We start from the raw sequence: 113,626 nt of genomic DNA, 5'->3' as shown, positions 1-113,626 counted from the left end.
CCGTGGCCACACCGGTTCAACCGGCCATCCAGGGCACGTTCAACGACAGTTGTCGGGGCCGCAGAACTATGATCTTCAGAACCGAAACCCGAGAAACGACGCCGGGGAGAGCGGCGGAAACTCCAGCGCGCTCGAGTCCACCCTCGGCTCGATCAATACGGGTTTCATCGGGATGGCGAAGAAACTGGACCTGTGCGGCATCCTTCAGACGGCCGCGGCTTTCGGAGTGCATCGCGCCGACGGCAGCCCGCTCGTGCAGACCGCGGCGGCCGTGATCGGAACGAATGAGGTGGCTCCGCTGACCATGGCCGGTGCCTTCGCGGGCATGGTCTACGCGACGCGTCGGGTGATGACCGACAACACGGCAGCTCGACGGACAATTCCGACGACTAGGAGATTCCGGAACCGGAACCGGAACCGGTGACGGTGACGGCGATGAGCGCTTCGTTGTGCCTGAGGAAGCCCGGCTTCCAGGGTGGGTCGAAGCGGGCGAAATAGGGTCGGCCTGCGAGCAGGAGACCCTCGCGGCTCACCGCGTCGACGAGGAGGGTGCCGTTCTGCGCGAACCTTTCCTCGCTCCAGCCGCCGTTGAAGCGGCGGGCGGCGACCGTGCGCTCGGGGACCTCCTTCGTGCTGACCTGCGCGTCGCGGGGCACGGGCACCTCCGCGGGCGGCATCCCGTCGGGGAGGACGAAGCTGACGGTGTGGCTCTGCGGGGTCGTGGTCTCCTGGATCACGGGCGCGGTCATCGCGAGGCGTGTCGAGGTCTGGTTGTTGCCGCTGATGTATTGGAAGAGCGGCCCGAAGCCGCGGTTGCCGGCCGCGGAGAAGTCCCCGGCCACCTCCACCTGCACCAGCACGGTGCGGGGATAGTGACGCAGTTCGAAGTCGGCGTACTGACGAAGCACGTCGTAGCGCTGTTTCTCGGTCATGGACACCAGTGTAAGCGCGGGTCAGGCGGTGCGTCGGGGCCATAGATGGTGCACATTCGTGGTCGCCATGGCCGCCAGGTCCTCGGCCAGTTCGTCGGCCAGGTCGTGGGCGCGGTCGGCGTTCCGGGCGGCCGCCTCGCCCGCGTGACGCAGCTTGACCCGGCGGGCGACATCCGTGAGATCCCACAGGTTCTCGCCCGTGACGGAGACGCCCTTCGCGCCGGACCGACGGGTGCGGCCGCGCACCAGCAGTTGGCCGGTGTGGAACACCGGGCCGCCGATGCGCTCCTGGGCGTCGTGGAAGAACACGACGTTCGAGACCGGTCCGGTGCCGTCGTCGAGGCTGACGAAGACCACCCGGCGCCCGTTTCGCATCGGCGGCGTGTTCGTGGCTCGGCGCACCCCGGCCAGGAGCACCTCGGTGCCGCCGGGCAGGTTGATCAGCTCGGAGGCCGGCGTAACGCCCAGCTCCGTGAACAGCGGGTAGAACCGGGCCATCTGGTGCCCGGACACCGCCAGGCCCAGATCCCTGAGTTCGAGGTCGGTCTGGCTGCGGCCGCGCAGCTCGAGCGAGGTCACCGCGTTGAACCGGGACCCCTCGTATTCGAGCACCGGCAGAGGCACGTCGAAGGCGAGCTGGTCGTCGTGGATGGTGACCGCTGTGCCGCGGAGAGACTGGATGTGGGCGAGCAGCTCGTGCCGACGGGTGCGGTCGTACCCGATGAAGCTGTCGAGCGCTCCCACCCGGGCGAGCGCCTCGAACGTGCTGCGCCGCGGGCGCACCCGGTCCCGGAAGTCCTGCAGCGAGGTGAACGGCTGGTGGCGCACGATGCGGGCGCGTTCGGCGGCCGTGCAGCCGGAGAGTTCCGGCAGGGCGAGACGGATGCCGCGCCGGCCGCCGTCGGACTGCTCGCCGTCGATCTGCTCCACCCGGTAGTCGAGGGCGCTGTGTTGCACGTCCAGGCCCAGTACCGGCACGCCGAGCAGCCGAGCCTCGGCCACGATCAGGTCTTTCGGCCACATACCGGGGGCGTGGGTGAGGAGTCCGGCCAGGAACACCGCGGGGTGGTGGGTCTTGAGCCAGGCGGACTGGTAGGTGGGCAGGGCGAACGCCGCCCCGTGCGCCTTGGCGAAACCGAAACTACCGAACCCGGCGAGCACCCTCCAGGCGCGGTCGATCACGGCGGGGGTGAACCCGCGCTCGAGGGCACGCATCCGCACGTACTCCTCGATCCGGGCAAGCTGCTCCGGTTTGCCAAGGTGGCGGCGGAAGACATCCGCTCGGCCGAGCCCGCAGCCGGTGAGTTCGTCGAACAGTCGCATCACCTGCTCGTGGAAGATCACCACACCCTGGGTCTCCCGGAGGAACGGCTCGAACCGAGGGTGGATGTAGTCGGGCATCACCTCCCCATGCCGGGCCTGAAGGTATTTCAGGGGCATGTTGTTCTGCATCGGCCCGGGCCGGAACAGGGAGATCTCCACGGTGAGGTCGTTGAACACCTCGGGCTGCAGCTTGCCGACCAGCTCCATCTGGCCGGGAGATTCGATCTGGAAGATGCCGAGGGTGCGAGTGGAGCGGATCAGTTCGAAGGTGTCCGGGTCGTTCAGTGGGATTCGGTCGAGGTCAATGGTCTCGCCCGACAATCGGTGATGTTCCTCGACGGCGTGGGCCATGGCCGACTGCATGCGCACACCGAGGATGTCCAGCTTGATCAGGCCCATCGGGTCCATGTCGTGCTTGTCGAACTGGGACATGGGCAGCCCCATGCCGGACGCCTGCACCGGGGTGCGGTCGAGCAGGGAGGCGTCGGAGAGGATGACGCCGCAGGGGTGCACGGAGATGTGCCGGGGAAGCCGGTCGAGTTTGGCGGTCAGGTCGACCAGCAGGTCGAGCTGCGAGGAGGCGCGCACCTCGGCGGCCAACGGCTCGAGCTCGGGCTTCTCGGCCAGGGCGCGGCGGAAGTCGTGCGCGTTGAAGCGCCACATCTGCTTGGCCACCGCGGCCACCTGCTCGTGATTCATGCCGAGGGCCAGGCCGGCGTCGCGCACGGCCCCGCGGCCGCGGTAGGCGTTCGTCATGGACATCAGCGACACCCGATCGCTGCCGAAGGTGTCGAAGAGCGTGCGATAGACGTCGTGCCTTCTGGCGGACTCGACGTCGAGGTCGATGTCGGGCAGGGTCTGCCGCTCGGGGGAGAGGAATCGCTCCCAGAGCAGCCCGTTGGAGATGGGCTCGACGGAGGAGGTGTGCAGGGCGTAGTTGAGCACCGAGCCCACCCCGGACCCGCGCGCCTGGATGCGGATGCCCATCTCCCGGATGATGTCCGCCACCCGGGCGACGGTGAGGAAGTAGCCGGCGAAACCGAGGTGCTCCACCGTCTTCAGCTCATGCACGAGACGTGCGTGCGCAGCATCCGCCAGCGACCGGCCCGCCGGCGACGTGACGGGGTAGCGGTCGTCGATGCCGGCCCGGGCCCGGGCGTGCAGCTCGGTCAGCGGGTCGCCGCTGACGCCGATGATGCGTGCCTCCGGCATGCGCGGGCGACCCAGGCCGATGTCGGAGTCCGGGTCGAGGCTGCACCGCTCGGCAAGCTGCTCGGTGTCGCGGAACAGTCGGTCGACGGCGCCGTCGTCGTGCAGCCCGGCGTCGACGACCATGCGCGCCACCTGCCTCATGGCGACTTCGGGTTTCAGCCAGGCCTGGCCGTTGGTCTGCAGCTGCTCCAGGTTCGCCAGCGCCGTCAGGGTGCGGGCCGCGTCGGCCAGGTCGGCGGTGACGGCCTCGTCGGGGGTGCCGTAGCGCACGGCGTTGGTGAGCACGGCGGGCAGCGCGGCGTGCTCGAAGAGGGCGAGCATGCGGGTGGCCGGCGTCACGCTGCCGGGAGTCCCCGGCGCCGCCAGATGGCAGACGATTTCACCCACCACCGACTGCGGCGGCAGGGCGCGCAGCCACGCGGTGAGGCAGGCGCCGGCCGCGTCGGTGTCGCGGCGCTCGACCGATTGGCCCACATCGGAGGTAGGGCCGAGCAGCACGGTGAGGCAGCGCAGTCCGGCCAGCTCGGCGAGGTGCGAGCGGGCGATGCTGGGGCGCCCCGACGCGCTGTGCGCGGCGCTGTTGTGGGCGGCGCTGACCGCGCGGCAGAGGGCCGCATAGCCACGACCGTTCATATCACCATGGGCGAGCACCACGATCCGGCCCAACGGATGCCCGTCGTCGTCGTGCACCGCGAGGTCGGCGCCCAGCCCCGGCCGGATACCCGCGGCCGCGCAGGCGCGCACGTGCTTGACCGCGCCGTAGAGACCGTCCCGGTCGGTGAGGGCCAGGAAGGAGCCGTTCTGCGCCTGCGTCTGCTCCACCAGCGCCTGGGGGAGTGTGACCCCGAAGTGCGTGGAGTAGGCGCTCGCGACGTGGAGGTGTGCGAACATGTGTGTACTCCTCTGGCGGGCAGGTCGACGGGTGATAGATAGAACGAATGTTCGATGTAGGGAGTGTACGTCACACGGCCGACACGCGCTACCGGCAGTCTGGCGAGGCAGTCTGGCTAGGCTTGGTGGCTCAGCCGTCGTTCGCCTCGTTTGGAGATCCCCATGACCACGCCCACTTCGTCCTGGACGGACTATCTCGGCCGGGCCGCCATCCGCTCCGGTCAGGCCCTGCTGGTCCTCGCCCTGCTGGTGGTGGCCATCTACGGGATCACGCAGCTCAAGCTGGTCTTCACCCCGCTCCTGATCGCCCTGATCGTGGCGTCGGCGCTGCGCCCCTTCATGCGGTTCCTGCTGGCCCGCGGGGCGAACGAATCCCTTGCTGCGGCGATCACCCTGATCTTGAGCGTCGCGGTCTTCGGTGGCGTCGTTACCCTCGTGGTGTTCGGCATCCGCGGCGAGTGGGACACCCTCTTCACCTCGGCCAGCGAGGGGCTCGACAGCCTGCAGGAACTGCTCACCAGCGGCACGCTGCCGATCGATTCCGCTCAGATCGATTCGGTGCGCGAATCGGTCATCGACTTCGCCACCAGCAGCCAGTTCGGGTCCGGGGCCCTGGTCGGGGTCTCCGTGGCCGCCGAGATCGTGGCCGGCGTGGTGCTCGGCCTCGTCGTGCTCTTCTATTTCCTGAAGGACGGCCCCCGCATTTGGAGCTTCCTCATCCAGCCGCTCGCCGGCAAGCGGCACGAGCGGGCCGTACGCGTCGGCGTGAGCAGCGTCGAGGTATTCGGCAACTACGTGCGCGGCACGGCGATCGTCGCGTTCGTCGACGCCCTGTTCATCGGGATCGGACTGTGGATCCTGCAGGTTCCGCTGGCGCTGCCGCTCGCCGTCATCGTCTTCGTCGGCGCGTTCATCCCCATCGTCGGGGCGACGGCCGCCGGCATCCTGGCCGCACTGGTGGCCCTCGTCACGAACGACCTGACCACCGCCATCATCGTGGTCACGATCGTGGTCGCAGTCAACCAGCTCGAGGGCAACTTCCTGTCCCCGGTGGTGCTCGGCAAGTCACTGCGCCTGCACGGCCTGGTGATCCTGCTGGCACTGACGGCCGGCACGATCCTGGGCGGCATCGTCGGCGCGGTCATCTCGGTGCCGATCGCCGCCGTGGGCTGGGCCGTCATCAAGGCCTGGAACGCTCCCACGCCGCCGGTTCCGGTCGCGTCGGTTCCGGTGCCGCCGGTCGCGCCGGTTGAATCGGCCCCGCCTGCCCCGCCGCTCGGGGCGGCCGGCGCGACACCCTAGCCGATGCGCGCCAGGTTCGGTGTTGAACCAATTCGACGGAGATTCTCGTTCACAACTGCCTTTTCGGAGTTTTCAGGGCCGATTCGGGCAGAATCTCCGTCGAATTCGTTCGGGCGAGCGGTGATCAGCTGAAGGCGGAGATGCCGGTCACGGCCCGGCCGACCAACAGCGCGTTGATCTCGTAGCTGCCCTCGTAGGAGTAGATCGCCTCGGCGTCGGCGAAGATCTTGGCCATCTCGTACCGGGTGCTGATGCCGTTGCCGCCGAGCAGACCGCGGCCCAGGGCCACCGTTTCGCGCATCCGGGTCGTGCAGGTCGCCTTCGCGAGGGCCGCCTGGTCCATCGTGAGCCGCCCGCTCTCCTGCAGTCGCGCCATCTGCACCATCAGCGACAGCGACAAGGTGGCGTTGCCGATCATGCGGGAGAGCTGCTCCTGCACCAGCTGGAAGGATGCGATGGGCATGCCGAACTGGCGCCGCTCCAGCGCATAGGCGCGGGCCACGTCGAAGGCGGCGAGCTGCTGGCCGACCGCCTGCCACGACACCCAGATCCGCGAGTTCCGGAGCAGCACGTTCGTGTCCTGAAAGCTCCGGCTGCCCGGCAGCCAGTTCGTGTACGGGATCCGCACCTCCGTGAGGGTGATGTCGGCGTTCTGCACGATCCGCACCGCGATCTTGTTCTCGATCGGGGTGGCCGTGAACCCGGGCCGCTCCGTCTCGACGATGAATCCCTTGATCTGCCCGTCCGCGGTGTCCCGGGCCCAGACCAGCACGTAGTCAGCCATGGCGCCGTTGCCGATCCAGCGTTTGGTGCCGTTGAGCACCCACTCGTCGCCGCTGCGGGTGGCCGTGGTCTCCATCATGCGGGAGATGTCCGAGCCGTGTTCCGGTTCCGTCAGGGCGAAGGCCCCGATCTTATCCAGGGCCAGGAGGCCCGGCAGCAGACGTTCCCGCTGCTCGGGTGAGCCGAGCTCGTCGATGGCGGCGGCGAACAGCTCGTGGTGCACGCCGTAGAACGTGGAGATCGAGGTGTCGGCCCGGGTCAGCTCCATCTGCAGCAGCCCCGTGAGCAGATGGCTGGTCGCGGCAGCACCGGTCGCGGCGAGGTTCTGCGCGGCGAGGCGGGGCAGCAGCTCGAACGGGAACGCGGCGCGGTTCCAGTAGTCCACGGCGAGAGGGCGCACCTCGGCCTGATAGAACGATCGCGCCGCGGCCAGCCGCGCGCGCTCACCCGTGGTGAGCAGATCGGTGACGAAGATCAGGTCGGCGTCGACGTAGGGCACCTCGCCCAGCCCGGGCCCCATTCCGAGCCCCAGCTCCTGCTCGCCGAGCGGCGCGAAGAACGCGGCGACGGATGCCTCCGTCACCTCGCCGAGGCCGGCCGGCGACCACCGGGGGCTGCGGTCCTTGTCGATCACCTGGGCCCGGATGCCCTCCTGCAGCTCGCTCCGCTGCAGGAAACGGAGCGTCACCCGGTACTCCTGATCGAGCGCCTCGTCGAGGCTCGGGAGCCGCCGGGCCCGGCGCAGCGAGGCCAGGGTGACCGCGAGTGCGGTCGGCGACCTCGTGAGGATGAGGGCGGCGGCGTCGCGTGCGGCTTCCACCGGGGAACGCCGCAGGGCGGCGACGATCTCGCCCACGTCATCGGACGCGTAGCACTCGTCGATCCAGTGCCGCTGGGCGAGGAGGACGGAGGGCGGGGGAGTCTCGGCCAGGGCGCGCACCGCCTCGGCCGCGTCGGTCTCGGCCAGGGTGCGGACCAGGGCAGGGAGCCGGTCGCTCGGCACGAAGTGGTCGGCCAGGCCCAGTGCGATGGCGTCGGACCCGGAGACCAGGGCGGCGGTCAGGGCGAGGTGGGTGCCGAGCTCACCGGGGGCATGGGACAACAGCCAGCTTCCGCCGACGTCGGGTACGAAGCCGATCGCGGTCTCCGGCATCCCCAGCCGCGTGCGCTCGGTCACGATCCGGGTGTTCGCATGGCCGGAGACGCCGACCCCGCCGCCGAGCACGACGCCGTCCATCACGGCCAGGTACGGTTTGGCGAACCGGTGGATCTGCGCGTTCAGATGGTACTCGTCGGCGAAGAACCGGGCGGCCTCGGCGTCAGCGTCCGCTCGATCGTCCGCGCCCGCGTCCGCACTGCGGTAGATCGCCACGATGTCGCCCCCGGCGCAGAGGCCCCGGTCGCCGCTACCGGTCAGCAGAACGGTCTCGACCTGACCGTCGACGGCCCAGTCGGTCAGCACCTCGGACATCCGTCGGATCATCGCGTGGGTCAGGGCGTTCAGGGCCGCCGGGCGGTTCAGGATGATCTGGGCGAGCCGCCCGTCGCGGCGCAGCAGAATGTCCGGCCGGTCATCCATGAGCTCGAGCATGGACCCCACGCTACCGGCACAGACTCAGATCGTTCGGAAGCGACTCCGCAGCGACTCAGAAGCGGGCGAGCTGCTCCGCCTTGTTGGCGTCGAATTCGGCGTCGGTGACGGTCCCCGTGGCGCGCCGGCCCGGGCGATGGCCATGGCGAGTTTGATCGTGAGCACGTTCGCGTTGACGTCGCGGGCGCGGCCTCGCTGGCGGCCCGGCTCGACGTGGACCTGGAACGGATGCGCAGCAACCTCGACCTCACCGACGGCCTGGTGTTCAGCGAACGGGTGACCACCCTGCTCGCAGAGGCCCTCGGCAAGGCCGCCGCGTTCGCCCTCGTGCAGCGCGCGTCGGAGAAGTGCTACCGCACCAACCGCCCGCTGCGGGTGGTGTTCTCCGCCCTGATCACCGCCGGGGGACATCCCGAGGAGCTCCGATCGCGGGCCTGGTCCGCGTTCGATGACGACCTCAGCCTCAGGCAGACGGACGCCGGAATCGACCGGGTGCTCGCCCGGTACCTCGAATCCACCGCGAGCAAGGGGACCTCACTATGACCCAGCCCATTATCCGCGGCACGGTCACGCCGGCACCGGCACCGGCCTCAGCCCCGCCGCCCGGCAACCGGTCACCGTCGCTGAGGTCGCCGACGTTGTGATCACCCTGGTCGACTTGGTCGGCGGGGGAGCCTTCCACTACGCCGGGGTGTCGTTCGGCGGCGCTGTCGGACTCGAACTGGCCCTGCACCACCCCGGAGACGGCGGATTTCCAGGACTTCATCACCCGCTATGCCTGGGGGGAGATCTGGACCAGGCCCGGCCGCGATCGGCGCACCCGCAGCTTCCTGACCCTGGCCTGCCTGGTGACCGGCGGCCACGAACATGAACTGGGCATGCACGTGCGCGCGGCCCTGACCCATGGGCTGACCCGCGCGGAGATCAGCGAGGCCATCCTGCACACCGCGATCTACGCGGGGGTGCCGGCGGCGAATTCCGCTCTGGCGGTGGCACGCGATACCTTCAAGACGATCGACATCGGCACCACGAACTGAAGCTGAAGGACCACTCCATGGACAAGACGTACTCCTCCGCCGCGGCTGCCGTCGCCGACATCCCGGATGGGGCCTCCCTCGCCGTCGGCGGCTTCGGCCTGGTCGGCGTCCCGATCCTGCTGATCCGGGCGCTCCTGGCCCAGGGCAGCACCGACCTCCGGGTCGCATCCAACAACTGCGGCGTCGACGGCTGGGGGCTCGGCGAACTGCTGCGGGAAGGGCGGATCAGCCGGGTGATCGCCTCCTACATCGGCGAGAACAAGGACTTCGCCCGCCGCTATCTCGGCGGTGACATCGAGGTGGAACTGACCCCGCAGGGCACCCTGGCCGAGCGGCTCCGGGCCGGCGGCAGCGGAATCCCCGCCTTCTACACCGCCAGCGGCGTCGGCACCATGGTCGCCGAGGGCGGGCTGCCCTGGCGCTACGGGCCGGATGGGTCGGTGACGGTGTCGTCGCCGCCCAAGGAGACCCGCACCTTCGCGTCGCTCCGCGGTGGGGAGAAGGAGTACGTGCTCGAGGAGGCCATCGTCACCGACTTCGCCCTCGTTCGCGCGGCGAAGGGCGACCGGCACGGCAACCTCGTGTTCGAGAAGTCGGCCCGCAATTTCAACCCGGTCGCCGGCATGGCCGGCCGCATCACCATCGCCGAGGTCGACGAGCTGGTCGAGCCGGGGGAGCTCGATCCGGATGCCATCCACCTCGCCGGTATCTACGTGCACCGCATCGTGGCGCTCTCCGGCGCCGAGTCCGCCGACCTGCCGATCGAGAAGACCACCACCCGGCCGCGGCCCGTCGCATCCGTCGCATCCGTCGTATCCGTCGCATCCGTCGCATCCGTCGCAAAGGACAGCTGATCATGCCGTTGACCCGCAATGAAATGGCCGCGCGCGCCGCGCAGGAGCTCACCCCCGACAGCTATGTCAACCTCGGGATCGGGCTGCCCACGCTGATCCCCAACTTCCTGCCGGAGGGGGTGGACGTCATCCTGCATTCCGAGAACGGGGTGCTCGGGGTGGGACCGTACCCGTGGGAGGGCGAGGAGGACCCGAAGCTGATCAACGCCGGCAAGGAGACCATCACGGTCAACCCCGGTGCCAGCTACTTCGACTCCGCGCAGAGCTTCGGCATGATCCGCGGCGGAATGATCGATGTGGCCGTGCTTGGCGCGATGCAGGTCTCCGCCACCGGCGACATCGCCAACTGGGCCGTGCCCGGCAAGATGATCAAGGGTATGGGCGGTGCGATGGATCTCGTGCACGGCGCCGACACCGTGATCGTCGTGATGGAGCACACTGCGAAGAACGGCGACTTCAAGATTGTGAACGAGTGCGGCCTGCCGCTGACCGGCAAGCGCGTCGTGACCCGCATCATCACCGACCTGGCCGTGATCGACGTGACGCCGGAGGGTCTTCTGCTGCGCGAGATCGCGCCGGGACTCACCGTGGCCGAGGTGCAGGCCGCCACCGAGGTGCCGCTGCTCGTGCCGGGGACGCCGACCGTCATCCACACGCTCCTCTCCGCTCCGAACACGGTGGCCGCATCGTGAGAGACGTCGTCATCTACGAACCGCTACGCACCCCGATCGGCCGGTTCGGCGGCGTCTTCAGGGCGGTCGCGCCGGCCAACCTGACGCGGCCGTGATCACGGCGCTGATCGAACGCACCGGAATCGACGGGGCCGTGGTCGACGACGTGATCCTCGGCCAGGGCTATCCCACCGTGGAGGCCGCCTCCGTGGCGCGCGTCGCCGCACTGAACGCCGGCCTGCCCGTGACGGTCGGCGGCGTGCAGGTGGACCGGCGATGCGGCTCAGGGCTACAGGCCATCCTCGACGCGGCTGTGCAGGTGCAGACCGGTGTCAGCGACGTCGTCGTCGCCGGCGGGGTCGAATCGATGAGCCAGGCTCCGTTCTACACCGTCGACTCCCGCTTCGGTGTGGGCGGCGGCGCCGGAATCCTGCTCACGGACGCGCTCAGCCGCGGCCGCGAGACCGCCGGCGGGCGCCGCTACCCGGTACCCGGCGGCGTGCTCGAAACCGCCGAGAACCTGCGCCGCGAGTACGGCATGGGCCGCACCGAACAGGACGACCTGGCTCTCCGGTCGCAGGCGCGGGCATGCGTCGCCGTGGCCGAGGGCCGGTTCGACGACGAGATTGTGCCGGTCACGGTGCCGGGCCGCACGGGCCCCGTCGTGGCCTCCGCCGACGAAACTCCGCCGACGAAACTCCGCCGACGAAACTCCGCCGACGAAACTCCGCCGACGAAACTCCGCGGGCCGACAGCAGCCTGACGGCTCTGGCCGGCCTCCGCCCGATCCTGCTGGAGACGGACGCCGACGCCACCGTCACCGCCGGAAACGCCAGCGGCCAGGGGCTCGCCGCCATCTTCGAGCGGGTGTAGGGAGTCTGTCTCGCGCACGGGTTAGGCGCCCGGGCCCCGATAGGGCAAGCTGGTGGAGAGCATTGGGGGATGCCATCACCAAGCCCACCACCCGTCGTCGTGCGCTGCTCGCACTCGGCGTCGCCGCAGCCGTCGTGCTGAGCGGCTGCACCGCGGGCCGGAACAGCGTCGACCAGAACAGCACGCCGATCGCGGCGGACATCGCCGGGCAGCTGGACGCGGCCGTGGGCGAGGCGATGGCGCTATCGGGTTCCTCCGGCGCTCTGGTCGGGGTCTGGTCCGCCGCCGGCGAATGGACCGTCGCGCACGGCACGACGGAAATCGGCGGTTCCGCCCCGATGACCGGCGGGATGCACTTCCGCATCGGCACCAACACCACGGCCATGACCTGCACGGTGCTGCTCCGGTTGGTCGACGAGGGAACCGTGACGCTCGACGACCCGGTCTCCACCTACCTGCCCCGCCTCGTCGGTGTGGCGGGCGTGACGCTCGGCCAGCTCTGCCAGGGCACTTCGGGGCTTGGGTCCTACAGTCCCGTTCTGGCCGGGGAGTTCGTGCACAACCCCCTGCGCACCTGGCCGGCGATGGAACTCGTCTCCCAGGGGCTGGCCACGCCCCGAACCGGTGCTCCGGGCAGCGTGTGGGGTCCCTCAAACACCGGAATTGTGCTGCTCGGGATGGCGCTGGAGCGGGCCACGGGCCGGCAGTGGGCGGCGCTCTACGATGAGTACATCTTCCATCCGCTCGGTCTGCACGACACCTCATATCCTCACGCCGGCGATGTGGACCTCCCCGCACCACACTCGCACGGCTACGCCGCCGCGGTGGGCGCCGACGGTCCGGTGTGCACGGCCATCACCGACAACACCCTGCTCTCCAATTCGATGAGCGGCGTGGCGGGCGGTGTCGTTTCGACGCTGGCCGACATGAGGACCTGGGCAGGCGCTCTCGCCGCGGGTGGTCTCTTGTCCGAGTCGTCGGCGAGCGCCCAGTGGGACACCGTGAACGAAGACGTGACGACGCCGTCGTGGCAGCGCTACGGCCTCGGCGCGGAGCAGGTCGGGCCCCTCCGCGGGCGCACCGGATCGATCCCCGGATTCATCTCGGCGACCCTGGCGGATCCGGACCAGACCATGACCGTGGTGGTCATGCTGAACAACTCGAGCGCGGGTGACCAGTTCGCCCTGACACTGGCCCGTCAGCTGGCCGCCATCATCGCCGAGGCGCCGGCTGGACGCGGGAACGAACCGTCGGTTGCGCTGCCCTGGACGGTTGCGCAGACCCGAACCGAACTGGCTGCCGAGGCGGCCTGCCCGACTGTGGCAGAGATCGTCGGTTAGCTGAGTGGGCCGTAACCGTTCGGTGGTGTCGCTTGCCGGGCCCGCCGGGCGCCGCAGAACGGGGATGACCCTCGGTCGAGGTCGCAAGAGCCCGTGGACAGGCAGGCCACGCAGCGTGTGCGGTGGATCAGCTCGAGACCCCTGGCAGCCACCACGAGAATACGACCCGCGAGAGGTGCCGAACGGGACTCCGAGGCTGCTCAGCGGGCCTCGGCCTCAGATTTTTTAGCCCTCGATGCTCCGGGAACAGTGGAGTACGTTTCTCGTTCCGCTTCCGCGCGTAATCTGAATGTGTGAATTCAGCAGGAACGACTGACCAAAGCGGCGTGAATGAGAACGACGCGAACCCTGGCGAGGGTGCCGTCAACCAGGTGGCCACGGCGCCGCTCGACCTGGCCGCGCACGTTGCTGCCGTGTCGACCGGATCCTGCGGGGCCGTCGTGACCTTCATCGGCCAGGTGCGCGACCACGACCCCGACGCCGCCGGGCAGGTGACCGGCCTCGATTACAGCGCGCATCCGGATGCCGGTCGCATCCTGTCCGAGATCGTCGCCCGGTACTCCCGCGAATACCCGCAGGTGAACCTCTCGGTCAGCCACCGCATCGGCCACCTCGACGTGGGTGACCTGGCCCTGGTCGCGGCCGCGGCAAGCGCCCACCGCGCCGTCGCATTCGAAGCCTGCGAACGCCTGGTGGAGACCGTCAAGCTCGAGGTGCCGATCTGGAAGAAGCAGTACGAGGTCGACGGGTCCACCGCCTGGGTGGGCCTGACCTGACCGGACCCGACGTGACCTGACGTGATCCGACCTGGTCTGATTCTGGAATAATTAACCGGACGTGTATCCTGTTTATTAGCGGCCGGCTCGGTCGTTCCACCGAGGAGGATTCATCCTATGACCGCCGAACCCATCACCCTGAGCAGCGCACACACCTGCAACTGCAACCATGACGACGCCGAGACCATTGTGCTCGACGGTCGCACCATCCCGCACGCGGTTCGCCACGCGGCCATTTTCGGCGCCCTGGAGGCCATCCAGCTCGGCTTCTCGCTGGACCTGATCGCCCCGCACGACCCGCTGCCCCTGCTGGCGCAGCTCGAGCAGGCACGCCCGGGAGCGTTCACCGTGTCGTACGTGGAGCGTGGCCCGGACGCCTGGCGCATCCGCTTCACCCGCGCCGCCTAGTCTCCCGAGATTCGACACCACCGTGCACGGCAACGGGCGACTGGCGTTTCTGCTGCTCGGCGGCCTCTCTCTGCTGGCCGGGCTCGACGGTGCGCTGCTCCTGCTGGGTTTCCCGGCGCCGGTCGTGACCGCACGCCTGGCGGATGTGCACGGACCCCTGATGGTCTTCGGGTTCGTGGGCACCGTCGTCGTGCTCGAACGGGCCGTCGCCGTGCGCCGGAACTGGGCCTACCTGTCGCCGGGGCTGCTGGGCCTCGGCGGCCTGTCACTCGTGTCGCCGCTTCCCCTGGTGGTCGGCCAGCTTGCCCTCGTGGCCGGGTCGGCCGTGTTGCTGGCCATCTACCGGGCGATCTGGCTCCGGCAGCCGTCGACGTCCGCCGCGGTGCAGGCACTCGGTGCCCTGCTCGGTCTCACGGCAACCGTGCTGTGGCTCGGCGGCGTGCCCGTGCCTGTCCTGGTGCCCGCGATGACGCTCTACCTGGTGCTCACGATCGCCGGTGAGCGGCTCGAACTCGCGCGCATCTCGCCCTCCGTCGACCACCGGGCCGAAATGCGGATGCTGGCCGCCGGCCTGTTCCTGACCCTCGGCACGGTCGTCGCTCTCGTCTGGCCCGGGGTAGGCTATCCGGTTCTCGGGCTCGGGCTGCTCGGTCTCGTCGCCTGGCTGTTCCGGCACGACGTGGCGACCCGGCTCATCCGCAGCACCGGCCTGCCCCGGTACATGGCCGCGTGCCTGCTGGCCGGCTACGGCTGGCTGCTCGTGGTGGGCGCCAGCTGGATCATCGTCGGCCCGAGCTTCTCCGGTCCCGGCTATGACGCCGTGCTGCACGCCGTCTTCCTCGGGTTCGTGATGTCGATGATCATGGCGCACGCCCCGACCATCTTGCCGGCCGTGCTGCGCCGGCCGCTGCCGTACCGGCCGGTGCTCTACCTGCCGGTGCTGCTGCTGCACGTCTCCCTGCTGGTGCGCATCCTGCTCGGTGACGCGCGCGACCTGCCGGCACTGGTGCAGTGGGGCGGCGTGGCCAACATCGTGGCCGTGCTCCTGTTCGTGCTGCTGGCCGTGATCTCGGTGGTGCGCGGCGTGCCGCGGCGCCAGCCAAACACCAAACTGAAAGTCACACCATGAACCGTCGACTGTGGCACCTCATCACCGGGCTCCTGACTCCGGCGTGGCTCCTTCTCACTCTCATCGCCGTGCTCATCCACCGCTTCATCCCTGTCGCGCCGTGGCTCATGGTGCACCTCCTGTTCCTGGGCGCCGTGAGCACCGCGATCCTGGTCTGGAGCCAGCACTTCGCCGACACCCTGCTCCGGCATCCGGCCCCCGGCGGCCGCGTCTCGCTCGGGGCGAGGCTCGGCGCGCACACCCTCGGAGCGGTGCTCGTGATCACCGGCATCGTCGGCGGCTGGTGGCCGGTCGTGCTTGCCGGCGGCATCCTGGTCGGCACGAATGCCCTCGCCCACGCCCTGCTGCTGTTCCGGCAGTCGCGGGGAGCGCTGCCGGGACGGTTCGCACCGCTCGTGCGCTACTACATTGCGGCCGGAATCGCGTTGGCCATCGGTGTGACCCTGGGCGTGCTGATGGCCCGAACCGATATCGATGGTGAGTCCGCGGAGCGGATGTACATCGCCCATATCGGGTTCAACCTGCTCGGCTGGGTCGGCCTGACCGTGATTAGCACGGTGGCCCTGCTCTGGCCGACTGTGCTGCACGCCCGGGTGCAGACGACGCGCGCCTCGGCCCGCGGAACCCTGCCTCTGTTCCTGGCCGGCCTCGCGGTGCTCGGGATCGGCCTGCTGATCGACCAGCGCCTGGTCGCCGCCGCGGGTGTTCTGCTCTACCTGGTCAGCCTCGGCCTGGTGCTGGTTGAGGCCCTGCGCCTGGCCAGGCAGTCCCCGGCCGTCACCTTCGCCGGTTGGAGCATCGGTGCCGCCCTCACCTGGTTCTTCGCCTGCGTGCTCGGGTTCGGCCTGATCGTGACGTTCGCACCGAGCTGGGTAGCCGCGACCGACCGGCTCGGGCAGCTCGTGCCCGTGTTCGCGGTCGGTTTCGCCGCGCAGATCCTGCTCGGAGCCCTCAGCTACCTGGTGCCGGTCGTGCTCGGCGGCGGACCCTCGGTCTCGAAGGCCACGGCCGCCCTGCTCGATCGTGGTGCCCTGTTCCGGGTCATCGTCGTCAACGTCGGCCTGGTCCTCTATCTGATGCCGGTGCCCAGCCTGGTGAAGGTCACGGTCTCGCTGCTCGTCGTCGGCACGCTCGCCTCCTTCCTGGTCCTGATGCCGCGGGCGCTGCGGCAGAACCGCCGGCTCCGCCAGGCGACGGATGCGACGGCCCCGCCCGCCCCGCAGATTGCCGCGGCCCCGCCGCGCCGCACAGGTGCGACCATCACGGCCGTCGGCGCCCTGCTTCTGGCCGTATCCCTGGGGATCGCCATGGACCCGGCCGCCGCCGGAATCGCGAGCGGCGGGGCATCCGCCGACAGGGTGTCGACCGGCCACACGACCACGGTCGACGTCGTCATGAAGAACACGCGCTTCAGCCCGGACACCATTGAGGTGCCCGTCGGCGACACCCTGGTGATCAACCTGACCAACGACGACGAGATGGTGCACAACCTCGTGCTCGCCACCGGCGTGGTCTCCGGTTCCGTCGCTCCCGGCACCAGCCGGCAGGTCGACGCCGGCATCGTGGGCGCCGACGTCGAGGGCTGGTGCTCCATCGCCGGCCACAAGGTCCTGGGCATGGTGCTCACGGTCGTGGCCGTCGGAGCCGAGCCTCAGTCCGGCGACGACTCCCCAACGATGGACCACGGCTCTGCGCCCGCCGGCGGCGCGTCCAGCGCGGCAGACGATCTCGATTTGATGCGTGAGCCCGACGCCGATTTCGTCGCCCGCGACCCGGCGCTGGGGGCGGCGGAGGCGGAGACCGTGCACACGTTGACCATGCGGGTAGAAGACGTGGAGACCGAGGTGTCTCCCGGCGTCACCCAGACCCTGTGGACGTTCAACGGCACAGCCCCCGGCCCGACCCTGCACGGCAAGGTCGGCGACGTCTTCGACATCACCTTCGTCAACGACGGGTCGATCGAGCACTCCATCGACTTCCACGCGGGTGCTCTCGCACCCGATCGGCCCATGCGCAGCATCAATCCGGGAGAGAGCCTGACCTATCGTTTCACCGCGACCCGCTCGGGGATCTGGCTCTACCACTGCGGCACGATGCCCATGTCGGTGCACATGGCGAACGGCATGTTCGGCGCCGTGATCATTGATCCACCCGGGCTTTCAGCGGTCGATCGGGAATACGTCCTGGTGCAGTCCGAGCTCTACCTCGGTGCGCAGGGCGGGGAGGCCGACGCCGACAAGGTGGCGGCGCAGTTCCCCGACCTGGTGGTCTTCAACGGCATCGCCAACCAGTACGGTGCCCGCCCGCTGACGGCGAAGGCTGGCGAGAAGGTGCGCATCTGGGTGCTGGACGCGGGCCCCAACGTGGGCAGCTCCTTCCACGTCGTGGGCGGCCAGTTCGACACCGTTTTCAAGGAGGGCGACTACCTGCTGCGTGATGGCGGCAGCACCGGCACGGGCGGCTCCCAGGTGCTCGACCTGGCCGTGGCCCAGGGTGGCTTCGTCGAGTTGACCTTCCCGGAGGCCGGCAGCTACCCCTTCGTCAGCCACATCATGTCTGATGCCGAGAAAGGCGCCCGCGGCGTCGTCCTGGTCAGTCCGTGATCTTTGTCCGAGTTTCCCCAAAAATGATTGTGTGCGGCGTGTCGCCGGTCAGGTGGAAGAAATGGGCGGCCCGTCGCCTCAGTCTGCTGTGTGAGGGTATTACACCGTTGGACAGGGTTTTTATTGTGGAATATCGTCACTGCGAGTTTGGTGACGTGATTAGAAATGTCACTCATACTTTTAATCCTGTGGTAGCTTTCAACCACCCCGCGTGACCTATCCGGGGGAGGAACCGTGACAGGTGGCAGCACCTGCTTCCGCGCCCTTGAATCACGCAACATGGAAAGGGGCCCACCGTGGTCCGATTGAGAGCCGGTGCAGGAAAACTGCGATCGGAGTTGATGGTTTCCAAAGGATGGTTGCAGGGCGTAGCCCTGGTAATGGTCTTCGGTTTCGCCGTGATGGGCTTCCTGGCCTTGAGGACCTATACGGACTCGATGCCCCAGCCCAAGCAGGTCGTCGACTCGCAGGGTGAGGTTGTCTTCACGACGGCCGACATCACCGCGGGCCAGCAGACCTTCGTGCGGCGCGGCCTGCAGCAGTATGGCTCGATCCTGGGTCACGGCGGCTACCTCGGACCGGACTATACGGCCGACTACCTGCGGCGCTCCTCGACCGAGGTGCTCGAGGCCCTGACCGCGTCCGGTGTGCAGGACCCACAGGGTGCCCTCGTCGAGATGATGCGGACCAACCGCTACGACAAGGCCACCGGCGACCTCGAATTCACCGATCTGCAGATCGAGGCCTTCGACACGCTCAAGCAGCACTACGCCGATTTCTTCGGTTCCCCGACCACCCAATACGGTCTGATCCCGAATGCCATCACGGACTCGGCGGACATCCACGACCTGACCGCCTTCTTCGCCTGGACGTCCTGGGCAGCCTCTGCTGAGCGGCCCGGTCACAACTACTCGTACACGAACAACTGGCCGGCCGAGCCGCTCGTGGATAACGTTCCGACCGCCGACATCATCGTGTGGAGCGGCCTCTCGCTCGTGGCCCTGATGGTCGCCCTCGGCGCCCTCTTCGGCCTCTACGGCCGGTGGAGCAAGAGGATGGGCTGGCAGCACGGGGAAGAAACCCCGGCACTGTCCTTCCGACAGCCGGGGGAGGTGGCGGTGACACCCGCCCAGACCGCCACGGCCTGGTTCTTCTTCGTGGTGGCTTTGATGTTCCTGGCCCAGGCCTTCCTGGGTGCCGCCATCGAGCACTACCGGGTCGACCTGTCGAGCTTCTTCGGGGTCGACCTGGCTCAGCTGCTGCCGTTCAACCTCGCCCGAACCTGGCATGTGCAGCTCTCGCTGTTGTGGACGGCCACTTCGTTCCTGGCCGCAGGCATCTTCCTCGCTCCGTATATCTCCGGGCGTGAACCCAAACGTCAGCACTGGTTGGCCTACGGCTTGCTCGGCGCCCTCGCCCTGGTCATCGTCGGATCGTTCGTGGGTGAAGCCTTGAGCATCTTCGGCGTCGAGGCCGCGAAGGGCTCGCCGTTCTGGGACATGCAGTGGGAGTACATCGACCTGCCCAAGGTGTGGCAGGGCATGCTCGTCGTCGGACTCTTCCTCTGGATCGCGATCATCTACCGCGGCATCCGGGCGCGTCTGAAGTCTGAGCACCGCTTCAACCTGCCGTGGCTCTTCTTCTACGCCGGTCTCGCGATCCCCGCGTTCTACGCCGTCGGAATGCTCGCCGGCACCGAGGTTCACCTGAGCGTCGCCGAGTTCTGGCGCTTCTGGGTGGTGCACCTCTGGGTTGAGGACTTCCTGGAACTGTTCACGACCGTGATGGTGGCCTACATCTTCGTCATGCTCGGGGTTGTGCACCGCAAGATCGCGATGCAGATCATCCTGCTCGACGTCATCCTGTATTCCGCCGGTGGCATCCTCGGCACCATGCACCACCTGTACTTCTCCGGAACCCCCGTCGAGCACATGGCGCTGGGAGCCTTCTTCTCCGCCCTGGAAGTCATCCCGTTGACCTTCCTGACGATCGAGGCCTGGAGCTTCCTCCAACTCGGTGCCCGGCAGGAGTCGCGCAGTTCGGCTCCGTTCCCGCACCGCTGGGCCGTGATGTTCCTTGTCGCGGTCGGCTTCTGGAACTTCCTGGGTGCCGGCGTCTTCGGATTCCTGATCAACCTGCCGATCGTCTCGTACTACGAGATCGGTACCGCGCTGACGGCCAACCACGCCCACGCGGCGATGATGGGCGTGTACGGAATGATGGGCGTCGGTCTGTCGCTCTTCGCCCTGCGCTACCTGATCCCGGCCGAGCGCTGGCCGGACAAGCTCGCCAAGATCTCGTTCTGGTGCCTCAACATCGGCCTGGCCTGGATGACGTTCGCAACGCTGCTGCCGCTCGGCGTCATTCAGCTCTGGCACTCCATCAACGACGGCTACTTCGAAGCCCGCAGCCTCAACTTCATCAACGAGCCCGGCAACGCCGTTCTCGAATGGCTGCGGATGCCCGGTGACATCATCTTCATCGTCGGAGGCGTGATGCCGTTCGTCTGGATCACCTGGCTCGGGGTTCGCTACCGCATCAAGGCAACCACCCACGACGTGCCGATGGAGGCTTTGTTCGTCGAGGCGGTCCCCGCCGGCGCGACGGTCACCGGCGGCGCGGAGCCGACATCCGGATATTCCTCGGACTACCGCTCCACCGGCACCGGAGAGCTCGGTGGGGACCGCCCGGGCGGCGGCGTGTGATGGCCTCCATCAATCCGGAGGTCTGGTTCGCGCTTGTCTACGGCGGCTTCCTGCTGGCCGTGGCACACGTGCTTGACCTCCTGGCGAGACGCACCGGGGCGAAAACCACCGCCATGAGTTCGAGCGGGTTCGAGTATCACGAAAACCACGACGCCTGGAAGTGCCAGGAGGACCAGTGGCTCTGGCCGATCTCCTTCGATCCGGATAACCGGGTGACGCGATACCAGGCCAGCCCCACGGTCTGCAACCCCTGCCCGGTCAAGGACACCTGCACCACCTCGGATGCGGGCCGGCAGCTCGCGCGAAACATCGACCCCTGGCCCAGTTCGGAGGCAGAACGGTTCCATCGCGGGATCGCCTGCTCCGTCGTCGTGCTCGGGCTCATCTGGCCGCTGGCGTCCATGTTCCAGAACCGCACGGGCGTGGAATTGCTGATCCTGGGGTCAGCCTCGGCCGTCATCGCCGCCGGCAGTTGGCCGTTGTGGTCGCACCTGCGTCGCACGCCCGCTCGCTTTCCCGAGCATCTCAAGGTCGTAGGGCTCGACGAAAGCGTCGCGGCCCGCGCCGCCACGGCGGCGGTCGAGGCGCAGCGGCGCAGCGGCTACGGCAGCATCAGAAAAACGGGCCCGCGGCCGGTTCAAATCGAACCGTACGCGAGCGCCCGGGCGTCGGAGCAAACCGACGCCGATCCGGAAACGATGAAAGGAAACACAGTGAGCGCCTCATTCTCAGCCCGTTGGGCTGAACTGGAGACGGAGGCCGACCCGGGTCGTTCCGGCCCCGCCGTGGGCTGGAGCCGGAGGGGCAACTCGTGATGGCCTGGCAGATCGCGGCCCTGATCGTGGTGGCGCTGCTGCTCGTCTGGCTGGCAGCTTCCTTCAAGGTGCTGCAGGAATACGAGCGCGGCGTGGCGTTCCGATTCGGCCGGCTGGGCCCGGTGCGGGACCCGGGTGTGCAGATGGTGTTCCCCGGACTGGACAAGATGGTGCGGGTCGACCTCCGGATCGTGACCCTCACGATCCCGCCGCAGGACGTCATCACCAAGGACAACGTTCCGGCCCGGGTCAACGCCGTCGTCCTATTCCAGGTCACCGACCCGGTCCGTTCGGTGATGGCGGTCGAGAACCACGCCATCGCCACCTCCCAGATGTCGCAAACAACGCTGCGCTCGGTCGTGGGCCGCGCCGACCTCGACACCCTGCTCGCCCACCGGGCCGACCTGAACGAAGACCTCGCCCGCAACATCAATGCGCAAACCGAACCCTGGGGCGTGCAGGTGAAGGTCGTCGAAATCAAGGATGTCGAGATTCCGCAGGCGATGCAGCGTGCCATGGCCCGTGAAGCCGAAGCCGAGCGGGATCGCCGGGCGAAGATCATCAACGCCCACGGTGAATTGCAGGCGTCGGAGGAGCTGGGCCAGGCGGCGGAAATCCTGAGCCGCAATCCCGCGTCGCTTCAGCTGCGCTACCTGCAGACCCTGCTCGAGCTGGGCGCCGACCAGAAATCGACTGTGGTCTTCCCGCTTCCGATGGACATTCTCGGTCCGTTCCTCAACGGCAAGGTCACCCAGCAGGTGGCCCAGCCGAGCGCCGCACCCCCCGGTGCGGACACGGTTCCCCTGCCGGACCCGGCGGGGGCCGCCGCGGCCTTCGCCGCCGCCGTTGCGACCGCCGTTGCGGCTGCCGCAGCACAGACAACGGAGGTTTCTTCCTAATGGCCGACATCGTTTCACGCGACCGCGCCCTCAGCATCCGTCTGATGCTGATCGGAGCCTTCGCCGGCATCTTCGCACCCATCGCCGGGTTCCTCGGCGGCACGATCGTCGGAGTCGACCAGACGGTCGGCGGCCTGGAACCGCTCTTCGTCTGGCTCTTCGTGGGCATGATCGTCGGGATGTTCGGCGTGGCCATCGGTATTCTTGGCGCCCTGCGCTGGGTCAAGGGCGGGCACCACCTGGACTGACCTGCCGCGCACCACCCGCACGCAGAAGCGCCCGGCCGAGTAATCGGCCGGGCGCTTCTGCGTGCGGTGAGCTGCTGTAAACCGATCAGCGTTCCGGGCTGCTCAGTCGGTGCTGGGCTGGTAGCCGCAGCTGGGGTCCTCGGCGAGCGGGTCCCCGGTCACCGCGTAGGCGTGCGAGCGGGAGCCGCCGCAGACCGTGCGAAATTCGCAGTGACCACACCGGCCGCCGAAGAGATCCGGGGTGCGCAGCTCCTGGAGCAGCTGCGCCTCCCGGTAGATCTCGGAGAAGGGCTGCTTGTGCACCGACCCCACGGACACGGGCAGGAACCCGCTGGGGTAAACGAGACCGACATGGTCGACGAAGGCGAACCCGCGCCCGGAATTGACGTCGAGGGGGGCCCGCGGACGCCGCCGCCTCGGCTCGTCACCGGTGAGCAACCGCTCCGTGGCCTCCCGCAGCGAGGCTCTCAGTGGGCCGACTGGGAACGCGGTGTCGAGGTCGACCCCGTCGTCCACGCCGGCCCGCTGAAGCGCGATGCGTCGGTAGTGGGGTGCCTCGGTGGTCTTGATGGCGACCAGGTCGGAGACGTCGTGCAGCCAGTGCAGTACCTCCTCCTCCTCGGCCGCGGTCAGAGCGTTCAGGAGCTTGCCGCGGCCGGTGGGCACGAGGAAGAAGACGCTCCACAGGGTGGTGCCGAGATCGAGGACGGTCTTCAGGATGCCGGGCAGCTCGTGCACGGTGTCGCGGGTGACGGTCGTGTTGATCTGCAGCCGGTAGCCGACCTCGCGCACCATTCGGGCGGCGATCATGGTGTCGTCGAAGACGCCGTCGACACCGCGGAAGGCGTCGTGGGTGGCCGCTGAGGCGCCGTCCAGCGAGAGCGAGACCGCCTTGGCCCCGGCGTCGTGGAGCTCGACCAGGACCTCACGGGTGAGGCGCGGGGTGACCGAGGGGGAGAGGGCCATGCTCAGGCCGAGGCTGGTGCCGTGGGCGACGAGCTCCGGCAGGTCGGGGCGCTCGAACGGGTCCCCGCCGGTGAGCACGACCAGCGGGCGCGGTGTGCCGAAGGCGGCGAGGTCGTCCAACAATTTGCGACCCTGGTCCGTGCTCAGCTCGAACGGATTGCGAGTGCGGATGGCGTCGGCCCGGCAGTGGGTGCAGACCAGTTGACAGGCGCGCGTCACCTCCCAGATGACGATGAAGGGCCGTTCGGCGGTGTCGTGGTGCAGCACCCGGATGGGGCGCACGTGCGTGTCGGTCATGGGGCAAGTCCTAGCTCAGCGCCGAATTTCGGCCCTCAGTTGTTTTTACCATAGATATAGGGAAAACTAGTTTGGTGCCTATCGAACCCCTTGACGCCCGCACCCACCGCGTGCTCTCCGGCATCAGTCGGGTCGCCATTCTCGAACTCCTGCGCGATGCCGACGCGGCGATGGATGTGCCGGCCATCGCCCAAGCGGTGGGGCTGCACGCGAACACGGTTCGGTCCCACCTCGACCGGCTGGTCGAGGTGGGCCTGGTTGCCGAGACCGTCGAGACGCGCGTGCGTCCCGGGCGGCCCCGGCTCTTCTTTCGCGCCACGTCACCCGCCGCCGAGGTCCCCGCCGAGTCCTACCGGCTTCTTGCCGGTCTCCTGGCCGGCGGCCTGGGCAGGGACGTTTCCTCGGGGGCAGGCGCGGCCGCGGCCGCGGAGGCCGGGCGGCGCTGGGGCAGGGAGATGGCCGAGACGGATGCCGGACTCTCCGACGCGCAGTCGCGGGCGGCCCACGGAGCATCGGTCGGGCGTATCGTTCAGATCCTTGACGAGGTCGGCTTCGAGCCGCGCCTCGGGGATGCCGGTGCTGCCGGGGATACCGGTGCTGCCGGTGCTGCCGATGACGTCGCTTTCGGCGGCGGCGCCGCCGCTCCGGTCGACGTCGTGATCGAGCTGCACCGCTGCCCGTTCCTCGATGTGGCCAAGGAGCACAGCGACGTCGTGTGCGCGGTGCACCGCGGCCTGATGGAGGGCGCCCTCGAGCGCCTGCACACACCCGGAGTCGGCGTCACCCTCGAGCCGTTCGCCCGCCCGGGCGTCTGCCTCGCCCACCTCGAGATCCCGGCGACGAAGCCGTGAGCGTGGCCCGGCGCACACCGCTGCGCAGCACCTGTGCGCGGCCGCATCCGTGCTCCTCCGCCATGCGGAACACCATTCTCGGCCAGATCCCGATCTTCCAGGACCTGTCGGCCGGCGAGCTCGCCGACCTGGCCGAACGGATGCTGTCGCTCGCCTGGGGTCCCGGAGACACGCTGTTCACCGCCGGCGAGCCGTCCGAGCACGTGTTCGTACTCGCGGCCGGCCAGGCGAAGGTGTTCCGATCGACCTCGACCGGGCAGTTCACGAGCCTCGACTTCCTCGGCCCGGGAGCGGTGCTGGGAAGCCTGACCGCGCTGGACGCGGGTCGGTACCCCGAGACGGCCGTTGCCCTCGTGACCACCTGCGCCCTGCGCCTCGAATCCGGCGCCTTCCGGCAGATGTTGCTCGCGCATCCGCCGGTGGCGCTGCGCGTGCTGGATGTCGTCGTCGACCGCCTTCATCGGGCGCGGTCGAGGGAGGCCGAGCAGGCCTCCGTTACCGTCACGACGCGGGTGGCAGCGACCCTGCTGCGCCTCGCCGACACCTTCGGCGTGCCGGGGGACGGCGCCGGTACCACCCTGATCCAGCTGCCTCTGACCCGCGCCGACCTGGCCGCCATGACCGGCACGAGCGCCGAGTCGGTGTCCCGCGCCATGAGCGGCCTGCGCCGGGACGGGCTGATCGATTCCGGACGACGGTGGACCGCCGTGCTCGACCGTTCCGGCCTGGTTGCGGCAAAGTGACGGCCGTCATGGTTGCCGTCGCCTCGGGTTCGTAACGTCGCAGTCATGACCACAATCATCCCCACCACAACATCCACTCCGACATCCACTCCGACATCCACTCCGACATCCACCCCGGCCACCGTCCACACCATCCTGCGGGCCGACGGCTTTTCCTGCCCGTCCTGCGTCGCCAAGATCGAGAAGCAGATCGGCCGCCTCGCCGGCGTCAGCGCCGTGACCGTGTTCTTCGCCACCGCCCGGATCGAGATCGACCACGACCCGGCCGTCGTCAGCACGGATGCCCTCATCGCCGCCGTCGGCAAGGCCGGCTACACCGCCCGCCTGGCCGCGTTCTGACCGGCGGACAGGGGGAGTGACATGACCATCGTGCGCCGCCACCTGATTCCCCTCATTTCCGGCGCGTTGATCGGCGCCGCCTGGCTGCTCGGCCTCCTGCCGGTGCCGCCGCTTGTCTCCGACGCGGCGATGGTGGCGGCCGCGGTCGTGGCCGGGTTCCCGATCATGCGGACCGCCGGGCGAGCGCTGCTCGCCCGGGTCGTGGGCATCGACCTGCTTGTCACGGTCGCCTCCGTCGGCGCCATCGTGCTCGGCGAATACTGGGAGGCCGCCGCCGTGACCTTCCTGTTCGCGATCGGGCATGCCCTCGAATCGGCCACCCTCAACCGCACCCGCTCCGCCCTGACCGCGCTCGTGGCCCTGGCCCCGGACGTCGCCCTCGTGCTGCGGAACGGCGAGCAGCTCGAGGTCCTGGCCGGGTCCGTGCGGACCGGGGAGACCGTCCTGGTCAAGAACGGCGCGCGGGTGCCCGTCGACGGCACCGTGCAGCAGGGCACGGGCACGATCGACGAGGCCTCCATCACGGGCGAGTCCTCCCCGGCCGAGAAGCGTGCCGGCGACCGCGTCTTCGCCGGCACGGTCTCGACCGGCGGCTTCTTGCAGGTGCTGGCCACCGAGGTCGGCGCGGCTACCACCCTGGCCCACATCGTGCACCGGGTCGAGGAGGCGCAGGAGGCCACGGCCCCGACCCAGGTCTTCATGGACCGGTTCTCGGCCTGGTACACCCCCGGCATCCTGGTGCTCGCGATCATCGTCGGCGTGGTGACCGGCGACGTATTCCTGGCGCTGACCCTGCTCGTGATCGGGTGTCCCGGCGCCCTGGTCATCTCCATCCCGGTCGCGATCGTCGCCGGGATCGGCCGCGCCGCGCAGCTCGGAATCCTGATCAAGGGCGGCGAGTTCCTCGAGACCGCCGCGAAGATCACGGTCGTCGCGGTCGACAAGACGGGCACCCTCACCCGGGGCCGTCCGGTCCTGACGGATGTCGTGGTGCTGAACCCCGCCCTGACCCGTGCCGAGGTGCTCGACTGGGCTTCACGGGCGGAGGCCGGCTCCGAGCATCCGCTGGCCGGAGCGATCGTGCAGGCCGCCGCGCGGGAGGCCGCACGCGAAACCGCGCAGGGCGCCCAGGTGACCGGCCTGCCGGAACACATCACGTCGGTGCCCGGGCAGGGCATCGTCGCCGCGGTGGCCGGCCGCACCGTGCTGATCGGCAATCCGGCCCTGCTCCGCGCCCACCGGATCGCGGGCACGGATGCCGCCACGACGCTGGCCGAGAAACTCGCCGCCCACGGGCGCACGCCGCTGATCGTCGTGCTCGACGGCGTCGTCGCCGGTGTCCTCGCCGTGGCCGACGAGGTGCGTCCCGACGCCGCCGACATGGTGGACGCGCTGCACGCGGCGGGGATTGTTCGGGTCGTCATGCTCACCGGCGACGGGCCGCTCGTGGCGCAGGCCGTGGGTGCCCACGTCGGAATCGACGAGATCCGGTCGTCGCTGCTGCCGGAGGACAAGCTCGACGTCGTCACCGGGCTCCGGCGGGACGGCCACGTCGTGGCGATGGTGGGAGACGGCGTCAACGACGCCCCGGCCCTGGCCACGGCGGACATCGGCATCGCGATGGCGGCGGCCGGTTCGGCCGTCGCGGTCGAGACCGCCGACATCGCGCTGATGGGTGACAACCTGCTGATGCTCCCCGCCGCCATCGACCTGGCCCGCCGCACGGTGCGCGTCATGCACCAGAACGTGGCCCTTGCGCTGGTCACGGTGGTGCTGTTGCTGGCCGGTGTGCTGTTCGGCGGCGTGACGATGTTCGGCGGCATGCTCGTGCATGAGGCATCCGTACTGATCGTGATTGTGAATGCGATGCGCCTGCTGCGCCGGTCCGGGCAGCGCGCGGAACGCAGAGTACGGCGTCGGATTTCGTCCGAATCGCATGTCCAGTCCCCGAAAAAGTCAGAGAATTCAGAAAATAAGGAGATGATTAGGAGGTGACGCCGTCCTCCCCCTCGTCGAGCTACCGCACGCTCGCGTCCTTCAGCAGGATTCAGCTTCTGTACTTCCTGCAGCAGCGCGGAACGATGACGGTGGGCGACCTGGCCGAGGCCACCGGTCTGCACCACAACACGGCCCGGGAGCACCTGCAGCGCCTGATCGGGGACGGTTTCGTCACCTGTCACCCGGAAAATAAAGACTCCAAGGGCCGGCCTCGGATGTTGTACAGCGCCGCCGCCGGCCCGAACCACGTCGACGGCTCCATCCGGGCCGCGAAGGCCGAAGCCGCCGATCGCCACGGTGACCAGGTGCGACGGATGCTGCGGGTCGAGGCCGTCATCCACTCGCCGCTGCAGCGGCAGCTGGACGCCCTCGACGACCACCTCGACGAGTCCGGCTTCGACGCGCGGCTCGAGATCGACGGTGCCGACGGCAACCGAGTGCACCTGCACGAATGCCCGTACAGCGAGATGGTCAAGGCGCACCCCGAGGTCTGCCGGGTGCACTTCGGGCTGCTGAAAACCCTGCTCGAAAGGACCGAGGGACCCCTGAGCGCCGACGCGCTGCACCCGCTGGTCGAACTGAACACCTGCACCCTCGACCTGCACCGGTCCGACGCCGACCCAGGTGTCGAAACAGGCGCCGCACAAACCGCCGCGGAACAGCTCAAGCCGGCAATCATTTATCACGGCGTTTCCGGCTTGTAGCGAATTTCGCCACCCCTGAGACTGGAGTCCGAGGGTGGTTGCCGACCATGGTGACCCCGGGCAGTGCAAGGGGTACGTTGTGAAAACACTCAAGAATTCGGCTTTCTCGAAGCCGGCTACGACCCGGCCGGCCAAGCCCGGCATCGACGGCCCCATCGACGACACGATCCTGAAGCTCGGGCGGTTCCTGCGTCGAGGCAAGGCCTCACCCGACCTGCGATCCGTGTTCCTTACGGGCGGCCGCGACGCCGACTCGTTCTACCGCGACCGCTGGACCCACGACAAAGAGGTGCGGTCCACCCACGGCGTGAACTGCACCGGCTCCTGCTCCTGGAAGGTGTACGTCAAGGACGGCATCATCACCTGGGAGACCCAGCAGACCGACTATCCCTCCGTCGGCCCCGACTCACCCGAATACGAGCCCCGCGGCTGCCCCCGCGGCGCCGCCTTCAGCTGGTACACCTACTCGCCGACCCGGGTCAAGTACCCCTACGTGCGCGGCGTGCTGCTCGACCTGTTCCGTGCGGCGAAGGCCCGCACCGGCGACCCGGTGCTCGCCTGGGCGGAGGTCACCGGCGACCCCGAGAGCGCCCGCGCCTACAAGAGCGCCCGCGGCAAGGGCGGCCTGGTGCGCACCAGCTGGGACGAGGCGTCCGAGATCGTCGCCGCTGCCCACGTGCACACCATCAAGAAGTACGGCCCCGACCGCATCGCCGGCTTCTCGCCGATCCCCGCCATGTCGATCGTCTCGCAGGGGGTGGGCAACCGGTTCATCTCCATGCTCGGTGGCACCATGCTCTCGTTCTACGACTGGTACGCCGACCTGCCCGTGGCGTCCCCGCAGGTGTTCGGCGACCAGACCGACGTGCCGGAATCGGCAGACTGGTGGAACTCCTCCTACCTGATCATGTGGGGCTCCAACGTGCCGGTCACCCGCACGCCCGACGCGCACTTCATGGTCGAGGCCCGCTACAAGGGCCAGAAGGTCATCACCGTCTCGCCCGACTACGCCGACAACTCCAAGTTCGCCGACGAGTGGCTGGCCGTGCACCCCGGCACCGACGGCGCGCTCGCGCTGGCCATGGGCCACGTCGTGCTCAAGGAATTCCTGGTCGACCGCCGCACGCCCCGCTTCGTCGACTACATGAAGCGTTACAGCGACTCCGCCTACCTGATCAGCCTCACCAGGCGCGGCGACGCGTACGTGCCCGGCAAGTTCGTGACCGCGGATGCCCTGCCCGGCCTGGCCCCGACGGTCGCCAGCGCCGCGTTCAAGCCGGTGCTTCTGGGCCACGACGGCGAGGTCGTCGTGCCCAACGGTTCGATCGGGCACCGTTTCTCCGAAACCGACGTCGGCAAATGGAACCTCGACCTCGAGGGTGTCGACCCGCTCCTGTCCATCGCCGACGCGCCCGACTACGACCAGGCGTCCGTCGCCATCGACATGCCCCGGTTCGACGTTGCTCCGGAGACCGACGAGATCGGAGAGCAGCACGCGGGCGGTGCGGGCATCATCCGTCGCGGCGTCCCCGTGCGGATGGTCGCCGGCCAGCTGGTCACCACCGTGTTCGACCTACTGCTCGCGCAGTACGGCGTCGGCCGGCCCGGCCTGCCCGGTGTCTGGCCGACCGGCTACGACGACGCCACCTCACCCGGTACCCCTGCCTGGCAGGAGGGCATCACCTCGGTGCCGATGCAGGCCGCCGAACGCATCGGCCGCGAGTTCGCGCAGAACGCCGAAGACTCCAATGGACGCTCGATGATCCTGATGGGTGCCGGAACCAACCACTGGTTCCATTCCGACACCATCTACCGGGCCTTCCTGGCACTGACCACCATGACCGGCTGCCAGGGCGTCAACGGTGGCGGCTGGGCTCACTACGTCGGCCAGGAGAAGGTGCGCCCACTCACCGGCTACGGCCAGTACGCGTTCGGCCTGGACTGGGTGCGCCCGCCCCGCCAGATGATCGGCACGGGCTTCTTCTACCTCGCCACCGACCAGTGGCGCTACGACGGCCTCGCCGCCGACACCCTGTCCAGCCCGCTCGGCGCAGGCACCTTCGCCGGCCGCACCACCGCGGACTGCCTGGTCGAGTCGACCAAGCGCGGCTGGATGCCCGGCTACCCCACCTTCAACCGCAACTCGCTCGACCTCGTCGACGACGCGGTCCGGGCGGGCGTCGACCCGGCCCAGTACGTGGTCGAGTCCCTCGGCGACGGCACCCTCGAGTACGCCATCGAGGACCCGGATGCGCCGGAGAACTTCCCGCGCATCCTCGACGTGTGGCGGGCCAACGTGATCGGCTCGTCGGGCAAGGGCAACGAGTACTTCCTGAAGCACCTGCTGGGCACCAAGAACGCCGTTCGCGCCCCCGAATCGCCGCCCGAGAAGCGCCCGAAGACCATGAAATGGCACGAGACCGCCCCCGAGGGCAAGCTTGACCTGATGGTCACCAGCGACTTCCGCATGACGAGCACCACCATCTTCAGCGACGTGGTGCTGCCGCCGGCCACCTGGTACGAGAAGAACGACCTGTCAACCACCGACATGCACCCCTTCATCCACTCGTTCAACCCGGCGATCGCCCCGCCGTGGCAGGCGAAGACCGATTTCGACATCTTCCACATCCTCGCGGAGAAGATCTCCGAGATGTCCGTGGAGCACCTCGGAGTGCGGAAGGACCTGGTCGCCGTTCCGCTGCTGCACGACACCCCGGATGCGATGAGCGCCCCGCACGGCATCGTCGAATACGACCAGGTGCTGGTGCCCGGCGTGACCATGCCCAAACTGGTCGTGGTCGAACGCGACTACCCGGCCTTCGCCGCGCGGCTCGGTGCCCTCGGCCCGCTGACCGAGAAGCTCGGCATGATGACCAAGGGCGTCAAGTTCAACCCCGACGTCGAGGTGGCCTACCTGGCGAAGAAGAACGGGCTCGTCGAGAGCGGCCCCGCCGCCGGACGGCCGCAACTGAAGACCGCCATCCAGGCCTGCGAAATGGTGCTCGCGCTCTCCGGCACCACCAACGGACGGCTCGGTACGCAAGGCTTCCGCAGGATGGAGGAGCGCACCGGCCAGAAGTTGGCGCACCTGGCCAGCGACAACGAGGGCCGTCGCTTCTCCTACCCGGATGTGCAGGGTGCCCCGGTCCCGGTACTCACCTCCCCGGAATGGTCCGGCAGCGAGCACGGCGGCCGACGCTACAGCGCGTTCACGATCAACGTGGAGCACCTCAAGCCCTGGCACACCCTCACCGGGAGGCAACACTTCTACCTCGACCACGACTGGATGATCGAGCTGGGGGAGACCATGCCGATCTTCCGGCCGCCGCTGGACATGCACCGCCTGTTCGATGATTCCATCGTCGGGTCGACCTCGTCCACCGGCGCGACCGGCTCGAACGGCCGGGCCGAGGTGGCCGTGCGCTACCTCACCCCGCACTCCAAGTGGTCGATCCACTCCGAGTACCAGGACAACCTGATGATGCTGTCGCTGTCCCGCGGCGGGCCCACCATCTGGATGTCACCGCAGGACGCAGACAAGATCGGCGTGCGCGACAACGAGTGGATCGAGTCCTACAACCGCAACGGCGTCGTCGTGGCCCGTGCGGTCGTCTCGCACCGGATGCCCGAGGGCACCGTGTACATGTACCACGCGAAGGACCGCACCATCAACGTGCCGATCGCCGAGACGAGCGGCATGCGCGGTGGCACGAACAACTCGCTCACCCGGATCCTGCTGAAACCGAGTCACCTGATCGGTGGCTACGCCCAGCTGTCCTTCGCTTTCAATTACCTCGGCCCGACCGGGAACCAACGCGATGAGGTCACCGTGATCCGTCGACGCAGCCAGGAGGTTGAGTACTAAATGCGCGTAATGGCTCAGATGTCGATGATCATGAATCTCGACAAGTGCATCGGGTGCCACACCTGTTCGGTCACCTGTAAGCAGGTGTGGACCAACCGCACCGGCGTCGAATACGTCTGGTTCAACAACGTGGAGACCAAGCCCGGCGTCGGCTACCCGCGCCGCTACGAAGACCAAGACAAGTGGAAGGGCGGCTGGCAGCGCAACAAGCGCGGACGCCTGAAACTGCGCTCCGGTGGCCGCATCAAGCGCCTCGCCACCATCTTCAACAACCCCGACCTCCCGGTGATCGACGACTACTACGAGCCGTGGACCTACGACTACGACATGCTGACCAAGGCTCCGCTGAGCACGGAAAGCCCCGTCGCCCGGCCCAAGTCGCTGCTCACCGGCCAGAACATGGACATCAAGTGGTCCGGCAACTGGGACGACGACCTCGGCGGCTCGCAGGAGACCGCGGCAGACGACCCCATCCTCGCCACCATGAGCGAGCACGTGAAGATGGAGTTCGAGAACACCTTCATGTTCTACCTGCCGCGCATCTGCGAGCACTGCCTGAACCCCGCCTGCGTCGCGGCCTGCCCCTCGGGCGCCATGTACAAGCGCGAGGAGGACGGTATCGTCCTCGTCGACGAAGACGGATGCCGCGGCTGGCGCATGTGCGTCTCCGCCTGCCCGTACAAGAAGGTCTACTTCAACCACAAGACGGGTAAGGCCGAGAAGTGCACGCTCTGCTACCCGTTGATCGAGCAGGGCAAGCCCACGATCTGCTCGGAGACCTGCGTCGGCCGGCTGCGCTACCTCGGCCTGATGCTCTACGACGCCGACGCGGTCCTCGCGCAGGCCTCGGTCGAGAACGAGCACGACCTGCTGGATGCCCAGCGCGCCTGCTTCCTCGACCCGTTCGACCCTGAGGTCATCGCCGCGGCGAAGGCCGAAGGCATGGAGGACGACTGGATCCTCGCGGCCCAGAACAGCCCGATCTACAAGCTCATCTCCGAGTACAAGGTGGCTCTGCCGCTGCATCCGGAGTACCGCACCATGCCGATGGTCTGGTACATCCCCCCGCTGTCCCCGGTGGTCGACGTCATCTCGACCACCAACAACGACGGTGAGGATGCCCGCACCCTGTTCGCCGCCATCGACAAGCTCCGCATCCCGGTGGAATACCTCGCCGGGCTGTTCTCGGCCGGAGACGTCGTTCCCGTCGAGTCCTCGCTGCGGAAGCTCGCCGCCATGAGGTCGTACATGCGCGACATCAACCTGGGCCGCGACCGCGACGAGTCGATCCCGGAAGCGGTCGGCATGACCGGTCCCGAGATCGAGGCCATGTACCGCCTGCTGGCCATCGCCAAATACGAGGATCGCTACGTCATCCCCAAGGCGCACGTCGAGACGGCGCGTGAGCTTGAGGAACTCGCCTGCTCGCTCGACACCGACGGCGGCCCCGGTATGGGTGGCCCCAGCGTCGCCACGGCGGCAGGCCCCTATGGCAAGACCCCCGGGATGCCGCTGAACGCGACCGTCGACAACTACAACGAGATGGTCGGCAAGGGCTCCGAACGCACGAAGCCCACCACGCCCGGCCGGGTCAACCTGCTCAACTGGACCGGCGGCGGCGTGCCGGAGGGCATGTTCCCGCCGAAGGCCTCCGGGAGTCCCGCATGAGGCTGCCGAAGCTCCCGACCCGCAAGGTCACGGCGCTGCCTCTGTCCGCGGAGGACGGCCGGATGGCGCACATGGCGGCATCCATTCTGCTGGATTACCCCAGCCAGGAGCGACGGGCCCGTTTCGGTGCTGTCGCCGCGTCGGTGGCGTTGCTGCCGGATCCGCTCCGCCACGCCTTCGAGGCGTTCCTGACGAAAGCGGATGCGATGACGCAGCAGGAGTTGGAGATCCACTTCACGGCCACTTTCGACCTCAAGCGCAAGTGCTGCCCGTACCTGAGCTACTTTGCGGCCGGGGACACCCGTCGCCGCGGCATGGCGCTCGTGCGCTTCGTCGAGGCCTACCGTGCCGCGGGCTGGGAGGTCGCCGCCGACGAACTGCCCGACTACCTGCCGATGGTGCTCGAATTCTCCGCGCGGAGCGACTCGCCGATCGCACAGGAACTGCTCGCCGCGCACCGCGACGGGATTGAGGTGCTCCGCATGGCACTCGAGGCCGTGCCGAGCCCCTACGCGCACATTGTGGAGGCGGTCTCCCTGTCTCTCCCGAAGATCGACGAGGAGACGCGTCAGCGTTACCTCAACCTGGTGAACGAGGGTCCGCCGACCGAGACGGTCGGCATGACCTTCCTGGGCAATCTCAAACCGTTCTCGCCGTCCGGCGCGAACAGCGAGGAAGTACGGGTATGAATCCGCTCGACATTCTGCTTTGGGTGGCGTTCCCCTACGCCGCCGCCGGGGTCTTCATCGTCGGCCACCTTCTGCGGTACCGGTTCGACCAGTTCGGCTGGACCTCACGGTCGAGCCAGACCTACGAGAACAAGTGGCTCCGCTGGGGCTCGCCCATGTTCCACTACGGCATCCTGATGGTCTTCGGCGGTCACATTGTCGGACTCTTCATCCCCAAACCGTGGCTCGAGTTCTTTGGCGTCACCGAGCACATCTACCACCTCGGGGCCACCTGGCTGGGCAGCGTCGCCGCGGTGCTGACCATCGCCGGCCTCGCCATCCTGCTGATCCGTCGCCGCCTGGTCGCCCGGGTCAAGCTGGTCACGACCGTGATGGACAAGGTCATGTACCTGTTCCTCGCCGGCACCATCGCCTTCGGCACGACGGCGACCGTGCTCTACCAGGTGCTCGGCGCCGGCTACGACTACCGTGGGTCGATCTCACCGTGGATCCGCAGCCTGTACGCCTTTCAGCCGGACCCGGCGCTGATGAGCGACGTGCCGTTCTTCTTCCAACTGCACGTGCTCTCCGCCACGATGCTCTTCCTGCTGTGGCCCTTCACCCGACTGGTGCATGTATTCTCGGCGCCGCTCGGCTACTTCGTGCGTCCCTACATCGTCTACCGCTCGCGGGACGGCCACCGCGGTGCGGGCTCCCAGAAGGCCCGCCGTGGCTGGGAGAAGAGCGAACTACCGAGGGACACCCGCGAAAAGGTGGGCGGCCGCCGCTAGCCGAAGATCCCAGGGACGTCGACGCCGGTGCGCGACCCGCAGCCGCCATATGCAGCCGGGGGAGCGGGTCGCGCAGGGGTAACGGATGATGCAGGCCGCCGGCACCTGGGCGGCCCGAAGGGCTAGCCAGCGCGCACGCCAGGCCGCCTGCAGGCGATCGAGGGCGTCTTGATCCCGCCGCACTCGGGCTGGTAGGCGAAGCCTGCGCTGTATGGCGGGGTTCCGCTCCGGTGCCTGGCATTGCCAGTGCGGGTCCAATTTCGTGCCTGAGGATGCCCCAGAAGGAGACACATGTTCGATGCGCTGCTCGACACCATCTTCGGTTTGCCTGTGCACCCCCTCGTGGTGCACGCGACCGCGGTCGTCGTTCCCACGGCCGCCCTCGTCGTCGTCGTCGCGGCCCTCTGGCCCCGGTTTCGCCGGTGGGCGAAGTTCCTGCCGCTGATCCTCGCATTGGCCGCACTCGTTCTCGTGCCGCTGGCGCGCGAATCCGGGGAGGCGCTGAGAGAGCGGGTCACTGAGACCGCGCTGGTCGAGACCCATTCCGAGCTGGCCGACGGGCTGCTGCCCCGGGTTGCCGCCCTGGCCGTGGTCGCTGCCGTTCTGCTCTGGTGGAACTACCGGGAGGTCGGCGGCCGGACATCCGTCGCCCGCACCCCGAAGTGGGTGGCCATCGTGCTGGCCGTGGCCGCGCTGGGCGCCGCCATGGGAACCATCGTGCAGGCCGTGCGCATCGGTCACAGCGGGGCGGCGGCCGTCTGGTCCGAGGCCGGGGGAGCACCGGCGCCCGCCGGGGGCGAAGACGACGACTGAGCCGGCCTGAACTCAGTCGGTCACGGAGCTGTCGGCGCCCACGCCGGCGGCAACCTCGCGGGTCCACTCGGCGGAGATTCTGGCTCCCCTGACTCTTCCGCGGGTTAGGCCCGGTCGCGCGAGCGTGTGTGTGTGTGTGTGTGGCCAACTCAGGACATCCGTTGCCGGCATGCACCGGCCGCCACGGATCAGTGCGGAACCAGTGTGGATGTTCGGCCCGGCCGGACGGATCTCCTGAGTTGGCCACAGCCCTCGCCGGATGGGCAGCAGCGCTGGTGCGGATCGGGCATCGACCACCCGCTCCGCCCCGTTCGGGGCTCGGAACTCCCAGTCCGACCCCTTCATCGCCCACGGCTGGCAGGATTCGGGCAGCTAGTCGGCGGTGGCGGCCCGTTCCTCGGCGAGCTCCGCGAGCCGCGCGAGGGCGCGGGGCCAATCCGCAGCGAACATGGCCGTGAATTCCTCGTCGGTGTCGACGGTCACCACGAGTGTGGTCACCCCGTCGGACTCGCTGAAGGAGTAGTCCTCGTGCGCGCCCGCGAACCGCCGCGCGTGAGCGCTCGTGGTGTCGTCGATGCCCCGGGAGACAGCACCGTGGATTTCCAGGGAGATGAACTCGTCCAGCCGGTTTTCGACGACCGTGGCCACCAGCCCGCTGTGGGAAGCATCCTCGCCGGGGGCGAGGAAGCGGATCGTGCTGCCCTCCGCCCAGCTTCCGACGTAGTGGGAACCCTCATGGAACGCCCGGGTCCAGTCCCGGTAGGTCGACGCGTCCAGCATCGTGCTCCAGACGGCGTGTACCGGAGCGTCGATCCGAATCGTGAAGTGCAGCTGTTCCATGCGGGGATCGTACTCCGCTCCGGCAGATCGATCAGCTGGGGAAGGGCGCACCCTTGCGGGCGTAGTAGAACCAGGCGAGCCAGGTGCAGAACACGCAGAACACGGCGCAGCCGGCGAAGAACGCGGTCGGGCTGATCATGGTGAGCGAGATGCCCACGACGAACGGTCCGAAGGCCGCGATGGCGGAGGTCCAGGCGATGGCTCCGCCGGCCTGACGCTTCGGGAAGATCATCGGCATCTGCTTGAACGTGCCGGCGTTGGCCAGCCCGGCGAAGAAGAAGATGATCAACATGCCGGTGAGGAAGCCCCAGAACTCGTCCACGCTGGTCGGCGTGAGGAAGAAGGCGGTGAGGGCAGTTCCCGCCACCATGCCGAGGCCACCGATGAACGTGAAGATCGCGCCGCCCCACCTGTCGCAGAACGGGCCGCTCGCCGCCCGCACCAGGGCGCCGAGGACGGGGCCGATGAATGCGAAGGCCAGCGGGTTCGGGGCATCCGGGAAGTCGCCGTAGACGTTGAGGATGATCAGGCCCATCTGGGCGGCGAGGCCACTGTAGGCGCCGAAGCTCATCAGGTAGATGGCGGTCATGATCCAGGTGTGCTTGACCTGGAAGATGTCCATCTGCTGGCGGAAGTTCGCCGTGATCGGCACCCGGCGCAGGTACATCACCGCCAGGACGATGGCAAGCAGAGCCCACGGGATGAGCACCAGCCCACCGTTGTGCAGCCAGACGAGGTCACCGTCGGCACTGCTCTGGGGGGTGAGGGCGGCGGTGCCGAGCAGACCGAATCCGACGACCCAGGGCAGGATCAGCTGCATCAGGCCGATGCCGAAGTTGCCGAGGCCTGCCTGCAGGCCCAGAGCCGTACCGGCGAGGCGTTTGGGGAAGAAGTAGCTGGTCGATGCCATGAAACCGGAGAAGGTTCCGCCGCCGATGCCGGCCGCGAACGCCAGGGAGAGCAGCACCCAGTACGGCGTCGACGTGTCCCGGGCGGCGAGGGTCCAGCCGAGCATCGGGATCATGAGCAGGGCCGACGACATGGCGACGAGGTTGCGGGTGCCCATCATCGGCGGCAGGAACATGAAGACCAGGCGCAGCAGGCCGCCGGCGAGCCCGGGGAGGGCGACGAGCCAGTACAGCTGGCTGGGTGCGAGGGAGTAGCCGATGTCGTTCAGACGCGGGGCGATCGCGCTGACGAGGTACCAGGCCGCGAAGCTCAGAGTCAGGCTGAAGGTGGTGATCCACAGGGTGCGCCAGGCGAGCCCCGGATCCCAGGTCTCGTCATTCTCCGGGTCCCAGTTGGACAGATCCGGTTTGAGTTTCGAGGCGAACTGCGGGGACGTTGCGACTGACATGGACTTCCTCGGCTGGTTGCTGCCGGGCACCAGGCCCGCGTAGCTTCCACCCTCGCGGTACAGCGGAAATGCGACAACGCGTGAACGCCGTGAAAAATGATTCGGTCGTACAGAACCGAAATCGGCGGGCGTCAGCCGCCGGCGAAGGGCGGCAGCACGTCGACGGTGTCGCTCCCGGAGAGCGGCACCGTGTCATCCGTCGCCCGCGTGCCGTTCACGAGCAGGGAGCACCGGCCGAGGATGCGCTCGAACTCGTCGCCGTAGAGGCTGGTGAGCTGGGCGCGCAAGTCGCCGATGGTGGCGGCATCGATCGCGGCCGCGTCGGCGGCGGCGGCTTCGGCTGCCGCGGCGAAGAAACGGATGGTCGCCATCAGCGTGTCACCTCCGGCTGGTCCGGCGGCCAGGTGAGGGCGAGCCGGGTGGCCAGCGCACTGGCGGCCTCGATGGCGGCGGGTGTGCCGCCGTTCCGGGCGGCGGCCAGACCGACCAGGAACGTGCTCAGCGGGGCGGCGGGCCGGGCCACGTTGTGGGCCACGTCGCGGGCCACGTCGAGCAGCGTGCCCACGGGGATGTCGGCCGGATCCAGGCCGAGTGCGGCGGCGAGGGCCACCAGCCACTCGGCGAGAGCCTCAGGGGGAAGCGGGGTCGAGGCGCTCATTGGGTATCACTCCTCATCGGATTGCTCCGCGGTCGGATTGCTCCGCGGTCGGATTGCTCCGCGGTGGGGTGCTGGTCAGCAGTGCGGAACTCCTCTCCACATCCTGCCATGTGTCTACGTCGCTCCCCTTGCCGTTCTGGTCGCGGACGCCCCGCAGCTCGAGCGGGGCCAGCAGTCCGCGCATGCTGGCGCCGTGGGCGTCGGCGCCGAGCCGGTGCGCGGCCGCCCGCAGCGGCGCCAGACGGTAGATCCCCGCGAGCCACTGCGCGCGGCCGCCCGCGTCGACCAGGTGCAGGCCGTGAACGGATGCCGGCAGCCCCGGGTCGGACGCCGCCGGCACCAGTAGGCGGGCGGCATCCGCTGCCCACGGCAGGTCGCAGGCCAGCAGGAGCACCCAGTCCGCAGGCCCGGACGCGGTCGCGTGCTCGAGCGCCGCGAGTCCCGCCACGATGCCGGCGACCGGGCCGCCGAACGGGGGATCTTCGAGCGTCCAGGTCAGCTCGGCCGTGTCGTCGTCCGGGACGGCCGCACGGGCCTCCTCCGGCCCGACCACGACAACGTTCCGGGCGAGACCGCGGGCGTCCAGCACCCGGGAGAGCAGCGTGCGCCCGGCCACCTCGACCGCGGGCTTGACCGCGCCGTCGAGGCGCCGGGCGCGCCCGCCCGCCAGCACGATCAGGTCGACGCTCATGGCTGCTCGGGTCATCGCTACTCGTTCGGGCGGTGCCAGTCGCCGGACTTCCCTCCGGTCTTCGTGATGAGGCGCACGTTCTCGATCCAAACGGACTTGTCGAGGCCTTTGACCATATCGACCACGGCGAGGGCGGCGACCGACACGGCGGTCAGCGCCTCCATCTCGACGCCGGTGCGGTCGGCCGTGCGCACGGTGGCCGTGACGCGCACCCCGGTGTTTTCGATGACGAGGTCGACGGCGGCGCCGTGCACCCCGATCACATGCGCGAGGGGGAGCAGGTCGGCGCACTTCTTGGCACCCTGGATGCCGGCGATGCGGGCCACGGCGAGCACATCGCCCTTGGGGGTGCTGCCGTCGCGAAGGGCCGCGATGACCGTCGGTCCGCAGGCCACGAAGCCGGCGGCGGTGGCGCTGCGCACGGTGGGCTGCTTCTCGGTGACGTCGACCATGCGGGCCTGGCCGGAAGAGTCGAGATGCGTGAAGGGGTGTGCGGACAGGTCGCGGATGCTCATGTCAACAGCATGACAGTGACGCGGTCGCCCTCGGCAATCCGCGTCACGTTTTCCGGCACGATGGCCAGCCCGACGGCCTGAGCAAGCCCGGCGACGAGGTGGGATCCCGACCCACCCGCGGCGGACCGGCGGACCACTCTGCGGATTCCCACGCCCTCGAGGGTCACCGGCATGTACTGGGCACGGCCGGGCGGGGAGTCCCAGCTCTCCCCGGCGGTCGCCGAGATCGTGGGGCGAAAGAGGTCGATGTGCCCGCCGAGGCGGCGCAGGGCCGGCCGCACGAACACCTCGAACGACACGAAGGCGCTGACCGGGTTGCCGGGGAGGGCGAAGATGAGCGGTCCCTCGACTGCATTGTCGTCGGCCGGCCAGCGGCCGAAACCCTGAGGCTTGCCCGGCTGCATCTTGACCGGCCCAAACCGTACGGTGCCGAGCGGGGCGAGCACGGCCTTGACGATGTCGTAGGCGCCGACGCTCACCCCGCCGGAGAGCACGATGGCGTCGACCGTGCCGGCGAGGCTGGCCAGCAGGCTGCGGAGCGTGTTCTCGTCGTCGGGAACCGCGCCGAGCCGGATCGGCACCCCACCGGCGGCGGTGACGGCCGACGCGAGGAGGTAGGAGTTGGAGTCGGGAATCTGGCCGCGCCGGGCGGGTTCGCCGGGGGTGACGAGCTCGCTCCCGGTGGAGATCACGGCCACGCGCGGAGCCGGGTGCGCCCGGAGCGACGAGGTTCCGGCGCTGGCGGCCGCGGCAACCCGGGTCGGCCAGAGCACCGAGCCGCGGGTGAGCACGGTGTCGCCGGCGTGGGCGTCTTCGCCGGCGCGACGGATGTGCGCTGCCGGCTGCGGCGCCCGCACGACGGTGACCGTGTCGATGCCCTGATCGGTGTCTTCGATCGGAACCACGGCATCCGCCCCGTCCGGGAGCGGCGCCCCCGTCATGATCCGGGCCACCTGCCCGGTCTCCAGGTGCGGGTTCTGGCTGGTTCCGGCCGCAAGGTCGGCGACCACCGGCAGCGTCACCGGGTGCTCGGCGGAGGCCTGAAGCAGGTCGGCGCGCCGGACGGCATAGCCGTCCATGGCCGAGTTGTCGAAGGGAGGTGTGTCCGTGGCGCTTCGAACATCCTCGGCCAGCATCAGGCCCAGCGCCTCGTCAAGCGAGACCAGCACGGGCGGCAGCGGGGCGACCGCGGCGAGCACGAAGGAGAGCTGGTCGGCGACGCTGCGGGCCGAGACCGGTACGGCGCAAGCGTCGGCGTCGTGCTCGTGGGCGTGCTCGTGCGTGTTCCCCGTCATGGTCAGTTCCCCGCTGTGGTCGTCGATTCGTTGGACACGGCGTCGCCGGCCCACTTGCTGCCCCGGCCGGGAGCCGTGCGTGCGGCGACGGCAACGTCCCAGGCGACGATCCCGCCGGCGAGCAGGGTGAGGCCGGTGAAGCCGGCCGCGTCCAGGGCCATCGCGGCGCGTTCGGCCCGCGGCCCCAGATGGCAGTGCAGCACCAGCGGCACGTCCCGCGGCAGGGTGGCCATTCCGGCCTCGGTGAGCAGGTCGCCGAGAGGCAGCAGGACGGCATCCGGGATGGCGCTCTCGGCGTGCTCGTCGGGCTCGCGCACGTCGACCAGCACGAACGGGTCGGTTCCCTCGGCGCGGGCAGTGAGCCGGGCCACGAGCTCCACCGGGGTGAGCGTCGACCAGGCCCCAGCGGTGGCGGCCCGAGCGGAGCCGCGGGCGGCGGCGAGGGTCGCTGCCGGGTTCGGGTCGGCGGCGGCGATGCCGGTGCCGATCAGGGGCACTTCGGTGAAACGGCCCGAGAGCGCGTCGATCACGAGCACGCGCCCGATCAGCGGAGCGCCGATACCGGCGATCAGCTTGATCGCCTCGGTGGCCATCAGCGAGCCCACCTGGCCGCAGAGCGCGCCGAGCACGCCGGCTTCGGCGCAGTTGGGCACCTCACCCTCTGTGGGCGGGGTCGGGAACAGGTCGCGCAGATGCACCCCGGTGAGGCCGCTCTCGGCCGGTGGGCTGGCCCAGAACACCGACAGCTGGGCGTCGAAACGGAGAACGGATGCCCAGACCAGTGGCAGGCCCAGGGCCGCGCAGGTGTCGTTGACCAGGAAACGGGTGGGGAAGTTGTCGGTGCCGTCGATGACCACGTCGTAACCGCCGATGATCGCGGCGGCGTTGCCGGCGTCGAGCCGTTCGGCGTGCTGCACGACCACGGCCTCCGGCGCGATCTGGGCGATCGATTCGGCGGCGCTGGCCACCTTGGGGCGTCCGACATCCGCCTGGCCGTGCACGATCTGGCGTTGCAGGTTGCTGGGTTCGACGTCGTCGCCGTCGACGATGCCGATCGTTCCCACGCCGGCCGCGGCCAGGTAGATGAGCGCGGGGGACCCCAGCCCGCCGGCGCCGAGCACGAGCACCCGGGCGTTGGCGAGGCGGCGCTGGCCGAGCTCGTTGAGCTGGGGCAGACGGCGTTGGCGGGCGGTGCGAACGGATTCGGCGCCGCTCAGGCGGGCGATCGGCTCGACAAGAGGGGGAATGGCCATGCTTCCACGGTAGGCGTTGGCAGCGCCCGGTGTGTACCCAAAACAGTCATCTGAGCACACCCCTTGAATTTCAGGCCGCAATGTAGTCCTCTAGATGTGAAACAGGCACCAACTAGAAATTTCGATGCAGTCTCGCGCGGCCCGACGGGTCTCGCTGTGAGGGAAGCAAACAGGAACTAGGAAGGTACTTCATGACTGGGAACAGAGCAGTTGCCTACAAGAGCCCGGGCGTCGTCGAGGTCATCGACATCGACTACCCGACCTTCGAGCTGAAAGACGGACCGGGTGTCAACCCGGCGAACGTGGGCCGCAAGGTGCCGCACGGGGTCATCCTCCGCACGGTCACCACCAACATCTGCGGCTCGGACCAGCACATGGTTCGCGGGCGCACGACCGCGCCGTCGGACCTCGTCCTCGGCCACGAGATCACCGGCGAGGTGGTCGAATGCGGACCCGACGTCGAGTTCATCAAGGTTGGCGACATCGTCTCGGTGCCGTTCAACATCTCTTGCGGCCGGTGCCGCAACTGTAAGGAGCGCAAAACCGGAATCTGTCTCAACGTCAACCCCGACCGCCCGGGCAGCGCCTACGGCTACGTCGACATGGGCGGTTGGGTCGGCGGCCAGGCCGAGTACGTGCTGGTGCCGTACGCGGACTGGAACCTCCTGAAGTTCCCGGACCGGGACCAGGCGCTGGAGAAGATCATGGACCTCACCATGCTCTCGGACATCTTCCCGACCGGCTTCCACGGAGCGTTCAGCGCGGGCGTCGGGGTCGGATCGACCGTATACATCGCCGGAGCGGGCCCGGTGGGTCTGGCCGCGGCGGCATCCGCTCAGCTGCTCGGGGCCGCCGTCGTCATCGTCGCCGACCTCAATGAGGAGCGGCTGGCGCAGGCCCGCAGCTTCGGCTGCGAGACCATCGACCTGCGGAAGGGCGAACCGCAGGATCAGATCGAGCAGATCCTGGGTGTGCCCGAGGTCGACTGCGGCGTGGACGCGGTCGGCTTCGAGGCCCGCGGCCACGGCAAGGATGCCGGAACGGAGCGTCCGGCCACGGTGCTGAACTCGCTGATGACGGTCACGGCCGCCGGTGGTGGCCTGGGCATCCCGGGCCTCTACGTCACGGGTGACCCGGGCGGGGTCGACGAGGCGGCGAAGGTCGGCTCGCTGTCCATCCGGCTGGGCCTCGGCTGGGCCAAGTCCCTGTCCTTCGCTACCGGTCAGACCCCGGTGATGAAGTACAACCGGTCGCTGATGATGGCGATCCTGCACGACAAGGTGCAGATCGCGAAGGCCGTCAACGCTCAGGCGATCAGCCTGGACGATGCCCCGCGCGGCTACGCCGAGTTCGACGCCGGCAAGTCGATCAAATACGTGCTGAACCCGAACCAGTACATCAAGTAAGCGCGTTCGACCGGTAACAGGACATCCGGCCCGCGGTTCGCCCGGGTCGGATGCCCTGTTCTGCTGAGGCCGGGCATTTGTCACCGTCCCGAAGGACTGTTGCCGCGGAGGGCGGCGGTTAGTGTGGAGACATGATTGATCAGTTCCAACGCCCGCTGCACGATCTGCGCATCTCGGTCACCGACCGCTGCAACTTCCGCTGCGTGTACTGCATGCCCAAAGAGGTCTTCGGCAAGGACTTTGCTTTCATGGAACGCGACGAACTGCTCTCCTTCGAAGAGATGACCCGGCTGGCGCGGATCAGCGTGGCGCACGGGGTCGAGAAGATCCGCCTCACCGGCGGTGAGCCGTTGCTGCGCAAAGGGATCGAGGAACTGGTGGCGATGCTGGCGGCGCTCCGCACCCCGGACGGCCGCCCGATCGACATCGCGATGACCACCAACGGTTCGGTGCTGGCGCTGAAGGCCCGGGCTCTGAAGGACGCCGGGCTGAAGCGCGTCACGGTGTCGTTGGATTCGCTCGACGACGCCACGTTCCGGGCCATGAACGACGTGAAGTTCCCGGTCGCCAAGGTGTTGAACAGCCTGGACGTGGCCCACTCGGTCGGGCTCGGCCCGATCAAGATCAACATGGTGCTCAAGCGCGGGCAGAACGATCAGGACATCGTTGCCATGGCGCGCCACTTCAAAGGCACCCCGTACATCCTCCGGTTCATCGAGTTCATGGACGTGGGCTCGAGCAACGGCTGGGAGATGGGTGACGTGGTGCCCTCGGCCGAGGTCGTGGCCCGCATCAACGCTGAACTGCCTCTCGAGGAGGTGGCCCCCAACAAGACCGGTGAGACCAGCCGCCGGTGGCGCTACCGCGACGGCGAGGGGGAGATCGGCGTGATCTCCAGTGTCACCCAGTCGTTCTGCCATTCCTGCTCGCGGGCGCGGGTCTCCACCGACGGCAAGCTGTTCACCTGCCTGTTCGCGACCGAGGGGCACGACTTGCGTGCCCTGATGCGCGGCGGTTGCACCGATGAGCAGCTGACCGAGGTGCTGAAGCAGATCTGGCGCGAGCGCACGGACCGCTATTCGGAGCTGCGCAGCGCCGAGACCGGCCGGCTGCGCGCATCCGGCAAGAAGAGAATCGAAATGTCGTACATCGGTGGGTGAATCCAGATGAGCAGGATCACGGCCAGGCGCAAGGTCGTGCGACTGACGGCGGGCGAGAATCCCACCAGCCGGGAAGACGTGCTGGCGGTCGAAGAGCCACTCGAGATCCGCGTGAACGGCCGCTCCCTCGCCGTCACGATGCGAACCCCCGGCAACGATTTCGACCTCGCCGCCGGGTTCCTGGTGTCGGAGGGCGTCATCACCCGGAACGAGCACTTTTCCACGGCCCGGTACTGCGCCGGCGCCACCGTCGAGGGCGTTAACACCTACAACGTGCTCGACGTGTCGCTCGCGCCCGGGGTCACACCGCCCGACCCGAGCCTGGAGCGATCGTTCCTGACGACCAGTTCCTGCGGGCTCTGCGGCAAGGCCAGCATCGACGCCGTGCGCACGAAGTCGGCGTTCCCGGTGACGGCTGACCCGCTTCAGGTCGACGCAGAGCTCCTGACGAGCTTCCCCGAGGTCTTGCGTGCCGCCCAGGACGTTTTCGAGAAGACCGGCGGCATCCATGCGGCCGCCCTCTTCGACGGGACCACCGGGCGGATGCTGGTGCTGCGCGAAGACGTCGGCCGCCACAACGCGGTCGACAAGGTCATCGGCTGGGCGCTGAAGGAAGACCTGCTTCCGCTCACCGGCACGGTGCTGATGGTGTCGAGCCGGGCGAGCTTCGAACTGGCGCAGAAGGCGCTGATGGCCGGGATTCCGGTGCTCGCCGCCGTGTCGGCGCCGTCGTCGCTGGCCGCCGAGTTCGCGGACGAGGTAGGCATGACGGTGGTCGGGTTCCTGCGCGGCGACTCCATGGTGATCTACGCCGGGGCGGAACGCATCACGAGCGGCGAGCGGACGCCGCAGAGCGTCCCCGGCTAGCCGCGCTCCGCGGGTTCGACCACCCGCCCGGTGCGCCAGGTGTCGACCGTGATCACGCAGCCCACCACTATCAGGGAGATCGAAACGGAGGCCAGGGCATCCGTGGTCCAGTGGTAGCCGAGGTACAGGCGGCTGAGGGCCGCCAGCGCGATGCCGACCACGGCGATGCTGAGACCGAGGGTGGTGGCCCGCATGCTGCAACGGCGCGAGAGCAGAAGGTAGGCGGTCACCAGCAGGAAGTCGGATGCACCCAGCACGTGGCCGGAGGGGAACGAGAACGTGAGATCCGTGCCGTACAGCATCAGGTCGATCGGCGGCCGCTCGCGGCCGACCGTGCGTCCGATGACCTGGGCCAGCACCACGCCGGTTGCCATGGCACCGGCGAGCAGCAGGGGGCGCCAGGCGTGCCGGGTGAGAAGACCCCAGCCGACGCACACGACCAGCACGATCAGGGGCAGCGCGACCGGCCCGAATACGACCGCCAGCACCACCATCACGGTCGTCAGAACGGGGGACCGGGCTTCCAGCAGCCACTCCTGCACGGGGAGGTCGATCGCGGTGACGCCGCCGCCGCTCTGCACACTCAGCAGCGTGAGCGTGAAGACGACGGCGCCGAAACCCAGGCAGGCGATCGCGGTGACTTGGAGCATGCGGCGGGACCGGGCATTGCGTTCCCACGTCTCGACGACGTACCGGTCGTGGAACGTGCGCCACGGATGCGACGCGCGGCTGCGTCGGCGTTCGCGATCGAGTGTCACGGCCAGGGGAGCCCAGACCACCACCGCGATCCCGATGCCGAGCAGTGCCGCCCCGACGGTGTCGGTCAGCCAGTGAGCGCCCAGGTAGGTGCGGCTGAGCATCATCAGCGCCGTGTACAGCGCTCCGGCCAGCCACACCCACCAGAACCGGAAGAGCAGCGCCAGGATTATCGCCAGCGTCGCCGCATTGGCGACATGGCCGGAGGGGAACGACCCGAAATCGACGCTGACCAACAGATCGTCGAGCTCGACCGGGCGGGCCCGGCCGAACAGCCACTTGAGGAGGTGCACGGCGGCACCGGAGACCACGGTTACCGCGAGGGCGAAGCCCGCGGCCCACGGGCGCTTGAAGAACAGGAGCAGGCCGATGAGCAGACCGGGCACGACGACGGAGGCGGTGAGACCGCCGCCCAGGCTGTTCATCACGAGGGCGAGGGAATCCCACACCGGTGCCCGATTGCCGGACACCGCGATCATCCACTCCGTGTCCAGGGCGAACGGCTTGCCGTTCCGGGAGATGACCAGGCCCAGACCCACCGCCAGCGCGACGGTGACCAGCCCGGAGAGCAGCGGCCACCAGTGGGTGACGCGCTGTGCCCCAGCGCCCGTGTTCACGCCTCGGCTCACGTCAGCGGTGCTGAATTCGCTGCCTCGTGGGCGATGAATCGCACGGACATGGCCTTGTAACCGGGGGTGTTCGACTCCCGGGCCACGAGCTCGCGGTGCATCAGGGCGTTCGCCTCGGGGAAATACGCGGCCGCGCAGCCCCGCGGGGTGGGGTAGACCACCAGGCGGAACTCGTTGGCGCGCCGCTCCTCGCCCCGGAAAGTGCTGATCACGTCGACCATGTCGCGGTCCGCAAAGCCCAGCTCGGTGACGTCGTCCTGGTGGATCAGGATGACCCGGCGGCCGCCGGAGATTCCGCGGTAGCGGTCATCCAGGCCGTAGAACGTGGTGTTGTACTGGTCGTGGCTGCGCATGGTCTGCAGGATCAGGTGGCCGGCCGGCGGGGTGAGGTACTCGAGCGGGCTGACCGTGAACCGGGCCCGGCCGATGTCGGTGGCGAAGCTGCGGGTGTCGCGGGGTGGGTTGGGCAGTACGAAACCGTTCTTCGTCTTGAGGCGCGCGTTGAAATCGGTGAAGCCCGGGAGAACCCGCGAGATGCGGTCACGGATGACGTCGTAGTCGTCGGCCATCGCCTTCCAGTCGATCACGTGGTCGTCGCCGAGGGTGGCGCTGGCCATCCGGGCGACGATGACGGGCTCGGCGAGCAAGTGCTCGGAGACCGGGTCCAGACGCCCCTGCGTGGTGCGCACGACCGACATGGAGTCCTCGACCGAGAGCACCTGGCGACCACCCGGGTGCTTGTCGTCCGTGTCGGTGCGCCCCAGCGTCGGCAGGATCAGCGAGGTCGTGCCGTGCATGATGTGCGACCGGTTGGGCTTGGTCGACACGTGCACGGTCAGGCCCACGCGCTGCATTGCCGCCTCGAGGGCCACTGTGTCGGAGCAGGCGAGGGCGAAGTTGCCGCCCATCGACACGAACACGTCGACGTCGTCGTTCTCGAAGGCCGCGACGGTGTCCACCGAGTCGAGGCCGTGCTTGCGAGGGGACTCGATGCCGAATTCCTTGTCCAGCGCGGCGAGCATCGATTCCTTGGGCTTCTCCCAGACGCCCATGGTGCGGTCGCCCTGCACGTTGGAGTGGCCGCGAACCGGGCAGGCGCCGGCGCCCGGCTTGCCGAAGTTGCCCTGCAGCAGGAGTAGGTTGATGATCTCCTTGAGTGTGTTGACCGAGTGCGGCTGCTGAGTGAGTCCGAGCGCCCAGCAGATGATCGTGGCCGTGGAGTCGATCATCATCTGCGCGACGGTGGAGATCTCCACCGCGGTGAGCCCGGTGGCCTTCTCCGTCTCGGCCCAGTCGATGGTCGTGCGGGCGGCGCGGTACTCGTCGAGGCCCTGGGTGTTCGCCGCGACGAACTCCGCGTCGACGACGGAGCCGGGAACGCGCTCCTCCGCTTCGAGCAGCAGGTGGCCGAGGGCCTGGAACAGGGCCAGGTCGCCGCCGACCTTGATCTGCAGGTACTCGTCGGCGAGTGCTGTGCCATCGCCGATCAGGCCGGAGACCGACTGGGGATCCTTGAAATTGAACAACCCGGCCTCGGGCAGCGGGTTGACGGCGACGACCCGGCCACCGTTGTCCTTGCATTCCTTGAGGGCCGACAGCATCCGCGGGTGGTTGGTGCCCGGGTTCTGGCCGACGACGAGGATCAGCTCGGCATGGTGGATGTCTTCGAGCGAAACGGTGCCCTTGCCGATGCCGATGGTGGCGTTCATGGCGCTTCCGGAGGACTCGTGGCACATGTTCGAGCAGTCGGGCAGGTTGTTCGTGCCGATCGAGCGGGCGAACAGCTGGTAGAGGAACGCCGCCTCGTTGGCGGTGCGTCCCGAGGTGTAGAAGACCGTACGGTCGGGAACGGTGGCTCGGATCCGCTCGCCGATGAGCTCGAAGGCTTCGTTCCAGGAGATCTGGGAGTAGTGCGTGTCGCCGGGACGGATGACCACCGGATGCGTGATGCGGCCCTGGTTGCCGAGCCAGTACTCGGTCTTCGTGGCGAGCTCCTCGATCGAGTGCTCGGCCCAGAACGCCGGCGTCACGGTGCGCAGGGTGCTCTCCTCGGCGACGGCCTTGGCGCCGTTCTCACAGAACTCCGCGGTCTTGCGGTGGCCCTGCGACTCCGGCCACGCGCAGCCCGGGCAGTCGGTGCCGTCGCGCTGGTTGAGGCGCAGCAGTGCCTTCGCCGTGCGGGGAACGCCGGCCTGCGCGAACCCGCGATCGAGCGCCACCAGAACCGCTTCCACTCCGGCCGCGGACTTCTTCGGCTTCGTGACGACCAGATTGTCTTCGTTGATGTCTTCGATCGGAGCGCGTCGTGTCATGTGACCATTTTGCTCCATTTCACAGGGCGTTCCGACATCGGCTACGTGTATGTTCGGATCGGACTGCTTGAAGCAGGAGACAGGGGGGGCACCGTGGGAACTCACACGACGCTGGACACGATGCGGCAGACCCGGTCAATCCTGGACGGCATTCGCTGCGCCGACGACCTGACCATCGCAGCGAGCCGGGACGGCGGCATCCGCGCCGTGCGCCTGCTCGCGCAGGCGGCGACCGACCCTGGCGACCAGCTGACCGCGATCGCGGCCATTCACTCGCTCGGCCAGGTGTTCGACGAGTCCGCGGATGACGTGCTCGTGTCGCTGCTCACCCACGACTCCCTCTTCATCCGCGAACACACGGCCTGGGCGTTCGGCGCCCGGCTGCCCCGGTTCGAGGCGATCTCCGGACTGCTAAGCATGGTGGTCGACGGCGGCTTCTCCGGCATGATCGCCCAGCGCACGCTGGAGCAGTGGAGCTCGTCGGTGCCGGTGCATGTGGCGCTCGCCCTCGAGGGCACCCTGATCGGCGTGCATGAGTGCGGCGCCCGCGCCCGCCTGGTCGAAACGATGGGTCTCATCGCCGGGCGCATCCCCGAACGTCTGCTGCGCCGGGTCGCAGTCGACGGCTCCGAGCCGAACGCGGTGCGTGCGGCGGCGATCGCGGCCATCGGCGACCTCGGTCCGAACGAGGCCAACATCCGTATCGTGAGCGACCTGTCGCAGGGCAGCGGCGTGCTTGCCGACGTGGCCCGGCTCGCCCTGATCGACTTGACCGTGCCGGCCTACCCGCGCCCGCCGTGGAGCCGGGGGCTGACGGTGGCCCAACTCTTCCTGCACGCCGACATCGACCGCGAACTCAGCCAGGTGGGAGCCGGCGATAACGGCGGCATCGCCACGCTGCTCGTGCGCCTGGGCGACGCGCTCGTCTCCGGCGGCAGCGGCAGCGGCGGCAGTGAGCGCGGCGGCTCCGTGGAACGGGTGCTCACCCTCTCCCGCGGCAGCTTCGCCGGCGCGCTCACCTCTCTGTCCGAGGTCGGGTCTTCCCTCGCGGAGCACGCCTTCGCGACCGTGCCCTTCCTGGGCGAACCCGTCGCCTCGGTCGATGCCTGGCCGCGGCGGATTGCGACGCAGCGCGGCATCCGTCGCATTCTGCGCGCCGCCGGCACCGTCGACGCGATCCACCTGCGAATGGCCGACATCGGCACGCTGGCTGCCTCCACCGTCGCCCGCGAGCTCGACATTCCGATCGTGTTCACGGTGGCCCCCGACCCGCACAGCGTCATCCACTCCCTCGACAGTTCCGGGGTGCTCACCCGGGCGAACTTCGGCACGGTCGACGAGACCGAGCACTTCTGGTTCCGGGCCCGGCTCGTTCAGCGGCTGGCCGCGGATGCCGCGCACACCGTTCTCTTCCCGAGGCCCGAGCTGCGGCGTGACATGCGCGACCTTGTGGGAATCGATATCCGGCAGCATCCGGAACGCCACTCCGTGATCGCGGAGGGCATCGACCTCGCCGTGATCGAGCGTGCCCTGGCGGATGCCCGACTCGCGGCCGACCCGCCCGCCGCGCACGCGACCGGGGCGACCGGCGTGACCAGCGCGGCGGGCGCGGCGGGCGCAGCGGCGCTAGCCGAACTGGACGACCTGCTCACCACCCTCCCGCCGAGCCGGCGCGGGCTTCCGCTCGCCGTCACCGTCGGACGCCTGCACCGCGTCAAGGGCATGGCTGCCCTGGTTCAGGCGTGGGCTGCGGATGCCAACCTGCGCGCCCGCTGCAACCTGCTCATCCTCGGCGGGGACCTGAATTCTCCCTCCCTCGACGAGAAAAGCCAGCTGGACCAGATGGCCGCGGTCGTCGACCTCGCCAATGCGGCCGACCAGGGCCTACTGCTCGCCGGGCACCGCACCAACGACACCGTGGCGCACTGGCTGGCCGCGGCCCGGTACGGCCGGCCCGGACTGGCGGCCCCCAATGGGGCGTATGTCTGCGCGAGCATGAAGGAAGAATTCGGCATCGCCCTGCTTGAGGCCATGGCGACCGGGCTCACCGTCGTCGCCCCGAATTCCGGCGGCCCGGCCACCTATGTGGAGCACGCAGTGACGGGTTTCCTCGTCGACACCGGCAACCAAACGGCCCTGGCGGGCGGGATCATCGCTGCACTCGAGTTGGCTGCCGGCCCCCTCGGACCGGAGTACGCGGACCGGGCCGGGGAAATGGTGTCGCGTTCCTTCACGATCCAGGCCATGGCTGAGACGCTGACCCGGGTCTACCGCGACGTCGCCGACACGAACGAGTCGGGCGCGTACCTGGTGAGCGTTTCATGACGCTGCTGATCATCAGCCCGGACTACGCCTCCCACCTGTTCCCGCTGGCCACTCTGGGCACCGCGTGGCTGGAGGCCGGCGAACGCGTCGTGGTGGCCAGCGGTTCGGCCACTGCCGACATCGTGGCCGCGTTCGGATTCGAGCGCATACCCCTGCAACTGGGCCGCGGCTCGAACCCCGGCACGATCCGCGCCGAGGAACAGCCGACGGGCGAGGACGACGCGCTCCGCGGGTTCTTCGACGCCACCCGGCTCGGAATGGTGGAAACGCTCTGTTTCCAGGCCAAGGCACGCAGCAGCGACCTGCTCTGGAACCCGGTGGAGGTGGCCCGCGCGGTACAGCTCATCGTGGCCGAGGTGCAACCCGACCACGTGATCGTCGATCACCTGGCGTTCAGTGCGCGCCTCGCTTTGGTGAGTGCGGGCATCCGTCACGCCGATGTGGTGCTCGGTCACCCGTCGGCGCTGCCCGTGGGCGCGGAGGTCTACGGTTTCCCGCCGGAGTGGCCGCTCGCCTTCGCGCCCGACAGCGACGACCTCGGCGCACTCCTGACGATCTGCGAGAGCGTGCGGGATGCGTTCACCACCCAGTGGAACGACGCCCTGCGGGTTCTCGACCCGGCCGCGCTGCCGAGCCCGGATGCGTTCATGGAGTCCGGAGACATCCTGCTGCTCAATTATCCGGCCGAGCTGCACGACACCGCACGTGGCGAGTTGCTGCCGGCGCACGCGTTCCTCGGCTCCGCCGTGCGCAACGAGGCCGCCGACGACGAGGTGAACGCCTGGCTCGCCGCCGACAGTGACCGGCCCATCGTCTATGTCAGTTTCGGCAGCTTCCTGTCGGTGCGCGGGGATGTTCTCGCCCGGGTGGCCGAGGCGCTTGCCGCACTCGACGTGCGGGTGGCCGTCGCCGCCGGTGCCACCGACCCCGCGGAACTCGGGCCGATCCCCGACTCCTGGCTCGTGCGCGCGTTCCTGCCGCAGGTCACCGTGCTGGCGCGCTCGGCTCTGGCGGTGTCGCACGGCGGCAACAACAGCGTCACCGAGGCGATGACCTCGGGGGTGCCACTGCTGCTGCTGCCCTTCTCCACCGACCAGTTCGCCGGGGCCGCCGCGGTCGAAGCGGCCGGATTCGGGCTGTCCCTCGCGCCCAACACGGCTACGGTTGAGGAGCTTCGGGCCGGAATAGCCGAACTGCTCGCGCTCGACGGGGACGCCCGGCGAAGCCTGGATCGGTTGAGTTCCTCGCTGCAGGGCGGGGCCGGGCCCAAGCGCGCGTACGCGGCGCTGCTGGCGGTGCCGGTCGAGCTGTAGGTTGCGAGTATCCGGGAGGTCAGACGTCGATCGCGTAGACCAGGGATTCCTGCACCATACCGAACCAGTCGTAGATGTCGTTCAGGAACGGTGCCGCGTCGGCGCTCCGCGCCGGCACCCCGTCGGGCCCGATCTCGAGGCGTTCGGCAAGGGTGAGGCGCAGGTCGGTGAGCGTGCGCAGCCAGGACTGCACGTCGTCGGCGTCGAGGTCGATAATCACGGGCGCCTCGGCGGATGCGGCCGCGTCGGCGGTCGCAGGTAGCTCGGCGTCGTTCGGTTCGTCGGCGATGTCGGCGGGCGGTTCCTCGCCGAGCGTCGCAAGCATGCACCGGGCGTTCCGCACCTTGCGCTCGAGCAGGTCATCGGCGGTGAACCGGCGGAATTCCGCGGCGGCCTCGGGGTCATCGGCGTAGGCATCCGGCAGCAGCCGACGCAGGGCCGGGTCACCGGATGTGCCGAGTGCGTGGGTTTCGGCGCCCTCCAGCAGGTCAATCAGCTGGCTCGCGGCCAGGCGCAACAGGCCGATCTCGACGGGTTCGAACCGGGCGGTCACGCTGCCGGCGTTCTCGCTGCCCGTCATGAACTGCATCATGCGTCGGCCTTGGCGAGGGTGGCCCACAGCCCGTAGCCGTGCATGGCTTCGACGTGGCGTTCCATTGCTTCCCGGTTGCCGGAAGCGACGACGGCCTTCCCGTCGTTGTGCACCTGCAGCATGAGGCGCTCGGACTCCAAGGCGGAGATGCCGAAGTAGCTGCGGAACACGTAGGAGACATAGGACATCAGGTTCACCGGGTCGTCCCAGACGATGGTGATCCAGGGGCGATCGAGGGACACGGCGTCTCGCAGATCGAGTCGTTCGTCAGTCTTCGGCACGGGTTAAGCCTCACACGGAGGGGGGGCAATTCCAACCCGGTGTGGCCGGTGTCCGGGGGCGTGGTGCGGTGCGGTTTCGGTGCTCAATCGCGCGTGTCGACGTCGAGCCCGGTCTCGAGGTCGGCGCAATCGACCAGCCGGGTGTTGTGAGACTGCAGGTAGGGACGTGCGCCGGTGTCGCCGGTGGCGGTGTCGATGAGCGCGCCCCAGTGTGCTCGCCCGATCACCACCGGGTGTCCCGGGCGGGCGTCGAAGCCTGCCTGCCGGAGCGTGAGCGGGCCGACGGGGTTCGCGTCGGCATCCGTGGCACCGGGCACGGTGTCACCGGGCAGGGTGTCGATGGGCAGGGTGCCGATCAGTCGTGCGACCGTGCCGGGCAGCAGACCCGGGATATCGACCGGGACGATCGCCACGGCGACCGGAGCAGGCAGGAGCTCGGTGGCCTGCAGCTCGGTGGCTTGTCGCAGGCCCGCCCGCAGGGACGCGGAGAGTCCCTCTGCCCAGTCTTCAGCCTGCGTGAGGACGACCGACGGGGTCATGCCGAATTGGTGGAGCAGTGCCCGGACTTCTGCGGTTTCGGCGCCGAGCACGACGATCACCGGTGAGCAGCCGGCATCCGTGAGCGTGCGGATCGTGCGCACCAGCCAGGGGATGCCGTCGTCGCCCTGCGCAAGTGCCTTCGGCATGCCGTAACGGGAGCCGGCGCCGGCTGCGAGCACGAGGCCGGCGATTGGTGCGGAGGAAGTGGCCATGCCTGCCATCGTAGGGCGGTGCGGGTGTGGGCACGGGTGTGAAGGTCGGTCGGGCACGGCCCGCACGATTCTCACCTTTTAGTCCATCAACCCCTGACGAATTCGACGGAGATTTCACCGATTTCGCGCCCAAATGGATGCTCGGGGCCGGTTCTAAGCAAAATCTCCGTCGAATTCGTTCGGCCAGGGCGGGATTGAGGGCGGGACTGGAAAGCGGGAGGGCGGCTCAATCGCCGGGCGGCTCAACCACCGGTCGGGGCGAGCACCCGGCGGCCGCGCACGAAGACGCCGGCGATCGCGGGCTGGCGGAGGGCCAGCAGAAGCGCGAAGAGGGTCTGGTCGGTGGCCATCTCCTCGTCGTCGGCCCGGATGCCGCGCTCGAGCACCGTGGCAAGGGGCTCCCAGCGGTCCGGCTCGATCAGGAGGAAGTCGGCGTCCTTGCCCACGTCGAAGTTGCCGAACCGGGCCTCCATGTCGAGTGCGCGCGCGCCGGCCAGGGTGCCGGTGAAGAGCAGGGCGGCCGGATCCAGCGACAGGCCCGCCTCTCCGGGCTCGGAGAGGTGCACCTTGAAACAGTCGTTGAGCACCCGGGAGATGAGCCATTCGTCGCCCGCGCCGACATCCGACCCGATCGCCACATTCACGCCGAACGACGTCGTGCGCAGCCACGGCATGGTGCCCGATCCCAGGAACTGCTGCGACGTGGGGCAGTGCGCCACGCTCGTTCCCGTCTCGGCCAGGCGAGCCAGCTCGCTGTTCTCGCAGTGCACGGCGTGGGCGAGGATGCTGCGCCGCCCCAGCAGGCTCGACCCGCCTCGCGCCGAACCCGGCAGGAACCGGCCGTCGTAGGTGTCGAGGTAGGTGTCGACCTGGTAGACCGACTTCACGGCCTCGATCTCGCCCGTGCCGGGCCGGTTGTTCTCGTTCAGGTGGCTGTGGAAGTAGACCCCCTGGCCGCGCACCGCGTCGTAGAGCTCGCCGAGCCCCGCCAGGGTCGTGGGGGTGACGGAGAGGCTGAATCGCGGCACCACCGCCACCTGAAGCAGCGCGGTGGCGGCGTCGCCGGTGTCGACCGCGTGCCAGCGGGCGATCTCATCCGTCACAAGCTCCAGGGCCCTGGCCTCGCTCGTGAGCAGCGCCTGCGAGGGCTTCGAACCGACCGTCTGGATTCCGCGTCCGCTGACCAGGCGCAGTCCGGCCCGGTGCGACTCCTCGAACAGGGCGTCCTGCGCGGGAGGGAACGCGGAGCCGAAGACCAGGGCGCTGGTCGTGCCCGCGGCGACGCGGCGACGGGTGAAGTCCCGGGCGATCTGCTCGCCGAACCCGGGGTCGGCCAGGCGAGCCTCGGCCGGGAAGACGCAGTTGTCCAGCCACTCGAGCAGCTGGCCGCCGCCATAGGAATCCGTGGAATAGGTCTGCGGGAAGTGCACGTGGGTGTCGACGAAGCCGGGCAGGATGAAACCGCCCCGGTTGTCGGTGACCGCCAGGGTTTCGTAGACGGCAGGGAGGTCGACGAATGAGCCCACCCAGGCGATCCGGCCCGTGTCGGTGGTCACCAGGACGCCGTCGGGCAGGGACACGAGGTGCCGGTGCGCGGCGGCTACGGTGGGGGAGCCGGCAATGTGGAAGATGTGGCCGCGGTAGACCCGGCTGGACGGTGTCACGTGAGAGCCCGTTCTCTGTTCGTCGTTCTCTTCCACTGGACTCGTTTCCACCGGACTCGTTCAGTGTATTGGGGGTCGTCAGGCTCGACCGCCGTGCGATCAAGTAAACGCTTGCAGCAAACGCTTGCATAAGCGGTACGCGACGGAGTAGCGTCACATCTGTTGTTCTCAGCGCCACCGGGCGCGAGACAGGGGGAGTCACTGTTGACGAAACGCACCGCTACACGCCGCCCGGCCATCCGCCGCATTGTGGCCACGATCGGAGCCGGCGCGATCGTTCTCTCCGGTCTCGCCTTCTCCGAGGTGTCCGCGGCCGCCGCCACCCCGACGGTCGCCCTGGTCGGCAGCCTGCAGAGCGAGTTGGGCTGCACGGAGGACTGGCAGCCGGCCTGCGAGTCCACCGAGCTGGCCCCGACGGGCGTCGACGGGGTCTGGTCCGCCGAGTTCACGGTGCCGGCCGGCAGCTACGACTACAAGGTCGCCCTCAACGACGCGTGGGACGAGACCTACGGGCTGGACGGTGGCGCCGACAACATCCCGCTGACCATCGCCGGTGAAAGCCGAATGAGCTTCACCTTCGACCTCGGCCGGAAGCGCGTCGGCCTCGAGGTACTCTCCCTGGCCGGTGCCTACTCCGCGGAGGACGAGGCCGTGGCGGCCGCGCCCATCCGCCAGCCCGGCAGCGACGAGCAGTTCTACTTCGTGATGACCGACCGGTTCAAGGACGCCGACCCGGCCAACAACACCGCCGGCCTCGGCGACGACCCACTGGTATCCGGCTACGACCCCGCGAACAAGGGCTTCTACAACGGCGGCGACCTCGCCGGGCTCCGTTCCCAGCTCGACTACATCGAGGGTCTCGGCACGAGCGCCCTCTGGCTCACGCCGTCCTTCAAGAACCGGGCCGTGCAGGGCGAGGGCGCGAACGCGTCCGCGGGCTACCACGGCTACTGGATCACCGACTTCACCCAGATCGACCCGCACCTCGGCACCAACGCCGAGCTCAAGGCGCTCATCGACGACGCGCACGCCCGCGGCATCAAGGTGTACTTCGACATCATCACCAACCACACCGCCGACGTCATCGACAACGAGGAGAAGCAGTACTCCTACATCGACAAGGCGACGTCGCCCTACACGACCGCGGCCGGCGAGCCCTTCGACCCGGCCGACTACGCGGGGACCGACGAATTCCCGACCCTCGACGGGACATCCTTCCCCTACACGCCGTTCGTCGCGGCCGCCGACGCCACGGCCAAGGTGCCGGCCTGGCTGAACGACCCGACGCTTTACCACAACCGGGGAGATTCGACCTTCGAGGGTGAGAGCAACCTCGACGGCGACTTCTCCGGCCTCGACGACCTGATGACCGAGAACCCGGCCGTCGTGAACGGCTTCGTCGACGTGTACACGGACTGGGTCGACCTCGGTATCGACGGCTTCCGCATCGACACGGTCAAGCACGTCAACCTGGAGTTCTGGGACACGTGGTCCACGCAGGTGCTCGACTACGCGCACGCCGCGGGCAAGCCCGACTTCTTCATGTTCGGTGAGGTCTACGACGCGGATGCCGCGAAGACGTCCCCGTACGTGCGCAAGACCGACCTCAACTCGGTGCTCGACTTCGGATTCCAGTCGCAGGCGACCAGCTTCGCCGCCGGCAACTCCGCGAAGGGGCTCAGCCAGCTGTTCGCCTCCGACGACCTCTACACGACTCCCGACTCCAACGCCTCCGCGCTGCCGACCTTCCTCGGCAACCACGACATGGGCCGGATCGGCTACTTCCTGAAGAACACCGATGACCCGCTTGCCCGCGACGTGCTCGCCCACGAGCTCATGTTCCTGACCCGCGGCCAGCCGGTGGTCTACTACGGCGACGAGCAGGGTTTCATGGGCGCGGGCGGCGACAAGGACGCCCGCCAGTCGCAGTTCGCCAGCCAGGTGCCCGAGTACGCGAACCAGCCGCTGATCACCGGCGAGACCGCCGGTTCGATCGACCGGTTCGGGACGGATGCGCCGCTCTACAGTCGGATCGCTGAGCTCTCCGCGCTGCGGAGCGACCACCCGGCCCTCGCGACGGGCGCCCAGATCGAGCGCTACGCCGACACCGGGGCCGGCGTCTACGCGTTCAGCCGGGTCGACCGCACGGAGAAGATCGAACACCTCGTCGCCGTCAACAACTCGGCCGCGGCGAAAACCGTGACGATCCCCACCCTCACCACGGGTGCGTCCTACTCGGTGCTGTTCGGCGACACCGCTTCCGCGGTATCCGGCGACACCGGGGATCTGGCCGTCACCGTGCCGGCCCGCGGCTCGGTCGTGCTCGTGGCCGACCGACCCGTCAGCGCTCCGGCCGCGGCCGCCGCGATCACGGTCGCCGCCCCGGCAGCCGGAGCCGGCGTCACCGGCGTCTCACCCGTCGGGGCCACCGTCGACGACGGGACCTGGCAGGAGACCGGCTTCGCCTGGCGGGTCGTGGGTGACACTGCGTGGACCAGCCTCGGCACCGCCGAAGACACCACTCCGCGGGTCTTCCACGACACCGCCGGCCTCGCCACGGGCACCCTGGTCGAATACCGCGCCGTCTCCACGGATGCCGCCGGCCAGCGGGCCGCCGCGTCCAGCTTCGCCTCCGTGGGCAACACGGTTTCGCTCGCCGATACCGGCACGCCCGACGCCGCGATCGACCTGGTCACGGTGGCCGGTAGTCACAACTCCGAGATGGGTTGTGCCGGGGACTGGCAGCCCGGCTGTGAGGCCGCGAAACTGACCCTCCGGGCCGACGGCATCTACGCCGGCACCTTCGACCTTCCGGCCGGCGACTACGAGTACAAGATCGCCGTCAACGGCTCCTGGGACCTCAACTACGGTTCCGGCGGGGTTCCCGGCGGCGACAACGTGAGCTACACGACCGACGGCGGCCCGGTCACGTTCTACTTCGACCCGCGCAACAACTTCTTTCAGGGCACGGCCGAGGGCGATATCGTCGTCGCGGCCGGTTCCTTCCAGGAGGAGGCCGGTTGCCCCGGAGACTGGAAATCGGACTGCCTCGCAACCTGGCTGCAGGACGTGGACGGCGACGGCATCCTCACCCTGAGTTCGAACACCCTGCCGACCGGCTCGTACGAGGCGAAGGTCGCGCACAACCTCGGCTGGGACGAGAACTATGGCGCCGACGGCGTGCCGAACGGAGCGAACCTGTCGTTCACGGCCACCGAGGGCAAGGAAACCCTGTTCAGCTACGACCTCGCCGCCCACGTGCTCACGATCACGGTGACCGACCCGCCGCTGGCCGGCACCGGAGCGCAGCGCGCGCACTGGGTGAGCGAGAAGACCCTCGCCTGGCCGCGTGACCTGCTGCCCGCGAATGCCGACCCGGCCGCGCTCGGTTACACGCTGCACTCCTCGTCGTCCGCCGACCTGGCGGTCGTCGACGGAGCGGTGACCGGCGGTGACACGGTCGCCCTCGAGTACGACCCGGCCGGTCTCTCCGACGCGGAGAAAGCGCGTTTCCCGGCCCTCGCCGGGTCCGTGGCCCTGCGCCCGGTCGGTGTGGACCGGGTGGAGCTGGAACGGCTGCTGACCACCCAGCTGGCGGTGGCCCAGTCCGGCACCGACACCGGCACCGACACCGACGACACCACAGGCATCCTCACCGCGTTCACGGGCGTGCAACTGCCCGGCGTGCTCGACGACCTCTACGCGGATGCCGCAGCGGACCGGACGCTCGGCGTCACCTGGTCCAAGAAGCGGCCCACGATCGCGGTCTGGGCTCCCACGGCGCAGAACGTCGACGCGCTCGTCTGGACGGCGGGCGACACGGCCGACCCGGAGCGCATCGCGTTGACGCGCCAGGATGACGGCACGTGGACCGCGACCGGCGCCAAGAACTGGACCGGCGCATCCTTCGTCTTCGAGGTCACGGTGTTCGCGCCGACGACGGGGAAGATCGAGGTGAACCAGGTCACCGACCCGTACTCGGTCGCCCTGACGCAGAACTCCACCCGGTCGGTGCTCATCGACCTGGCCGATAAGGCTTACCGCCCCAAGGCGTGGGAGAAAGCGAAGGCGCCGGTCATCGAGAAGGCCGTGGACCGGTCGATCTACGAACTGCACGTGCGCGACTTCTCGATCTCCGACGACACCGTGCCGGAAGAGCTCCGCGGCACCTACGGCGCGTTCGGGGTCGACAGCGCGGGAACCCGGCATCTGTCCGAGCTGGCGGCTGCCGGGCTCAACACCGTGCACCTGCTGCCGACCTTCGACATCGCCACGATCCAGGAAGACCGCGCCCTCCAGGCCGTTCCGGCCTGCGACCTGGCCTCCTTCGGACCGGCCTCGCCGGGCCAGCAGGCGTGCATCCAGGCGATCAGGGACCAGGACGGCTTCAACTGGGGCTACGACCCGTTCCACTTCTCGGCGCCGGAGGGGTCCTACGCGGTGAACGCCCACGGCGGCGCCCGGGTGGCCGAGTTCCGCGGCATGGTGGGGGCCCTGCACGAGGACGGCCTGCAGGTCGTACTCGACGAGGTGTTCAACCACACCGCGCAGAGCGGCCAGGGGGAGAAATCGGTGCTCGACCAGGTCGTGCCCGGTTACTACCACCGTCTCAACCCGCAAGGCTCCGTCGAGACCTCCACCTGCTGCCAGAACATCGCCACCGAGCACGAACTGGCCCAGAAGCTCATGGTCGACTCCGTCGTGCTCTGGGCGAAGGAGTACCGCGTGGACGGGTTCCGGTTCGACCTGATGGGCCACCACTCGAAGGCCAACCTGCTGGCCGTGCGGGATGCCCTCGACGCGCTCACCCTGAAAAAGGACGGCGTGAACGGCCAGGCGATCTACCTCTACGGTGAGGGCTGGAACTTCGGCGAGGTCGCGAACAACGCCCTGTTCGAGCAGGCGACGCAGGGCCAGCTGGGCGGAACCGGCATCGGCACGTTCAACGACCGGCTGCGCGACGCGGTGCATGGCGGCAGCCCCGTCGACGGCAGCACCGTGCAGCAGCAGGGCTTCGGCACCGGGCTCGGCACCGATCCCAACGGCGTGGCGATCAACGGCACCCCCGAGCAGGCGCTCGCCCGGCTCGGGCAGGCCAGCGACCTGGTGCGGCTCGGCCTGGCCGCGAACCTGCGCGACTTCAGCTTCGTCACCAGCGACGGCACGGTGAAGCGCGGCGACGAACTCGACTACAACGGGTCGCCGGCCGGGTATGCGGACCAGCCGGACGAGGTGATCAACTACGTCGACGCGCACGACAACGAGACGCTCTACGACCTGCTCGCCCTCAAGCTGCCGGCCGACACCGGGATGAGTGACCGGGTGCGCATGAACACCCTGTCTCTTGCCACCGCGACCCTGTCGCAGGCGCCATCGCTCTGGCACGCCGGAACCGACCTGCTGCGCTCGAAGTCGCTCGACCGCGACAGCTACAACTCGGGCGACTGGTTCAACCGCATCGACTGGACCGGCCAGACGAGCAACTTCGGCGTCGGTCTGCCGTCAGCGGCCGCCAACGAGGACAAGTGGGCCATCATGCGCCCGCTGCTCGAGGACCCGGCCCTCAAGCCGACGCCGGACGACATCAGCTTCGCGTCGGCCCAGGCCCAGGACCTGCTGCGCCTCAAGCAGTCGACCGAACTGTTCCGGCTCGGCGATGCGAAGCTGATCAACCAGAAGCTGACCTTCCCGGCCAGCGGACCGGACGCCACCCCCGGCGTCATCGCGATGAGCGTCGACGACACGGTGGGAGGCGACGTCGACAAGAAACTGGACGGCCTGCTGGTGCTCTTCAACGCCAGCCCCGAACCTCAGACGGTTCTGCTCAGCGAGTTGGCCGGGCGCGGCTACGCCCTCAGCGGCATCCAGGCCGCCGGGACGGATGCGCTCGTCAAGTCGACGACCTGGGACGCGGCGACCGGCACGGTAACGGTTCCCGCCCGCACGGTCGCGGTGCTCGTCGACGCGCAGGAGCGGACGGCGAAGAAGCGGTAACCCGCGGATCGCACCCCGTTCAGGAGCGAACGGGGTGCAGCAGCCGCCAGATCCGGTCGCGCGACATCGGCAGTTCGGTGGGACGGATGCCGATGGCGTCGCGCACCGCGTTCGCCAGGGCGGGTGCCACCGGGTTGTAGGGCGACTCGCTCATCGACTTCGCCCCGAACGGGCCGAGCACGTCGCTCGTGTCCGCGAAGTACACCTCGGTCACGGGCAGGTCGGCGAGCTGCGGGATGTGGTAATTCCGCAGCACGCTCGTGGTCACGGTGCCCGCCCCGTCGAGGATGACCTCCTCGTAGAGCGCGGTGCCGATCGCCTGCGCGACCCCACCCTCGATCTGGCCGCGGCACTGCTCCGGGTTCATCACGACCCCGGCATCCGCCGCCTGGATCGACTGCAGAATGCGCACCTCGCCGGTCTGCGTGTTCACGGCCACCCGGAACGCGTGCACGTTGAACGCCACCGAGCGGCGGGCGCCGTCTTCGGCGCCGACACCGCGGAGAGCGGAGGCCCCGGGCACGGATGCCCCGGTTACGGATGCCTGCCCGGCCAGTTCGGCCAGCGTCACGAACACCGCTCCGCTGCGCAGCCCGTCGGGTTCCAGGGTCCAGGCGGCGGCGGGGATCTCCGGGTGCCTCTCCGTGGCGGCGGACCGCAGCGTGTCGGCCAGGTCGTTCGCCGCCGCGAGCACGGCCTTGCCGGCGATGACGACGCCCGCGGAGCCGAACGCGCCGGTGTCGTAGCCGATGGCATCCGTGTCGGACTGCAGGATCTCGATCCGGTCGGGAGTCGTGTGCAGGGCCGTGGCGGCGAGCTGCGCGTGCACCGTGGTGGTGCCGTTGCCGAACTCGGCCGTGCCGACGCGGACGGTGTAGCGGGTGGGGGATTCGAGGACCGCGTTTTCGAGGGTGACCGAGGCCTGCGCGTAGTGCCCGCGCGGCGGGGTGGTCGCAATCATGGCGGTGGCCATGCCCTCGCCGGTCTTCCAGTGCTCGCCGAGCGGCACGGTGGCGCCGTTGCCGCGGGCCAGGGCCGTCTGGGCCAGGTCGAAGCACTGGTCGAGTCCGTAGCTGCCGAAGATGAGGTCCTCGCCCTCCACGTGGGTGACCACGAGCGGGTCGTTCGGGCCGACCGAGTTTCGCCGGCGCAGGTCGAACGGGTTGATGCCGACGGTGCGGGCGAGCTCGTCGAGTGCGGACTCGACGCCGAAGATCACCTGGCCGAGGCCGTAGCCGCGGAAGGCGCCCGAGGGGAGATTGTTCGTGTAGACGCTTCGGGCATCCACCCGCTTGTTGGGCACCCGATAGAGGCTGACCGACTCGGAGCTGCCGTGGAACATCACCCCGGGGCCGTGGTTGCCATAGGCGCCGGTGTCGGCGAGCACACCCAGCTTCAGTGCGGTGAGGCGGCCGGCGTCGTCGGCGCCGAGGGTGACGTCGATGCGCATGGGGTGACGGGCCGGGGAGAGGGTGAACTCGTCGGAACGGCTGAACTCGTATTGCACGGGGCGCCCGGTCTTCAGCACCGCGAGCGCGACGATGTCCTCGGTCAAAATTTCCTGCTTGCCGCCGAAGCCGCCGCCGACCCGGGCTGTGAACACGCGCAGCCGCCCCGGGTCGAGGGCGAACAGGCGGCAGATCTCGCGGTGCACCAGGAACGGCACCTGGGAACTGGTGCGCAGGATGAGCCGGTCGCCGCCTGCCGATGCGTCTGCCGTGCCGGGCTCCAGCCAGCCGATGGTGGCGTGCGTCTCCAAATGGGTATGCGCCACCCGTTGGGTCTGCCAGGTTCCGCTCACGCTGTGGGCGGCGCCGGCCAGGCCGGCCGCGATGTCGCCGTATTCGCCGTGCAGCTCGGCCACCAGGTTGCGGGTCGGGTCGGCCAGCCGGCTCGCGGTGGCGTCCTTGTCGCCGTGCACCAGGGGAGCGCCGGGCAGGAGAGCGGCGTGCGGGTCGAAGACGGCCGGGAGCGTCTCGTAGTCGATCTCGATCAGGCGGCAGGCGGCCTCGGCGATGGCGAGGGTGTCGGCGACGACGGCCGCGACGCGCTGGCCGCGGAACCGCACGACCGAATCGAGCACGAGGGTGTCGTCGGGGTCGTCGAGGCGGTCCTCGTGCCGGGCGGTGGAGAACAGGGTAGCTGGGGAGTCGGCGTGGGTAAGCACGGCGTGCACCCCGGGCAGGGCCGCGGCTGCCTCGGTTTGGATTGAACGGATGCGCGCGTGCGCCTGCGTGCTCTGCAGCACGCTGAGGTGCAGGAGGCCGGGCACCGTGACGTCGAGGGTGTACGGCTCCTGCCCGCTGACCACGCGTTCGCTGGCCGGGGCCGCCAGGGAGGTGCCGACCGTGCCGGGGCGCGGTCCGGTCTGGACGACCGGGCCCAGGCCGGTGCGTGCCGGTGCGTCGGTGCGACAGGAGCTGTCTGACCTGGCTGAGCCGTTGACGGGGGTGTGGCTGCCGCGGATGGCGTCCTCGATGGCGCGGTAGCCGGTACAGCGGCACAGGTTGCCCTTGAGCAGGCGGGGGAGGTCGTCAAGGTCGGTCTCGGTCAGGGCGGACGCGGTCACGATCATGCCGGCGGTGCAGAACCCGCATTGGAACCCGGCGGCGTCGACGAAGCGCTGCTGGATCGGGGCCAGATCACCGGGCAGGCCGAGCCCGGCCACGGTCGTGACCTCTGTGCCCTCGGCCCGGAACGCCGGGTAGATGCAGGAGTGCACCGGAGTGCCGTCGACCAGCACGGAGCAGGCGCCGCAGTCGCCGGTGTCGCAGCCCTTCTTGACTTCGAAGTGCTCCTGGTCGCGGATGAAGGAGCGCAGGCACTGCCCGGGGGCAGGGGAGGCGTCGACGGGTTCGCCGTTGATCTGGAATCTCATGAGCGGTCTCCGTTCCGGGGTGCCGCCTGGTCTCGCGCGGCCGGTTCGGGTTCTTGTCTCGGTTCGGGCTGCTGTTCCAGCTCTGCTCGGATCTCCTCGCCGAGCACGCCGCTCACGGCGCGGCGCCAGTCGGCGGCGCCGTGAGCATCCGTGAACCAGCAGTCGATGGCGGCGATGTCCTGGGCGAGTGTGCCCGCGTCGGGCAGGGAATCGTAGCGCAGTTGCACCGGACGCACAGTGCCGGCGGTGACGGTGAGCACGAAGCGGCCGGTGCCGTCGCTGGCGTCGCGGGCGGTCGTGTCGTCGCTGTCGGAGAGGTCGGCGCGGTCGAGCCGGCCGATCAGCACGGCGCCGGAGCGGCCGAGTGGGGAGAGGGCGATCTTGCGGTATGCGGTGCGGGCCGCCAGCGAAGAGGTCGGCACGTGGATGGACCGCAGCACATCGCCGGTGCGGAGCGCGTTGGTGGTGTTGCCGGTGACGAAGGACGCTGCGGGCATCCGTTCGTCGCTGCCGTCACGACGCCAGATCAGCACCTCCGCGTCGAGGGCGGCAGCCAGGCTGGTCATCGGGCCGGCCGGCAGGGAGGCGCAGAGGTTGCCGCCGACGGTGGCGACGTTCCAGATCTTGAATGAGCCGTAGAGGGCGGTGCAGCACTGGTAGATCAGCGGATGCGCGGTCCAGCCGGGTGCGGCCGCCAGCCGGGAGAGTTCGGCGATGGTGCAGGTGGCGGCGATGACGAGGCAGGGGGTGGTGCCGGTGGCGCGCTCGCCGGTGTGGGCATCCGTGCCGGTGGCGGCACCTGGGCCGGTGTCCGGGGTGCCGGCATCCGTCGTCAGGGTCAGAGCGGGCCAGCCCAGGGTCTGCAGGTCGACCAGCCCGGTGAGGTGCGTCTGCGGGTCGGCGAACAGGTCGGAGCCGCCCGCGAGCGGGGCCACCTGGGCGTCGAGGAGCGCGAGATCGCCCCGGTGACGGGCGGGGGTGATCGTGAGCACGGTGTTGAGGTCCATCGTTTCCCTCACTCGACCGCTCGGGTGCAGGTCGACACCCTGAATTATCCACTCGCCCGTGTCGCCCCGCGAGTCGACGCGCTCGCTCGCGGCATCCTCACGGCGAGCCACCCTGTTTTCGCGCAGGGCACGGGTGCGCGGAAGGGCGGGGGCGAACCAATTCGACGGAGATTTTGAGCCAAAAGCGGATTTTAGGCGTGTTTTGTGCCGATTTGACCAGAATCTCCGTCGAATTCGTTCGGGCCGGAGCCAGTGGGGCTAGTGGAGCCAGAGGGGTTAGTGGGGCTAGTGGAGCCACAGGGTTAGTGGAGCCAGAGGGGCCAGTGGGGCCAGCCCAGCTAGTGGTCCACACCGTGGAGCTGGTCGAGGATGTGGTCGAGCACGTCGGCGAGGAGACCCAGTCCATCCTTCACGCCGTTGGGGGAGCCGGGGAGGTTGATCACCAGGGTGCGCCCGCGGGCGATCCCGGCGTGACCGCGCGAGATGACGGCCAGAGGGGTGGATGCGGCGCCGCGGCGGCGGAATTCCTCCATCAGCCCGGGGAGCAGCCGGTCGAGGTGCGGGAGGGTCTGCTCGGGGGTGAGGTCGTGGGGGCTGACGCCCGTGCCGCCCGTGGTGATCACAAGGTCGATGCCAGCGTCGAGGGCCTCGATCAGTGCAGCGCCGACCGGGGCGCCGTCGGGCACGACGCGGCGCTCGCCGAGCGTGAAGCCGCGCTCTCGCAGCCAGGCATCGAGGACGGGGCCGGTGCGGTCCGGGTAGACCCCGGCTGCGGCGCGGGTGGAGGCGACAATGACCTGCGCGCGGCGCGGTGCGCGCGGTGCGCGTGGTTCGGTGGGTTCGGACGGAGTCGACGGAAGGTTCGCTGTGGCGGTCACGCGCTCCATCCTGCCCCACTGCGGCAGCCGCGTTCACGCACCTCCCGGTGTCTATTCCGCAGATGCGGTAATAAGATGCTCAATATGTCTCAGATACGGATTAAAGAAGCCGCCGGATACCTCGGGGTCAGCGACGACACCCTGCGGCGCTGGATCGACAATGGGGCGCTCGCCGCGAGCACCGACGACGCCGGACGCATGGTCGTCGACGGATCCGACCTGGCCCATCTGGCCCGGGAGACCGCGCTGGCCCGAGAGGACGCGCTGTCGCCCGCGGATCCGTCCACGACGGCGAGCTCGGCCCGCAACCGTTTCGTCGGGCTGGTCACCCGCGTGGTGAGCGATCCGGTGATGAGCCAGGTCGAGCTGCAGTGCGGCCCCCACCGGGTGGTGTCCCTGATGAGCACCGAGGCCGTGCGTGACCTCGGCCTGGTGCCGGGGTCGGTGGCCGTGGCCGTGGTCAAGGCCACCACCGTGATCGTCGAAACCCCGAAGGGCCAGTCGTGACCCTATTGTGGAGCGTGCGCGTCGCGGTCGGGCTGGCGGCGGCATCCGTCGTGCTGGCCGGCTGCGCAGGAACGGCCGGAGCCTCGTCGGGGGCGACCGGGGCGTCTACGGAGCAGGGCGAGACGCTCACCGTGTTCGCCGCGGCATCCCTCACCGAGACCTTCACCGAGCTGGCCGACCGGTTCGAGGCCGTCCATCCCGGCGTAACGGTCGCGCTCAACTTCGGGGGATCGGCCGACCTCGTTACCCAGATCCGGGAGGGCGCCCCTGCCGATGTTTTCGCGGCGGCGGACGCCAGGACCATGGCCAAGCTCAGCGGCGACGGCCTCCTCGACGGCGTCCCGGTGGTCTTCGCCACCAACACCCTCATGATCGCCGTGCCCGCCGACAACCCGGCCGGCATCGATTCCTTCGCCGACCTCGCCGCGCCGAATGTGGACGTAGTGGTCTGCGCGCCGCAGGTGCCGTGCGGCACCGCGCTGCCGGCCCTCGAGGCGGCGGCCGGCGTCCGGCTCGCGCCGGTGAGCGAAGAGAACGCCGTCACCGGCGTGCTCGGCAAGGTCACATCGGGCGACGCGGATGCCGGGCTCGTCTATGTGACCGACGTCACCTCCGCCGGCGACGCGGTTCTCGGCATCCCGGTGCCGGAGGCAGATCAGGCCGTGAATGAATACCCGATCGCCGTCGTGGCGGGCAGTGAGCAGGCGCTGCTCGGGGCAGCCTTCACCCGGTTCGTGACCGGAGCGACCGGTCAGACCGTGCTCGGGGCGGCCGGTTTTGGCGCGCCGTGAGGTGGTGGTGAGTCGCTCCGACTCCCACACCGGCCCCCACGACGGCCGGGTCACCCTCGGCGTGCCCCGCTGGACCCTCCTCGTGGCTGCCCTCGGCGTCCTGTTCATCGTGCTGCCGATCGTGGGCATGACCCTGCGCGTTGACTGGTCCCGGTTCGGTGCGCTCGTGACCTCCGAAGCGGCGGTCGCGGCGCTGCTGCTCAGCCTGCGCACCGCCATGATGAGCACCGTGCTCTGCCTGCTGTTCGGCGTGCCGATGGCTCTCGGCCTGGCCCGCAGCCGGTTTCCCGGACAACGCCTCGTGCGCGCCGTCGTTCTGCTGCCGCTCGTGCTGCCGCCCGTTGTGGGCGGTATCGCCCTGCTGTCGACCTTCGGGCGCCGCGGCCTGCTCGGCGAGACTTTCGAGGTGCTCGGCATCCAGATCGCGTTCTCGACCACCGCCGTCGTGCTCGCGCAGACCTTCGTGGCGCTGCCGTTCCTGGTGCTGAGCGTGGAGGCGACCCTGCGGGCCTCCGGCGCGCGCTTCGAGGCGGTCGCCGCCACGCTCGGCGCCACCCCCGGCACGGTCTTCCGGCGGGTGACGCTACCGCTGGTGCTGCCCGGTCTGCTCTCCGGCGCGGTGCTCGCGTTCGCGCGCGCGCTCGGTGAGTTCGGGGCGACCCTCACGTTCGCCGGCAGCCTGCAGGGGGTCACCCGCACGCTGCCGCTCGAGATCTACCTACAGCGGGAAACGGATGCGGATGCGGCCGTCGCCCTGGCTCTCCTCCTCGTGGCCGTCGCCCTGATCGTGATGGTCGCCACCCACCGGCCGCGCGGACTCTCGTGACCTTCGAACTGGCCGCCGTGATGCGCCGGCGCGGACTGGAGGTCGCCTTCACCGTGTCGCCGGGCGAGACGGTGGCGCTGCTCGGCTCCAACGGGGCCGGCAAGTCCACCATCGTCGAGCTCTGCGCGGGTCTGCTGCGGCCCGATTCGGGTCGGGCCACCCTCGACGGGCAGGTCTTCTTCGATCTGGCGGCCGGCGGTGCAGACCGTGCCGGCGGTGCAGACCGTGCCGATGGTAGGCGGCCGGGCATCTTCACACCGCCGCACGCCCGACGCACGGTGCTGCTCGCCCAGGAGCCGCTGCTCTTCCCGCACCTGAACGTGCGCGACAATGTGGCGTTCGGGCCGCGCAGCGCGGGGGAATCCCGGGCTGCGTCACGACTTCTCGCCGACGAGTGGCTCGCCGCCGCCGAGGTGTCCGACTTCGCCGACCGGCGGCCCGGGATGCTGTCCGGCGGCCAGGCCCAGCGGGTCGCGGTGGCCCGGGCTCTCGCGGCCAGTCCGCGGCTGCTGCTGCTCGACGAGCCCATGACCGCGCTGGATGTGGCGGCGGTGCCCGCCCAGCGCCAGTTGCTGCACCGGGTACTGCTCGATCGGTCCGTCATCCTGGTCACCCACGACCCGCTCGACGCCCTCGCGCTGGCCGACCGGGTGATTGTGCTGCAGGGCGGGCGCATCATCGAGGAGGGGCCGACCCGTTCGGTGTTCGCGCACCCGCAGGCCGAGTTCACCCGGGCCCTGACGTTCGGGCTCGACCTGTCTGCCTCGCCGTGATACCCCTGTCAGAGTTCGGTGTGCATTGCCCGGGGGAGGGAATACGCTGGATGATATGACGTCTTCCGCTTCACCGTCCACCCGTGCGATGGCTCGCCCGCTGACGGACGAGGAAGTCGACCGCATCCGCAACGACTTCCCGATCCTCGATCAACTGGTCAATGGGCATCCGCTCAATTACCTCGACTCGGGCGCTACCTCGCAGAACCCGCTCAGCGTCATGGAGGCCGAGCAGGAGTTCTACGAGCAGCGTAATGCAGCCGTGCACCGCGGGGCCCACACGCTCGCGTTCGGAGCCACCGAGACGTTCGAGGCAGCCCGGGCGACCGTGGCCGCGTTCATCGGGGCGAAGGCCGACGAGATCGTCTGGACGTCGAACGCGACCGAGGGCATCAACCTCGTCGCCTACGCCTTTTCCAACGCGTCGCTCGGCCTCGGCGGCCCCGCGGCGACACGATTCTCACTCGGCGCCGGCGACGAGATCGTCGTCACCGAGATGGAGCACCACGCCAACCTGATTCCGTGGCAGCAGCTCGCGTTGCGTACTGGCGCGACCCTGCGGTTCATCCCGGTTCTAGATGACGGCACGCTCGACCTGGCCGCGGCGGCGGGAGTCATCGGAGCCCGCACCCGCCTGCTCGCGCTCACGCACGCCTCCAACGTGGTGGGCACGATCAACCCGGTCGCCGAGCTCGTAGCTCTGTCCCGCTCGGTGGGCGCGCTGGTGCTGCTGGACGCCTGCCAGTCGGTGCCGCATCTTCCTGTGGATGTCGCCGCCCTCGACGTGGACTTCGCCGTCTTCTCCGGGCACAAGATGCTCGGCCCGACCGGCATCGGTGTGCTCTACGGCAAGGCCGAGCTGCTCGCGGGCATGCCGCCGTTCCTCACCGGCGGATCCATGATCACCACCGTGGACATGCACACCGCCGAGTTCCTCGCCCCGCCGCAGCGGTTCGAGGCCGGTACCCAGCGCATCTCCCAGGCGATCGCCCTGGCCGCCGCGGTGGAGTACCTGACCGAGACCGGGATGGAACGCATCGCCGCGCGCGAGGCCGAAATGGGGCAGCGCCTCGTGGCTGGGCTCGTCGGCATCCCCGGGGTGCGTCTGCTCGGGCCGCCGGCCGGAGTCGACCGCATTGGTCTGGCCAGTTTCGACCTGGCCGGGGTGCACGCCCACGATGTCGGTCAGTACCTCGACGAGGCCGGTATCGCGGTGCGCGTCGGGCACCATTGCGCCCAGCCGCTGCACCGCCGGCTCGGCGTGACCGCGTCGACGCGGGCGAGCACCTACCTGTACACGACCACCGACGAGGTGGACCGGTTCCTGGCGACCCTGGCCGAGGTTGCCCCGTTCTTCGGAGTGAAGTCATGACCCAAAGTGCCATGCAGCAGCTCTACCAGCAGATCATCCTCGACCACGCCAAGTCCCGGAACGGTGCCTCGGCGGAGGGGCTGCCACCGCTCGAGGCAGCCGGGACTGCTGCCGGTGCTTCTCTTGGCGCTGCTTCTCCTGCCGGTGCGGGTTCCGGGTCGCGCGTGACGGAGTCGCACCAGGTGAACACGACCTGCGGGGACGAGGTAACCGTGCGCATCGGCCTGCGTGCCGGTGAATCCGGCGGCTCGCCCGCGTCGGCCGGCGAGCCTGCCGACGATGTCGTGATCGAGGAGTTCGCCTGGGCCGGCGACGGATGCTCGATTTCGATGGCCTCGGCATCCGTGCTGCACGACATCGTGCGGGGCGAGAACGTCGCCACCGCGCGGGCCGTGCTGAATACCTTCCGCGAGATGCTGCGCTCGCGCGGCACGATCGAGCCCGACGAGGAGGTGCTCGGTGACGCTGCCGCCTTCGCCGGCGTCTCCCGCTACCCGGCCCGCGTCAAGTGCGCGATGCTGCCGTGGGTGGCGTTCGAGGCGGCTCTGCTCGCGGGGTAGGGCTCGTGTAGGGCTTGTGTAGGGCTTGTGTAGGTCTGCGCAGGGATCGCGCAGGCTCGGAGGCTAGGGTGGTCGGAGGCCGCGCGACGCGGCTCCGGACGACGGTTCAGTACCCGGCACGCGACAAGACTGGCCACGGGAGCTGTTGTCATGTCGTGGATCATCCTTATTGTGTCCGGGGTTCTGGAAGCCGTTTGGGCCACGGCGCTCGGTAAGTCGGACGGGTTCACCCGACTGTGGCCATCCGTCGTGTTCGCGGTGGCACTCGTGCTCAGCATGGGCGGGCTGGCCTTTGCCATGCGGGACATCTCGACCGGGACCGCGTATGCCGTCTGGGTCGGGATCGGCGCGGCGCTCACCGTGCTCTACGCCATGGTCTTCGGCGCCGAGCCGGCCTCCCTGCTGAAGATTGTGCTCATCCTCGGCCTGGTGGGGTGCGTCGTCGGGTTGAAATTCGTCGACGCCGCGCACTGAGTCGGTCGCTGAGCGCGTCCGACGCTGCGAGCATCAGGGCATCAAAACGGTGGAACATCAGAACGGTGGCGGCTCGTCCGCTTCGGGTGGCCGAGACCTCGCGTCAGATGAAGGCCTCGGCGGCGGATGCGGCCCCGGCTTCGGTCGACGCTCCGGCGCACGGATGATCGTGGCCGGCTCACTGATGAACGTGCGCCCGGTCGGCGATGTCCACTTCAGCGTGCCGTCCGACAGGTGCATGTAGGTCCACCGGGTCTCTGACTTCAGCGCATGGTCGGCCGGACACAGATGCGCCAGGTTGCCGTGCTCCGTCAGCCCGTCGAACTGCCAGTCGAGGGTGTGGTCGATGTCGCACTGTGTCGCCGCCCGGCGGCAGCCCGGCCACCGGCAGGTTTCGTCTCGCACCCGGAGGTACCGTCGCAGTTCCTTCGGCACCTTGTAGCGGGTGCGCCCGACCGAGAGCACCACTCCCGTCTCCGGGTGGATCAGGACTCGGATGAAGCCGGGTGCCCGAGCCGCGATCTCGCGTGCGGTGTCGGGGGCGATCGGTCCGTATCCCTCGAGGTGCCCGGGTTCCTCGGAGTGGCCGAGGAGCGTCATCACCGGGACGGTCACGTGCACCGAGCCCCGGATTCCCTTGCCCACCCCGGAGGCGGTGACCCCGTCGAGGATGAGGTCTTCGAAGACGTCCGCCCGCAGCTGCGTCAACGCGCGGGTCTCGTTCGGGCCCTGCAGGCTCATCCCCATCACGGTGAGGCGGTCGTACCCGGCCTTCACCTTCTCCGCCGAGTCGAACCAGTACAGCGACGCCATCCCGTCGGGCTCCGGCTCGAAGACCACTTTGCGGTCGGCCACCGATTTCTGGTGCCGGGCTGTGATCGACTCCGGGTGCTGCCGTTCCCGCATGACGCGTGCCTTGTACTTCAGGTTGGCCACGGTCAGGTGCGGAGCGGATTTCAACAGCGCCTCTTCGAACCCGGCCAGTGCCTCGGCGGGGAGTGACCAGGCCTGGTTCATGATCGCCTGCGCGTGCCGGTACGTGATCGACCCGTCCTGCAGCGCGGCCCGGGTGGCGGGCAGCTCATTCATCAGGGTCTGGCTTTCGGCGATCAGGGTCTCGGTCGAGCGCACCGGCAGCCGCAGGGTGCACGCCAGCTCGGTGACGAACTCCCGTTTGGCGACCATGGCGGCATCCCACCGGGCACGAGGCACCCCGGCCGTGACCCCGGATATGGCCGGAGGACCTTCCCGAGCCTTGTCTTTGGCTGCCTGGACCGCGTCCAGGGCCAGTACCTCGGCGAACCGGCGGGCCTGATCGACCTGCTCGGCCAGGCGGGCGTCGACCCGGGCGGACTCCGCCTGCGTCTCCCGGATCGCATCGAAGTGACGACCCAGGCGTTCTAGCTGCTCACGGTAGGAGGGCTTCATGAGTCACACGTTACGGGCGGCCACTGACATTCGTGGGGCCAGATCGGCACCCGTCAGTACCCTGTGGATAACCTGATCGCACCCGTATTGTGGAGGAGTAGAGCAATGCGCCCAGGGCCCGCTGCGGGCATCCGCTACTGGGCCGGCGGCACGCATCCGTTGTCACGTAAACGCGGAGATTTCTGGCAAAACACCGGTTGTGGTCGCCGGTTGCCCGGCGTGTCGCGAGAATCTCCGCGGTCAGCGAATTCGACCGCGACGGATGCCCCGGCGAACCTCTGGAGGTCGACGCACCGGGTCTCGACAAGCTCGACCACCGGGCCGACCACCGGGCCGACCACCGGGGCTGGCCACCGAAAACGGCTCTTCACTCGGGCGGGCCTTCGGCGTATGTTTGAGGTGGAAAAAGCGAAAAGTCAACGCCCGCCGGGGTGGTCAACCTACCCCTGCTGGGCGAGGAGTTCCGGCCACGATTCGCGCTCACCGCTTCACCGACAGTCGGCTCTCCGCCTCGGAAGCACGCCCTGATCGACATCCAGTGCGGCGCGGGATGCCCGATACGCGGCGGCTTCAACGTCTACCCCTCCACACGCGCCACGAATCACCTGCACCACCAAGGAGGCGTTTCACAATGATGAAAGAACTGCACACCGTGTTACCGGCGGCGGACCTCAAACGAGCCCAGTCGTTCTACCACGACGCGCTTGTCCTCGACCCCGACGAAACCAACGAGGGAGTCCTCGTGTATCACGTCGGGTCGGGATCGGTCTTCGAGATCTACGAGACCAGTAACGCCGGCACGGCCCAGAACGCCCAGATGGGCTGGATCACGGATGACCTCGACACCGAGATGAGCACGCTCCGCGAACGCGGAGTCGTCTTCGAGGAATTCGACATCCCCGGCATGAAGACGGTGAACGGGGTCGTCACGGCCGAAGACATAAAATCGGCCTGGTTCCGCGACACCGAAGGCAACTTCATCTGCATCTCGCAGACGATCTAGCCACCCCAGTCACCCCATTCACCGATCCCGGGCGGCGCGGAGGCGCCGCCCGGTCCCTCGCTTGGCCGTCATGCTCGGCGCGTGCTCGGCGCGTACTCAGTGCGTGCCCGGCGCATGCTCGGCGCGTGCCCGGTGCGTGCTCGGCGCGTGCTCGGCGCGTGCTCGGCGCGTGCCCGGTGCGTGCTCGGCGCGTACTCAGTGCGCGCCCAGCCGGTGTGCCAACTCGCGAAGCACCACGGCCAGGCGGTCGCCGAAACCCTGCGGGACCTGCTGCGGCAGGGCATCCGTCGGCCACCAGGCGACGTCTTCGCTCTCGTGGCTCGTCACGGGCATCGCATCGGCCCGTGCGACAGCCGCGAAACCGATGTCCCAGTGCGTGGTGCAGAGCCCGAACCGCGAACTGAGCGCGTGCCGGTGCACGTCGACCGGCAACGGGTCGCCGGTCCCGGCGACGAGTCGGCCGTCGAGAGGACTGAGTTCGGCGATGCCGCCCTCTTCGCGGGCCTCGCGCAGGGCGGCCGCGGCCACGGAGAGGTCGGATGCCTCGATGTGCCCGCCGAGTTGCACCCAGAACCGGCCCTTTTTATGGAAGCAGAGCAGCACGCGACTCAGGTCCGGAGTGAAGACGAAGCAACTCGCGGTCAGATGCTCGGCGCCGCCGTCGCGGTCGAGCGCAGAACCGCGGCCCGCCCGCACGAAGTCGATATATTCGCTTCGCAACCGGGCCTGGGCCGGGTCGACCGGCATCCAGCCGGCCAGGAGCGTCTCAACGTCGAGTGCTGCGGGGAGGTGGTGTGCGCCGGAATGCAGATCGATGCCCTGGGTCATATCCGAAGGCTATCCGCCGGGCGACACCCAGCGGTGCAGCCACTCGGTCGTCAAGCCGGCAGGGTGAGCCGTCCGCTCAGGCCGAGCGGGCGCCCAGCTCGGCGCGGAGCGGCCAGTCCTGGCCATCGAGGATGATCTGCGCCGAGCGACCGGTGGCGGCATTGACGACGATCGGCGCCATCAGGTTCACGGTCGTTCCGTCCTCGCCGGGGTTCGTCACCACAAGCAGCAGCGCGTCATCCGGCCCGGTCAGGCCGAGCGATGCCGCGTGCTCGTCGCTGATCACGGGGGAGTAGTCGGGCAAGTAGACGGATGCGTCGAGCACGAACAGACGGGTTCGCTGGTCCGCTGCGGACTGCAGCGAGAACAGGCCGTCGGCGCCGGGAATCTCGGTCAGGCTGAACTCGGTCAGCGGGTCCAGCCCGGGCGGCGGGGACACGAAGCTCAGGGCGGCGGTCACGGTGCCGGCGGTCGAAACGGCGCTCATCGGAGGAAGTCCATCAGCGTCGGCTGGAGCACCCGGGCGGTGACCGACAGGGCCGCCTGGTAGGTGACCTCCTGCAGTTTCAGGTCGAGGATGGCCTGGCCGAGGTCGACATCCTCGATTCCGGCCCGCTGGGCCTCGAGATTTCCCTTGTGCTGCACGAGTGCTTCCCCGGCTTTCTGGATCTGGGCCTGACGCACACCGACATCGGTCTGCGCCGTGAGCACGGTCTTCATTGCCAAGTCTATGGCTGTGAGGTGGGCACCCACGTTCGTGCCGGTGCGCAAGTCGTCGGCGATGGTGCCGATCAGAGCAAAAATCGAATTCGTAGCCGTGCCGAAGATGGCGGCGCCGTCGGCGTCGACCCTCACGGTGGTGTCCGCGCCGATGCGGCGGTCGACGCTCGCGGTCGCGGTGCCCGTGAAGGTGAAGTCGGGGTCGTCCCGGAAGGCGAGCCCGGCATCCGAATTTCCGGCGAAGACGCTGCGGCCCAGGTAGTCGGCGTTCGCCTGCGCGAGCAGGTTCTGGGTGAGGCCGTCGAGGCGGGCCGCGATGGCCTCCTTCGCGGCGGGGGAGAGAGCGCCGTCGTTGGCACCCTGCACGGTCAGGTCGCGCACCTGGTTCAGCAGGTTCGTGGCCTCGGCCAGTGCCATGCTGGCGGTGGTGAGCCAGCCGTCGCCGTTGTCGGCGTTGCGGGCGTACTGCGTGACCGCGCGCTGCTCGGTGCGCACGGTGAGGGAATCGGCTGCCCGAGCGGGGTCGTCGGAGGGGCGGGCGATGGCCTTGAGCGTGGTGGCCTGCTCCTGCAACTGCGCCATCCGGGCGAGGTTGGCCTGCAGATTGGTCTGCGCGGAGCGCATCTGGGTCTGGGAGGTGACGCGGGCGATCATGGGTTACCTTCCCACCAATCCGGTGCGATTGATCAGGGTGTCGAGCATTTCGTCCACGGCGGTCAGCACCCGGGCGGCGCCCTGGTACGCGTGCTGGAACATAAGCAGGTTGACGTTTTCCTCGTCGAGATCGACGGAGGAGTTCGACAGCTGAGCGCCCACCGCGGCGGTCGAGGTGAGGTCGGCGAGGGATGCCTGGCGCAGCGCGTTCTTCGTGGTCACGGCCAGCGAGGTGACAATGTTCGACCAGTCGGTGCTGGGGGACCGCACCGGGTTTCCCGCGGCGTCCACGACCGTGCCGGCGCCGAGCTGGGCGATCCTGTCGGCGATGGAGCCGTCGAGGGCGCCGTTCGCGGTGAGCCCGGTTGAGAGCTCGGCGGCGTTCGTCGGCAGGACGGACAGGCCGAGCGCGGCCGGTCCCGTGCCCGCCGAGCCGAAGAAGGGGCCGGGGCGGGTCGAGTTGTCGCCGGTGGAATAGATCGCGTTGACCTTCGCGGCCAGGCCCGTGGCGAAGGAGTTGTACGCCGCGGCGGCTTCGGCGAGGGCGCCGCCGGTGCCGGCGGCATCCGTTTTCGTGAGCAGGGAGAGCGCGCCGGCGAGCTCGCCGCCGTCGACGGGGATCGCGCCGGTGCGGTCGGCCCACTCCACGCGCACGGGCCCGGCGGTGCCGACCGGGTCGGTGAGGCCGTTCGGACCGTCGAGGGTGCGGGCACCGAGCGCAACGAGTGGGCGGGCGGTGTCGCCGGTGACCAGCGCGTTGCCGCCCACGAGCACGTCGACGGTGCCGTCGGGGCGGTTGACGACGGTGCCGCCGGTGAGGGCGGCCAGGGTCGTGGTGAGACCGCTGCGCTGGTCGATCAGCTCGTTGGCGTTTCCGCCGCCAGCAATCGACTGACGGATGCGCGCGTTCAGCTCGGCCACCTGGGCGGCCGCGCCGTTGATCTCGGCGACCATGGTGTCCACGCTTCCGCGTTCCGACGACCACTTCGCGGCGACCGCCTGGTACCCCTGCCTGATCTGGGTGGTGACGGCGCCGGCCTGGCCCAGCAGCACCCCGGCGGGCGCGGTCTCACCGGCGGCGTTGGCCACGTCGTGCCAGCCGGCCCAGAACTCCTGCAGCTGGGCGGAGAGCCCGTTCTCGCCGGGCTCCTTCAGCGAGGCCTCGACGGCGCTCAACGCGTTCGCCCGCACCGCGGAGTAGCCGGCGACCGCGGCGGTGCCGCGCACCTGGGCGTCCAGCGACGCGCTGCCGAGGCGGGCGATTCCGTCGAGGCTGACACCCTGGCCGGGGCGCACCCCGGAATTCATCAGGCCCACACGGGTCGACGCGTCTACCGCGGAGGTCGTCACCCGCTGCCGGGTGTACCCCTCCGTGTTCGCGTTGGCGATGTTCTGGCCCACGACGTCGAGACCCTGCCGGGCGGCGACCAGGCCGGTGTAGGCGGTGTTGAGTCCTCCGAAGGTGCTCATCGCGGCACCCTCACAGAATCTGGTCGAAAAGTCGGGAGCCGGTGGGGCGCGCACCGGCGGCCCCGGTGGCGTCATACGTCTGAGTGTTCGCGCGCACGTCGGCCAGGGTCTCCTGGCTGGAGCGGGCGGCGGAGCGCAGCAGCTGCTCGTTGGCGTCGCGCAGTTCCTTGATCTGGGTGGTCAGTTCACCCATCGCCTTGAGGTGCGCGGCCATGATCTCGGACCACGGGCCGGCGGGGGCGTGAGCCACGAGCTCGCGCAGGGTGGCGTCTTCGGCCGTTCCCCAATCGAGGGCGACGGCGGCAACCTCGACCGAGCGGGCGAGGCCGGCATCCCGAACGTGGCCGAGCACCTGCTCTACCTCACGGGTGCCCTGCTGCAGCCAGCGGGTCTTGCCGTTGGTCAGCAGCAGCTGTTCCTCGTCGAGTTTGAAGACGAGCAGTTCGAGGAGCTCCCGCTCGCGCCACAGCAACGCTGATAGTTCATTGGCGCCCACGTCTCCTCCAACTGCCTGTCGTCTGGTGCGGCCGGTCCGCGCAAAATCGCGCAGGTCAACGGCTTGTTACTACGACTATCGGCAGGTGACGGCCCCCGGTTAGCCACGGTGTGGATTCAGACTGCCAGCCGAGACTGAAGGTGTCCACTAAAGGGAGGACACGATTCCGGCAGACACCGGATGCCTGGCCCCCGTTGCGGGGTGATCCGCCCCGATGTGGGGGTGCCTGGCCCCGTTGTGGGGGCACCGTTGCGCATTCGGCCACCGACCGCGCCTTTACGTTTTAATCATGGCCGCGAAGTTCTGTGGCCTGGGCCCCGAACCCCTGCGTCACATCCCCGCTTTCTCGCAACGTCCCCGTGCCTACCCGGCCACTCGTTCGACCAGGCCCTTGCCTGATCGATCGGGACAATTCAGGTGTCAAGCACTCAGGGAGTTCCGTGTGAATCGTGCAGAACGCAACCAGTTGGTGATCGACAACCTCCCGCTCGTCGGCTACCTCGTTTCCGAAACCTGGGCCAAGGCCCGGCACCTCTCCCGCGACGACCTGGCCTCGGCCGGAGCTCTCGCCCTGATCACCTCGGCGGATGCCTTCAACGCCGACCTCGGCGTTCCGTTCGGAGCGTTCGCACGGCGCCGCATCATCGGCGCCTTCGCTGACGAGATGCGCTCCAATGACTGGGCCACTCGGATGGCCCGCCGCCGCATCAAGGAGACCCGTGCCGTTCAGCAGACGCTGGCCGGCGCCCTCGGCCGCGCGGCATCCGTCGACGAGGTCGCCGCCGCCCTCGGCGTCGACCGGGATACCGCGATCGCCGGCCTGTCCGACTCCGAGCGCACCGTCTCGACCCTCGATGACGCCACCGCCGAGTTCCTGGTTTCCGGAACCGAACTCCCCGGCGACTCGCTGCTCTCCGCCGAGCGCCTGGCCTACCTGCACGCCGCCATCGCGGCACTGCCGGATAAGATGCGCGTGATCGTTCAGCAGGTCTACTTCGACGACCGCTCGGTCAAGGAGATCGCGGTCGAGCTCGGAATCACCCACTCGGCGGTGTCTCAGCAGCGGGCGGAGGCCATCCGTCTGCTCCGCGACGGCCTGGGCACGCACTACTCCGACGACGCCGAGGTGGAATACGTTCCCGAGTCCCGCATTGCGCCGGCCCGCCGCAGCGCCTACCTCGCCCGCCTCGCCGACCAGGCCATGCTCGGCCTCGCCACCGCGAGCGGGGTGGCGTACGCCGCCGGGTCGACGGATGCTGCCGATCCTGCCGGTTCAGACACCCGGGAAGTTTTTTCGATCAACGGCTAACGCGGTCTCAGCAGAGGCCGATAGCTCACTGTGTCAGGCCATGGATGGCCTGGCGTTCACCACCCAATCACGGAGGATTTCATCATGGGTATGCAGATCAACACCAACCTCGCGGCCAACAACACGTACCGCAACCTGGCCGCCACGCAGAACGACATGTCCAAGTCCCTGGAGAAGCTCTCCAGCGGCCTCCGCATCAACCGCGCAGCGGATGACGCGGCCGGCCTGGCCATCTCCGAGGGCCTCAAGTCGCAGGTCGGTGGCCTCACGGTCGCCAGCCGCAACGCCCAGGACGGCATCTCGGTCATCCAGACCGCTGAGGGCTCCTTGAACGAGGTCACCTCGATCCTGCAGCGCGTTCGTGACCTCGCAGTCCAGGCCGGCAACGACTCGAACAACACCGATTCGCGTACCGCGATCACGACCGAGGTTCTTGCCCTGGGCAAGGAACTTACCCGTATCGGGGCCTCGACCAACTTCAACGGTACGGCCCTGCTCGACGGCGTCAAGGCGTCGCTGACCTTCCAGGTCGGCGCTGGCAGCGTCGCTGCAACCGACCAGATTGTTGTGAATCTCACGAACGTGTCTACTATCGGTGCCGCCATTGAGGTGCTGGGAACTGCAGCGACTGACGGTTTCAAGGACGCAGCAACGGCCCTGTCCACCATCGCCGCACTGGACCTGAACATCAAGGCCGTGTCCACGTCACGCGCCGAGCTTGGCGCGAACCAGAACCGGTTCGAGAGCGTCATCAAGAACCTGGCCGTCTCCAAGGAGAACCTCACCGCTGCCGGCTCGCGCATCCGCGACACCGACATGGCCGAGGAAATGGTCAAGTACACCCGTTCCAGCATCCTCTCGCAGGCCGGTACCGCCATGCTCGCGCAGGCCAACCAGTCCGCTCAGGGCGTGCTGTCGCTGCTCCGCTAACCCTGAGTAGCTGAACCTTTCGGGAAACCGCACGGTGAACTATGGCTGGTGGTGACCTAAGAGATGAACTGGACCTCATCCCTCGGTCGCCGCCAGCCATTCACGTTTACACCCGCACCATCCAGCTTGATCGCAGAAACGTAAGGAGGGGAAGACATGACGAACGCCATCGACGGACTCGTCTCCGGGCTCGACACCACCTCCCTGATCAACTCCCTGATGCAGGTCGAAGCCGTTCCGCAGACGCTGCTGAAGGCCAAGGTCTCCTCGTCGCAGAACCTGATCTCGGCGCTGCAGGGCCTCAACACCCAGATCGCCGGCCTGGCCGATCTGGCCGGCAAGGCCGCGAAGCCGGCCGCACTCGACCTCTATTCGGCCACCAGTACCTCTCCCACCGTCACGACGGCGGTCTCGGCCAACGCCAGCGCCGGGCAACTCGACGTCGTCGTCACCAACCTCGCTCGCAGCCAGGTCGGCGTCTCCGCGGCCATGACCGCCTGGCCCGCCGACCCGGCCGTGCTGACCATCGTCTCCGGCGGTGTCACGACCGAGATCTCCGTCAGCTCGACCTCTCTCGACGCCGTCGCCACGGCCATCAACGCCGCCAACACCGGAGTTACCGCCACGAAGGTCGCGTCCGGAGTGGATGCCGGCGGCGTCGCTCAGTACCGGCTCCAGTTCACCGGGAATGACTCCGGTGCGGCCAAGGCCTTCAGTGTCTATCAGGGCACCGCCGCCGAGGTCACGGCGAACAGCGCGCCCGATTTGCTGGCCGCCGCGGGTGCCGCCGTCATCCGCACCGCCCAGGACGCCAGCGTCACCCTGTGGGCCGGTAGCACCGCCGCCCAGACGATCACCTCGGCCACCAACACGTTCGCGAACCTGCTGCCCGGCGTCGCGATCACGGTATCCGCCGTCTCCGTTGACCCCGTCACCATCAAGGTCGCTCGTGACGACGCGCAGATCGGCTCCCTGGCCTCGGGTCTGGTCAGCTCCCTGAACGGCGTCTTCGCGCTGATCTCCACCAAGTCCGCGGTCGTCAACAGCACCAACGCGTCGGGGGCCGCCGTGTTGTCGGCCGGCATCTTCACCAGCGACAGCACCGTGCGCGACGTCAAGCAGCGCATTCTCACGGCCGCCTCGGCACCGATCAACGGGCACTCGCCGTCGGAGTACGGCATCAGCATCACCCGATCCGGCACCATGGAGTTCGACGCGGCCAAGTTCGCCGCGGCCCTCGCCAAGGACCCGGTAACCGTCAAAGCAGCAGTGCAGGAGATCGCGACCCGCGTCGCAGCAGCGGCGTCATCGGCCTCGGACAAATACGACGGTCAGATCACCGCGAAGATCACCGGTCAGCAGTCCACGGTCAAGAACTTAGGCGACCGCATCGCCGACTGGGACCGCAGCCTGGCCACCCGCCGGGCGACCCTGCAGAGCACCTACACCGCACTGGAAACCCAGCTCAGCGCCCTGAAAGCACAGTCCTCGTGGCTGAGTGCCCAGGTTGCCGGGCTCCCGACCTCGAGCACAGGATGATGATGGCTGTTATGAGCATGATGGGTGGGGCACAGGCCCGGCGCGCACAGTTGAACCGCGAAGCGGTGCTCTCGGCCACGCCGGTGCGCCTGCTCACGATGCTCTACGACCGGTTGCTGCTCGATCTCGGCCGCGCCGAGATCGCCCAGAATATCGAGGACTGGGCCGTCGCCTCGGAGCACCTCCTGCACGCCCAGGCGATCGTCTCCGAACTGTCGACCTCGCTCAACGTGGAGGCCTGGGAGGGCGGCGAGGGTCTGTTCGCCCTGTACACCTACGTGTCCAACGCGTTGATGAGCGCCAACATCCATCGGGATGTCGCCCGTACCCGGGAGGCCATCGCCCTGCTCGAGCCGCTGCGGCAGACCTGGCACGAAGCGGCCGAGCTGCTGCCGGCCCAGAGCGCGGCGCGTGCCGGCGGGGAGTACGGTCTTGCCTAGGGTTCTGCTCGACACCCACGAATCTGCCAACGACCGCCAGGAGTGGCTGGATGTGCTCGACCAGCTCGAGTCGAGCCTCGGCTCGGGCGCGCGCGACGCCGTGCTGGCCGGCCCGGGGGAGCGCTTCTCTACCGGCGTGCAGTGGCGTGCGCCCGCACACCTGGGCCAGCTGCCCGCCGACCTCGAGACGCGCGCCCGGCGCCTGCTCTCCGGCCAGCTCGAACTGATCAGCGAGATCGAGGATGCCCGGCGCTCCGCCGGCGTGCACCTCGCCGCCGTGCGCACCATCATCTCGGCCCAGCACACCGACCAGGCCGTCTACCTCGACATAGCCGGCTGACTGCCCGCCCACCTCTCGCCCGTTGCCGGCTACCGCCGCTGCGGGCCAACTGTTGCCCGCTCGGACATTTGTTGCCCGTGCGCGGGCAACAGTTGTCCGTTTCGACGACAGTTGCGGGGTTCCGCTCGAAAACGTGAGGAAAGAAGTTCCGCGACAACTCCTTACGCGCCTCGGCCACCGGCCGATAGCTAGGAGCGAGCAGGGATTGCTCGACCACAGGCCACGGATCGGCCGCCCTCGTTTTGCCGACGAATCGGGTATCCGTGTTTGAATCCGTGACCATGACGGCGCTCTCCAGCGCGCTGGACGGGCTGGCCCTGCGCCAGCGCACCATCGCGAACAACATCGCGAACGTGAACACGCCGAACTACCACGCCAAGCGTGTGGCGTTCGAGGATGCCCTGGCGCAGTCTGTGCAGGCCGGCAGCGGCAGCACTGTCGCCACCACCGCCAGTTCCCTCGAGCCCACCCGCCTCGACGGCAACAACGTCAACCTCGACACCGAGACCCTCTCCAACATCGACACCGTGCTGCGGTACCAGTTCGCGGCGCAGGCCGTCAACGGACCGTTCACGGCCATGCGCTCCGCGATGCGAACCAGCTGATGACCCTCGACGCCATCGGGATTGCCGGCAGCGGCCTCACCCTGCACCGCAAATGGCTCGACGCCGTCGCGGACAACATCGCCAACGCCAACACGGTCACCGCCACCGACGGTGACGCCTTCCAGGCGCGCTACATCGTCGCCCAGGCCGGCCAAGGCACCACCGGAGCCTATGCGGCCGGGACGGCACTCGGCGACGCCGAGGGAATTCTGACCTTCGACCCGAGCAACCCACTCGCCGACGAGGCCGGCTACGTGCGCCGCCCGGACGTCGACATGGCCGAGCAGATGGGCGCGCTGATCATGGCGCAGCGCGGCTACCAGGCCAACGCCGCCGTCGTCGACCGTGCCAAGACGACCTACGAAGCCGCACTCCAGATTGGACGCTCCTGATGACCATCGGTTCGATCAACCCGATCCAGTCCGTGACCGGCACGGGATACCTCTCCGGCGTGCAGGGCCTGCAGGGTGTGCAGGGAACCCCGGGGAGCCAGGGCGCCGACGGTTCGGCCTTCGGCAGCGCCCTGGTCGGCGCCGTCGACAATCTGCAGCAGCTGCAGGCCACCTCCAACACCCTCACGGTGCAGGCCGTAACCGGAAACCTGACCGACATCCACTCGGCCACCCTGGCCTCGACTCGCGCCCAGGTCACCCTCGAACTCGTGGCCGCCGTGCGCAATAAGGGTGTCGACGCGTTCAACGAGATCATGAGGATGCAGGCCTGATGCCGCGCCCGATCACGTCGGCCTTCGCACGCCTCGGCCAGAGCATCCGGTCCTTCTCCGTCGCCCAGCGCACGGTCGCCATCATCGGCGTCGCCGTGCTTGCCCTGGGCATCGCCGCCCTGAGCATGTGGGCCACCAAGCCGGCCTTCACGCCCCTGTTCTCCGGGCTGAGCGGTTCCGACGCGAATACCATCGTCGAGCAGCTTCGCACCGACGGCGTCGCCTACGAGCTCAGCGACGGTGGCGCGACGATCCTGGTGCCGCAGCAGAACGTCTACGACGAGCGCCTCAAGGCCGCCGCAGCCGGCCTGCCGTCCTCCAGCACGGGCGGCTACGGGCTGCTCGACACCATGGGTGTCACTTCCAGCGAGTTCCAGCAGTCGGTCACCTACAAGCGGGCGCTCGAGGGCGAACTCGCCAACACCGTCAAGGCCATGAAGGGCGTCAAGAACGCCTCGGTGCGCCTGGCGATCCCCGAAGAGACCGTGTTCGCGTCGGAGCAGAGCGACCCCACGGCATCCGTCTTCGTGGAGACGGCCACCGGCAGCACCCTGAACGCCGACCAGGTGCAGTCCATCGTGCACCTCACCTCGGCCTCCATCGCCGGGATGGCACCCACCGACGTGGCCGTCATCGACTCCACGGGTGTCGTGCTCTCGGCGGTCGGCGTGGGAGCGACCGGATCCGCCGACCAGCAGGCCGGCGCCTACGAGGACCGCGTGCGGGGGGCCGTGCAGGCCATGCTGGACAAGGTCGTCGGGCCCGGCAACGCCACCGTCGTCGTGGCCGCCGACATGAGCTACCAGTCGGCCCAGCGGGTCGAGGAATCGTTCACCACCCCGACGGATGCCCCGGCCCTCAACGAGGCCGTCAAAACCGAGTCGTACACGGGCTCCGGCGGCTCCGCGGCCGGCGTCCTCGGCCCGGACAACATCGCCGTCCCGGCGGGCACCGAGGGCGATGGAACCTTCACCTCCGAGGACACCACCAAGAACAACGCGGTCAACAAGGTCACCGAGACCCGCACCATCCCGGCCGGGGAGATCAACCGGCAGACGGTCTCGGTGGCCGTGAACGCCGACGTCGTGGGTCAGCTCAACGTCGCCGACGTCACCTCGCTGGTGGCCTCGGCCGCGGGCATCGACGTGCAGCGCGGCGACGCGGTCACCGTGGAGGTAGTCAGCTTCAACGGCGGCGCGGCAGAGGATGCCGCCGCGGCCCTCGCGGCGACCGAAGCGGCGGCCGCCGCCGACCGGTTCGCAGAGGTCATGCGCATCGCCATCATCACCGCGGGGATTGTCATCACTTTCGTGCTGGGGCTCATCCTCTACGCGCGTCGTTCGCGCCGCCAGAGCCGCGAGTCCATCGAGCTTGACGAAATGATGGAGGTCCGGCCCGCACTGTCCGTGCCGGAGGTGCCGTTCCCGCTGAGCGCCCCGATCGCGCCGATCATGATCGACCCCACCCCGACCGTGGCCTACCTGCCGCCGGCCTCCGACCGGATGCGGGTGGAGATCGACGCACTCGCTCAGCGTGACCCCGCGAAGACCGCGGAATACCTCCGCGGCCTGATGGATGACCGGCAGCCCGCATGATCGACGCCCAGCCGGCCCTGACCGGCACGCAGAAGGTCGCCGTGGTGCTGATGAGCATGGAGCACCAGCGCGCCACCGAAGTGATGAAGCAGTTCACCGAGGCCGAGGCGGCCGATATCGCCGCGGAGATGGTGCAGTTGCGCCGGGTCGACCCGGAGGTGACCGAAACCACCGTTCTGGAGTTCCACGAACTCACGGTCAAGGGTGCCCATACCCGGCGCGGCGGTCACGCCTACGCGATCGGCCTGCTTGAGGCATCCTTCGGCGCGGAACGAGCGGCCGGCGTCATGGTCAAGGTGGCCTCGTCGATGGCCGGCAAGGCCTTCGAGTTTCTCGACGCCGCCGAGCCGTTGCAGATCCTCACCCTGCTTGACGGCGAATTGCCCCAGACCATCGCGCTCGTGCTCGCGCACCTGCGCCCCGGTCACGCCTCCGCCGTGCTCGGCGGCCTCGACGCCGACCTGCGCGCGGAGGTGGCGCAGTGCATCGCCGGCATGGGTACGGCCACCCCCGAGGCCGTGCGCGTGGTCACCGAGACCCTCAAGGCCCGGGTCGGCGCCGTCGCCTCCTCCCGCGACTCGGTGGAGATCGTCGGCGGCATCCAGCCGCTCGTCGAGATCATCAACCGGGCCGATGTGGCCACCGAACGCGCCCTTCTCGAAGCCCTCGATGCGCGCGATCCGGCCCTGGCCGAAGAGGTCCGGTCACGGATGCTGACCTTCGCCGACATCGTCAAGCTCGAAAACCGAGACGTACAGCAGGTGCTCCGCGGCATCGACGCGGGCATCCTCGCCATCGCCATGAAGGGCTCCGCGGACGCTGTGGTCTCGATCATTCGCACCAACCTGTCCGAGCGCAACCGGGAGATCCTCGACGACGAGGTCAAAGCCATGGCGCCCGTGCGGGTGTCGCAGGTCGAGGAAGCGCGCGCCACGATCGTGCGGGCCATCCGCGACCTCGAGGCGCAGGGGAGCATCACCGTGCAACGTGCCGAGGAGGACGACTATGTTGTTTGACGCAGCGACCGCCCGGTCGAACTTCTCCGCCGTGACCTTCCCCAGCCTGCAGGGCGAGCGGGGCGCAGGCGGCGACGCCTCCCGGGCCCGGGGGCACGCCGCCGGCTACACCGCGGGACTCCGGGCGGCCGCCGCCGAGGTGGATGCCCGGATCGCGCGGCTCGACGCCGAGCAGGCCGCCGCCGGTGCCATCGGCCAGGCGCGGATCGACCGGGCGGTCGCGCTGCTGGGTGCCGCCGCCGCCGCGCTGCACGAGCGAACCGTTCCGGTGATCCAGGAGGCGGAGGACACCCTTGTCGCGACCGCGCTGGAGCTGGCCGAAGCGATCCTCGGCTACTCACTCGGCGACGCCGACGCCTCGGCGCGGGCCGCACTGGGCCGCGCCCTCGCGACCGGAGTGACCGGTGCGACCGTCACCACCGGCGCACTCGGTACCGTTCGCCCGCACTCCGTGCGGATGAACCCCGCCGACCTTGCTCTGATCGACCTGATCACCCGCGCGGATGCCGGCGTGGACTTCACGGCGGACGCCGACCTCGCCCGTGGCGACGCGATCGCCGAGTTCCCCGATGGATTCCTTGACGCCCGGATCGGCACCGCGCTTACCCGCGCGAAGGCCGCACTCACCGGAGCCCGGTCGTGACCCTGGCGCAGGCCCCCGCCTGGCGTCCGCGCGCGGGAAAGATCCGCTCCGCCCTCGACGCCGCGCGGCCCCAGCGGGTGGGCGTCGTCTCTTCGATCGTCGGTCTCGGTCTGGAGGTGCGCGGGCTCAATTCCGCGATCGGCGATCTGGTCACGGTCGGCGACGGCGGGGAGATCGACGCCGAGGTGGTCGCCACGACGCAGGGCGGCATCCGGTGCATGCCGCTCGGCCGGATGACCGGTATTCGGATCGGCGCGCCCGTGCGCTCGGACGGAACCCCGCACCTCGTGCCCACCGGCGCCGGCCTGTTCGGGCGCGTCATCGACGGCCTCGGCCGGCCCATCGACGGCAAAGGCCCTCTCTCCGGTGCCCGGTTCGTCGGCCTCGATCACGACAGCCCCTCCGCGATGGCCCGCTCCCGCATCCAGACGCCGCTCCAGTTGGGTGTGCGCGTGCTCGACACCCTCACCACCGTCGGGAAGGGACAGCGGATGGGCCTGTTCGCCGGCTCCGGCGTCGGCAAGTCCTCGCTGCTTTCGATGATCGCCCGCGGCACCGACGCGGAGGTCTCGGTCATCGCCCTGGTGGGGGAGCGCGGCCGCGAGGTGCGCGAATTCCTTGAAGACGACCTCGGACCCGAGGGGCTCGCCCGTTCGATCGTGGTCGTGTCCACCTCCGACGAACCGGCCATGATGCGGCTGCGCGCCGCCTTCCTGGCCACCCGGATCGCCGAGTCGTTCCGTGACGAGGGAGCCGACGTGATGCTGATGATGGATTCACTCACCCGGGTGGCGATGGCCCAGCGCGAGATCGGCCTCTCGGTCGGCGAACCCCCTGCCACCCGCGGTTATCCGCCCTCGACCTTCTCCCTGCTCGCCCGCCTACTCGAGCGGGCCGGCACCGACGAAACCGGGTCGATCACGGGCGTCTACACGGTGCTCGTCGACGGCGACGACCACAATGAACCGATTGCGGATGCCGCCCGCTCGATCCTCGACGGACACGTCGTACTCGACCGCAAACTGGCTGTCCTCGGCCATTTCCCCGCTGTCGACGCGCTCTCCTCGATCTCCCGTGTCGCCTCCCGGGTCAACAGCCCCGAGCAGAACCAGGTCGCCGGCCTGTTGCGCCGGGTGCTCGCCGCACGCCGCACCGCGCAGGACCTGCTCGACGTCGGCGCGTACCGGCGGGGCACGAACCCGCTTGTCGACGCCGCCGTCGACAACGAGGGCGCCATCAACGCGTTCCTCCAGCAGCGCATGGACGACCAGACCTCGGCCCCGCTCGCTTGGGACCAACTCACGACACTTACTCGAACGCTGGGGGCGCTCTGATGAAACGCACTTTCGCTTTGGCCGGGCTCCTCCGGCTACGGCACCTGCAGCAGGACCAGGCCGCCGGCGACCTGGCCCAGGCCAACGCGGTCGTTCAGGCGAACGCGGCTCGCCGGGCCGCGACCAGGGCCACTCTGCGGCACGCGCCGAGTCTGGCCAGCGGGGCTGACACGCTGTCGGCGATCGCCTCCGCCCGCGCCTCGGCGCACAGCATGTTGGCCGACATGGAGGCCCTCGGCCGCAACTACCAGGTTGCCGTCGGCGAGGCGCAGGTCGCCTTCGAAGCGACCCGTGCCGATACGGTGCGGTTGGAGAAGCTCGAGGGCAGGCACGGAGCCTTGGTCGCGGCCAACGACCTGCACCGCGAACAGACCATCCTCGACGAGATTGCGTCGACCGGCTGGCACCGCAACCGGGGCGCGGGCGGTGACCCGCGATGACCATGATCGCGGCGATGAGCCGGGTCAGCGAGATCCAGGCGACACTCGTTCAGCTCTCGGCCGGGGCGAACGCCCAGAAGGCGCAGGCCACTGCCGCAGCCGGCAGCGCCACCGCCGGGGCGGGCGCGAGCACCTCGGCGAACACCTTCGCCGACGCCCTCGCGTCGGCGTCGGGCGCCGCCGCGGTCGGCCCGGCCGCACCGAACCCGGGTGGGGCCACCGGCGCCGACGTGGTCGACGCCGCGAAGAAGTACCTGGGCGTGCCCTACGTCTTCGGCGGTGAAGACGCCAGCGGCATGGACTGTTCCGGGTTGGTGCAAACCGTGTATGCCGAAATGGGCATAGACGTGCCGCGCCTCGTGTCGGGCCAGATGAAGATCGGCACCGAGGTCGGCTCCCTCGCCGAGGCCAAGCCCGGTGACCTGATCGTCACCGGCGGCGGCGAGCACATCCTGATCTACGCCGGCGACAACAAGGTCATCCACGCGCCCTACGAGGGCCGCACGGTCTCACTGGTCGAGGCCTACATGGACGACTCCGAGATCGACACCATCCGCCGTGTGATTCCGGATGCCCCGGCCGCCACCGCGAGCCCGGCGTCCTCGAGCACGGCCTCCGCTTCGTCAGCCGCCGGCAGCCAGCTCAGCGCCGCACTGGCCTCATTCATGAACGGAGCCTCCCGATGAGCGCCACGTCCGTCCGGCTGGCGCCGACGCCCCACACCGCGGCGCAGGCGCTGGCATCCGCGTCCTCATCCGCTGCCGCGTCCTCATCCGCCTCCTCCGCCGCCGCCTCCCCCTCGGCTTCGCGTGGCCCGCTGGGTGCCCGCCCGGGTGCCGGCTCATTCGCGTCCGTGCTGCAGGGCACCCTCGTGGGCCCGCGCACCTCGGCGATCGCGTCTCCGCCGGGTTCCGCGTCAACCTCATCCCGGGCTCCCGAGCCGACCTCGGAGCGCACCGCCGAACCGGCCTCCGGACCGACCACTGATCTGAGGAACGCCCTGACCGGCGCGGCGCCGGCCCCGGAGCACCAGCAGCCGAGCGCCATCCCGACCGCCGCCGGGTTCAGCCTCTCGCCACTGCCGACCGGTGCGAAAGCCACCGGGGCGATAGCCACCGGAGCAAACAGTGCTGCCCTCGCCGACTCCGTCGGGACCGAGGCCGTGACCATCCCGACCGCCGCCGCCGGCACCGCCGGCACCGCCGAGACTTCCACCATCGCCGCCACCGAATCCGAAGCCGACTCAGACTCCACGGAGACGTCCGCCGCAGACTCCAACACTTTCACCGCAGCGAACGCCGCTGGCGGTACCGCGCTTCCGGCCGGGACTCTCGCTGCCCCGATGCCGGTGCCACCGGCACCCGCCGCCGTAGCACCCGCCACCGTAGCACCCGCCGCCGTAGCGCCCGTCACCGCCGCGCCCGTCACCGCCGCAGGGCCCGGTGCCACCGCAGGGCCCGTAGCCGGGACGGCATCTTCCGCCGGAGCGACTGTCGCGGGCACGGCGCCCACGGGCCTCACGGCGCCCACCGGCCTCGGCGCGGCCGCAGGGACATCCGTCGCCGGTGACCGCGCGGCCACCGTGAACCTGAACCAGGCCGAAGCCTCGGCGCCCGCCGCCCTGCTCGTGCCGCTCGGCACGCCGGCCACGGCGGCCACCCCGGCCACCGCTCCCCTTGTGCCGTCCGGCGCCCCGGCCTCGGCCCCGGCAGCACCGCCCGCGCCACTGGCCGGCCAGGTGTCCCGACCCCTGTTCACCCTGGTGGGCGCCGCCAACGGCGACCACGTGCTGACCATCAGCGTGAGTCCCGACAATCTGGGCCCGGTCACCGTGCGGGCTCACGTGCGCGGGGAGCACATTCGGGTCGAGCTGTTCGCGCCCACGGACCTGGCCCGAGAGGCGCTTCGGGCCATCCTGCCCGACCTGCGCCGGGACCTGTCGGGCGGCGGGCTGAACGCGCAGCTCACCCTGTCGGCCGACGCCCGCGCCTCGGACCCCTCGGCCTCCCGACAGGGCGGACCCGACGCCCGCCAGGAGTGGCCGGCCGAAGACGACAGGGCGACCCGAGGCGACCGTGCGGCCGGCCCTGCCGCCGACCGTGCCGCTGACCGTGCCGCCGACCGTGCCGCCGACCTCAGACTGTCTTCCCTGCGCGCCGCCGGCTCACACACCACCATCGACGTTCTCGCCTGACCTGCTGCCACCTCAGACCCCACCGACACAGACCCCACCATCCCAGAAAAGAGACCCTTTGACCATCGACGCAGTGGCAGCAGCCGCCCCGGCCGGGATGTACTCGACCGCCCCCGTGCGCGCCCCGAAACAGACCCTGGATTCCGAGGCGTTCATGTCGTTGCTGGTCACTCAGCTGCGCAACCAGGATCCCAGTTCGCCCATGGACACCAACCAGATGATCTCTCAGACCACGCAGCTGGCCATGATGGAGAAGCTCGCGGCGCTCTCAACGACCGCCGACGAGAACTTCTCCCTGCAGATGCGCGTCGCCGCAGCGGCCCTGGTCGGACAGGACGTCACCTTCACGCGGGCCGACGGCACCGTGGGCACCGGTACCGCCTCGAGCGTCTCCTACGCCGGGGCCGTTCCCCAGGTCACCGTCGACGGGACCCTCGTCGCCCTCGACCTGGTGACCGGCGTCACCTCGGGCGCGAGCGCCGCCGCCGGCACCACTCCCGGCCTCTCCGCCTGACCCACACCTCACATCCGTTCTCGTTCTCGTTTCCCACCGAAAGGCAGCACCCCATGCTTCGCTCCCTGTACTCCGGCATCTCCGGCCTTCGCTCGCACCAGACCATGCTCGACGTCACCGGCAACAACATCGCCAACGTCAACACCACCGCGTTCAAGGCGTCGGCCGTACAGTTCCAGGACACCCTTTCGCAGCTGAAGCAGGGTGCGGGTGGCCCCCAGGAGCAGGTGGGCGGCACGAACCCGGCCCAGGTCGGGCTCGGCGTGCAGGTGGCCGGGATCGCCACGAACTTCTCCCAGGGCTCCGCGCAGTCCACCGGGCGGGCCACCGACATGGCGATCTCCGGCGACGGGTTCTTCGTCACCCAACTGGCCGGCGAGACGCTCTATAGCCGTGCGGGTGCCTTCGACTTTGACGCCGAGGGTCGCCTGGTCTCCCCGGACGGTGCGATCGTGCAAGGCTGGAACGGCGCCAACGGGCAGATCAACGAGGGTGGCCCGGTGGGCAACATCATCCTGCCGCTGCAGGCCATGATCCCGGCGAAGGCAACCGGTGGCGTCACCATGGTCGGAAACCTGCCGGCGGATGCGGCGGCAGGCTCCGCCATCGTGCGCGACGTCAAGGTCTACGACGCGCTGGGTGCCGCCCGTACCCTTTCGGTCACCTTCGCGCGTACGACCACCGGCTGGACCGCGAGCGGCACCGACGCAGTGGGTACCGGCTCCACGGCCTTGACCCTCGACGCAGAAGGTGTGCTCACGGCAACCGGTCCGTTCATCGTGAACGACGTCAAGGTGAATCTGACCGCCCTGACCGGGCAGGCTGGCCTGAGCACGGCCACGATCAGCAGCCAGGACGGTTCCACGGCGGGTTCCCTCCAGTCCTTCACCCTCGGCAAGGACGGAACCCTGGTGGGCCTGTTCAGCAACGGCAGCCAGACAGCCATCGCCCGCATCGCCCTGGCCACCTTCACCAACCCGAGCGGCCTCGAGAAGTCCGGTTCCTCGGCCTACCGCGCCACCTTCAACTCGGGCCAGGCGGCTCTCGGCGCCCCCGGTGACGGCGGCCTCGGCTCGCTCAGCGGCGGCACCCTCGAAATGTCCAACGTCGACCTGTCGCAGGAGTTCACCAACCTGATCGTCGCCCAGCGCGGCTTCCAGGCGAATGCGCGCATCATCACCACCTCCGACGAGGTGCTTCAGGAGCTCACCAACCTGAAGCGGTAGCGCCTACGCCGATAACCGGCGTCGGCGGGTCGTCAGGCCGCACATTTTTGCGCGCCATACTGGAATAACCGACGTTTCAACTGAGGAGCAAAGATGCAAATCCTGGTCAACACCGACAACAACATCGCGGGCACGGACGCAGTCGTGGCGGAGGTGGAGTCCTCGGTCGAAACTGTTCTGGCCCGGTTCAGCTCCCGGTTGACGCGGGTCGAGGTCCACCTCAGCGACGAGAGCGCAGGCAGGGCGACGACCGAGGACATCCGTTGCCTGCTCGAGGTGCGTCCCGCCGGGGGCAACCCCCTCGCGGCAACCGACCATTCCTCCACGATGACCGGGGCCGTCAGCGGTGCGCTGCACAAGCTGGCCAGCGTGCTCGAGACCACGTTCGGTCGCATGGACGACCACAAGGGCGCATCCGCCATGGGTGACGACCACACGCCCTGAACCGCCTGCCTGACACGGTAAAGTTGGCCGTCCGCCTCGCCCGGGGGCTGAACCGAACCCGAGAGGACGGCCACAGTGAGCCTGATCAGGCTGAACGACGTCAGCATCCGTTTCGAGAACACCCAGATTCTGCGTGAGGCCTTCTTCCGACTGGAACCAGGCGACCGGGTTGGACTGATCGGCCGCAACGGGTCAGGTAAGTCGACGATTCTCAAGCTGGTCCTCGGCCAGGTGAGCGCGGATGCCGGCACCGTCACCCTCGAGGCCGGCACCCGGGTGGGCTACTTCTCCCAGTTCTCCGAACTGAACGGCGAATCCACGATCACCGAGGTGCTCGACGGCTTGTTCGCCCCGATCAAGGCCCTCGAGGCCGAGCTCGCGTCGATCGACGCCCGGATCGCGGCGGATTCTGCGCAGAGCGCCGAACTCGACCGGCTGATCCACCGCCAGGCCGAGCTGTTCGAAGACATGGACCGCCTCGATGGTTGGGACTACCCGCGGCGTATCGACGCCGCGCTGACCACCCTCGGGTTCGACGAGGCCCACCGCGTCTGCGCCATCGATTTGCTTTCCGGCGGTTGGCGCAACCGGGCGGCGCTGGCGAAGATCCTGCTCGAGCGGCCCGACGTGCTGCTCCTGGACGAACCAACCAACTACCTGGACGTCGCCGGCGTCGAGTGGCTCGAGGCCTGGTTCCGCTCATTCCGCGGTGCGGCCATCATCGTCTCGCACGATCGCCGGTTCCTTGACGGGGTCGTCACCCGCATCATTGAGGTCGAGAACTACCACCTGCACGAGTACCCCGGCAACTTCGGCGACTACGTGGTGCAGAAGCAGTTTCGCCTGAAAACCCTCGAGCTGCAGTTCCTGCACGAGTCGGAACTGCTCGCTTTCGAGGCGGAGGGGATCAGCGACCGCCGCGAGGCCGCAAAGGCTGCCAGCCGCACCCTCGACAGCCAACTCGCGCACATCAAGAAGACCCGCAGCCCGCGGCCCGTCGACACGATCATCACCGAGATCTACGGCGGGCTGCACGTGAAGGACTCGCTCTGCCGCATCGAGTCGCTCAGCAAGTCCTACGGCGAGAAGGCGCTGTTCACCGACCTCACCTTCGAGATCCGGCGCGGCAACCGCATCGTGGTCCTGGGCTCCAACGGCAGCGGCAAGACCACCCTGCTACGGGTTCTGGCGGGGGAGGAGAAGGCCGATTTCGGCGAGGTGGCCTGGGCCTCCGGCGCCGCCGTGGTCTCCTACAACCAGGTGCTCGACGGCCTTGACGACGATGACACCGTCAGCCACTCCGTGAACGCGATGCCGGGCAGTCTCGCCTTCACAGCGACCCGCAAGTCGGTCAACCGGTTCCTCGCGATGTTTCAATTCTCCGAGGCCGACCTCAAGCAGAAGATCGGCAACCTCTCCGGTGGGCAGCGGGCCCGCGTCGCCATGGCACAGTGCTTGCTGTCGGGGGCCGCTGTGCTCCTGCTCGACGAACCGACGAACCACCTCGACCTGGCCAGCACCCAGGTGATGGAGCGCGCCCTCATCCACTTTCCGGGGGCCGTGGTGGTGGTCAGCCACGACCGGTTCTTCACCGACAAGATCGCCACCCGACACCTGATCTTCGGCAGCGATGCGGCCGCGCCCGGCGAGATCCTGGTGCGCGCGGCGTAACCAATTCGACGGAGTTTTTCGCGACAGAGCGCGGTTTTCTCGTCTTTGAGTGCGTTTTGGGCAGAATCTCCGTCGAATCAGTTCGATGGAGATTCTGGCTCCCCACACTCTTCCGCGTGTGCCGCCCCGGCGGTGCCCGTGTGTGCGGCCAACTCAGGACATCCGGCGACCGGGTTGACCGTCCGCCGCGGACCTGTGCGGAAGCAGACCGGATTTCCGGCTCGGCCAGACGGATCTCCTGAGTTGGCCACAATCGGCGACGGATGTGGTCGTGCGGCTTTCCAGGTCAGGTCACGGGCTCGATGCGGCCGGCAGCTAACGCGCCCGGCCGGGCGGCCGACAGTGAGGCGTAACGGTTGCTGGAACCGTTCTGAACCCGGGGTGGACATCATGATCGTTGTGACGCGGCTGAATAACAGCCAGTTCGCGATCAACCCGGACCTGATCGAGCGCATTCACGCGAGCCCTGACACGACGCTGGTCATGGTCGACGGCGCCAAGTTCATCGTCACGGAGACCCTCGACGACGTCATCGAGAAGATCGCCCGGTTCCGGGCCCATGTGATCTCGCTGGCCTACCTGACGCCGGATGCCGACTACCGGCCGGGCATCCGTTCGCTCGAAATCGTCGAGGGGCCGCACGCGATCGAGGAAATCATCGAACCGGGCAGCACTGTTCCCGCCCGCCCGCGGAGGCTCTGATGGATCCGGCAACCCTGGTCGGAATCGCCATCGCCTTCGGCTCACTTTTCGCCATGATCACCCTCGAAGGCAGCAGCCTGCACTCGATCCTTCTGCCGGCACCGATGATTCTCGTGTTCGGCGCCACCATCGCGGTCGGCATCGCCGGCGGCACGATCAGGGACGCGATCTCCGCGTTCAAAGCCGTGCCCGCCGCCTTCATCGGCAAGACCACCCCGCCGCAGCAGGTCATCGACCAGGTCGTCGGCTTGGCCGAGAAGGCGCGCAGTTCCGGTCTGCTCGCCCTCGAGCAGGAGGCTGACAACGTCGCCGACCCGTTCCTGCGTGGTGCCCTGCAGAACATCGCCGACGGCACCGACGGCGATGAACTGCGCATCCTGCTGGAAGACGAGCTCGCGACCGCTACCAAGGAGAGCCGCAACGCTGCCAAGTTCTTCACCAGCCTCGGCGGCTACGCGCCCACGGTCGGCATCATCGGAACCGTCGTCTCGCTCACGCACGTGCTTGAGAACCTCGACACCCCGTCCACCCTCGGCCCGATGATCGCGGCCGCGTTCGTCGCGACCCTGTGGGGCCTGCTCACGGCCAACTTCCTCTGGCTGCCGATCGGCAGCCGGCTCAAGCGCCTCAGCGACATCGAAGTCGAACGGATGACCCTGCTCCTGGAGGGTGCGCTGGCCGTGCAGGCAGGCAGCCAGCCTCGGCTCCTCGGCGAGAGACTGCGCGCCATGGTGCCCGCGCCGGCCTCCGCCAGGGCAGGTAAACCAGGCAAACCAGGCAAACCGGGCAAACCCGGCAAGGGCCCCAAGGCGGACAAGGCGGACACGTCCCTGCCGAAGGCCGCATGAGCGGGCACGGACGCGGGCACGGCCGCAGGCGGGGCCTCGAGGAGGAGCACGTCGAGCACGTCGACGAGCGGTGGATGGCGTCGTACATGGATATGGTCACCGTGCTGATGTGCATGTTCATCGTGCTGTTCGCGATGTCTTCCGTCGACCAGGAGAAGTTTCTGCAGCTGAAGAACTCGCTCGCGACCGGGTTCGGGGCCACCGACGTCGGTAAGGTCGACACGGCCAAGGGCGTGGTCGTGACCAAGGACAAGGTCGCCCAGTCCGAGGTGACCGGGTTCACCGACATCGACCTCGCGGCGGCAGAGGTCACGGACCTCACCGCGGTGAGGGACGCCCTGCAGGCCGCAGTGGATGCCCAGGGCGTGGCCCAGGAGGTGCAGTTCACCATTGACGACCGCGGCCTGGTCATCGGGCTGATCGGCTCCGAGGCGTTTTTCGAACCCAACCTCGCCAACCTGAGCCGCCAAGCCGTGCAGGTCCTCGACGCCGTGGCGCCGATCCTCTCCGCCAACACCCGCGAGGTGAAAGTGGAGGGCCACGCCGACCGGCACGGCGTCACCACCAACTACCCCACCGACTGGGAGCTATCCGCCGGCCGGGCGACCGCCGTACTCCGCCGCCTGGTCGAGTTCGGCGGCGTGGGTCAGGAACGGGTCTCCGCCGTCGGCTACGGCTCGGCCCGGCCGGTCGCGGAGGGAGCCGATCTGGCGGCCCAGGCGCAGAACCGACGGGTCGACGTGGTGCTCCTCTCCAGCCAGCCGGAGGCGGTGCGCACGCTGATCCCCGACATCGTCTCGGGTTTCACCGCCGCCGGCACGGAACCTGCTGAAGACACGGGAACCACGGAAACCGTGAATACCACGGAAAAGACGAAAACCACGAAGACCGCGGGAACCGACGTCGACAAAGACGCGGAAAAAGCACACTGAGCTGCTAACCATCCGTTTGCCCTGACCGATAGTCCTCACCGTGACGGTCCAGGAACAAGCAGTGATTGGTGTGCCCGCTTCGGCGAAGCGCACGGTCGAGGTGTACGACTTTCGTCGCCCGACAACGCTCGCCCGCGAGCACTCCCGGGTGCTCGAACTCGCCTTCGAAACCTTCGCGCGCCAGTGGGGCACCCAGCTCACCGCCAAGGTGCGCGTCATGTCCCAGGTGAAATGCGACCACGTGCTCATGCGCACCTACGACGAATACGCGTCGTCGCTGCCTGCCACGACCGCCATGGTGCTCTGCCCGGTGAGTGGCATCCCCGCGAAAGCCGTCGTGCAGTTCCCGACCTCCGCGGCCCTGTCCTGGGTGAGCCACATGCTGGGCGGAACCGCGGTCACCATGCCGCCGGAACGGGCGTTCACCCAGATCGAGCTGGCCCTGGTGCGCCGGCTCATGGACGACGCCCTCGAGGACCTGCGTTACTCGCTGGGTTCCCTGCTCGTGCACACGATCACCGTCGGCGGCATCCAGTACAACTCCCAGTTCGCCCAGGCCGCGGCCACCGCCGACCTGATGATCGTCGCCAGCTTCACGATGCGCATCGGCGACGCATCCTGCGCCGCCACGGTCGCCCTTCCGGCGGAGGCACTGTTGCCTCAACTCGTCGAGTCGGCTCCGGAGACCGGAAGTGCCGACCCGGCCGAGCTGCTGCGCGGCCAGCTGGCCCAGGTTCCGGTGGATGTCTCCTTGCAGCTGACGCCCGCGCTGGTTCTGCCCAGCGTCGTGCTGGGTCTTGCCGTGAATGATGTGCTGCCCCTTCCGCACCCCCAGCACCGCCCGCTCGACGTGGTCGTCGACGGCCACACGCTCGCCCGCGCCGCCGTCGGTTCCAACGGCTCCCGACTGGCCTGCATCGTCATCGACACCGAGGAGTCCACCCCATGACCGTCATCCCCATCGCCGTGCAGACGGCGGCCGTCGAGGCCCTGCTGGACGTGCTCCCCACCGTGACGCGGCTCCGGGCCGAGTCCTGCTCCGGTGCCGCCCTCGCCGGCCGGCTCGGCACCGCCGCGGTCGCCTCCTTCGTCGGCGTCACCTCCGCGGATCTCGCCGTCGTGCTTGCGGACCCGGCCGCCCTCGACTCCGCGTCCGGCCTCGATTCCTCGCTGATCTCCCGTCAGGACGTGCTGCGCCCGGCGTTGGAGAGCGCGTCCGGCGTCTTCGGGATCGGGGTCCTGGGGGACACCCGGTCCGACGACGCCACGGCCCTGTTCGCGGATCCTGCCACCAGCGTCTTCGAGCTGTCCGGCGACGGCCAGATCACCGGCTGGTTCGCCGTGCGGCTGCGTGACAACGGCGTCTCCAACGGTGCGGCCAGGTCCAGCCAGTCCGTGTCCGGCAAGCTCGGCCGGATCAACAGTGTGCAGATGTCGTTGACCGTGGAAATCGGGCGTACCCGCATGTCGGTGCGCGACGTGCTCTCGCTCGAACCGGGTGCCGTCATCGAACTCGACCGGTCCGCCGGGGCTCCCGCGGACATCCTGCTCAACGGCCGGCTGATCGCGCACGGCGAGATCGTGGTCGTCGACCAGGACTACGCGGTGCGGATCACCCAGATCCTCGATGTGGCCGAGAGCCTGACCTAGGTGGAAACCACCCTGGTCGCGCTCCGGGTGGCGCTGTCCCTGGCCGCCGTGCTGGGGCTGCTCTGGGTGCTCCAGCGCAAGCTGACGAAGGGCTCCCTCGGTGGCCGCACCCCGAACCTGGTCACCGTGGTGGGCCGGCAGGGCGTCGGCCAGAAGGCATCCGTCGTCGTCGTCGACATCGAGGGCCGCCGGTTCGTGCTCGGCGTGACCGAGCAGTCGGTCAGCGTGCTGCACGACGGTCAGGCACCGACGGATGCCGCGGCGCCCCTCCCGGCGCCCCTCCCGGCGCCCCTCCCGGTGCCCCTCACCGCTACCCTTCCCGGACGCCGCGCGCACCACGCCGCGGCCGACTTCGCCCGCGAGCTCGACCAGGCAACGCACGCCGCGCACGCCGGCGCCACTCACGACGGCGAGGAACTCACGCCGCCGCTCATCCTCCGGCGGCGCCGGGACCGCGCCATTCCGGGCCGGATCGGCGGGTCGATCCTGTCTCCCGCCACCTGGCAGCAGACCGCTGCCGCCCTCCGGCAGGGCCGGTGACACTCGCGGCCGTGCGCCCGGATCGAAGCCGGGACATCGCCCGGTACCTGATGATGGCGGCCCTCGTGCTCGTGATCGTCGTGGCGTTCGTGCTGCTCGTGGCGCCGGCGGGCCATGCCGCCCCGACCGATCCGGTCACGCCGACCGACCCGGTCACCCCGACGGAACCGGGCGGCGGCGGGCTCAACGTGCAGATCAACGGCCCGAACGGCGAACCGTCCTCGGCGATCGTGACCCTGATCGGGATCACCCTGCTGTCGGTCGCGCCGGCCCTGCTGCTGATGATGACCAGCTTCACGAAGATCTTCGTTGTGCTCGCGATGACCCGCAACGCGCTCGCGCTGCCGTCGATCCCGCCGAACCAGGTGCTGGCCGGCCTGGCCCTGTTCCTGTCGCTGTTCATCATGTCGCCCATCCTCACCGACATCAACGACGGCGCCCTGCAGCCGTACCTGAACGGCACCATGTCCTTCGACGACGCCGTCACACTCGGCTCGAAGCCGCTACGCACGTTCATGCTCGCGCACACCCGGGAGGAGGACCTCGCCCTGATGACCCGGGCCGCAGATCAGCCGAACCCGGAGACCCGCGAGGCCGTGTCGCTGCTCACGCTGATCCCGGCGTTCATGATCTCCGAGCTGCGTGCCGCGTTCATCATCGGGTTCGTCATCTTCGTGCCGTTCCTGGTGATCGACCTCGTCGTGTCCGCGGCGCTGATGTCGATGGGCATGATGATGCTGCCGCCGGTGATGATCTCGCTGCCGTTCAAGATCCTCCTGTTCGTACTCGTCGACGGCTGGGGTCTGATCATCACGACCCTCGTCTCCAGTTACCGGGGTGGCTGATGGACACCAACGCCGTCCTCGACATCGGACTGCAGGGCATCCTGATCGCCGGCAAACTGTCCGCGCCGATCCTGATCACCGCCCTGGTCGTCGGTTTCGCCATTTCCCTGCTGCAGTCGATCACCCAGATCCAGGAGGTGACGCTGTCGTTCGTGCCCAAGGCCATCGCCGTGGCTGTGGCGCTGATCATCTCCGGGCACTGGATGATCTCCGAGATGGTGTCCTTCACGGAGATGCTCTTCGCCAAGATCCCCGGCCTCATCGGTGGCGGCTGATGAACATCACCCTTGACTTCGCCTGGATCGAAGCCACCATGCTCGCGGGCGTGCGGATGGTGGCGTTCCTCATCGTGGCGCCGCCGTTCTCCTACAACGCGTTCCCCCTGCGGATCAAGGGCATGCTCGCCCTCGGCCTGGCCCTGGCGGTTTCGCCTCGGGTCACGCCGGGCTGGGTCTCGCCCGACACCGGCGGTTTCTTCGCCGCCCTGCTCCTCGAGATCGTGGTCGGCGGCCTGCTCGGCTTCCTCGTGCTCGTGGTCTTCTCCGCCATCCAGTCCGCCGGCAACCTGATCGACATGTTCGGCGGCTTCCAGCTCGCTCAGGGCTTCGACCCGCAGGCCATGGTCAACGGTGCCCAGTTCACGCGGCTGTACCAGATGACCGCGCTGGCGCTCCTATTCGCCTCGGGCGGCTATCAGCTGATCCTTGGCGGCATCACGCGTACGTTCGCGGCCCTGCCGATCGGGGGCGGCATCGACCTCGCGGTGCCGATGCAGACCATCACAGTCGCGGTCGGCCAAATGCTGCTCTCCGCCGTGCAGATCGCCGGACCGCTGATCGTCGTCCTGTTCCTCGCCGACGTCGGCCTCGGCCTGCTCACCCGGGTGGCCCCGGCCCTCAACGCGTTCGCGCTCGGGTTCCCGCTCAAGATTTTGATCACGTTCACGCTGGGCGCCGCCGGGTTCGTGGCCCTGCCGCGCATCGTCGCGTCGCTGACCGACGACGCCGTCGCCACCATGCTGGGGGTGAGATAGCTGTCCGACTCCGGTGAGAAGACCGAACAAGCCACCGACAAACGGATGCGCGAGGTGCGGTCCAAGGGCCAGCTCTCCAAGTCCCAGGACCTGACCGCGTGGATCGGCATCGGCGCGGCCGCCGCCATGGCCCCCGTCACCATCGGTCTGGCCGCGGACGCCGGAACCGACCAGATGATCCGTATTCGCAGCCTGGTCGCCAACCCGCAGCCGGACCTCGCCGTGCAGATGCTGGTGGACTCGCTGGCCTCGATGGGAACCATCCTCACCCCGATGCTCGCGACGGTCTTCGTGGTCGTCCTCGTGGGCGCTGTGGCGCAGGGCGGCGTGCACTTCAAGAAGGTCGCCGGAAAATACGAGCAGTTCAACCTGGTGACCGGCCTCGGTCGCACCTTCGGCGGCCAGGCCGTCTGGCAGGGCGTCACGGCGCTGCTCAAGACCATCGCCGTGGGTCTCGTGCTGGTGCTCGTGGTGCAGGGGCTCGCTCCCATCCTGATGACGGCCGGGGGACTGCCCGTCTCCGTGCTGATCGGAGCGGCCAGTGACGGCGCGACCGCTCTTGTGCAGTCGGCTGTCATCGCCGGCCTGGTACTCGCCGCCGCGGATGTGTTCGTCGTGATGAAGCGCAACCGCAAGCGCACCCGCATGACGAAGAAGGAAGTCACTGATGAGAACAAGAGTTCCGAGGGTGACCCGATGGTGAAGTCGCAGCGCCGGGCCCGGCAGCTCGCCATGAGTCGCAACCGCATGATCGCCGCCGTCGCCACGTCCGACGTCGTGCTGGTCAACCCCACCCACTTCGCCGTCGCTCTCCGCTACGAGCCGGGCAAGTCCGCCCCCCGGGTCGTGGCCACGGGAGCGGGAGTGATCGCGGCGCGCATCCGGGAACAGGCGGAGACCGACCGGGTCCCCATCGTGCGGGACATCCCGCTCACCCGTGCACTGCACAGCGCCTGCCAGCTGGGTGACGAGATCCCGGTGGAGCTCTACAACGCCGTCGCGCAGGTGCTCGCCTTCGTGCTCGCGCTGAAGTCTCGCGGCTCTGGAGCCGGCGAACGCACCGGCCGCGGTTCCCGCGTGCACACCCTCAACGATCGTGTCCTGACGGCCGGAGGCCACCGATGAACAGCAATCTCGCCAAACTCGCGGTGCCGGTCGGGGTTGTCGGTATCATCCTGCTGCTCGTCGTGCCGGTGCCCGCCGTGCTGCTCGACGTGCTGATCATCGTCAACATCCTCCTGGCGCTGGTCACACTGCTGACCACGATGTTTGTCAAAAAGCCCCTCGATTTCTCCGTTTTCCCGTCGCTGTTGCTCGTCGCGACCCTGTTCCGGCTGGGCCTGAACGTGGCCTCGACCCGGCTCGTGCTCAGCGACGGCTACGCCGGGCAGGTGATTGCCGCGTTCGGCGACGTCGCCGTGGGCGGGTCGCTCATCATCGGCGCTGTGATCTTCCTGATCCTCGTCGTGATCCAATTCGTGGTGGTCACCAAGGGTGCCGAACGCGTCGCCGAAGTCGGTGCGCGGTTCACCCTCGACGCCATGCCCGGCAAACAGATGGCCATCGACGCCGACCTGAATGCCGGCCTGATCACCGACGTGCAGGCCAGGGAACGCCGGGCCGAGGTCTCCGCCGAGGCGGACTTTTACGGTGCCATGGACGGCGCGTCGAAATTCGTCAAGGGTGACGCGATCGCCGGCATCGTCATCATCATCATCAACCTGGTCGGCGGCATCGCGATCGGCATGATTTCGCTCGGACTATCCGTCACCGAGGCCATGAGCACCTACTCCCTGCTCACCATCGGCGACGGCCTCGTGACGCAGATCCCGGCCCTGCTGATGGCGGTCTCGACCGGCATGATCGTGACCCGCTCCAACGCGGAGTCCGACATCGGCGAGGCAGCCTCCGGCCAGCTCACCCAGTCCCGCAACGCACTGATGATCGCGGGCTGCGCGGCCCTCCTGATGGCCCTGATCCCGGGCATGCCGATCATCCCGTTCGTGGTGATCGGGCTGGGTCTGATCCTCTTCGCCCGCCGGATCAAGGCAGGGGAGAGCCGCGACCAGGCGGGCCGGGATGCCGGTGTCGCCGCCGAGGCGATGGCGCCCCGCTCTGACACACCAGAAGACCTGATCGAAACCATGCGGGTGCACGCCCTGGAGATCCTGCTGGCCCCTGACCTCGTCGACCTTGTCTCCGGAGCCCAGGACGACCTCCTGGCTCGCGTGCGTGCCCTGCGCCGCAAGGTTGCCATCGACCTCGGCGTGGTGGTGCCGCCCGTGCGCACCCGCGACAGCATGGACCTGCCCTCCTCCACCTATTCGATCCGGATCGCCGGCGTGGAGGCCGGCCGCGGGGTCGCCCCGGCCGGCAAGGTGCTCGCCCTCGGCGACGCCCTCGACTCGTTGCCGGGCCAGGCCACGGTGGAGCCCGTGTTCGGCCTCACCGGCAAGTGGGTGCCCAGCGAGATGCGGCACAGCGCGGAGATGACCGGGGCCACGGTCATCGACCGGGTGTCGGTGCTCATCACCCACCTGTCCTCGATCATCACCGGCAACGCGGCGAGGCTCCTCACCCGCGAGGACGTGCGGGTGCTCACCGAGGGGGTGCGGCTGGTCAATCCGTCCGCCGTGGAGGATCTGATCCCCGGACTGCTCTCCCTCGCCGAGGTGCAGCGCGTGCTGCAGGGTCTGCTCGCGGAGCAGATCCCGATCAACGACCTGCCCCGCATCTACGAGTCCCTCTCCCTGCGCGCCAAGGTGTCGAATGACCCGGAGGGCCTGATCGAGACGGCCCGTCAGGCGCTGGGCCCGGCTCTCACAGCGCAGTATCTCGACGACGGGCTGCTCCGGGTGATCATGATCGAGCCTGCCTTGGAGCAGTCCATGCTCGAGGGGATGCGTCCCTCCGACCAGGGCACCCAGATCATGTTGGAGCCGAACCGGGTCGACGCCATTCTCGGGTCGCTGAAGGAGGCGCTGGGCAACGTGGAAGCGGCCGGACTCTCCGCGGTGCTGGTCTGCGCGCCGGCGCTGCGCCCGGCCATCCGTCGACTAGTGTCGGCGCAGTCCGGCGGTATCTCCGTGCTGTCCTATCAGGAGGTCACCTCGGCGAACGTGGCCATCGAAACGGTGGGAGTGGTACGTGGAACCGAGTCGATTTCAGCTTGAGGGTTCATCCCTCCAGGAGCTGAAGGCACGCATCCTCGCCGAGCACGGTGCGGATGCGCGCATCGTGGCCGCCGAACGGGTCACCGTCGGCGGCATCAAGGGCTTCTTCGCCCGCCGGCACATCGAGGTCACGGTCGAGGTGCCGGAGCGGCGGCGGCGCGCGGCCCACTCCCGACTCGACGTGCAGGCCCGGCTCGGCATCGCCGCGCTTCTCGACGATGCCGACGCGGCGGAAGCGGGTTTTCCCCGGGCCGCGGCACCCGTCTCCTCCCCGCCCCTGTCGACCGCGACGGACGGCTTCGCCCGCCTGATGGACGAACTCACCTTCGCCACCCAGGAACCCATCCCGCCGGTGCTGCCCACTCCCGCGCCGCCCACCCCCGCCCCGGCGGCCGCCCAGGGGGGCGGCAGGCGCAGGGACGCCCGGCTGAGAGAGAGCGAGCAGGCGGCCGCCGAAGCGGCGGTGCCGCGGCCGCTCCCGGGTGTCGGAAACCTCGTTCTCGTCGTCGGGTGGCAGGATGCCGCGGTGCGGATTGCGCGGGAGCTGGCCGTGGCGCATGGTTCGGCTGAGGTCCTCGTGGCCGGCGCGATCGACGTCGGAGCGCCTGCCGCGGCCGGGCTCGCGCGCATCCTCGACCGGCGCACGGCGCTGGAGGCACGGGCCAGGGGAGTCAAGCTCGGACAGACCGGAATTCTGGCCTTCGGTCTGGGTGCCGACCCGGCCACGGCGGACATCTACGCCGCATTGGTGGCCGCGCTCGGTGCCGAGCAGGTCTGGCTGGTCGTCGATGCCGGCCGCAAGCCCGCAGACACCGCCCGGTGGGCGGCTGAGGTTGCCCAGAGCGTGCACGTCGACGCGATCGCGGTGACGGGCTATGGCGACACCGTCTCGCCTGAGACCGTCGATGAGCTGCAGATCCCCATCGGTTGGGTCGACGGCGCCCCCGCCGAGGCCAGCACCGTGGCCGGAATGCGGCGACGGCTCGCGGGCCGGCCCGACCGGTCAAGCTAGGCTGGACGAGTGCTGGTTCTAACACGCAAACAGGGGGAGAAGATCCTCATCGGTGACGACATCGTCATCACCGTTCTCGACGTGCGCGGTGACAGCATCCGGATCGGCGTCGACGCTCCCCGGGGCGTGCGCATCCAGCGGGACGAGGTGCTCCGCGCCGTGACCGAGGCGAACATCGCGGCGAGTCTCGCGGGTCAGGGTGACGACGACGCCGAGGCCCGCCTCAAGGCCACCCTCGCCCTCCTTCCCACCGCGCCGCCCGCCGAATAGCACGCCCCGCCGCGCCCCGCCGCCGCCCCCCCCGGTGGTCGAGCCTGTCAAGACCCGGGACGAGAGCCGCGCCCTACAGCCCCACCGCCTTGCTCGGCAGTGCGATCAGTGTCTGTTCCGGGTCGTTCTCCACCGGTGGCCGCAGCCAGTGTTGCGTTCCGGTGCGGGTGATCTTCCAGTGCTGGTTGTGTAGCAGTAGGTGGTGCGGGTGGCAGAGCAGTACTCCGTCGGCGAGGTTGGTGTCTCCGCTGTCGGTGAGCCAGTCGTTGATGTGGTGGGCTTCGGTCCAGGCTGGTGATCGGTCGCAGTCGACCCACCGGCATCCGCCGTCGCGCACTCCCATCGCGGCGCGTTGTTTCTCGGTGAAGAGTCGTTCGTCACGGCCGACGTTGATGATTTGGCCGATGTCGTCGAACTTGGTGCCGCGGGTGCCGGTGTCGCAGAGCACCCGGTCGATGGTTTCCTGCGAGATGGGGACCGGGTTGCCTTCGATCTGCCCGTGAGCGGCGGGTTCGGCGGCACCCGGCTCGGCGGGTTCGGCTGTGAGGGCTTTCTCGGTCACGATCACGCGCACCGCCGGGCAGCGTCCGCGTTGACCTGCTCGGTGCTGCGCGGGTCGTCCTGCTTTTTTTGGGCCCAGACGGCGCGTTCCGGGTCGACGAAGCGCACTCCGCCGCGGCGGGGGCTGGTGATGGAGTCGAAGGTGGAGAGCACGAACTCGCCGTCTTCGGGGGCGAAGAGCCCGTTCAGGCGCACGTTGCCGTTGCTCAGCCGGTAGGTCTTCAGGTAGCGGTCGTCGTGGGCCTGCTTCTCGCGGGCGGTGATGCCGGCCTGATCGAGCCGGTCGCGCATCCGGCGGGCCCGTTTGAAGACCTCGTCGGCATTCAGTGACGGTGCCTCGGTGAGGAGCGCCGCGAGGGCCACCCGGAGCTTCTCCGCGGTGACTGCCGCGTCGATCTGGCCGAGCCCGGCCCGGATCGCCTCGGCCGCGTCAACCGAGAGCGTGCCGGCGGTGACGCCCCGGGCGATCGGCGCCTGCCAGGGCACCCTCGCGGTGAACGCCGCGACGTCGACAGCATCGGCGTCGGCGTCGGCGTCGGGCGTCGAGAGCGTCGAGAGTGCCTATTCGACCAGCTTGTCGGCCGCCTTGGTGTCGGCCATCATCGTGCCGACCGCGACGAGCTTGTACGCGTCACCTTTGGATGAGCCGGTCCAGTTCTGGATCAGGGCCTCGGGCGAGAGGAACCCCTGCTGCGCGGCCAGCCCCGAGTGGCCGAGTTCCGGGCGGGACCGGCGGGCGATGGTTGCGGCCATCAACGCGGCATAGGTGTCGAGCAGACGGCGCGCGCAGGCGATCCGCTTCTGACCGGCCAAAGCCTCGGCGTCGGGAAGAGCCGCGAGGTCGGCGCTCGAGGAGCCCAGCAGGGCGACGGCGTCGGCCGCCTGCCTGAGGTCATCCGCGAGTTCGTCATGTTATGAGGATAACTTAAGGAGCACACGTAGTCGAGTGTCACTCATCTTTTGTGGATAAAAGTTTCGTATCTTTGTTCAACCGCCCGGCTGTTTGGCCGCGCGGCGCCACCGATGATCGTTTGCAGCGTCAGCGGTGAGCCTGCTTCCACACCCTGCGCCACGAAAGCCGAAGGCGGCCTCCCGGGGATGAGCCCCGCCGAGACCGCCATCAACGGACAAGCGCTCAAGCGCTCAACACGCCAGCGCCAGCACCTGAGCCCCTACGAGCCCACGCGATCCAGGCGCGCCACGCCGATCTTCGAGTCGGCCATGCCGTAGAACACGAACAGCTGCCCCGCGATCTCCTCGATCGCGGTCGGAAACACCACGTTCGGCACGATGCCGCTGATCTCATCGGGCGTCTCCGCCTTGAGCAGCGGCTCCGACGTGCGCTTCAGCACGATGGTCGGGTCGTCCGCGTCGAGAATCATCGCTCCGGCCGAGTAGTTCACCTTCTGCTGCTGCGAGAACGCGCCGTCGATGGTTCCGGTGACGCCGTGGTGCATCAGCAGCCAGCCCTCCGGCACCCGCAACGGGGCAGGGCCGCCGCCGATCTTCAGCTCTTCGAACGCGAACTCCGGCCCGGCCAGGAAACGGTGGCCGCTCCAGAAGGTGAGCTTCGAGATGTCGGCGAGCACATCCGCGACCGGCAGATAGCTGATCCAGATGCTCTGCCGGGTGTCGGTGACGCCGGCGGGAACACGGATGCCCTCACCCGGCTTGACCTCGCCCAGATCCCACATCGGGCGGTGCAGCACGGCGAAGCACTCGACTCCATTCGGGCCGGCGACCGGCTCCGGGAAGAACACGGTGTCTTTGTTGTGGAACAGGTTCAGGTCCATGTCCAGCGTGTCGTCGAAGGCGAACAGCGCCGGACCGAGCCGGCGCCACTCGCGCAGGTCCGAGGACACGGCAACGGCCGTGCGCGGGCCGAGGGGGCCGTAGGCGACGTAGGTCATCACGTGTAGGCCGAGCCGGGGAACGAAGGTGATCCTGGGATCTTCCACTCCGGCGTTGTTCGCGCCGCGCTCCCAGCCGCGGTCCGGTGCAAGAACGACACCCTCGCGTTCGACGCCCGTGGGTACGCCGTCGGTGATGATGACCTTTGCGAGTCCGACGCGGGAGACGTTTCCGGTGGCGACCAGTCGGGGGAGCAGATACAGAGTTCCGTCGGCAGAGTGCCCCGTGCCGGGGTTCAGCACCCCCTCGGCCTCGAGGTCGTTGCCCGCTTCGGGCGTCATGATGACGCCCATTCGGGTCAGGGTGTAGGGGAATTCAGTGGGGTTGGGCATTTCTAACCTTTCACGCCGGAGCCGATATTGTTCGACACGAAGTGCCGTTGGAAGAGGAGGAACAGGATCACAGCAGGGGCGGCCAGGACGCAGGCCCCGGCGAGAACCGCCCCGAACGGGTTCGCCGCTGTGGCGGCGATATTGCTCAGGTAGTTGGCGAGTGACACGGCGAGAGGCTGGAGGGACGCTTCCTTGGTGATCAGGAACGGCCAGAGGAATTCGTTCCACGGTCCGATGAAGGTCAGCAGCACGACGGTCAGCAGGGCCGGCCGCACCAGAGGCAGGGCGATCCGCCGCAGGATCCGCAGTTCGCCGGCGCCGTCGATGCGGGCGGCATCGAACAGATCCTTCGGAATCTGCAGGAAGTACTGCCGGAAGATGATCACGGCAGTCGAGTTGATGGCGAACGGCAGGATCATGCCCAGATAGTTGTCGGCCAGTCCGTAGTCCCGGGCGATCATCACGTAGAGCGGGATCATCAGCAGCTGGAACGGCACGACCTGCACGAGCAGTGCGAGAGCGAAGGTGACACCGCGTCCGCGCCACTGCAGCTGGGCGAGGGCGTAGCCCACTAGAACACCGAAAACCACGGTGAAGAGAATGACGCCACCCGTGAAGATCCCCGAGTTGAGCAGCCCCTGCAGCAGGTTGATCCGGCTGTTGATGTCACCGTAGTTGTCGAGCGTCAGGTTGGCGGGGTTCGGGAATGCGCCGGCGACAGTCGGGTCCGGTTCCTTCTGGAGCGAGCCGATGACCATGTAGTAGAAGGGGAACAGGAACACAAGCGCCCCGACCGTGAGCACCACACCCCGCAGGATGTTCTGCCCGCGGCTCATGATTCGTCACCGCCTGCAAGCTTGCGCTGGATGAACGCGAGGATGAGAACTCCGATCACGAGGATGACGCCGATCGCGGCCGCCGTGTCGGGCGACCCCTGTTCGATCCCGCGCTGGTACATCATCAGCACGGGTGACGAGGATGCCCCGTTCGGGCCGCCGCCGCCGGTGAGCAGGTACGGCTCCGTGAAGAGGTTGGCGCCGGTGACCGTCGAGAGCAGCAGCACGAGCACAGTCGCCGGGCGTACGCCCGGCACGGTGACCGAGAAGAAACTTCGGATCCTGCCCGCGCCATCCGTTGAAGCGGCCTCGTACAGTTCCTCCGACACGTTCTGCAGGGCGGCCAGGTAGAGCAGAATGAAGAATCCGAGGCCCTTCCAGGTCACGAAGATCGCGATGGTGGGCATGGCCCAGTCCTCGTTGATCAGCCACGCCGGATCGGGCGCGAGCGGCCCGAGAATCTGGTTCACGAGGCCGTTGCCGCTGAACAGGAAGATCCAGACGCCGACGACGGCGACGCTCGCGGTCACGTAGGGCACGTAGTAGGCGACGCGCAGGAAGGTGCGGAACCGCACGGCCTTGTTCAAGGCGGTGGCGAGCATGAGCGAGAGGATGACCGTCAACGGCACGTTGATCAGCAGGAAGACTCCCACGTTGCCGAAGGAACGGATGATGGCCGGGTCGGCCAGCACTTCCCGAAAATTGTCCAGGCCGACGAATGGCCGGTCCACAGCGGCGCCGGGTGCTGCGAAGAAGTAGTCGTGGAACGACATCCAGAAGGCGAAGACCAGCGGGTAGGCGAAGACGGCCAGAACGAAGATGAGGTAGGGGGCGCTGAGCAGGAGCCCGAATGGGTTCTTGCCCAGAAGGGGGTGTTTGCGGCGGCGGGGGCCCCCGCCGGGAGGAGTTGTGCTCCTCCCGGCGACGGTCCGACTCGCGGTTGACTGGGACATCCGTTACGGCTTGGAGATCAGGGTTTTGATCTTCTCGGCGGCGGAGTCGAGGGCGGCGGGGATCTCACCCTCGCCGGTGATGACCGACTTCGTGTACGCGTCGCGGAAGGCCTGCCAGGCGGCGACCGAGCTGGAGACGTTGGGAACCTCGACCATGCGGGATGCCTGGTCGCCGAACTGCTCGTAGGCCGGGTTGGCCGCGAAGTACTCCGGGTACACCGTTGGGAGGTCCTCGCGGAGCGGCATCTGGCCGGTCAGCTCGAGAAGCTGTCCGTCCTGGTCCTCGCTGGTGGCGAATTTCAGCACATCCCAGGCGGTGGCCTGGTTCTCGCAGGCCGTGAACATTCCGACGTTCTTCGCGTCACTGAACGTGTAGGTTTCCTCGGCCGGAGTGCCCTCGCTGGTGGGAACGGGAACCGCACCCCAGTTCACGGCGTCCTTGTACACCGACACGGCCCACGGGCCGACGATGGACATCGCGGCCTGGCCATCGGCGAACGAGTCGCCCTGGTACTGCTCTTTGCCGGCAAGACCCTCGGCGTACAGGGTCTTCCAGAACTCCGCGACCTTCGCGCCGTCCTCGTCGTTGAAGGTGGCCTCACCGTCTTCGATCAACTGCGTGCCACCGGTTTCGGCGGCGTAGAGCGGGTAGAAGTCGAACCAGCTCTGGAAGAACTGACTGGTCGGGGCCGGGTAGATGGCGTTCGGCGCGGCGCCGCTCTCGACGAGGGTGCGCGAGGTGGCGAGGAATTCGTCGTAGGTGGCCAACTGGGGGTTCTCGGCGTCGAGTCCGGCGGCGGTGAACATGTCCTTGTTGTAGAAGATCATGACGGGGTTGGACTTCCACGGCATCTGGAAGTACTTCGCGTCGGCGCCCTGGTACTGCTCGGCCGTGTCGCCGCTGCGTGCCTCGATGTAGGCGGCGCCGTCCTCAAAGCTGGAGAGGTCGACGAGACCACCCTGCTTCTCGAACTGCGGCACCGCGACCGGGGCCGTATTGAATACGAGGCAGGGGGCGTTGCCGGCCGTGATGGCGGCACCGATGACCTCCTCGCTGCTCTTACCCGCCGGGATTTCCTGCGCCTTCACCTTTTCATCCGGGTTCTCGGCGTTCCAGGCCTCCACCATCTGCTTGCCCCAGGCGATCTCGGTTTCGTTGTTCGAGTACCAGATCGTGATCGGCCCGCGGTTGGTGGCCGCGTCACCCGTCGTCCCCCCGGACGCGCAAGCGCTCAGTGCCAGGGCCACTGTGGCGGATGCCGCCGTAACGGTGAGAATCCGCTTGGCCATTCCATTGCTGTGCATGTGGTGCTCCATTTCTCGAAACCCGCAGCAGCCTTGCTGCGGTAAACATGTGTCAGCGCTGTGGGTCAGCCGTGGGGCGGGGCGGTCGACCCGCGCACCACGAGCCGGGCCGCCGGGAGGTCCACGTCGTCCGCCGAGCCGTTCTCCATCAGGGCCAAAAGCGTGCTCGCCGCCGCGCGCCCCCACGCCATCGGTGCTGCGCTGACGGTGGTCAGGGGCGGGTAGACGTAACGGCAGAAGTCGATGTCGTCGTAGCCCGTGATCGAGAGGTCGTCGGGGACCCGCACGCCCAGCTCGTGCGCCATGCCGAGACCGGCGATGGCCATCGGGTCGTTGGCA

General features: G+C 68.9%; 107 protein-coding genes and 1 riboswitch (2 of these 108 only partly in view). Of the genes, 72 read left to right on the top strand and 35 right to left on the bottom strand.

The annotated features are described in order from the left end of the window. Positions 1 to 275, top strand: the 3' end of a protein-coding gene (locus E3N94_RS01805) for a transglycosylase domain-containing protein (protein WP_166790029.1). It extends 532 nt beyond the left edge of the window; the window shows 275 of its 807 coding nt (coding positions 533-807); the start codon falls outside the window, past its left edge; its stop codon occupies positions 273 to 275. A 114-nt stretch (positions 276 to 389) separates the two neighbouring features. Here E3N94_RS01805 and E3N94_RS01800 read toward each other — a convergent pair whose 3' ends face one another. Further along, the gene (locus tag E3N94_RS01800; RefSeq protein WP_104101402.1) at positions 390 to 932 is read right to left on the bottom strand and encodes a heme-binding protein; all 543 of its coding nucleotides are present in this window, start codon (positions 930 to 932) and stop codon (positions 390 to 392) included. A gap of 21 nt (positions 933 to 953) precedes the next feature. Next, entirely contained in the window at positions 954 to 4,358 is a 3,405-nt protein-coding gene (gene dnaE, locus E3N94_RS01795; protein WP_134569667.1) for a DNA polymerase III subunit alpha, read from the bottom strand. Positions 4,359 to 4,520: 162 nt separating this feature from the next. Here dnaE and E3N94_RS01790 point away from each other — a divergent pair, with 162 nt between their 5' ends. Continuing rightward, positions 4,521 to 5,660, top strand: a complete 1,140-nt coding sequence (locus tag E3N94_RS01790) for an AI-2E family transporter (protein ID WP_134401474.1) — start codon at positions 4,521 to 4,523, stop codon at positions 5,658 to 5,660. Positions 5,661 to 5,784: 124 nt separating this feature from the next. Here E3N94_RS01790 and E3N94_RS17540 read toward each other — a convergent pair whose 3' ends face one another. Further along, the gene (locus E3N94_RS17540; RefSeq protein ID WP_347232677.1) at positions 5,785 to 8,034 is read right to left on the bottom strand and encodes a 3-hydroxyisobutyryl-CoA hydrolase; all 2,250 of its coding nucleotides are present in this window, start codon (positions 8,032 to 8,034) and stop codon (positions 5,785 to 5,787) included. 213 nt (positions 8,035 to 8,247) lie between these two features. Here E3N94_RS17540 and E3N94_RS01775 point away from each other — a divergent pair, with 213 nt between their 5' ends. The 14 genes from E3N94_RS01775 (at position 8,248) to E3N94_RS01710 (ending at position 22,392) form a co-directional block, all read left to right on the top strand. Then, entirely contained in the window at positions 8,248 to 8,577 is a 330-nt protein-coding gene (locus E3N94_RS01775; RefSeq protein ID WP_134569666.1) for a hypothetical protein, read from the top strand. Between the two features lie 164 nt (positions 8,578 to 8,741). Continuing rightward, positions 8,742 to 9,071: a carboxymuconolactone decarboxylase family protein gene (locus E3N94_RS01770; protein ID WP_134569665.1), complete on the top strand. Its 330-nt coding sequence runs from the start codon at positions 8,742 to 8,744 to the stop codon at positions 9,069 to 9,071. A 17-nt stretch (positions 9,072 to 9,088) separates the two neighbouring features. After that, positions 9,089 to 9,925 carry a CoA transferase subunit A gene (locus tag E3N94_RS01765; RefSeq protein WP_134569664.1) on the top strand — a complete coding sequence of 279 codons (837 nt, stop codon included), beginning with the start codon at positions 9,089 to 9,091 and terminating at the stop codon, positions 9,923 to 9,925. A gap of 2 nt (positions 9,926 to 9,927) precedes the next feature. Continuing rightward, on the top strand, positions 9,928 to 10,617 hold the full coding sequence (locus E3N94_RS01760) for a CoA transferase subunit B (protein ID WP_104101388.1): 690 nt from the start codon (positions 9,928 to 9,930) through the stop codon (positions 10,615 to 10,617). A gap of 91 nt (positions 10,618 to 10,708) precedes the next feature. Beyond that, positions 10,709 to 11,359 (top strand): hypothetical protein, encoded by a 651-nt coding sequence (locus E3N94_RS01755; RefSeq protein WP_241987031.1) that lies wholly within the window; start codon positions 10,709 to 10,711, stop codon positions 11,357 to 11,359. A 172-nt stretch (positions 11,360 to 11,531) separates the two neighbouring features. Next, entirely contained in the window at positions 11,532 to 12,809 is a 1,278-nt protein-coding gene (locus tag E3N94_RS01750; protein ID WP_134342356.1) for a serine hydrolase domain-containing protein, read from the top strand. A 326-nt stretch (positions 12,810 to 13,135) separates the two neighbouring features. Beyond that, complete coding sequence (locus E3N94_RS01745; protein ID WP_104101383.1) at positions 13,136 to 13,585, top strand: molybdenum cofactor biosynthesis protein MoaE; 450 nt, start codon at positions 13,136 to 13,138, stop codon at positions 13,583 to 13,585. A gap of 117 nt (positions 13,586 to 13,702) precedes the next feature. Next, on the top strand, positions 13,703 to 13,993 hold the full coding sequence (locus E3N94_RS01740; protein WP_104101381.1) for a DUF2249 domain-containing protein: 291 nt from the start codon (positions 13,703 to 13,705) through the stop codon (positions 13,991 to 13,993). Between the two features lie 22 nt (positions 13,994 to 14,015). After that, complete coding sequence (locus tag E3N94_RS01735) at positions 14,016 to 15,122, top strand: hypothetical protein (protein ID WP_233191430.1); 1,107 nt, start codon at positions 14,016 to 14,018, stop codon at positions 15,120 to 15,122. After that, positions 15,119 to 17,725, top strand: coding sequence for a multicopper oxidase domain-containing protein (locus E3N94_RS01730; RefSeq protein ID WP_134569663.1), 2,607 nt, complete (start codon positions 15,119 to 15,121; stop codon positions 17,723 to 17,725). The genes E3N94_RS01735 and E3N94_RS01730 overlap by 4 nt, the downstream gene beginning before the upstream one ends. A 341-nt stretch (positions 17,726 to 18,066) precedes the next feature. Then, the gene (locus E3N94_RS01725) at positions 18,067 to 20,430 is read left to right on the top strand and encodes a cbb3-type cytochrome c oxidase subunit I (RefSeq protein WP_134569662.1); all 2,364 of its coding nucleotides are present in this window, start codon (positions 18,067 to 18,069) and stop codon (positions 20,428 to 20,430) included. Continuing rightward, complete coding sequence (locus E3N94_RS01720; RefSeq protein ID WP_174720207.1) at positions 20,430 to 21,245, top strand: hypothetical protein; 816 nt, start codon at positions 20,430 to 20,432, stop codon at positions 21,243 to 21,245. Before E3N94_RS01725 ends, E3N94_RS01720 begins: the two co-directional genes overlap by 1 nt. Next, positions 21,245 to 22,144 carry a slipin family protein gene (locus tag E3N94_RS01715; protein ID WP_104101375.1) on the top strand — a complete coding sequence of 300 codons (900 nt, stop codon included), beginning with the start codon at positions 21,245 to 21,247 and terminating at the stop codon, positions 22,142 to 22,144. The genes E3N94_RS01720 and E3N94_RS01715 overlap by 1 nt, the downstream gene beginning before the upstream one ends. Further along, positions 22,144 to 22,392, top strand: coding sequence for a hypothetical protein (locus E3N94_RS01710; protein WP_104101372.1), 249 nt, complete (start codon positions 22,144 to 22,146; stop codon positions 22,390 to 22,392). Before E3N94_RS01715 ends, E3N94_RS01710 begins: the two co-directional genes overlap by 1 nt. Before the next feature lie 102 nt (positions 22,393 to 22,494). Here the strand turns inward: E3N94_RS01710 and E3N94_RS01705 are convergent, their stop codons facing one another. Next, positions 22,495 to 23,655: a TIGR04053 family radical SAM/SPASM domain-containing protein gene (locus tag E3N94_RS01705; protein ID WP_104101370.1), complete on the bottom strand. Its 1,161-nt coding sequence runs from the start codon at positions 23,653 to 23,655 to the stop codon at positions 22,495 to 22,497. A gap of 74 nt (positions 23,656 to 23,729) precedes the next feature. Between E3N94_RS01705 and E3N94_RS01700 the strand changes: the two genes are divergently transcribed. From E3N94_RS01700 to E3N94_RS01655, 10 genes are all read left to right on the top strand, one after another. Next, complete coding sequence (locus E3N94_RS01700) at positions 23,730 to 24,506, top strand: helix-turn-helix domain-containing protein (protein ID WP_134569661.1); 777 nt, start codon at positions 23,730 to 23,732, stop codon at positions 24,504 to 24,506. Positions 24,507 to 24,568: 62 nt separating this feature from the next. Then, positions 24,569 to 25,249 (top strand): Crp/Fnr family transcriptional regulator, encoded by a 681-nt coding sequence (locus E3N94_RS01695; RefSeq protein ID WP_134569660.1) that lies wholly within the window; start codon positions 24,569 to 24,571, stop codon positions 25,247 to 25,249. A 45-nt stretch (positions 25,250 to 25,294) separates the two neighbouring features. Next, entirely contained in the window at positions 25,295 to 25,588 is a 294-nt protein-coding gene (locus E3N94_RS01690; RefSeq protein WP_134342352.1) for a heavy-metal-associated domain-containing protein, read from the top strand. Positions 25,589 to 25,609: 21 nt separating this feature from the next. Further along, positions 25,610 to 27,583, top strand: coding sequence for a cation-translocating P-type ATPase (locus tag E3N94_RS01685; protein ID WP_134569659.1), 1,974 nt, complete (start codon positions 25,610 to 25,612; stop codon positions 27,581 to 27,583). Beyond that, on the top strand, positions 27,580 to 28,290 hold the full coding sequence (locus E3N94_RS01680) for a helix-turn-helix domain-containing protein (protein WP_134415155.1): 711 nt from the start codon (positions 27,580 to 27,582) through the stop codon (positions 28,288 to 28,290). Before E3N94_RS01685 ends, E3N94_RS01680 begins: the two co-directional genes overlap by 4 nt. Before the next feature lie 79 nt (positions 28,291 to 28,369). After that, positions 28,370 to 32,155, top strand: coding sequence for a nitrate reductase subunit alpha (locus E3N94_RS01675; protein ID WP_134569658.1), 3,786 nt, complete (start codon positions 28,370 to 28,372; stop codon positions 32,153 to 32,155). Next, positions 32,156 to 33,823 carry a nitrate reductase subunit beta gene (gene narH / locus E3N94_RS01670; protein WP_104101357.1) on the top strand — a complete coding sequence of 556 codons (1,668 nt, stop codon included), beginning with the start codon at positions 32,156 to 32,158 and terminating at the stop codon, positions 33,821 to 33,823. Next, complete coding sequence (narJ, locus tag E3N94_RS01665) at positions 33,820 to 34,512, top strand: nitrate reductase molybdenum cofactor assembly chaperone (protein WP_104101355.1); 693 nt, start codon at positions 33,820 to 33,822, stop codon at positions 34,510 to 34,512. Before narH ends, narJ begins: the two co-directional genes overlap by 4 nt. After that, the gene (narI, locus tag E3N94_RS01660; protein WP_104194627.1) at positions 34,509 to 35,282 is read left to right on the top strand and encodes a respiratory nitrate reductase subunit gamma; all 774 of its coding nucleotides are present in this window, start codon (positions 34,509 to 34,511) and stop codon (positions 35,280 to 35,282) included. The genes narJ and narI overlap by 4 nt, the downstream gene beginning before the upstream one ends. A 291-nt stretch (positions 35,283 to 35,573) precedes the next feature. After that, entirely contained in the window at positions 35,574 to 36,095 is a 522-nt protein-coding gene (locus tag E3N94_RS01655) for a DUF2231 domain-containing protein (RefSeq protein ID WP_134569657.1), read from the top strand. A 372-nt stretch (positions 36,096 to 36,467) separates the two neighbouring features. Here the strand turns inward: E3N94_RS01655 and E3N94_RS01650 are convergent, their stop codons facing one another. The 8 genes from E3N94_RS01650 to E3N94_RS01615 all read right to left on the bottom strand — a co-directional run bounded on the left by E3N94_RS01650 (position 36,468) and on the right by E3N94_RS01615 (position 42,704). Further along, a complete protein-coding gene (locus E3N94_RS01650; RefSeq protein ID WP_104101347.1) occupies positions 36,468 to 36,935 on the bottom strand; it encodes an SRPBCC domain-containing protein in 468 nt (155 codons plus the stop codon). A gap of 31 nt (positions 36,936 to 36,966) precedes the next feature. Then, the gene (locus E3N94_RS01645) at positions 36,967 to 38,292 is read right to left on the bottom strand and encodes an MFS transporter (RefSeq protein ID WP_104101344.1); all 1,326 of its coding nucleotides are present in this window, start codon (positions 38,290 to 38,292) and stop codon (positions 36,967 to 36,969) included. A 131-nt stretch (positions 38,293 to 38,423) separates the two neighbouring features. Continuing rightward, positions 38,424 to 38,663 (bottom strand): MoaD/ThiS family protein, encoded by a 240-nt coding sequence (locus tag E3N94_RS01640; protein WP_134401484.1) that lies wholly within the window; start codon positions 38,661 to 38,663, stop codon positions 38,424 to 38,426. Beyond that, on the bottom strand, positions 38,663 to 38,950 hold the full coding sequence (locus E3N94_RS16705) for a DUF6457 domain-containing protein (RefSeq protein ID WP_174776112.1): 288 nt from the start codon (positions 38,948 to 38,950) through the stop codon (positions 38,663 to 38,665). Before E3N94_RS16705 ends, E3N94_RS01640 begins: the two co-directional genes overlap by 1 nt. A 13-nt stretch (positions 38,951 to 38,963) precedes the next feature. Further along, on the bottom strand, positions 38,964 to 39,656 hold the full coding sequence (locus E3N94_RS01630) for an NTP transferase domain-containing protein (RefSeq protein WP_198416239.1): 693 nt from the start codon (positions 39,654 to 39,656) through the stop codon (positions 38,964 to 38,966). A gap of 2 nt (positions 39,657 to 39,658) precedes the next feature. After that, on the bottom strand, positions 39,659 to 40,156 hold the full coding sequence (gene moaC, locus E3N94_RS01625; RefSeq protein WP_104170175.1) for a cyclic pyranopterin monophosphate synthase MoaC: 498 nt from the start codon (positions 40,154 to 40,156) through the stop codon (positions 39,659 to 39,661). Beyond that, positions 40,153 to 41,451, bottom strand: a complete 1,299-nt coding sequence (gene glp, locus E3N94_RS01620) for a gephyrin-like molybdotransferase Glp (RefSeq protein WP_134342180.1) — start codon at positions 41,449 to 41,451, stop codon at positions 40,153 to 40,155. The genes moaC and glp overlap by 4 nt, the downstream gene beginning before the upstream one ends. A 2-nt stretch (positions 41,452 to 41,453) precedes the next feature. After that, on the bottom strand, positions 41,454 to 42,704 hold the full coding sequence (locus tag E3N94_RS01615) for a ThiF family adenylyltransferase (RefSeq protein ID WP_134342181.1): 1,251 nt from the start codon (positions 42,702 to 42,704) through the stop codon (positions 41,454 to 41,456). Between the two features lie 191 nt (positions 42,705 to 42,895). On the opposite strand from E3N94_RS01615, the gene fdhA reads away from it, so the two are divergent. The 3 genes from fdhA (at position 42,896) to fdhD (ending at position 46,137) form a co-directional block, all read left to right on the top strand. Then, positions 42,896 to 44,110, top strand: a complete 1,215-nt coding sequence (fdhA, locus tag E3N94_RS01610; protein WP_104101328.1) for a formaldehyde dehydrogenase, glutathione-independent — start codon at positions 42,896 to 42,898, stop codon at positions 44,108 to 44,110. A 131-nt stretch (positions 44,111 to 44,241) separates the two neighbouring features. Beyond that, positions 44,242 to 45,270: a GTP 3',8-cyclase MoaA gene (moaA, locus tag E3N94_RS01605; RefSeq protein WP_134342182.1), complete on the top strand. Its 1,029-nt coding sequence runs from the start codon at positions 44,242 to 44,244 to the stop codon at positions 45,268 to 45,270. 6 nt (positions 45,271 to 45,276) lie between these two features. Then, positions 45,277 to 46,137 carry a formate dehydrogenase accessory sulfurtransferase FdhD gene (fdhD, locus tag E3N94_RS01600; RefSeq protein WP_134401485.1) on the top strand — a complete coding sequence of 287 codons (861 nt, stop codon included), beginning with the start codon at positions 45,277 to 45,279 and terminating at the stop codon, positions 46,135 to 46,137. Here the strand turns inward: fdhD and E3N94_RS01595 are convergent. Together E3N94_RS01595 and E3N94_RS01590 are read right to left on the bottom strand one after the other, a co-directional pair. Then, positions 46,134 to 47,510, bottom strand: a complete 1,377-nt coding sequence (locus E3N94_RS01595; protein WP_233191429.1) for a phosphatase PAP2 family protein — start codon at positions 47,508 to 47,510, stop codon at positions 46,134 to 46,136. The two genes, fdhD and E3N94_RS01595, sit on opposite strands and share 4 nt — an antisense overlap. Before the next feature lie 8 nt (positions 47,511 to 47,518). Then, positions 47,519 to 49,834 (bottom strand): FdhF/YdeP family oxidoreductase, encoded by a 2,316-nt coding sequence (locus tag E3N94_RS01590; RefSeq protein WP_104101320.1) that lies wholly within the window; start codon positions 49,832 to 49,834, stop codon positions 47,519 to 47,521. Between the two features lie 93 nt (positions 49,835 to 49,927). Between E3N94_RS01590 and E3N94_RS01585 the strand changes: the two genes are divergently transcribed. After that, positions 49,928 to 52,159 (top strand): glycosyltransferase, encoded by a 2,232-nt coding sequence (locus tag E3N94_RS01585; protein WP_134415160.1) that lies wholly within the window; start codon positions 49,928 to 49,930, stop codon positions 52,157 to 52,159. Further along, positions 52,156 to 53,472, top strand: a complete 1,317-nt coding sequence (locus tag E3N94_RS01580; RefSeq protein ID WP_134569656.1) for a glycosyltransferase — start codon at positions 52,156 to 52,158, stop codon at positions 53,470 to 53,472. Before E3N94_RS01585 ends, E3N94_RS01580 begins: the two co-directional genes overlap by 4 nt. A 19-nt stretch (positions 53,473 to 53,491) precedes the next feature. Here the strand turns inward: E3N94_RS01580 and E3N94_RS01575 are convergent, their stop codons facing one another. The 4 genes from E3N94_RS01575 to E3N94_RS01560 all read right to left on the bottom strand — a co-directional run bounded on the left by E3N94_RS01575 (position 53,492) and on the right by E3N94_RS01560 (position 56,761). Continuing rightward, positions 53,492 to 54,064, bottom strand: coding sequence for a DUF2017 family protein (locus tag E3N94_RS01575; RefSeq protein WP_104101316.1), 573 nt, complete (start codon positions 54,062 to 54,064; stop codon positions 53,492 to 53,494). Next, positions 54,061 to 54,345 carry an ATP-dependent Clp protease adapter ClpS gene (clpS, locus tag E3N94_RS01570; protein ID WP_233191428.1) on the bottom strand — a complete coding sequence of 95 codons (285 nt, stop codon included), beginning with the start codon at positions 54,343 to 54,345 and terminating at the stop codon, positions 54,061 to 54,063. The genes E3N94_RS01575 and clpS overlap by 4 nt, the downstream gene beginning before the upstream one ends. A gap of 83 nt (positions 54,346 to 54,428) precedes the next feature. After that, on the bottom strand, positions 54,429 to 55,097 hold the full coding sequence (locus E3N94_RS01565) for a nucleotidyltransferase family protein (RefSeq protein WP_134569655.1): 669 nt from the start codon (positions 55,095 to 55,097) through the stop codon (positions 54,429 to 54,431). A 242-nt stretch (positions 55,098 to 55,339) separates the two neighbouring features. After that, the gene (locus E3N94_RS01560) at positions 55,340 to 56,761 is read right to left on the bottom strand and encodes an amidohydrolase family protein (protein WP_104099389.1); all 1,422 of its coding nucleotides are present in this window, start codon (positions 56,759 to 56,761) and stop codon (positions 55,340 to 55,342) included. Positions 56,762 to 56,965: 204 nt separating this feature from the next. Between E3N94_RS01560 and pulA the strand changes: the two genes are divergently transcribed. Beyond that, positions 56,966 to 62,755, top strand: coding sequence for a pullulanase-type alpha-1,6-glucosidase (gene pulA, locus E3N94_RS01555; RefSeq protein ID WP_134569654.1), 5,790 nt, complete (start codon positions 56,966 to 56,968; stop codon positions 62,753 to 62,755). A 19-nt stretch (positions 62,756 to 62,774) separates the two neighbouring features. On the opposite strand, the gene E3N94_RS01550 is transcribed toward pulA, so the two are convergent. The 3 genes from E3N94_RS01550 to E3N94_RS01535 form a co-directional block, all read right to left on the bottom strand. Next, positions 62,775 to 65,633: a molybdopterin-dependent oxidoreductase gene (locus E3N94_RS01550; RefSeq protein ID WP_134569653.1), complete on the bottom strand. Its 2,859-nt coding sequence runs from the start codon at positions 65,631 to 65,633 to the stop codon at positions 62,775 to 62,777. Continuing rightward, complete coding sequence (locus tag E3N94_RS01545) at positions 65,630 to 66,640, bottom strand: FAD binding domain-containing protein (protein ID WP_134419415.1); 1,011 nt, start codon at positions 66,638 to 66,640, stop codon at positions 65,630 to 65,632. Before E3N94_RS01545 ends, E3N94_RS01550 begins: the two co-directional genes overlap by 4 nt. A 338-nt stretch (positions 66,641 to 66,978) precedes the next feature. After that, complete coding sequence (locus tag E3N94_RS01535) at positions 66,979 to 67,434, bottom strand: MogA/MoaB family molybdenum cofactor biosynthesis protein (protein ID WP_233194132.1); 456 nt, start codon at positions 67,432 to 67,434, stop codon at positions 66,979 to 66,981. Positions 67,435 to 67,602: 168 nt separating this feature from the next. Between E3N94_RS01535 and E3N94_RS01530 the strand changes: the two genes are divergently transcribed. The 7 genes from E3N94_RS01530 (at position 67,603) to E3N94_RS01500 (ending at position 72,821) form a co-directional block, all read left to right on the top strand. Next, positions 67,603 to 68,025 (top strand): TOBE domain-containing protein, encoded by a 423-nt coding sequence (locus tag E3N94_RS01530; RefSeq protein ID WP_104171331.1) that lies wholly within the window; start codon positions 67,603 to 67,605, stop codon positions 68,023 to 68,025. Next, positions 68,022 to 68,816 (top strand): molybdate ABC transporter substrate-binding protein, encoded by a 795-nt coding sequence (modA, locus tag E3N94_RS01525; RefSeq protein WP_198416238.1) that lies wholly within the window; start codon positions 68,022 to 68,024, stop codon positions 68,814 to 68,816. Before E3N94_RS01530 ends, modA begins: the two co-directional genes overlap by 4 nt. A 7-nt stretch (positions 68,817 to 68,823) precedes the next feature. After that, entirely contained in the window at positions 68,824 to 69,642 is an 819-nt protein-coding gene (locus tag E3N94_RS01520) for an ABC transporter permease (RefSeq protein WP_241972988.1), read from the top strand. Then, positions 69,639 to 70,415 carry an ATP-binding cassette domain-containing protein gene (locus E3N94_RS01515; RefSeq protein ID WP_134342041.1) on the top strand — a complete coding sequence of 259 codons (777 nt, stop codon included), beginning with the start codon at positions 69,639 to 69,641 and terminating at the stop codon, positions 70,413 to 70,415. Before E3N94_RS01520 ends, E3N94_RS01515 begins: the two co-directional genes overlap by 4 nt. A 55-nt stretch (positions 70,416 to 70,470) precedes the next feature. Continuing rightward, positions 70,471 to 71,787, top strand: coding sequence for a cysteine desulfurase (locus tag E3N94_RS01510; protein WP_134569652.1), 1,317 nt, complete (start codon positions 70,471 to 70,473; stop codon positions 71,785 to 71,787). Continuing rightward, on the top strand, positions 71,784 to 72,347 hold the full coding sequence (sufU, locus tag E3N94_RS01505) for a Fe-S cluster assembly sulfur transfer protein SufU (protein ID WP_134401493.1): 564 nt from the start codon (positions 71,784 to 71,786) through the stop codon (positions 72,345 to 72,347). Before E3N94_RS01510 ends, sufU begins: the two co-directional genes overlap by 4 nt. A 74-nt stretch (positions 72,348 to 72,421) precedes the next feature. After that, positions 72,422 to 72,485, top strand: a riboswitch (guanidine-III (ykkC-III) riboswitch). Between the two features lie 12 nt (positions 72,486 to 72,497). Continuing rightward, positions 72,498 to 72,821 carry a multidrug efflux SMR transporter gene (locus tag E3N94_RS01500; protein ID WP_104099376.1) on the top strand — a complete coding sequence of 108 codons (324 nt, stop codon included), beginning with the start codon at positions 72,498 to 72,500 and terminating at the stop codon, positions 72,819 to 72,821. Between the two features lie 57 nt (positions 72,822 to 72,878). Here the strand turns inward: E3N94_RS01500 and E3N94_RS01495 are convergent, their stop codons facing one another. Then, a complete protein-coding gene (locus E3N94_RS01495) occupies positions 72,879 to 74,249 on the bottom strand; it encodes an HNH endonuclease signature motif containing protein (protein WP_134569651.1) in 1,371 nt (456 codons plus the stop codon). 631 nt (positions 74,250 to 74,880) lie between these two features. Here E3N94_RS01495 and E3N94_RS01490 point away from each other — a divergent pair. Then, positions 74,881 to 75,252 (top strand): VOC family protein, encoded by a 372-nt coding sequence (locus E3N94_RS01490; protein WP_104099374.1) that lies wholly within the window; start codon positions 74,881 to 74,883, stop codon positions 75,250 to 75,252. 195 nt (positions 75,253 to 75,447) lie between these two features. Here E3N94_RS01490 and E3N94_RS01485 read toward each other — a convergent pair whose 3' ends face one another. The 5 genes from E3N94_RS01485 to E3N94_RS01465 form a co-directional block, all read right to left on the bottom strand. Further along, positions 75,448 to 76,080, bottom strand: a complete 633-nt coding sequence (locus E3N94_RS01485; protein WP_241986049.1) for an NUDIX domain-containing protein — start codon at positions 76,078 to 76,080, stop codon at positions 75,448 to 75,450. A gap of 76 nt (positions 76,081 to 76,156) precedes the next feature. Further along, positions 76,157 to 76,567 carry a flagellar assembly protein FliW gene (locus E3N94_RS01480; protein WP_134419410.1) on the bottom strand — a complete coding sequence of 137 codons (411 nt, stop codon included), beginning with the start codon at positions 76,565 to 76,567 and terminating at the stop codon, positions 76,157 to 76,159. Next, positions 76,564 to 77,454, bottom strand: coding sequence for a flagellar hook-associated protein FlgL (flgL, locus tag E3N94_RS01475; protein WP_134569650.1), 891 nt, complete (start codon positions 77,452 to 77,454; stop codon positions 76,564 to 76,566). The genes E3N94_RS01480 and flgL overlap by 4 nt, the downstream gene beginning before the upstream one ends. Positions 77,455 to 77,457: 3 nt before the next feature. After that, positions 77,458 to 78,924 carry a flagellar hook-associated protein FlgK gene (gene flgK / locus E3N94_RS01470; protein ID WP_134569649.1) on the bottom strand — a complete coding sequence of 489 codons (1,467 nt, stop codon included), beginning with the start codon at positions 78,922 to 78,924 and terminating at the stop codon, positions 77,458 to 77,460. Positions 78,925 to 78,934: 10 nt separating this feature from the next. Further along, on the bottom strand, positions 78,935 to 79,420 hold the full coding sequence (locus tag E3N94_RS01465) for a flagellar protein FlgN (protein WP_104171319.1): 486 nt from the start codon (positions 79,418 to 79,420) through the stop codon (positions 78,935 to 78,937). 442 nt (positions 79,421 to 79,862) lie between these two features. Between E3N94_RS01465 and E3N94_RS01460 the strand changes: the two genes are divergently transcribed. From E3N94_RS01460 to csrA, 32 genes are all read left to right on the top strand, one after another. After that, positions 79,863 to 80,729 carry a sigma-70 family RNA polymerase sigma factor gene (locus E3N94_RS01460; RefSeq protein WP_134419407.1) on the top strand — a complete coding sequence of 289 codons (867 nt, stop codon included), beginning with the start codon at positions 79,863 to 79,865 and terminating at the stop codon, positions 80,727 to 80,729. An 84-nt stretch (positions 80,730 to 80,813) separates the two neighbouring features. Next, positions 80,814 to 81,659 (top strand): flagellin, encoded by an 846-nt coding sequence (locus E3N94_RS01455; protein WP_194085914.1) that lies wholly within the window; start codon positions 80,814 to 80,816, stop codon positions 81,657 to 81,659. Positions 81,660 to 81,815: 156 nt separating this feature from the next. After that, the gene (fliD, locus tag E3N94_RS01450) at positions 81,816 to 83,198 is read left to right on the top strand and encodes a flagellar filament capping protein FliD (protein WP_134374360.1); all 1,383 of its coding nucleotides are present in this window, start codon (positions 81,816 to 81,818) and stop codon (positions 83,196 to 83,198) included. Positions 83,199 to 83,209: 11 nt separating this feature from the next. Beyond that, positions 83,210 to 83,638, top strand: coding sequence for a flagellar export chaperone FliS (fliS, locus tag E3N94_RS01445; RefSeq protein ID WP_104171316.1), 429 nt, complete (start codon positions 83,210 to 83,212; stop codon positions 83,636 to 83,638). Beyond that, positions 83,631 to 83,978, top strand: a complete 348-nt coding sequence (locus E3N94_RS01440; protein WP_134401499.1) for a hypothetical protein — start codon at positions 83,631 to 83,633, stop codon at positions 83,976 to 83,978. Before fliS ends, E3N94_RS01440 begins: the two co-directional genes overlap by 8 nt. Before the next feature lie 263 nt (positions 83,979 to 84,241). Continuing rightward, a complete protein-coding gene (locus E3N94_RS01435) occupies positions 84,242 to 84,583 on the top strand; it encodes a flagellar basal body protein (protein ID WP_104099364.1) in 342 nt (113 codons plus the stop codon). Beyond that, positions 84,583 to 84,975, top strand: coding sequence for a flagellar basal body rod C-terminal domain-containing protein (locus E3N94_RS01430; protein WP_104099363.1), 393 nt, complete (start codon positions 84,583 to 84,585; stop codon positions 84,973 to 84,975). The genes E3N94_RS01435 and E3N94_RS01430 overlap by 1 nt, the downstream gene beginning before the upstream one ends. Beyond that, entirely contained in the window at positions 84,975 to 85,307 is a 333-nt protein-coding gene (gene fliE, locus E3N94_RS01425) for a flagellar hook-basal body complex protein FliE (RefSeq protein ID WP_104099362.1), read from the top strand. Before E3N94_RS01430 ends, fliE begins: the two co-directional genes overlap by 1 nt. Beyond that, positions 85,307 to 86,902, top strand: coding sequence for a flagellar basal-body MS-ring/collar protein FliF (fliF, locus tag E3N94_RS01420; protein ID WP_134415175.1), 1,596 nt, complete (start codon positions 85,307 to 85,309; stop codon positions 86,900 to 86,902). Before fliE ends, fliF begins: the two co-directional genes overlap by 1 nt. Beyond that, complete coding sequence (fliG, locus tag E3N94_RS01415; RefSeq protein ID WP_104099360.1) at positions 86,899 to 87,918, top strand: flagellar motor switch protein FliG; 1,020 nt, start codon at positions 86,899 to 86,901, stop codon at positions 87,916 to 87,918. Before fliF ends, fliG begins: the two co-directional genes overlap by 4 nt. After that, positions 87,908 to 88,561: a hypothetical protein gene (locus E3N94_RS01410; RefSeq protein ID WP_134415176.1), complete on the top strand. Its 654-nt coding sequence runs from the start codon at positions 87,908 to 87,910 to the stop codon at positions 88,559 to 88,561. The genes fliG and E3N94_RS01410 overlap by 11 nt, the downstream gene beginning before the upstream one ends. 2 nt (positions 88,562 to 88,563) lie before the next feature. Beyond that, entirely contained in the window at positions 88,564 to 89,895 is a 1,332-nt protein-coding gene (locus E3N94_RS01405) for a FliI/YscN family ATPase (protein ID WP_134374482.1), read from the top strand. After that, positions 89,895 to 90,335 (top strand): hypothetical protein, encoded by a 441-nt coding sequence (locus E3N94_RS01400; protein ID WP_104099358.1) that lies wholly within the window; start codon positions 89,895 to 89,897, stop codon positions 90,333 to 90,335. Before E3N94_RS01405 ends, E3N94_RS01400 begins: the two co-directional genes overlap by 1 nt. Continuing rightward, positions 90,332 to 91,021, top strand: coding sequence for a C40 family peptidase (locus E3N94_RS01395; RefSeq protein WP_104099357.1), 690 nt, complete (start codon positions 90,332 to 90,334; stop codon positions 91,019 to 91,021). Before E3N94_RS01400 ends, E3N94_RS01395 begins: the two co-directional genes overlap by 4 nt. Beyond that, positions 91,018 to 92,529 carry a flagellar hook-length control protein FliK gene (locus tag E3N94_RS01390; RefSeq protein ID WP_134569648.1) on the top strand — a complete coding sequence of 504 codons (1,512 nt, stop codon included), beginning with the start codon at positions 91,018 to 91,020 and terminating at the stop codon, positions 92,527 to 92,529. Before E3N94_RS01395 ends, E3N94_RS01390 begins: the two co-directional genes overlap by 4 nt. 97 nt (positions 92,530 to 92,626) lie before the next feature. Then, positions 92,627 to 93,043, top strand: coding sequence for a flagellar hook capping FlgD N-terminal domain-containing protein (locus tag E3N94_RS01385; protein ID WP_104099149.1), 417 nt, complete (start codon positions 92,627 to 92,629; stop codon positions 93,041 to 93,043). 53 nt (positions 93,044 to 93,096) lie between these two features. Further along, complete coding sequence (locus tag E3N94_RS01380) at positions 93,097 to 94,269, top strand: flagellar hook protein FlgE (RefSeq protein ID WP_134569647.1); 1,173 nt, start codon at positions 93,097 to 93,099, stop codon at positions 94,267 to 94,269. Between the two features lie 93 nt (positions 94,270 to 94,362). Then, positions 94,363 to 94,713, top strand: a complete 351-nt coding sequence (locus E3N94_RS01375) for an HPF/RaiA family ribosome-associated protein (RefSeq protein ID WP_104099147.1) — start codon at positions 94,363 to 94,365, stop codon at positions 94,711 to 94,713. Positions 94,714 to 94,788: 75 nt separating this feature from the next. Further along, positions 94,789 to 96,384 (top strand): ABC-F family ATP-binding cassette domain-containing protein, encoded by a 1,596-nt coding sequence (locus E3N94_RS01370; RefSeq protein WP_104099146.1) that lies wholly within the window; start codon positions 94,789 to 94,791, stop codon positions 96,382 to 96,384. A 390-nt stretch (positions 96,385 to 96,774) separates the two neighbouring features. After that, positions 96,775 to 97,086 carry a flagellar FlbD family protein gene (locus tag E3N94_RS01365; RefSeq protein WP_104171347.1) on the top strand — a complete coding sequence of 104 codons (312 nt, stop codon included), beginning with the start codon at positions 96,775 to 96,777 and terminating at the stop codon, positions 97,084 to 97,086. Next, a complete protein-coding gene (locus E3N94_RS01360) occupies positions 97,086 to 97,934 on the top strand; it encodes a MotA/TolQ/ExbB proton channel family protein (protein WP_134372847.1) in 849 nt (282 codons plus the stop codon). The genes E3N94_RS01365 and E3N94_RS01360 overlap by 1 nt, the downstream gene beginning before the upstream one ends. Further along, the gene (locus tag E3N94_RS01355) at positions 97,931 to 98,866 is read left to right on the top strand and encodes a flagellar motor protein MotB (protein ID WP_134372850.1); all 936 of its coding nucleotides are present in this window, start codon (positions 97,931 to 97,933) and stop codon (positions 98,864 to 98,866) included. The genes E3N94_RS01360 and E3N94_RS01355 overlap by 4 nt, the downstream gene beginning before the upstream one ends. A gap of 70 nt (positions 98,867 to 98,936) precedes the next feature. After that, positions 98,937 to 99,815 (top strand): flagellar motor switch protein FliM, encoded by an 879-nt coding sequence (locus E3N94_RS01350; protein ID WP_241980646.1) that lies wholly within the window; start codon positions 98,937 to 98,939, stop codon positions 99,813 to 99,815. Then, the gene (gene fliN / locus E3N94_RS01345) at positions 99,812 to 100,516 is read left to right on the top strand and encodes a flagellar motor switch protein FliN (RefSeq protein ID WP_104099304.1); all 705 of its coding nucleotides are present in this window, start codon (positions 99,812 to 99,814) and stop codon (positions 100,514 to 100,516) included. Before E3N94_RS01350 ends, fliN begins: the two co-directional genes overlap by 4 nt. Further along, complete coding sequence (locus E3N94_RS01340) at positions 100,517 to 101,056, top strand: flagellar biosynthetic protein FliO (RefSeq protein WP_134372856.1); 540 nt, start codon at positions 100,517 to 100,519, stop codon at positions 101,054 to 101,056. It begins immediately after the preceding gene. 50 nt (positions 101,057 to 101,106) lie between these two features. Continuing rightward, complete coding sequence (gene fliP, locus E3N94_RS01335; protein WP_174722128.1) at positions 101,107 to 101,901, top strand: flagellar type III secretion system pore protein FliP; 795 nt, start codon at positions 101,107 to 101,109, stop codon at positions 101,899 to 101,901. After that, positions 101,901 to 102,176, top strand: a complete 276-nt coding sequence (gene fliQ / locus E3N94_RS01330) for a flagellar biosynthesis protein FliQ (RefSeq protein WP_104099307.1) — start codon at positions 101,901 to 101,903, stop codon at positions 102,174 to 102,176. The genes fliP and fliQ overlap by 1 nt, the downstream gene beginning before the upstream one ends. Continuing rightward, a complete protein-coding gene (locus E3N94_RS01325; protein WP_104099308.1) occupies positions 102,176 to 102,934 on the top strand; it encodes a flagellar biosynthetic protein FliR in 759 nt (252 codons plus the stop codon). The genes fliQ and E3N94_RS01325 overlap by 1 nt, the downstream gene beginning before the upstream one ends. Continuing rightward, positions 102,935 to 104,059: an EscU/YscU/HrcU family type III secretion system export apparatus switch protein gene (locus E3N94_RS01320; RefSeq protein ID WP_104099309.1), complete on the top strand. Its 1,125-nt coding sequence runs from the start codon at positions 102,935 to 102,937 to the stop codon at positions 104,057 to 104,059. Beyond that, the gene (locus E3N94_RS01315; RefSeq protein ID WP_104099310.1) at positions 104,056 to 106,107 is read left to right on the top strand and encodes a flagellar biosynthesis protein FlhA; all 2,052 of its coding nucleotides are present in this window, start codon (positions 104,056 to 104,058) and stop codon (positions 106,105 to 106,107) included. The genes E3N94_RS01320 and E3N94_RS01315 overlap by 4 nt, the downstream gene beginning before the upstream one ends. Continuing rightward, a complete protein-coding gene (locus E3N94_RS01310) occupies positions 106,082 to 107,119 on the top strand; it encodes a hypothetical protein (protein WP_134569646.1) in 1,038 nt (345 codons plus the stop codon). The genes E3N94_RS01315 and E3N94_RS01310 overlap by 26 nt, the downstream gene beginning before the upstream one ends. A gap of 9 nt (positions 107,120 to 107,128) precedes the next feature. Next, positions 107,129 to 107,389, top strand: coding sequence for a carbon storage regulator CsrA (csrA, locus tag E3N94_RS01305; RefSeq protein WP_104099312.1), 261 nt, complete (start codon positions 107,129 to 107,131; stop codon positions 107,387 to 107,389). 73 nt (positions 107,390 to 107,462) lie between these two features. Here the strand turns inward: csrA and E3N94_RS01300 are convergent, their stop codons facing one another. From E3N94_RS01300 to E3N94_RS01265, 8 genes are all read right to left on the bottom strand, one after another. Beyond that, on the bottom strand, positions 107,463 to 107,963 hold the full coding sequence (locus tag E3N94_RS01300; RefSeq protein ID WP_206750946.1) for a hypothetical protein: 501 nt from the start codon (positions 107,961 to 107,963) through the stop codon (positions 107,463 to 107,465). After that, on the bottom strand, positions 107,954 to 108,436 hold the full coding sequence (locus E3N94_RS01295) for a DUF222 domain-containing protein (RefSeq protein WP_134569644.1): 483 nt from the start codon (positions 108,434 to 108,436) through the stop codon (positions 107,954 to 107,956). The genes E3N94_RS01300 and E3N94_RS01295 overlap by 10 nt, the downstream gene beginning before the upstream one ends. A gap of 75 nt (positions 108,437 to 108,511) precedes the next feature. Further along, complete coding sequence (locus E3N94_RS01290) at positions 108,512 to 108,763, bottom strand: hypothetical protein (protein WP_134569643.1); 252 nt, start codon at positions 108,761 to 108,763, stop codon at positions 108,512 to 108,514. 359 nt (positions 108,764 to 109,122) lie between these two features. Continuing rightward, positions 109,123 to 110,193 (bottom strand): glycosidase, encoded by a 1,071-nt coding sequence (locus tag E3N94_RS01285; RefSeq protein ID WP_104099315.1) that lies wholly within the window; start codon positions 110,191 to 110,193, stop codon positions 109,123 to 109,125. A 2-nt stretch (positions 110,194 to 110,195) separates the two neighbouring features. Next, positions 110,196 to 111,029 carry a carbohydrate ABC transporter permease gene (locus E3N94_RS01280; protein ID WP_104099316.1) on the bottom strand — a complete coding sequence of 278 codons (834 nt, stop codon included), beginning with the start codon at positions 111,027 to 111,029 and terminating at the stop codon, positions 110,196 to 110,198. Continuing rightward, on the bottom strand, positions 111,026 to 111,982 hold the full coding sequence (locus tag E3N94_RS01275) for a sugar ABC transporter permease (RefSeq protein ID WP_104099317.1): 957 nt from the start codon (positions 111,980 to 111,982) through the stop codon (positions 111,026 to 111,028). The genes E3N94_RS01280 and E3N94_RS01275 overlap by 4 nt, the downstream gene beginning before the upstream one ends. A 3-nt stretch (positions 111,983 to 111,985) precedes the next feature. After that, the gene (locus tag E3N94_RS01270) at positions 111,986 to 113,272 is read right to left on the bottom strand and encodes an extracellular solute-binding protein (RefSeq protein ID WP_104099318.1); all 1,287 of its coding nucleotides are present in this window, start codon (positions 113,270 to 113,272) and stop codon (positions 111,986 to 111,988) included. 80 nt (positions 113,273 to 113,352) lie between these two features. Continuing rightward, positions 113,353 to 113,626: the 3' portion of a LacI family DNA-binding transcriptional regulator gene (locus tag E3N94_RS01265; protein WP_241987030.1), read on the bottom strand. 827 nt of this gene lie beyond the right edge of the window; 274 of the gene's 1,101 nt are visible here — the last part of the coding sequence; the start codon falls outside the window, past its right edge — the gene reads right to left on this strand; its stop codon occupies positions 113,353 to 113,355.

Origin of the sequence: Cryobacterium sp. Sr3 (genome assembly GCF_004402835.1) — a bacterium.
Lineage (GTDB): Bacteria > Actinomycetota > Actinomycetes > Actinomycetales > Microbacteriaceae > Cryobacterium > Cryobacterium sandaracinum.
This window is presented reverse-complemented; position numbering and strand designations above follow the sequence as displayed.

What these genes read in the sequence shown, in the direction of transcription:
- fliQ (WP_104099307.1), top strand. Translation starts at nt 101,901, where the DNA reads ATGGACACCAACGCCGTCCTCGACATCGGACTGCAGGGCATCCTGATC.
- E3N94_RS01790 (WP_134401474.1), top strand. Translation starts at nt 4,521, where the DNA reads ATGACCACGCCCACTTCGTCCTGGACGGACTATCTCGGCCGGGCCGCC.
- flgK (WP_134569649.1), bottom strand. Translation starts at nt 78,924, where the DNA reads ATGAGCACCTTCGGAGGACTCAACACCGCCTACACCGGCCTGGTCGCC.
- E3N94_RS01655 (WP_134569657.1), top strand. Translation starts at nt 35,574, where the DNA reads ATGTTCGATGCGCTGCTCGACACCATCTTCGGTTTGCCTGTGCACCCC.
- fliF (WP_134415175.1), top strand. Translation starts at nt 85,307, where the DNA reads ATGCCGCGCCCGATCACGTCGGCCTTCGCACGCCTCGGCCAGAGCATC.
- E3N94_RS01315 (WP_104099310.1), top strand. Translation starts at nt 104,056, where the DNA reads ATGAACAGCAATCTCGCCAAACTCGCGGTGCCGGTCGGGGTTGTCGGT.
- E3N94_RS01280 (WP_104099316.1), bottom strand. Translation starts at nt 111,029, where the DNA reads ATGAGCCGCGGGCAGAACATCCTGCGGGGTGTGGTGCTCACGGTCGGG.
- narH (WP_104101357.1), top strand. Translation starts at nt 32,156, where the DNA reads ATGCGCGTAATGGCTCAGATGTCGATGATCATGAATCTCGACAAGTGC.
- E3N94_RS01430 (WP_104099363.1), top strand. Translation starts at nt 84,583, where the DNA reads ATGACCCTCGACGCCATCGGGATTGCCGGCAGCGGCCTCACCCTGCAC.
- E3N94_RS01380 (WP_134569647.1), top strand. Translation starts at nt 93,097, where the DNA reads ATGCTTCGCTCCCTGTACTCCGGCATCTCCGGCCTTCGCTCGCACCAG.
- E3N94_RS17540 (WP_347232677.1), bottom strand. Translation starts at nt 8,034, where the DNA reads ATGCTCGAGCTCATGGATGACCGGCCGGACATTCTGCTGCGCCGCGAC.
- E3N94_RS01645 (WP_104101344.1), bottom strand. Translation starts at nt 38,292, where the DNA reads ATGTCAGTCGCAACGTCCCCGCAGTTCGCCTCGAAACTCAAACCGGAT.
- E3N94_RS01390 (WP_134569648.1), top strand. Translation starts at nt 91,018, where the DNA reads ATGAGCGCCACGTCCGTCCGGCTGGCGCCGACGCCCCACACCGCGGCG.
- E3N94_RS01365 (WP_104171347.1), top strand. Translation starts at nt 96,775, where the DNA reads ATGATCGTTGTGACGCGGCTGAATAACAGCCAGTTCGCGATCAACCCG.
- E3N94_RS01395 (WP_104099357.1), top strand. Translation starts at nt 90,332, where the DNA reads ATGACCATGATCGCGGCGATGAGCCGGGTCAGCGAGATCCAGGCGACA.
- E3N94_RS01360 (WP_134372847.1), top strand. Translation starts at nt 97,086, where the DNA reads ATGGATCCGGCAACCCTGGTCGGAATCGCCATCGCCTTCGGCTCACTT.
- E3N94_RS01705 (WP_104101370.1), bottom strand. Translation starts at nt 23,655, where the DNA reads ATGACCGACACGCACGTGCGCCCCATCCGGGTGCTGCACCACGACACC.
- E3N94_RS01580 (WP_134569656.1), top strand. Translation starts at nt 52,156, where the DNA reads ATGACGCTGCTGATCATCAGCCCGGACTACGCCTCCCACCTGTTCCCG.
- E3N94_RS01285 (WP_104099315.1), bottom strand. Translation starts at nt 110,193, where the DNA reads ATGCCCAACCCCACTGAATTCCCCTACACCCTGACCCGAATGGGCGTC.
- E3N94_RS01495 (WP_134569651.1), bottom strand. Translation starts at nt 74,249, where the DNA reads ATGAAGCCCTCCTACCGTGAGCAGCTAGAACGCCTGGGTCGTCACTTC.
- E3N94_RS01720 (WP_174720207.1), top strand. Translation starts at nt 20,430, where the DNA reads ATGGCCTCCATCAATCCGGAGGTCTGGTTCGCGCTTGTCTACGGCGGC.
- E3N94_RS01550 (WP_134569653.1), bottom strand. Translation starts at nt 65,633, where the DNA reads ATGAGATTCCAGATCAACGGCGAACCCGTCGACGCCTCCCCTGCCCCC.
- E3N94_RS01690 (WP_134342352.1), top strand. Translation starts at nt 25,295, where the DNA reads ATGACCACAATCATCCCCACCACAACATCCACTCCGACATCCACTCCG.
- E3N94_RS01485 (WP_241986049.1), bottom strand. Translation starts at nt 76,080, where the DNA reads ATGACCCAGGGCATCGATCTGCATTCCGGCGCACACCACCTCCCCGCA.
- E3N94_RS01725 (WP_134569662.1), top strand. Translation starts at nt 18,067, where the DNA reads ATGGTTTCCAAAGGATGGTTGCAGGGCGTAGCCCTGGTAATGGTCTTC.
- dnaE (WP_134569667.1), bottom strand. Translation starts at nt 4,358, where the DNA reads ATGTTCGCACACCTCCACGTCGCGAGCGCCTACTCCACGCACTTCGGG.
- fliS (WP_104171316.1), top strand. Translation starts at nt 83,210, where the DNA reads ATGAGCATGATGGGTGGGGCACAGGCCCGGCGCGCACAGTTGAACCGC.
- E3N94_RS01500 (WP_104099376.1), top strand. Translation starts at nt 72,498, where the DNA reads ATGTCGTGGATCATCCTTATTGTGTCCGGGGTTCTGGAAGCCGTTTGG.
- fliG (WP_104099360.1), top strand. Translation starts at nt 86,899, where the DNA reads ATGATCGACGCCCAGCCGGCCCTGACCGGCACGCAGAAGGTCGCCGTG.
- E3N94_RS01410 (WP_134415176.1), top strand. Translation starts at nt 87,908, where the DNA reads ATGTTGTTTGACGCAGCGACCGCCCGGTCGAACTTCTCCGCCGTGACC.
- E3N94_RS01510 (WP_134569652.1), top strand. Translation starts at nt 70,471, where the DNA reads ATGACGTCTTCCGCTTCACCGTCCACCCGTGCGATGGCTCGCCCGCTG.
- E3N94_RS01695 (WP_134569660.1), top strand. Translation starts at nt 24,569, where the DNA reads ATGCGGAACACCATTCTCGGCCAGATCCCGATCTTCCAGGACCTGTCG.
- narJ (WP_104101355.1), top strand. Translation starts at nt 33,820, where the DNA reads ATGAGGCTGCCGAAGCTCCCGACCCGCAAGGTCACGGCGCTGCCTCTG.
- E3N94_RS01630 (WP_198416239.1), bottom strand. Translation starts at nt 39,656, where the DNA reads ATGACCCGAGCAGCCATGAGCGTCGACCTGATCGTGCTGGCGGGCGGG.
- E3N94_RS01275 (WP_104099317.1), bottom strand. Translation starts at nt 111,982, where the DNA reads ATGTCCCAGTCAACCGCGAGTCGGACCGTCGCCGGGAGGAGCACAACT.
- sufU (WP_134401493.1), top strand. Translation starts at nt 71,784, where the DNA reads ATGACCCAAAGTGCCATGCAGCAGCTCTACCAGCAGATCATCCTCGAC.
- fliD (WP_134374360.1), top strand. Translation starts at nt 81,816, where the DNA reads ATGACGAACGCCATCGACGGACTCGTCTCCGGGCTCGACACCACCTCC.
- narI (WP_104194627.1), top strand. Translation starts at nt 34,509, where the DNA reads ATGAATCCGCTCGACATTCTGCTTTGGGTGGCGTTCCCCTACGCCGCC.
- E3N94_RS01760 (WP_104101388.1), top strand. Translation starts at nt 9,928, where the DNA reads ATGCCGTTGACCCGCAATGAAATGGCCGCGCGCGCCGCGCAGGAGCTC.
- E3N94_RS01530 (WP_104171331.1), top strand. Translation starts at nt 67,603, where the DNA reads ATGTCTCAGATACGGATTAAAGAAGCCGCCGGATACCTCGGGGTCAGC.
- E3N94_RS01545 (WP_134419415.1), bottom strand. Translation starts at nt 66,640, where the DNA reads ATGGACCTCAACACCGTGCTCACGATCACCCCCGCCCGTCACCGGGGC.
- E3N94_RS01375 (WP_104099147.1), top strand. Translation starts at nt 94,363, where the DNA reads ATGCAAATCCTGGTCAACACCGACAACAACATCGCGGGCACGGACGCA.
- fdhD (WP_134401485.1), top strand. Translation starts at nt 45,277, where the DNA reads ATGAGCAGGATCACGGCCAGGCGCAAGGTCGTGCGACTGACGGCGGGC.
- moaC (WP_104170175.1), bottom strand. Translation starts at nt 40,156, where the DNA reads ATGAGCATCCGCGACCTGTCCGCACACCCCTTCACGCATCTCGACTCT.
- E3N94_RS01640 (WP_134401484.1), bottom strand. Translation starts at nt 38,663, where the DNA reads ATGGCGACCATCCGTTTCTTCGCCGCGGCAGCCGAAGCCGCCGCCGCC.
- E3N94_RS01490 (WP_104099374.1), top strand. Translation starts at nt 74,881, where the DNA reads ATGATGAAAGAACTGCACACCGTGTTACCGGCGGCGGACCTCAAACGA.
- moaA (WP_134342182.1), top strand. Translation starts at nt 44,242, where the DNA reads ATGATTGATCAGTTCCAACGCCCGCTGCACGATCTGCGCATCTCGGTC.
- E3N94_RS01740 (WP_104101381.1), top strand. Translation starts at nt 13,703, where the DNA reads ATGACCGCCGAACCCATCACCCTGAGCAGCGCACACACCTGCAACTGC.
- E3N94_RS01590 (WP_104101320.1), bottom strand. Translation starts at nt 49,834, where the DNA reads ATGACACGACGCGCTCCGATCGAAGACATCAACGAAGACAATCTGGTC.
- glp (WP_134342180.1), bottom strand. Translation starts at nt 41,451, where the DNA reads ATGACGGGGAACACGCACGAGCACGCCCACGAGCACGACGCCGACGCT.
- E3N94_RS01615 (WP_134342181.1), bottom strand. Translation starts at nt 42,704, where the DNA reads ATGGCCATTCCCCCTCTTGTCGAGCCGATCGCCCGCCTGAGCGGCGCC.
- E3N94_RS01575 (WP_104101316.1), bottom strand. Translation starts at nt 54,064, where the DNA reads ATGATGCAGTTCATGACGGGCAGCGAGAACGCCGGCAGCGTGACCGCC.
- fliP (WP_174722128.1), top strand. Translation starts at nt 101,107, where the DNA reads ATGATGGCGGCCCTCGTGCTCGTGATCGTCGTGGCGTTCGTGCTGCTC.
- E3N94_RS01480 (WP_134419410.1), bottom strand. Translation starts at nt 76,567, where the DNA reads ATGAGCGCCGTTTCGACCGCCGGCACCGTGACCGCCGCCCTGAGCTTC.
- E3N94_RS01800 (WP_104101402.1), bottom strand. Translation starts at nt 932, where the DNA reads ATGACCGAGAAACAGCGCTACGACGTGCTTCGTCAGTACGCCGACTTC.
- E3N94_RS01685 (WP_134569659.1), top strand. Translation starts at nt 25,610, where the DNA reads ATGACCATCGTGCGCCGCCACCTGATTCCCCTCATTTCCGGCGCGTTG.
- E3N94_RS01710 (WP_104101372.1), top strand. Translation starts at nt 22,144, where the DNA reads ATGGCCGACATCGTTTCACGCGACCGCGCCCTCAGCATCCGTCTGATG.
- E3N94_RS01385 (WP_104099149.1), top strand. Translation starts at nt 92,627, where the DNA reads ATGTACTCGACCGCCCCCGTGCGCGCCCCGAAACAGACCCTGGATTCC.
- E3N94_RS01355 (WP_134372850.1), top strand. Translation starts at nt 97,931, where the DNA reads ATGAGCGGGCACGGACGCGGGCACGGCCGCAGGCGGGGCCTCGAGGAG.
- E3N94_RS01650 (WP_104101347.1), bottom strand. Translation starts at nt 36,935, where the DNA reads ATGGAACAGCTGCACTTCACGATTCGGATCGACGCTCCGGTACACGCC.
- E3N94_RS01730 (WP_134569663.1), top strand. Translation starts at nt 15,119, where the DNA reads ATGAACCGTCGACTGTGGCACCTCATCACCGGGCTCCTGACTCCGGCG.
- flgL (WP_134569650.1), bottom strand. Translation starts at nt 77,454, where the DNA reads ATGATCGCCCGCGTCACCTCCCAGACCCAGATGCGCTCCGCGCAGACC.
- fdhA (WP_104101328.1), top strand. Translation starts at nt 42,896, where the DNA reads ATGACTGGGAACAGAGCAGTTGCCTACAAGAGCCCGGGCGTCGTCGAG.
- E3N94_RS16705 (WP_174776112.1), bottom strand. Translation starts at nt 38,950, where the DNA reads ATGAGCGCCTCGACCCCGCTTCCCCCTGAGGCTCTCGCCGAGTGGCTG.
- E3N94_RS01715 (WP_104101375.1), top strand. Translation starts at nt 21,245, where the DNA reads ATGGCCTGGCAGATCGCGGCCCTGATCGTGGTGGCGCTGCTGCTCGTC.
- E3N94_RS01270 (WP_104099318.1), bottom strand. Translation starts at nt 113,272, where the DNA reads ATGGCCAAGCGGATTCTCACCGTTACGGCGGCATCCGCCACAGTGGCC.
- E3N94_RS01765 (WP_134569664.1), top strand. Translation starts at nt 9,089, where the DNA reads ATGGACAAGACGTACTCCTCCGCCGCGGCTGCCGTCGCCGACATCCCG.
- E3N94_RS01325 (WP_104099308.1), top strand. Translation starts at nt 102,176, where the DNA reads ATGAACATCACCCTTGACTTCGCCTGGATCGAAGCCACCATGCTCGCG.
- fliE (WP_104099362.1), top strand. Translation starts at nt 84,975, where the DNA reads ATGACCATCGGTTCGATCAACCCGATCCAGTCCGTGACCGGCACGGGA.
- E3N94_RS01565 (WP_134569655.1), bottom strand. Translation starts at nt 55,097, where the DNA reads ATGGCCACTTCCTCCGCACCAATCGCCGGCCTCGTGCTCGCAGCCGGC.
- E3N94_RS01455 (WP_194085914.1), top strand. Translation starts at nt 80,814, where the DNA reads ATGGGTATGCAGATCAACACCAACCTCGCGGCCAACAACACGTACCGC.
- fliN (WP_104099304.1), top strand. Translation starts at nt 99,812, where the DNA reads ATGACCGTCATCCCCATCGCCGTGCAGACGGCGGCCGTCGAGGCCCTG.
- E3N94_RS01400 (WP_104099358.1), top strand. Translation starts at nt 89,895, where the DNA reads ATGAAACGCACTTTCGCTTTGGCCGGGCTCCTCCGGCTACGGCACCTG.